Source organism: Paraburkholderia sp. RL18-085-BIA-A, assembly GCF_046027075.1.
Taxonomy (GTDB): domain Bacteria; phylum Pseudomonadota; class Gammaproteobacteria; order Burkholderiales; family Burkholderiaceae; genus Paraburkholderia.
Window position 1 is genome coordinate 1 of the sequence record NZ_JARESU010000003.1, and the last position, 115343, is coordinate 115343.

Annotated in this window: 101 protein-coding genes and 1 pseudogene (1 of these 102 running past the window's edge); 72 read left to right on the forward strand and 30 right to left on the reverse strand. The window is 63.4% G+C overall.

What is annotated here, in order from left to right:
* The coding region (locus P0D89_RS02520) for an ABC transporter substrate-binding protein (RefSeq protein ID WP_408376070.1) at nucleotides 1–736 on the reverse strand (736 nt) is incomplete at its 3' end.
* 272 nt (nucleotides 737–1008) lie between these two features.
* On the opposite strand from P0D89_RS02520, the gene P0D89_RS02530 reads away from it, so the two are divergent.
* Nucleotides 1009–1872 (forward strand): H-NS family nucleoid-associated regulatory protein, encoded by an 864-nt coding sequence (locus P0D89_RS02530; protein ID WP_507028570.1) that lies wholly within the window; start codon nucleotides 1009–1011, stop codon nucleotides 1870–1872.
* A gap of 245 nt (nucleotides 1873–2117) precedes the next feature.
* On the opposite strand, the gene P0D89_RS02535 is transcribed toward P0D89_RS02530, so the two are convergent.
* Entirely contained in the window at nucleotides 2118–3056 is a 939-nt protein-coding gene (locus P0D89_RS02535) for a LysR family transcriptional regulator (protein WP_408360424.1), read from the reverse strand.
* 121 nt (nucleotides 3057–3177) lie between these two features.
* Between P0D89_RS02535 and P0D89_RS02540 the strand changes: the two genes are divergently transcribed.
* The 4 genes from P0D89_RS02540 (at nucleotide 3178) to P0D89_RS02555 (ending at nucleotide 7408) form a co-directional block, all read left to right on the forward strand.
* Nucleotides 3178–4416 carry a CaiB/BaiF CoA transferase family protein gene (locus tag P0D89_RS02540; RefSeq protein ID WP_408360426.1) on the forward strand — a complete coding sequence of 413 codons (1239 nt, stop codon included), beginning with the start codon at nucleotides 3178–3180 and terminating at the stop codon, nucleotides 4414–4416.
* Nucleotides 4417–4491: 75 nt separating this feature from the next.
* On the forward strand, nucleotides 4492–5832 hold the full coding sequence (locus P0D89_RS02545) for an MFS transporter (RefSeq protein WP_408360428.1): 1341 nt from the start codon (nucleotides 4492–4494) through the stop codon (nucleotides 5830–5832).
* Nucleotides 5833–5950: 118 nt separating this feature from the next.
* On the forward strand, nucleotides 5951–6568 hold the full coding sequence (locus P0D89_RS02550; protein ID WP_408360430.1) for an H-NS family nucleoid-associated regulatory protein: 618 nt from the start codon (nucleotides 5951–5953) through the stop codon (nucleotides 6566–6568).
* Nucleotides 6569–6949: 381 nt separating this feature from the next.
* The gene (locus P0D89_RS02555; RefSeq protein WP_408360542.1) at nucleotides 6950–7408 is read left to right on the forward strand and encodes an H-NS family nucleoid-associated regulatory protein; all 459 of its coding nucleotides are present in this window, start codon (nucleotides 6950–6952) and stop codon (nucleotides 7406–7408) included.
* Between the two features lie 51 nt (nucleotides 7409–7459).
* Here the strand turns inward: P0D89_RS02555 and P0D89_RS02560 are convergent.
* Together P0D89_RS02560 and P0D89_RS02565 are read right to left on the reverse strand one after the other, a co-directional pair.
* Nucleotides 7460–7966 (reverse strand): annotated as a pseudogene (locus P0D89_RS02560) (nucleotidyltransferase family protein); the annotation flags it as partial.
* A gap of 62 nt (nucleotides 7967–8028) precedes the next feature.
* A complete protein-coding gene (locus tag P0D89_RS02565; RefSeq protein WP_408360432.1) occupies nucleotides 8029–8256 on the reverse strand; it encodes a hypothetical protein in 228 nt (75 codons plus the stop codon).
* Between the two features lie 109 nt (nucleotides 8257–8365).
* Here P0D89_RS02565 and P0D89_RS02570 point away from each other — a divergent pair, with 109 nt between their 5' ends.
* Nucleotides 8366–8614, forward strand: coding sequence for a MerR family transcriptional regulator (locus P0D89_RS02570; RefSeq protein WP_408360434.1), 249 nt, complete (start codon nucleotides 8366–8368; stop codon nucleotides 8612–8614).
* Nucleotides 8615–9727: 1113 nt separating this feature from the next.
* On the opposite strand, the gene P0D89_RS02575 is transcribed toward P0D89_RS02570, so the two are convergent.
* Complete coding sequence (locus tag P0D89_RS02575; protein ID WP_408360436.1) at nucleotides 9728–10201, reverse strand: helix-turn-helix domain-containing protein; 474 nt, start codon at nucleotides 10199–10201, stop codon at nucleotides 9728–9730.
* A 225-nt stretch (nucleotides 10202–10426) separates the two neighbouring features.
* On the reverse strand, nucleotides 10427–11827 hold the full coding sequence (locus P0D89_RS02580) for a GntP family permease (RefSeq protein ID WP_408360438.1): 1401 nt from the start codon (nucleotides 11825–11827) through the stop codon (nucleotides 10427–10429).
* A gap of 312 nt (nucleotides 11828–12139) precedes the next feature.
* On the opposite strand from P0D89_RS02580, the gene P0D89_RS02585 reads away from it, so the two are divergent.
* The 9 genes from P0D89_RS02585 (at nucleotide 12140) to P0D89_RS02625 (ending at nucleotide 22973) form a co-directional block, all read left to right on the forward strand.
* On the forward strand, nucleotides 12140–13624 hold the full coding sequence (locus P0D89_RS02585) for a sigma-54 interaction domain-containing protein (RefSeq protein ID WP_408360440.1): 1485 nt from the start codon (nucleotides 12140–12142) through the stop codon (nucleotides 13622–13624).
* Between the two features lie 88 nt (nucleotides 13625–13712).
* Nucleotides 13713–13973 (forward strand): hypothetical protein, encoded by a 261-nt coding sequence (locus tag P0D89_RS02590; protein ID WP_408360442.1) that lies wholly within the window; start codon nucleotides 13713–13715, stop codon nucleotides 13971–13973.
* A gap of 551 nt (nucleotides 13974–14524) precedes the next feature.
* Complete coding sequence (locus P0D89_RS02595) at nucleotides 14525–14728, forward strand: hypothetical protein (protein WP_408360444.1); 204 nt, start codon at nucleotides 14525–14527, stop codon at nucleotides 14726–14728.
* A 122-nt stretch (nucleotides 14729–14850) separates the two neighbouring features.
* Nucleotides 14851–16050, forward strand: coding sequence for a serine hydrolase domain-containing protein (locus P0D89_RS02600; protein ID WP_408360446.1), 1200 nt, complete (start codon nucleotides 14851–14853; stop codon nucleotides 16048–16050).
* A gap of 129 nt (nucleotides 16051–16179) precedes the next feature.
* Nucleotides 16180–16476, forward strand: a complete 297-nt coding sequence (locus P0D89_RS02605; protein WP_408360448.1) for an H-NS histone family protein — start codon at nucleotides 16180–16182, stop codon at nucleotides 16474–16476.
* 340 nt (nucleotides 16477–16816) lie between these two features.
* A complete protein-coding gene (locus P0D89_RS02610; RefSeq protein WP_408360451.1) occupies nucleotides 16817–17257 on the forward strand; it encodes a hypothetical protein in 441 nt (146 codons plus the stop codon).
* Between the two features lie 12 nt (nucleotides 17258–17269).
* The gene (locus P0D89_RS02615; RefSeq protein ID WP_408360453.1) at nucleotides 17270–18871 is read left to right on the forward strand and encodes a peptide chain release factor 3; all 1602 of its coding nucleotides are present in this window, start codon (nucleotides 17270–17272) and stop codon (nucleotides 18869–18871) included.
* A 245-nt stretch (nucleotides 18872–19116) separates the two neighbouring features.
* Nucleotides 19117–21498: a bifunctional acetate--CoA ligase family protein/GNAT family N-acetyltransferase gene (locus P0D89_RS02620; protein ID WP_408360455.1), complete on the forward strand. Its 2382-nt coding sequence runs from the start codon at nucleotides 19117–19119 to the stop codon at nucleotides 21496–21498.
* 848 nt (nucleotides 21499–22346) lie between these two features.
* Nucleotides 22347–22973, forward strand: coding sequence for a hypothetical protein (locus P0D89_RS02625; protein ID WP_408360457.1), 627 nt, complete (start codon nucleotides 22347–22349; stop codon nucleotides 22971–22973).
* 279 nt (nucleotides 22974–23252) lie between these two features.
* Here P0D89_RS02625 and P0D89_RS02630 read toward each other — a convergent pair whose 3' ends face one another.
* Complete coding sequence (locus P0D89_RS02630) at nucleotides 23253–23798, reverse strand: hypothetical protein (protein ID WP_408360459.1); 546 nt, start codon at nucleotides 23796–23798, stop codon at nucleotides 23253–23255.
* A 130-nt stretch (nucleotides 23799–23928) separates the two neighbouring features.
* On the reverse strand, nucleotides 23929–24717 hold the full coding sequence (locus tag P0D89_RS02635; protein WP_408360544.1) for an IclR family transcriptional regulator: 789 nt from the start codon (nucleotides 24715–24717) through the stop codon (nucleotides 23929–23931).
* Between the two features lie 265 nt (nucleotides 24718–24982).
* Here P0D89_RS02635 and P0D89_RS02640 point away from each other — a divergent pair, with 265 nt between their 5' ends.
* The 9 genes from P0D89_RS02640 (at nucleotide 24983) to P0D89_RS02680 (ending at nucleotide 34177) form a co-directional block, all read left to right on the forward strand.
* Complete coding sequence (locus P0D89_RS02640; RefSeq protein WP_408360461.1) at nucleotides 24983–26032, forward strand: sugar ABC transporter substrate-binding protein; 1050 nt, start codon at nucleotides 24983–24985, stop codon at nucleotides 26030–26032.
* Nucleotides 26029–27576: a sugar ABC transporter ATP-binding protein gene (locus tag P0D89_RS02645; RefSeq protein ID WP_408360463.1), complete on the forward strand. Its 1548-nt coding sequence runs from the start codon at nucleotides 26029–26031 to the stop codon at nucleotides 27574–27576. The genes P0D89_RS02640 and P0D89_RS02645 overlap by 4 nt, the downstream gene beginning before the upstream one ends.
* Nucleotides 27566–28621, forward strand: coding sequence for an ABC transporter permease (locus tag P0D89_RS02650; protein WP_408360465.1), 1056 nt, complete (start codon nucleotides 27566–27568; stop codon nucleotides 28619–28621). Before P0D89_RS02645 ends, P0D89_RS02650 begins: the two co-directional genes overlap by 11 nt.
* Before the next feature lie 25 nt (nucleotides 28622–28646).
* A complete protein-coding gene (locus P0D89_RS02655) occupies nucleotides 28647–28973 on the forward strand; it encodes a UxaA family hydrolase (RefSeq protein ID WP_408360467.1) in 327 nt (108 codons plus the stop codon).
* A 42-nt stretch (nucleotides 28974–29015) separates the two neighbouring features.
* Entirely contained in the window at nucleotides 29016–30326 is a 1311-nt protein-coding gene (locus P0D89_RS02660) for a UxaA family hydrolase (protein ID WP_408360469.1), read from the forward strand.
* A 266-nt stretch (nucleotides 30327–30592) separates the two neighbouring features.
* The gene (locus P0D89_RS02665) at nucleotides 30593–31633 is read left to right on the forward strand and encodes an aldo/keto reductase (RefSeq protein WP_408360471.1); all 1041 of its coding nucleotides are present in this window, start codon (nucleotides 30593–30595) and stop codon (nucleotides 31631–31633) included.
* Nucleotides 31634–31640: 7 nt separating this feature from the next.
* Entirely contained in the window at nucleotides 31641–32471 is an 831-nt protein-coding gene (locus P0D89_RS02670; RefSeq protein WP_408360473.1) for an amidohydrolase family protein, read from the forward strand.
* Between the two features lie 62 nt (nucleotides 32472–32533).
* A complete protein-coding gene (locus P0D89_RS02675; protein WP_149670607.1) occupies nucleotides 32534–33277 on the forward strand; it encodes an SDR family oxidoreductase in 744 nt (247 codons plus the stop codon).
* Nucleotides 33278–33328: 51 nt separating this feature from the next.
* The gene (locus tag P0D89_RS02680; RefSeq protein ID WP_408360476.1) at nucleotides 33329–34177 is read left to right on the forward strand and encodes an ureidoglycolate lyase; all 849 of its coding nucleotides are present in this window, start codon (nucleotides 33329–33331) and stop codon (nucleotides 34175–34177) included.
* A gap of 104 nt (nucleotides 34178–34281) precedes the next feature.
* Here the strand turns inward: P0D89_RS02680 and P0D89_RS02685 are convergent, their stop codons facing one another.
* Genes P0D89_RS02685 through P0D89_RS02695 form a run of 3 tightly spaced genes read right to left on the reverse strand, consistent with a single transcriptional unit; the run spans nucleotide 34282 to nucleotide 36351 of the window.
* Entirely contained in the window at nucleotides 34282–35634 is a 1353-nt protein-coding gene (locus tag P0D89_RS02685) for a pyridoxal phosphate-dependent decarboxylase family protein (RefSeq protein WP_408360477.1), read from the reverse strand.
* 55 nt (nucleotides 35635–35689) lie between these two features.
* Nucleotides 35690–35857: a hypothetical protein gene (locus tag P0D89_RS02690; RefSeq protein ID WP_408360479.1), complete on the reverse strand. Its 168-nt coding sequence runs from the start codon at nucleotides 35855–35857 to the stop codon at nucleotides 35690–35692.
* A gap of 59 nt (nucleotides 35858–35916) precedes the next feature.
* A complete protein-coding gene (locus P0D89_RS02695; RefSeq protein WP_408360481.1) occupies nucleotides 35917–36351 on the reverse strand; it encodes a PaaI family thioesterase in 435 nt (144 codons plus the stop codon).
* A gap of 264 nt (nucleotides 36352–36615) precedes the next feature.
* Between P0D89_RS02695 and P0D89_RS02700 the strand changes: the two genes are divergently transcribed.
* Complete coding sequence (locus P0D89_RS02700) at nucleotides 36616–38223, forward strand: methyl-accepting chemotaxis protein (RefSeq protein ID WP_408360483.1); 1608 nt, start codon at nucleotides 36616–36618, stop codon at nucleotides 38221–38223.
* Between the two features lie 127 nt (nucleotides 38224–38350).
* On the opposite strand, the gene P0D89_RS02705 is transcribed toward P0D89_RS02700, so the two are convergent.
* Nucleotides 38351–38554 (reverse strand): cold-shock protein, encoded by a 204-nt coding sequence (locus tag P0D89_RS02705; protein ID WP_102632542.1) that lies wholly within the window; start codon nucleotides 38552–38554, stop codon nucleotides 38351–38353.
* Between the two features lie 229 nt (nucleotides 38555–38783).
* On the opposite strand from P0D89_RS02705, the gene P0D89_RS02710 reads away from it, so the two are divergent.
* Complete coding sequence (locus tag P0D89_RS02710) at nucleotides 38784–39059, forward strand: hypothetical protein (RefSeq protein ID WP_408360486.1); 276 nt, start codon at nucleotides 38784–38786, stop codon at nucleotides 39057–39059.
* 111 nt (nucleotides 39060–39170) lie between these two features.
* Here the strand turns inward: P0D89_RS02710 and P0D89_RS02715 are convergent, their stop codons facing one another.
* Entirely contained in the window at nucleotides 39171–39494 is a 324-nt protein-coding gene (locus tag P0D89_RS02715) for an HNH endonuclease (protein ID WP_408360488.1), read from the reverse strand.
* 54 nt (nucleotides 39495–39548) lie between these two features.
* Nucleotides 39549–40658: an AGE family epimerase/isomerase gene (locus tag P0D89_RS02720; RefSeq protein WP_408360547.1), complete on the reverse strand. Its 1110-nt coding sequence runs from the start codon at nucleotides 40656–40658 to the stop codon at nucleotides 39549–39551.
* Between the two features lie 299 nt (nucleotides 40659–40957).
* Here P0D89_RS02720 and P0D89_RS02725 point away from each other — a divergent pair, with 299 nt between their 5' ends.
* The 8 genes from P0D89_RS02725 to P0D89_RS02760 all read left to right on the forward strand — a co-directional run bounded on the left by P0D89_RS02725 (nucleotide 40958) and on the right by P0D89_RS02760 (nucleotide 47286).
* Nucleotides 40958–41644, forward strand: a complete 687-nt coding sequence (locus P0D89_RS02725; protein WP_408360490.1) for an MgtC/SapB family protein — start codon at nucleotides 40958–40960, stop codon at nucleotides 41642–41644.
* 132 nt (nucleotides 41645–41776) lie between these two features.
* Nucleotides 41777–43165 (forward strand): hypothetical protein, encoded by a 1389-nt coding sequence (locus tag P0D89_RS02730; protein ID WP_408360492.1) that lies wholly within the window; start codon nucleotides 41777–41779, stop codon nucleotides 43163–43165.
* Nucleotides 43166–43385: 220 nt separating this feature from the next.
* Complete coding sequence (locus P0D89_RS02735; protein ID WP_408360494.1) at nucleotides 43386–43694, forward strand: hypothetical protein; 309 nt, start codon at nucleotides 43386–43388, stop codon at nucleotides 43692–43694.
* A 192-nt stretch (nucleotides 43695–43886) separates the two neighbouring features.
* Entirely contained in the window at nucleotides 43887–44045 is a 159-nt protein-coding gene (locus tag P0D89_RS02740) for a hypothetical protein (RefSeq protein ID WP_408360496.1), read from the forward strand.
* Nucleotides 44046–44515: 470 nt separating this feature from the next.
* Complete coding sequence (locus tag P0D89_RS02745; protein WP_408360498.1) at nucleotides 44516–44818, forward strand: hypothetical protein; 303 nt, start codon at nucleotides 44516–44518, stop codon at nucleotides 44816–44818.
* Nucleotides 44819–44930: 112 nt separating this feature from the next.
* Nucleotides 44931–45890 carry a 3-hydroxyacyl-CoA dehydrogenase family protein gene (locus tag P0D89_RS02750; protein ID WP_408360500.1) on the forward strand — a complete coding sequence of 320 codons (960 nt, stop codon included), beginning with the start codon at nucleotides 44931–44933 and terminating at the stop codon, nucleotides 45888–45890.
* Between the two features lie 181 nt (nucleotides 45891–46071).
* The gene (locus P0D89_RS02755) at nucleotides 46072–46683 is read left to right on the forward strand and encodes a flavin reductase family protein (RefSeq protein WP_408360502.1); all 612 of its coding nucleotides are present in this window, start codon (nucleotides 46072–46074) and stop codon (nucleotides 46681–46683) included.
* Between the two features lie 168 nt (nucleotides 46684–46851).
* Nucleotides 46852–47286, forward strand: a complete 435-nt coding sequence (locus tag P0D89_RS02760; RefSeq protein ID WP_408360504.1) for a cupin domain-containing protein — start codon at nucleotides 46852–46854, stop codon at nucleotides 47284–47286.
* Between the two features lie 80 nt (nucleotides 47287–47366).
* Here P0D89_RS02760 and P0D89_RS02765 read toward each other — a convergent pair whose 3' ends face one another.
* Nucleotides 47367–48848: a polyhydroxyalkanoate depolymerase gene (locus P0D89_RS02765; protein ID WP_408360506.1), complete on the reverse strand. Its 1482-nt coding sequence runs from the start codon at nucleotides 48846–48848 to the stop codon at nucleotides 47367–47369.
* Nucleotides 48849–49066: 218 nt separating this feature from the next.
* On the opposite strand from P0D89_RS02765, the gene P0D89_RS02770 reads away from it, so the two are divergent.
* On the forward strand, nucleotides 49067–49720 hold the full coding sequence (locus tag P0D89_RS02770; RefSeq protein WP_408360508.1) for a glutathione S-transferase family protein: 654 nt from the start codon (nucleotides 49067–49069) through the stop codon (nucleotides 49718–49720).
* A 130-nt stretch (nucleotides 49721–49850) separates the two neighbouring features.
* Here the strand turns inward: P0D89_RS02770 and P0D89_RS02775 are convergent, their stop codons facing one another.
* The 3 genes from P0D89_RS02775 to P0D89_RS02785 all read right to left on the reverse strand — a co-directional run bounded on the left by P0D89_RS02775 (nucleotide 49851) and on the right by P0D89_RS02785 (nucleotide 55803).
* Nucleotides 49851–51824 carry a methyl-accepting chemotaxis protein gene (locus P0D89_RS02775; RefSeq protein ID WP_408360510.1) on the reverse strand — a complete coding sequence of 658 codons (1974 nt, stop codon included), beginning with the start codon at nucleotides 51822–51824 and terminating at the stop codon, nucleotides 49851–49853.
* A gap of 205 nt (nucleotides 51825–52029) precedes the next feature.
* The gene (locus tag P0D89_RS02780; RefSeq protein WP_408360512.1) at nucleotides 52030–54942 is read right to left on the reverse strand and encodes a heavy metal translocating P-type ATPase; all 2913 of its coding nucleotides are present in this window, start codon (nucleotides 54940–54942) and stop codon (nucleotides 52030–52032) included.
* A 144-nt stretch (nucleotides 54943–55086) separates the two neighbouring features.
* Nucleotides 55087–55803 (reverse strand): FMN-binding negative transcriptional regulator, encoded by a 717-nt coding sequence (locus P0D89_RS02785; RefSeq protein WP_408360514.1) that lies wholly within the window; start codon nucleotides 55801–55803, stop codon nucleotides 55087–55089.
* A 336-nt stretch (nucleotides 55804–56139) separates the two neighbouring features.
* Between P0D89_RS02785 and P0D89_RS02790 the strand changes: the two genes are divergently transcribed.
* Both P0D89_RS02790 and P0D89_RS02795 read left to right on the forward strand, forming a co-directional pair.
* Nucleotides 56140–57567, forward strand: a complete 1428-nt coding sequence (locus P0D89_RS02790) for a DUF1254 domain-containing protein (protein WP_408360516.1) — start codon at nucleotides 56140–56142, stop codon at nucleotides 57565–57567.
* Between the two features lie 268 nt (nucleotides 57568–57835).
* Nucleotides 57836–61618, forward strand: coding sequence for a DUF748 domain-containing protein (locus P0D89_RS02795; protein ID WP_408360518.1), 3783 nt, complete (start codon nucleotides 57836–57838; stop codon nucleotides 61616–61618).
* 3 nt (nucleotides 61619–61621) lie between these two features.
* Here the strand turns inward: P0D89_RS02795 and pdxR are convergent, their stop codons facing one another.
* Nucleotides 61622–63169, reverse strand: a complete 1548-nt coding sequence (pdxR, locus tag P0D89_RS02800; RefSeq protein ID WP_408360520.1) for a MocR-like pyridoxine biosynthesis transcription factor PdxR — start codon at nucleotides 63167–63169, stop codon at nucleotides 61622–61624.
* 128 nt (nucleotides 63170–63297) lie between these two features.
* Here pdxR and P0D89_RS02805 point away from each other — a divergent pair, with 128 nt between their 5' ends.
* The 8 genes from P0D89_RS02805 (at nucleotide 63298) to P0D89_RS02840 (ending at nucleotide 72007) form a co-directional block, all read left to right on the forward strand.
* Entirely contained in the window at nucleotides 63298–64395 is a 1098-nt protein-coding gene (locus tag P0D89_RS02805; protein WP_408360522.1) for an ABC transporter ATP-binding protein, read from the forward strand.
* Nucleotides 64396–64509: 114 nt separating this feature from the next.
* On the forward strand, nucleotides 64510–65559 hold the full coding sequence (locus P0D89_RS02810; RefSeq protein WP_408360524.1) for an ABC transporter substrate-binding protein: 1050 nt from the start codon (nucleotides 64510–64512) through the stop codon (nucleotides 65557–65559).
* A gap of 417 nt (nucleotides 65560–65976) precedes the next feature.
* Nucleotides 65977–67245, forward strand: a complete 1269-nt coding sequence (locus tag P0D89_RS02815; RefSeq protein WP_408360549.1) for an ABC transporter permease — start codon at nucleotides 65977–65979, stop codon at nucleotides 67243–67245.
* Nucleotides 67246–67260: 15 nt separating this feature from the next.
* Nucleotides 67261–68100 carry an ABC transporter permease gene (locus tag P0D89_RS02820; protein WP_408360526.1) on the forward strand — a complete coding sequence of 280 codons (840 nt, stop codon included), beginning with the start codon at nucleotides 67261–67263 and terminating at the stop codon, nucleotides 68098–68100.
* A gap of 188 nt (nucleotides 68101–68288) precedes the next feature.
* Nucleotides 68289–69368, forward strand: coding sequence for an OmpA family protein (locus P0D89_RS02825; protein WP_408360528.1), 1080 nt, complete (start codon nucleotides 68289–68291; stop codon nucleotides 69366–69368).
* A 91-nt stretch (nucleotides 69369–69459) separates the two neighbouring features.
* On the forward strand, nucleotides 69460–70095 hold the full coding sequence (locus tag P0D89_RS02830) for a response regulator (protein WP_408360530.1): 636 nt from the start codon (nucleotides 69460–69462) through the stop codon (nucleotides 70093–70095).
* A 452-nt stretch (nucleotides 70096–70547) separates the two neighbouring features.
* Nucleotides 70548–71054 (forward strand): hypothetical protein, encoded by a 507-nt coding sequence (locus tag P0D89_RS02835; protein ID WP_408376071.1) that lies wholly within the window; start codon nucleotides 70548–70550, stop codon nucleotides 71052–71054.
* On the forward strand, nucleotides 71051–72007 hold the full coding sequence (locus P0D89_RS02840; protein WP_408360534.1) for a hypothetical protein: 957 nt from the start codon (nucleotides 71051–71053) through the stop codon (nucleotides 72005–72007). Before P0D89_RS02835 ends, P0D89_RS02840 begins: the two co-directional genes overlap by 4 nt.
* 105 nt (nucleotides 72008–72112) lie before the next feature.
* Here the strand turns inward: P0D89_RS02840 and acnA are convergent, their stop codons facing one another.
* The 6 genes from acnA to P0D89_RS02870 all read right to left on the reverse strand — a co-directional run bounded on the left by acnA (nucleotide 72113) and on the right by P0D89_RS02870 (nucleotide 80374).
* Nucleotides 72113–74830, reverse strand: a complete 2718-nt coding sequence (gene acnA / locus P0D89_RS02845) for an aconitate hydratase AcnA (RefSeq protein WP_408360536.1) — start codon at nucleotides 74828–74830, stop codon at nucleotides 72113–72115.
* Between the two features lie 40 nt (nucleotides 74831–74870).
* The gene (locus P0D89_RS02850) at nucleotides 74871–76322 is read right to left on the reverse strand and encodes a bifunctional 2-methylcitrate dehydratase/aconitate hydratase (RefSeq protein ID WP_408360538.1); all 1452 of its coding nucleotides are present in this window, start codon (nucleotides 76320–76322) and stop codon (nucleotides 74871–74873) included.
* Nucleotides 76323–76347: 25 nt separating this feature from the next.
* Nucleotides 76348–76854 (reverse strand): hypothetical protein, encoded by a 507-nt coding sequence (locus P0D89_RS02855; protein WP_408360540.1) that lies wholly within the window; start codon nucleotides 76852–76854, stop codon nucleotides 76348–76350.
* 104 nt (nucleotides 76855–76958) lie between these two features.
* Entirely contained in the window at nucleotides 76959–78128 is a 1170-nt protein-coding gene (gene prpC / locus P0D89_RS02860) for a bifunctional 2-methylcitrate synthase/citrate synthase (RefSeq protein ID WP_408376072.1), read from the reverse strand.
* A 64-nt stretch (nucleotides 78129–78192) separates the two neighbouring features.
* A complete protein-coding gene (locus P0D89_RS02865) occupies nucleotides 78193–79209 on the reverse strand; it encodes an HpcH/HpaI aldolase/citrate lyase family protein (protein WP_408358314.1) in 1017 nt (338 codons plus the stop codon).
* 181 nt (nucleotides 79210–79390) lie between these two features.
* The gene (locus P0D89_RS02870; protein WP_169497807.1) at nucleotides 79391–80374 is read right to left on the reverse strand and encodes a malate dehydrogenase; all 984 of its coding nucleotides are present in this window, start codon (nucleotides 80372–80374) and stop codon (nucleotides 79391–79393) included.
* Nucleotides 80375–80999: 625 nt separating this feature from the next.
* Here P0D89_RS02870 and P0D89_RS02875 point away from each other — a divergent pair.
* From P0D89_RS02875 to gltA, 7 genes are all read left to right on the forward strand, one after another.
* Entirely contained in the window at nucleotides 81000–81800 is an 801-nt protein-coding gene (locus P0D89_RS02875) for a GntR family transcriptional regulator (RefSeq protein ID WP_408358313.1), read from the forward strand.
* A gap of 156 nt (nucleotides 81801–81956) precedes the next feature.
* Entirely contained in the window at nucleotides 81957–82373 is a 417-nt protein-coding gene (gene sdhC / locus P0D89_RS02880) for a succinate dehydrogenase, cytochrome b556 subunit (RefSeq protein WP_132383609.1), read from the forward strand.
* Between the two features lie 3 nt (nucleotides 82374–82376).
* Nucleotides 82377–82745 (forward strand): succinate dehydrogenase, hydrophobic membrane anchor protein, encoded by a 369-nt coding sequence (sdhD, locus tag P0D89_RS02885; RefSeq protein WP_149670570.1) that lies wholly within the window; start codon nucleotides 82377–82379, stop codon nucleotides 82743–82745.
* Between the two features lie 4 nt (nucleotides 82746–82749).
* Nucleotides 82750–84525, forward strand: coding sequence for a succinate dehydrogenase flavoprotein subunit (sdhA, locus tag P0D89_RS02890; protein WP_408358312.1), 1776 nt, complete (start codon nucleotides 82750–82752; stop codon nucleotides 84523–84525).
* Between the two features lie 24 nt (nucleotides 84526–84549).
* Nucleotides 84550–85254: a succinate dehydrogenase iron-sulfur subunit gene (locus tag P0D89_RS02895; protein ID WP_408358311.1), complete on the forward strand. Its 705-nt coding sequence runs from the start codon at nucleotides 84550–84552 to the stop codon at nucleotides 85252–85254.
* A gap of 1 nt (nucleotide 85255) precedes the next feature.
* A complete protein-coding gene (locus P0D89_RS02900; protein ID WP_408358310.1) occupies nucleotides 85256–85528 on the forward strand; it encodes an FAD assembly factor SdhE in 273 nt (90 codons plus the stop codon).
* A 72-nt stretch (nucleotides 85529–85600) separates the two neighbouring features.
* A complete protein-coding gene (gene gltA / locus P0D89_RS02905; RefSeq protein WP_408358309.1) occupies nucleotides 85601–86902 on the forward strand; it encodes a citrate synthase in 1302 nt (433 codons plus the stop codon).
* Between the two features lie 155 nt (nucleotides 86903–87057).
* Here gltA and P0D89_RS02910 read toward each other — a convergent pair whose 3' ends face one another.
* Nucleotides 87058–88146 (reverse strand): helix-turn-helix domain-containing protein, encoded by a 1089-nt coding sequence (locus P0D89_RS02910; RefSeq protein ID WP_408358308.1) that lies wholly within the window; start codon nucleotides 88144–88146, stop codon nucleotides 87058–87060.
* 144 nt (nucleotides 88147–88290) lie between these two features.
* Between P0D89_RS02910 and P0D89_RS02915 the strand changes: the two genes are divergently transcribed.
* From P0D89_RS02915 to leuB, 5 genes are all read left to right on the forward strand, one after another.
* The gene (locus P0D89_RS02915) at nucleotides 88291–89541 is read left to right on the forward strand and encodes a DUF1479 domain-containing protein (RefSeq protein WP_408358307.1); all 1251 of its coding nucleotides are present in this window, start codon (nucleotides 88291–88293) and stop codon (nucleotides 89539–89541) included.
* A gap of 199 nt (nucleotides 89542–89740) precedes the next feature.
* A complete protein-coding gene (gene leuC, locus P0D89_RS02920) occupies nucleotides 89741–91150 on the forward strand; it encodes a 3-isopropylmalate dehydratase large subunit (protein ID WP_408358306.1) in 1410 nt (469 codons plus the stop codon).
* A 5-nt stretch (nucleotides 91151–91155) separates the two neighbouring features.
* Nucleotides 91156–91314, forward strand: coding sequence for an entericidin A/B family lipoprotein (locus P0D89_RS02925; protein ID WP_006047595.1), 159 nt, complete (start codon nucleotides 91156–91158; stop codon nucleotides 91312–91314).
* A gap of 86 nt (nucleotides 91315–91400) precedes the next feature.
* A complete protein-coding gene (gene leuD, locus P0D89_RS02930) occupies nucleotides 91401–92054 on the forward strand; it encodes a 3-isopropylmalate dehydratase small subunit (RefSeq protein WP_408358305.1) in 654 nt (217 codons plus the stop codon).
* Between the two features lie 72 nt (nucleotides 92055–92126).
* Nucleotides 92127–93194, forward strand: coding sequence for a 3-isopropylmalate dehydrogenase (gene leuB, locus P0D89_RS02935; protein ID WP_408358304.1), 1068 nt, complete (start codon nucleotides 92127–92129; stop codon nucleotides 93192–93194).
* Between the two features lie 11 nt (nucleotides 93195–93205).
* On the opposite strand, the gene P0D89_RS02940 is transcribed toward leuB, so the two are convergent.
* A complete protein-coding gene (locus tag P0D89_RS02940; protein WP_408358303.1) occupies nucleotides 93206–93487 on the reverse strand; it encodes a hypothetical protein in 282 nt (93 codons plus the stop codon).
* A gap of 63 nt (nucleotides 93488–93550) precedes the next feature.
* On the opposite strand from P0D89_RS02940, the gene asd reads away from it, so the two are divergent.
* The 13 genes from asd to P0D89_RS03005 all read left to right on the forward strand — a co-directional run bounded on the left by asd (nucleotide 93551) and on the right by P0D89_RS03005 (nucleotide 108937).
* Nucleotides 93551–94672 carry an aspartate-semialdehyde dehydrogenase gene (asd, locus tag P0D89_RS02945; RefSeq protein WP_323047661.1) on the forward strand — a complete coding sequence of 374 codons (1122 nt, stop codon included), beginning with the start codon at nucleotides 93551–93553 and terminating at the stop codon, nucleotides 94670–94672.
* 139 nt (nucleotides 94673–94811) lie between these two features.
* Nucleotides 94812–97193, forward strand: coding sequence for a FimV/HubP family polar landmark protein (locus tag P0D89_RS02950; RefSeq protein WP_408376073.1), 2382 nt, complete (start codon nucleotides 94812–94814; stop codon nucleotides 97191–97193).
* A complete protein-coding gene (gene truA, locus P0D89_RS02955; RefSeq protein ID WP_408358301.1) occupies nucleotides 97190–98002 on the forward strand; it encodes a tRNA pseudouridine(38-40) synthase TruA in 813 nt (270 codons plus the stop codon). The genes P0D89_RS02950 and truA overlap by 4 nt, the downstream gene beginning before the upstream one ends.
* On the forward strand, nucleotides 97999–98712 hold the full coding sequence (locus P0D89_RS02960) for a phosphoribosylanthranilate isomerase (protein WP_408358300.1): 714 nt from the start codon (nucleotides 97999–98001) through the stop codon (nucleotides 98710–98712). Before truA ends, P0D89_RS02960 begins: the two co-directional genes overlap by 4 nt.
* Before the next feature lie 59 nt (nucleotides 98713–98771).
* Entirely contained in the window at nucleotides 98772–99965 is a 1194-nt protein-coding gene (gene trpB / locus P0D89_RS02965) for a tryptophan synthase subunit beta (RefSeq protein ID WP_408376074.1), read from the forward strand.
* Nucleotides 99966–99976: 11 nt separating this feature from the next.
* Entirely contained in the window at nucleotides 99977–100885 is a 909-nt protein-coding gene (locus P0D89_RS02970; RefSeq protein ID WP_408358298.1) for a DNA-methyltransferase, read from the forward strand.
* A 46-nt stretch (nucleotides 100886–100931) separates the two neighbouring features.
* Nucleotides 100932–101744 carry a tryptophan synthase subunit alpha gene (gene trpA / locus P0D89_RS02975; protein WP_408358297.1) on the forward strand — a complete coding sequence of 271 codons (813 nt, stop codon included), beginning with the start codon at nucleotides 100932–100934 and terminating at the stop codon, nucleotides 101742–101744.
* 78 nt (nucleotides 101745–101822) lie between these two features.
* Nucleotides 101823–102695 carry an acetyl-CoA carboxylase, carboxyltransferase subunit beta gene (gene accD, locus P0D89_RS02980; protein WP_408358296.1) on the forward strand — a complete coding sequence of 291 codons (873 nt, stop codon included), beginning with the start codon at nucleotides 101823–101825 and terminating at the stop codon, nucleotides 102693–102695.
* Nucleotides 102696–102977: 282 nt separating this feature from the next.
* Nucleotides 102978–104288, forward strand: coding sequence for a bifunctional tetrahydrofolate synthase/dihydrofolate synthase (folC, locus tag P0D89_RS02985; RefSeq protein WP_408358295.1), 1311 nt, complete (start codon nucleotides 102978–102980; stop codon nucleotides 104286–104288).
* Between the two features lie 29 nt (nucleotides 104289–104317).
* Nucleotides 104318–105241, forward strand: coding sequence for an SPOR domain-containing protein (locus tag P0D89_RS02990; RefSeq protein ID WP_408358294.1), 924 nt, complete (start codon nucleotides 104318–104320; stop codon nucleotides 105239–105241).
* A 7-nt stretch (nucleotides 105242–105248) separates the two neighbouring features.
* Nucleotides 105249–105743, forward strand: coding sequence for a CvpA family protein (locus tag P0D89_RS02995; RefSeq protein ID WP_408376075.1), 495 nt, complete (start codon nucleotides 105249–105251; stop codon nucleotides 105741–105743).
* A 156-nt stretch (nucleotides 105744–105899) separates the two neighbouring features.
* Nucleotides 105900–107450, forward strand: a complete 1551-nt coding sequence (purF, locus tag P0D89_RS03000) for an amidophosphoribosyltransferase (RefSeq protein WP_408358292.1) — start codon at nucleotides 105900–105902, stop codon at nucleotides 107448–107450.
* A 296-nt stretch (nucleotides 107451–107746) separates the two neighbouring features.
* On the forward strand, nucleotides 107747–108937 hold the full coding sequence (locus P0D89_RS03005) for an O-succinylhomoserine sulfhydrylase (protein ID WP_408358291.1): 1191 nt from the start codon (nucleotides 107747–107749) through the stop codon (nucleotides 108935–108937).
* Between the two features lie 88 nt (nucleotides 108938–109025).
* Here the strand turns inward: P0D89_RS03005 and P0D89_RS03010 are convergent, their stop codons facing one another.
* Complete coding sequence (locus P0D89_RS03010; RefSeq protein ID WP_408358290.1) at nucleotides 109026–109805, reverse strand: AraC family transcriptional regulator; 780 nt, start codon at nucleotides 109803–109805, stop codon at nucleotides 109026–109028.
* 46 nt (nucleotides 109806–109851) lie between these two features.
* On the reverse strand, nucleotides 109852–110193 hold the full coding sequence (locus P0D89_RS03015) for an FKBP-type peptidyl-prolyl cis-trans isomerase (protein ID WP_006047612.1): 342 nt from the start codon (nucleotides 110191–110193) through the stop codon (nucleotides 109852–109854).
* 186 nt (nucleotides 110194–110379) lie between these two features.
* Between P0D89_RS03015 and P0D89_RS03020 the strand changes: the two genes are divergently transcribed.
* On the forward strand, nucleotides 110380–111183 hold the full coding sequence (locus tag P0D89_RS03020; protein WP_408358289.1) for a sensor histidine kinase: 804 nt from the start codon (nucleotides 110380–110382) through the stop codon (nucleotides 111181–111183).
* A 96-nt stretch (nucleotides 111184–111279) separates the two neighbouring features.
* Nucleotides 111280–112623 (forward strand): hemolysin family protein, encoded by a 1344-nt coding sequence (locus tag P0D89_RS03025; RefSeq protein ID WP_408358288.1) that lies wholly within the window; start codon nucleotides 111280–111282, stop codon nucleotides 112621–112623.
* A gap of 45 nt (nucleotides 112624–112668) precedes the next feature.
* On the opposite strand, the gene treY is transcribed toward P0D89_RS03025, so the two are convergent.
* On the reverse strand, nucleotides 112669–115343 hold the 3' portion of the coding sequence (treY, locus tag P0D89_RS03030; RefSeq protein ID WP_408376076.1) for a malto-oligosyltrehalose synthase. Its footprint extends 187 nt past the window's final position; only the last 2675 of its 2862 coding nucleotides appear in the window; its start codon lies off the right edge, out of view; it ends in the stop codon at nucleotides 112669–112671.

A 115343-nucleotide genomic window follows, 5' to 3' on the forward strand; every position in this document is an offset into this window, starting at 1 on the left:
TCTTTTTGCTCAAACCAAGTTCGTACGCTTCGCGATTGATGGTCGCCGCCTCTTGTCCGTAGGCACTATAAACGTAGGCCTGAGGAGACGAGCGAGACATCTGCTGCAGCTCGCGTCGGTATGTCGACTGTCCTTCGCTGTACAGCACGACGGAAGATACTTTGCCACCAAGCGACTCGAATCGCTTTTTGAATTCGGAGGCTACACCTTGACCGTAGGAGTTGTTCGGTGCGATGAACGCTACGTCTTTCAGGCTCTGGGCGAAGACGTCTCCCGCCGCGAAGCGAGCCGACAGGTCGTCGAGTCCGATAACGCTGAACGACCCTTCGCCGATTTTGCGGATTGCTGGGCTCGATGAACCGATGTTGATATGTACGTCGCCCTGCTGAACGACGTATTCGCCGACTGGGATAGTGATTCCTGAGGAAAACTCGCCGAGCACAACGGGGACTTTGTTCACAGAAACGAGTTTTCTTGCTGAACTCAACGCCGTCGCCGCATTGCCGCCGGAATCCTCCACGACGACCTGTAGCTTCTGACCCAGCACGCCGTTATGCGCGTTGACTTGTTCGACTGCCAGTTCAATACCCCGTCGTTGGTCGTCTCCGACGGATGCACTCGCTCCCGTAAGCGGCAACACCGCGCCAAGCGACACCGTCTGTGCGGCCGAAGCGGTCGCAATAGAAAGCAACGCGCTCGCAACAGCGCTGATACACAGCTCCTTCGCAAACTTCATGATGACGCCCTCTCAACGATGGAAAATAAACTACACAAGTGTCGACAATTTATCCGAAAAAAAATTTTGTCAATAAAAACGTCGATGTCTGGAATCGCTGCCAGCGGCATGCTACGTCCTCAAATGCCTGCTGGACTTGCGTTTGCGCGATTTCGCGACTACCAGAGTTCTGCTTTCGCTGCGACGCGTACGCCTACGGAAGGTCCGCGAGCCTCGCCAGAACGCCTCCAGACTAGCCGATTGTCTACACTTTTGTATTCTGATTTTCCCCGATTCGAGGGGAGCGATGCGCGAAGGACGCCGCTAAGCCGGCTACGTCTGCTGCCAAATATCGCGACCCGAAAAGCGGCGCCACTTGGACCGGACATGGCCGGGCGCCTGGTTGGATTGCCACCGCAAAGAATCGCGACCGATTCCTGGTTGACGGAGCGACGGCGGTGGCGACGCCGGCACCTGCGAGCAAAGGGAAGGCTGCTGGCAATTACGTCCGCGGTCCGCAGCCTGCGCTTTATCGTGACCCAAAGAGTGGCGCGACTTGGAGCGGGCGTGGGCGGCCGCCGACGTGGATTGCTAAAGCCAAAGACCGAAGCAAATTTTTGATTGCAGGTGGTGCTGAATCGACTGTTGCTGCGACGGCCAGTGCTGTGAGCAAGGCAAAGGCTGTCGGCAAAAAGACGGCGTCGAAGTCGGGCGGTGCGACTGCGGGCAAGGGGCAGCCAAAAGGTCCGCAGCCGGTCAAATATCGCGACCCGAAGTCTGGCGCTACCTGGAGCGGACGCGGTTCGGCGCCGGGGTGGCTTGCTGGTGCCAAGGACCGCAGCAGATTTCTGATTGACGGGGCTGCAGCGGTCGCGTCGGAAGCTGGTGCTGTCAGCAAGGCGAGCAAACCGAAGGCTGCCGGCAAGAGCGGTGCGGCTGCAAAGAAGGCTGCAGCCAAGAAGGTTGGGGCGAAGGAGGCTGCTGCGACAAAGTCGCCGACGGTCAAGAAGGTCGTAGCGAAGAAGGCAGCGGCGCCGTCAGTGCAGCGCCCGGTGGCGAAGAAGATGGCAGGCAAGAAGGCTGTTGCGGTCAAAACGGTTACTGCAAAGGCTGACACTACCGCGACGCCGGAAGCCTCAGTCGAAGTGGGCGCTTAAGAGGCGCAGGCGACGGTCAAACAGACGAGCGGGCCAGGCGTGTCCCGTTCGTTCAAGTTCTCACTGCCACTGCCGATATTCAGCGTGCCGTCTTCCATTCAAAAGGGGAAAGAAACCGCGCTCTGGTCTCATCGGTCGCCACGTTCTCGCTAGTCGTTCGCCTTGTTTCTCGTTCCTTTCTCGCTGACCGGGCCGCAATGGCATCGTTCCGACGCAATTGCGGAAACAGGCAAGGACGACAGTAGTCAAGCGCCACGCACGCCGGACAGACTCCCCTCAGCCGTGAGCTCCTTCGCTAACTGGCGGATTACGCCCGCGACCTCGCCTGTAGCTCTGCTCATAGGGCGTTGTGTAGATACCGCCATCAGGATGGTGCGGTTAATTTCTGGCTGCTTTATCGGAGCGGCGATTAACGCGCCATTTCTGACTTCACGTTGCACGGCATAGAGTGGCAGGATTGTGTGCCGGTTTCCGAGGGCCACGAGTTCCTTTATCGTGGCTACCGAATCTATCTCGAGAACGACCTCGAGCGACACTTCTTGTGTCTTGGAGATATCGTCAAGAAGCACACGTAGGCCGTTCGGCACGCCGGGCAAAATCATTGGCAGTTTGGCAAGCAACGTAAACGGTACAGTTCCGGTTTTCTGAGGTTGCTCCCCCGGTGCAGAAATCAGGTAAAGCCGGGTGGAAAAAAGCGGCTCGTCGCCGGCCGCCGGATTGCGCCGTTTCCCGTACAGCACACCGATGTCGACTCGACCGGTGACTAGCCACTCGTCAATGTGGTCGGTGAGCCCCTCGAGGACCCGCATCTGAATACCGGGCAATCTCTCGCTGATTCGTGATAGTAGGGGTGTGAGCAACGAGGTGCCCAAGGATGCGAGTACCGCAAGATTGACCTGCCCGGTAGGCGTGCCGCGAGCGGCCTCGATGTCTGCCGACAATTGCTCTGCTTCAAGCAGCAACGCCCGGACGCGCGGGAGAATGCGTTGGGCAAATTCTGTCGGTACCGCACCCCGGCCCGTACGGTGCAAGAGTCGAGCACCAAATTCGGTCTCAAGTTCCACCATCTGTCGACTCAGTGCGGATTGGGCAATCGACAACACCGCTGCGGCCTTAGAGAAGCTGCCCAATTCCGCCACATACACGAAGTGCGAAAGTCGCTGCAGGTCGAGCGTTTTTGCCATCAGATATCTCCAACCGTCATAACTGATTTGCGGGATATCTTAATTCAAGATTTTACACCGCGCTCTTATACTGGCTGCAGGGCGCGGCGCGTTGACTGTTAACAGTACATAAGGAGACAAGGTGCGAAACGATGAACGCTCTCTCGAGCAGGACGCAGCGCGGCCGTGTGGGCCGCTCGAAGGTCTGAAGATTCTCGATATCGCGACGGTCATCGCTGGGCCCCTCTCGGCCACTTTGCTGGCAGATATGGGGGCCGACGTACTGAAGGTGGAAATGCCGGAGAAGGGCGACCACATCCGGTATCTGCCGCCACACAAGGAGGGTATCCCCTTGTGGAGTAAGGTTGTCAACCGGAACAAGAAGGGTGTGACTCTCGACCTCCGACAGTCCGAAGGTGTAGCACTGTTCGAGCGGCTAGTCGCGTCCCAGGACGTGCTCATCGAGAACTTTCGCCCCGGTACGCTCGAGCGCTGGGGACTGTCCAGTGAACGACTCTTCGCCTTGAACCCGCATTTGATTGTGTTGCGCGTGACGGGCTTCGGGCAGACCGGTCCCTACAGCGGCAGGCCAGGTTTCGCGCGCATCTTTGAAGGCCTGTCCGGCTTTGTGAATCTCTGCGGTTCACCCGACGGCCCACCAATGTATCCGGGCTACCCGGTCTCCGATTCGCTGACTGGCGTTTTCGGGGCAATGGCCGTTGCAGCGGCGCTGCGTCATCGCGACAGTCTGCCTGGCCGGCCAGGCCAGGAAATCGACCTTTCCGCAACAGAAGCGATGTTCCGCGTTCTGGACTTTATGGCTATCGAATACGACCAGTTGGGGGTTGCTCGCCAACGCTCCGGCAACTTGAATTCGTATTCGGCGCCGAGCGACGTTTACCCGACACGCGACGGAAAATGGATTTCGCTGGCCGTTAGCGCGCCGACGGTGTTCGTAAGGTTCGCTCATGCGCTGGGGCACGCCGACTGGATGGAGGATGAGCGCTTTAATACCAATGTCGCACGCATCGCGAACCGGTCGGAGATTGAGGAGCAGGTCCGCGAGTGGTTTTCGTCTCGCACCGCTGCGGAAGCCGCCTCGACGCTGACCGCGCACGACGTATCGTTCAGCCCTATCTATGACATCAAGGACATTTTTGAGGACCCTCATTTCGCGGCGCGTGAAGCTATTGTTAGCGTCAGCGACCGGGATTTCGGGGCAGTAAGAATGCAAAACGTCGTGCCGCGGTTTTCACGCACTCCGGGTCATGTATGGCGTACCGGCCCAGCTCTTGGTGAACACAACAATGAGATTTACGAGGGATTGCTTGGACTCGCAAGTGAGGAAATCGAGCGCTTGAAGAATCGGGGCGTCATCTGAAAGAGAACCGGCGCCTCGTAACACCCACTAGCACGGCAAACAGAACCGTCGGCACGAGTATTAACAGGAGACAGCATGGAATCGGGCGCACTGGAAGTGGGTGAGCACAAACTCGAAGTCGAGTCTGACACAACGGCGGCAGTTTATCGCAAGATTGGGTGGCGACTGCTGCCGTTCATCTTCCTCATCTACATCATGAACCAGCTGGACCGCATCAACATCAGCTTTGCCAAGCTGCAGTTCATGCAGGACATCCATTTAAGTGAGGCGGCGTATGGACTGGGCGCCGGGCTCTTTTTTATCGGCTACCTTCTTTTTGAGGTGCCCAGCAATCTGTACTTGCATAGCGCAGGCGCAAAATTGACGTTCCTGCGAATCATGGTCCTGTGGGGCGCGGTGTCAGCGGGGATGTGTCTGGTGCGAACGCCCATGGAACTCTATGTAGCCCGATTCCTTCTGGGCGCCGCAGAAGCCGGTTTTTTTCCGGGCGTCATCCTCTACCTGACCTACTGGTTCCCGGCGCGTCGACGCGCGCGAATCACGTCAGTCTTCGTAATGGCAATTTCGGCAGCCGGCATTGTCGGTGGTCCGCTTTCCGGGTTGATTATGCACACCTTTGCCGGGATTCTCGGGCTTAAAGGCTGGCAGTGGCTATTCATCGCGGAGGGTCTGCCAGTTATCGTTTTGGGTGTTGTCACATACTTCTTTCTCGACGATGGACCGGCGCAGGCGAAGTGGCTGTCTACCGACGAGAAAGCGATTGTCGTTCGTGAGTTGGAGGCAGAACAGCAATTGAAAGGAGGTCATACTCCGAAAGGATTGACACGCGCCCTGAGTGACCCGAAAGTCTATGTCGCGGGTTTTGTCTATTTTTCGGTGCTTTGTGGGACGAACGCGATTGCGCTGTGGATGCCGTCGTTGATTAAGGCGCAGGGGCTTAGCAACGTTGTACAGATAGGATGGCTTTCCTGTATCCCGTACATTGCCGCATTGGCAGGAACGTACCTTTTTGGCCGCTCTTCCGACAGAATGATGGAGCGCCGCTGGCACACCGCGGCTGCGATTTCGCTGACTGCAATATGCTTTACATTGCTATCACTGGGGCATGGCCTACCGTATATCACAGTGGCATTGCTCGGTCTCGCGGCTGCGGGCATCTATGGTGCGGTGGTCACATTCTGGACCATTCCGCCTGCTTACTTGCAAGGCAATGCAGCAGCAGGTGGCATTGCGCTCATCAGTAGTCTCGGAGCGTTGGGAGGGTTTTCAAGTCCCACAATCCTTGGTGCAGTGATGTCTCGAACCGGTAGCCTATATATTGGTTTTGTTGTACTCGGCGTGATACTGCTGGCAGGCGCAATGCTTGTAGTACTGGCAATACCTAAAACGATGTTGCGAGAGCCCGAGGCCTCCTGAACGCTACGGCGCTTTGAAGTCAGTATCGCGATTTCACTGCGTATTCCGAGCGATGCCCCTTTCTCCCGCGGCGTCCCAACTGTCTGGTCATCCGTTCGGCCGTCAGTCGAACCCGAGAGTGTGGGCGCTCCTGCCGGACGTGGAAGTCCGAGGAACCTTCAAAGCGACGAAAGCCGCTGTTCGCGTCAAAGCCGAAGTCGCGCCGAAGTACCTGCATCAGAAGACCGGAGTGACCGGCCGCGGTCGCGCTCCGGCATGGATTGCTGAAGCCAAGGACCGGAGTAGGTTCCTGATTTCAAGTGCCGCTGACGCGACCGTTGCGACGACCGCGGGTGCTGCGAGCAAGGCGAAGAACGCGGTCAAAACAGCTTCGAAGACGGTCGGTGCAACCCCTGGCAAGGGCCAGCGGAAAGGACCGCAGCCGGCGCTTTACCGTGACGCAAAATCCGGAGCGACATGGAGCGGACGTGGTCCGGCGCCGGCGTGGCTTTCTGGTGCCAAGGACCGCGCGAAATTCCTGATTGTAGGGGCGGTCGAGGGCGCGGCGGAGCCGAAGACTGCTGCAGCCAAGGGCGCAGTACCGGCTAAGAAAGCGACCGCGAAGAAGGTCGTCGCAAAGAAGTCAGTAAGAACAAAAGCTGCGACGAAGAAGGCAGCTGTGAAGAAGCCGAGACCGGCTCCAGCCAAAACGGCTTCGAAAAAAGTTGGTGCCAAGAGAGGTCGGCAAATACGGTGACAGCGGCGCAGGCTCCAGTGCCGGCAGGCGATGTGGCTGGCGCGCCGACCTTCGCTTGATTGGCTGCTAACTCAGTAAGGTAAAGAGATGTCTCGAAGTTATGAAAGGCAGGGAGTTGGTCGTAGCGAGGCGCTCCCCGAGATTACCTCGGAATTCTTGCTCTGCAGGCAGCCGCGGATTTGTTAGTGCGGAGGCGGCACGCTTTAACTTCGTCACTGCGGCAGACGAGTTGCGACTTACGCGTACGACGCGGTTGGACATGGTCGCGCACCGGCGTGGATTGCCAACGCCAAGGACCGGGCTACGTTCCTCATTGATGCGACCGGCGCGACTGCGAGCAAACCAAAGGTTTTAGCCAAAGCGCTTGGCAAGGCTGCCGCGATGGGCAAACTGCCACCTAAATACATCAATCCCAAGACCGGCGAAACGTGGAGCGGTCATGCCCGCCCGCCGGCCTGGATTGCTGAAGCCAAAGACCGAAGCAAATTCCTGATTGCAAGCGGCGCTGAAGCGGCGGTCGCGGCGAGTGCAGGTGTTGTGAGCAAGGCAAAGGCTGCGGCCAAAAAGGGGGCGAAGTCGGTCGGTGCGACTGGTGGCAAGGGGCAGCGGAAAGGTCCGCAACCGGCGCTTTACCGTGACGCAAAATCCGGAGCGACATGGAGCGGACGTGGTCCGGCGCCGGCGTGGCTTGCTGGTGCGAAAGACCGCAGCAAGTTTCTGATTGTTGGCGCCAGTGCGGCGGCCGATGCGAAACCGGCGGTCACGAAGGCTGTTGCGAAGAAAGCCCCGACAGCGAAGAAGACTGCTGCCAAGAAGGCCGTGAGCGCGAAGGTTTCGTGAGTCCAGTTCAGGGACCTCGAGGAAGGGAATACCGCTGTCACGCAGGATGTCGAGAAAGCTGCGGTCTTCCGGGATGGCCACCGAAATGGTCCCCGTGCTTCCGATGTCGATATCCTCGGGCCTGTAGTTCGCAGGCAGGCGAACGCCGAGGCTGTTCAGTAGCGCACCAAATGCGTGGGAGTCGACGAGCACTCCGCCGTGGCTGAATATGCCGGCGTTAAAGAGTGTTGCGAGAGTTAGCGCCGAAGAATTGTCGGCGGCAGCAAACTTCGCCTTACGCAGGACCTGGACGTCGGTGGCAAGCACGCGCATCTCCGCGCTCTCAAGTAGTCTCGCGTCGAGCGCAGCGGCGGTAGCGGGTTCTCCCGTTCGGCCTAATGAGGTTTCCTTGTGCTTTCCTGACGCCATATACACCCGCCAGTAGGTGTACGTTTTCCCATCGACGGTCTTCTGCGCAGCGGAGCCTGGGGAATGCAGCGGGATGTGAGATTGCGCACTCGCGCGCTCGGTGACAGAGGAATACAGAGTTTGCAGCGCGTCGTTGTGGAAGCTGGCCATCGCTAACAAGTCCTTATACCCTATTATTAGATAATAAGGTATAAAAGGGCCACATATCAAACTTATACCTTAACTTTTAATTGCAAGGGATAATTTTGGCTGAGCAAGCGGGGAAGCTCGCGGAAAGCGCGAACGGCTTGCGTGTGCTCATGAGCATCGTCGCGATGCGCCGACCGCTGGCTGTCTCCTTCCGACGATGAGTCAGGCCCGAAGCCCCCCGCCTTGCCAAAGGTCACGTTCGCGTCGATGAAGCCATCCGTTTCGCCCGGCAGTCGTTGCTCCGTTTTCAACACCTTTGCGGAACGGGTAGGAATTGCGCTGGAGTTGTTCCCAGACGGCAGCGCTACACTGCTCGCCAGAGGGCTTTCTCACCATCCTCGCCGGACGGAGCCGACCAACATGTCTGAAGTACTCATCACGCTTGATGAGGGGGCGCAGCTACTTTTCGTCGCGCGTGCTCACATCGCGAAACTCATCGATGAAGGCAAGCTAACTGCGAAGGACGGAATGCTTCGAAAGTCTGACGTGCTCGAATACAAATCGAAACAGCGAGCCGCAGCAGAGGCTTTCTTCTTGGCTCAGACCGAAGACTTCTGGTCGACCGACGGCTCGTCAGCGAACGGGCACGAGTCGCCGAAAACCTCCTAGCAGCGCGATATCACTTAGCTCAATCGTATAAACCCCGCGGCTACACGGTAGATGGACCACCTACCTGTCTACACTGACGCGGGTCGCGCCACCGCCCCTATCCCAAAACCACACCTCGGACAGCTCTTGGAGCTTCTGCTATCAGACACTGCGACCGACGTCGAGGTCGTCACGCGAGAACTCGGCCTGCGAAACGAGATGCTCGAACGACTGCGACGCGCACTTGACCGGATTGATTGCGCGCAACGGCTCTTGGAAACAGTGACGAGGGAAATTGCCGCCACGGGATGTTCGCAGGAACGGTTGCGGGCAGATGTAGGCAATGTCGATGGGTAGCATGTGGCGAGAGGGCCAGCGGAAGCGTTCGAGGTGATGCGGGCGGTGGTCGAATCGCTCGCAAGGGGTGGCGCAGCAGTACGGTGCCACATCGTTCCTCGTATAAACCGCGTGACTACAGGGTAAATGAATGAGCTAGGGCTTCATACCCACGACCATTCAGAGTAGCAGTGCTGTAAACAGGCTGTTTTTCGCGCTTCAGGGCGAAGCGCGATGACGATGCGTGGGCGTTGAATGCAGCAAAGGTGAGTGTTTTCGGGAGGCGCGACGGCGGTGGCGCCGGAATCTAAATGTTGCACGCTAGACGTTCGATGAATACAAAGTCTCCTGTTCAAGCCGCTGCCGACGAACTGCAGCGGATTCTGATATCAGACGTCGAGAGGGACCTCGAGGTCGTCGCACGTGAGCTCAATCTCACCCCAGCGATGGCTGAGCGTTGCCGGCGGGCGTTGGACCGGCTGCAAGCTGTGCAACAGATTCTGGGAGTGGTTGCGGCGGACGATGGCGGGATACAGGGAAGGGCAGTGGTGGTTTTGCGCGAGGCGATGCAGTTTCTCGCGAGGGAATGGCCCGCGGAGTATCCGGCTCATGCGGTCGAATGGATGTTGGTAGGGGACTCTTGCGTGCGGCGGGAGCGGGAGAAATCACGAGCCTACTTCGAACATGCGTTCGAAGCGAGCCCTCGCGGCGGGTTTGCCAGCAACGCAACAAAATCCACCCCTAACACGTGCCCGATGTCCGCAATCGTGAAGCTTGTTCAGTGCTGGTCGGTTGTGCTCAAGGCTCGTCGCCGAAATTTGCATCGAGCAACTCTGAGACTTTTTCATCTAAAGCGTTGGCGACTCGTTCGACCATCTCGATTTTGAGGTCCGGACTGGTGCGTTCAATGAGCGAAGCATAACCGACGGGTAGCTCGGCGGCCTGTTCCAGTTGGCGCATAGTCATGACGCGCCGCGAGCGTGAATACGCGATGTTGCGCGCAACAGTTGCTTGCAAAGGAGGCCCGGGGGTGTATTTGTCGTCAAGGGAAGGCCGCACCTCGAATAATTGTCTTGGTGCCACGTCCAGGCTCGTTGCGAGCCTGTCTACTGTGCTCAACTTTGCGTTCCCTTGCTTCCGCTCGATGAGAAAAAGGGTATTTCGGCTGATGCCGGCAGCGTTGGCAAGGTCTTGGGCAGAGATGTTCCCATGCGTCCGTAAGTAGTTAACCGCATGGGACAGCCGAACTAGCGCCGGGCTTCGCCTCGTCATTTCGCCTTTGTTTTCTGGATGAGCGCAGTGTACGGCGGCTTTTTGTATGGGAACAGTCGGGGCCAGCCGCTCCGAGAGAAATTTTGCGCGCAGGGGTCTCTCAGAGCAAGATTTCAATCAAGTTGAGTCGCTTTTACCGTACACGGGTAGATTTTAGAGCAGTGAAGTTTGACATCAAACTTAAACTTCACTGCTGCCTGCACCGTGCGGCTCGCCTCGCCTCGATCAAACCAGCCCGGTCGCGTAATACACCGCGATCACGAAGAACACCGCCAACGTCTTGATCACCGTCACCGCGAAGATGTCGCGATACGACTGGCGGTGCGTCAGGCCGGTGACCGCCAGCAGCGTGATCACCGCGCCGTTGTGCGGCAGCGTGTCCATGCCGCCGCTCGCCATCGCGACCACGCGGTGCAGCACTTCGAGCGGAATATGCGCGGCTTCGGCACCCTTGATGAACACGTCGGACATGGCCGCCAGCGCGATGCTCATGCCGCCTGACGCCGAGCCCGTAATGCCCGCGAGCGTGCTGACCGAAACGGCCGCATTGACGAGCGGATTGGGGATGCTCTTCAACGCGTCGCTCACCACCAGGAAACCGGGCAATGCCGCGATCACGCCGCCAAAGCCGTATTCCGACGCGGTGTTCAACGACGCCAGCAGTGCGCCCGCCACCGCAGCCTTGGAGCCGACCGCAAAGCGCGAGCTGACGCGTCCGAACGCGGTCGCCATGACCATCATGATGCCCAGCAGCAGCGCGCCTTGCACGGCCCAGATCGCGACTACGCCCTTGACCGTGGTTTCGACCGGCGCGTGGAGGCCCGGCAGGATGTCCGGCGTGATCGTGAAGGTCGGGCCATACCAGGTGGGGATCCAGCGGGTCAGCAGGAAGTTCGCCACGCCCACCACGACCAGCGGCGCGACGGCCAGCAGCGGATGCGGCAGTTGCTTCGATTCGACCCGCTCCGGTTCGTTGACGAGTTCCGTGCCGTAGCCTTCGCCGGTCGCCATCGCGGCGCGGCGGCGCCATTCCAGATACGACAGACCGACCACGATGATGAACAGCGAGCCGATCACGCCGAGCGTAGGCGCGGCCCACGAAGTGGTCTTGAAGAAGGTGGTCGGGATGATGTTCTGGATCTGCGGGGTGCCGGGCAGCGAATCCATCGTGAACGAGAACGCGCCGAGCGCGATGGCGCCGGGCATCAGGCGCTTCGGAATATTGCTCTGGCGGTACAGCTCGGCGGCGAACGGATAGACCGCGAACACCACCACGAACAGCGACACGCCGCCGTACGTGAGCAGTGCGCACACCGCGACGATCACCGCATTCGCACGCGAGCGGCCGATATAGCGGATTGCGGCCGCGACGATCGACTCGGAGAAACCGGATAGTTCGATCACCTTGCCGAACACGGCGCCCAGCAGGAACACCGGGAAGTACAGCTTCACGAAGCCGACCATCTTGTCCATGAAGATGCCGGTGAAGACCGGCGCGACAGCGGCCGGTTCGGTCAGCAGGACGGCGGCGAGCGCGGCGATTGGCGCGAACAGAATGACGCTGTAGCCGCGATACGCGACAAACATCAGAAACGCCAGCGCGGCGAGGACGATGACAAAGGACATTGAGTCTCCAAAGCTTGGTTGTTCTACATGTACGCCGTCCTGACGGTGCGACGGCACGGCGCCGCGAGAACGCAGGTTCCGTGCCACGCCCGCTGCCGCGGCCAATGCGTTGATCAGGTAGCCGAAGCGGGTAGCGTAGTCCGGCCGATTGTACCCAAACGTCTCCGAAACGGGACGTAAATCAGCCGAAGATAAGCCTAACCAAGGTTAAACCCTTATCAGCAGGGCTTGCTGGCGTTCTCTCCGATGAGATAAGCTTGTCTACAAAATGAGACAAGCACAACTAGAACGATAGCCGGAGACAGCGACAACATGATGAACGACTGGGCGGGCCTGCCCGCCACCTACGACGACGTGCTGCGCCGAGCGATGGATTCTCTCTTTCGCACCTTTGAAAATTTCAGCGAAGGCACGTTCATCGTCGATGCCGATGCGCGCGTCGTCTGGATCAACAAGCGTTACGCGGCGCGCTTCGGCTTTTCGGACCCGCAGCAGGCGATCGGCCGCGATTGCGAAGCGGTGATTCCCAACAGCCTGATGCGCGAGGTCGTCACCACCGGCAAGCCGATCCTGCTCGACATCATGGAGACCGACCGCGAACCGCTCGTCGTCACGCGTTTACCGCTAAAAGACGACGCCGGGGTGACGGTCGGCGCGGTCGGCTTCGCGCTGTTCGACGAGCTGAAGGCGCTCACGCCGCTCTTTTCCCAGTACTCGCGCGTGCAGGAAGAACTGATCGCGACGCGCAAGTCGCTCGCACAGGCGCGCCGCGCCCGCTACACGTTCGGCAGCTTCGTCGGCACGAGCGCGGCCTGTCTCGAAGTGAAGCGTCAGGCGCGCCGCGCGGCGCAGCTCGAATCGCCGGTGCTGCTGCTGGGCGAAACCGGCACCGGCAAGGAACTGCTCGCGCATGCGATTCACGGCGGCTCGGCGCGCGCGAATCAGCCGCTCGTGACCGTCAACGTCGCGGCGATCCCCGATACCTTGCTCGAAGTCGAATTCTTCGGCGCCGCACCCGGCGCGTACACCGGCGCGGATCGCAAAGGCCGCATCGGCAAATTCGAACTGGCGAACGGCGGCACGCTCTTTCTCGACGAAATCGGCGACATGCCGTTGGCGTTGCAGGGCAAGCTGCTGCGGGTGTTGCAGGACAAGGAGTTCGAACCGCTCGGCTCGAACCGGATTGTGCGCGCCGACGTGCGGATTATCGCCGCGACTTCGGCCGATCTGCCCGCGCTGGTGTCGACGGGGCGCTTTCGCGCGGACCTGTTCTACCGGCTGAACGTGCTGACGATCCACGCGCCGCCGTTGCGCGAGCGCACGTCCGATATCGAAGCGCTGGCCTACGCGATCCTCGAGGATCTGTCGACGCAGGCGCGCGCCGGCAGCCACTTCGAATTGCAGGACGACGCACTGCGGTTGCTGTGCGCGTATGCGTGGCCGGGCAACGTACGCGAGTTGCGCAACACGCTGGAACGGGCCGTGATGCTCTCCGACAGCGAACGGATCGACGCGCGGACCTTGGCGCCTTTCATCGGTTCGGCGCAGCCTGGCGGGCGGGGTCTTCAAGTGACCGAGGTGGCCGCGCAACCGCACACGCAGTCGCAAGCACCGGGCGCGACCGCCGGAATGCCCGACCCGGCATCGTGGAGCGACGCGATGGCCGCGTTCGAAAAGCGCTTTTTGAGCGACGCGTTGCGCGCCAACGGCGGCCGCGTGATCGACACCGCCAGCCAGATCGGCATGGGCCGCGCGACGCTCTACAAGAAGATCGCGGCCTACGGCATCGAGGTTTGAGGAGGACCGGCGACCTCGAGTGACGTAGTGCAATGACCCCGTGGCACAATCTCGAGATCGAAAAACAAGACGTGATCGGGGCTTTCCAATGAAACGCAGTCTTTCCTTCTTTGCGCGCCGGGCCAGCGCCATGCTGGCGGTCGGCGCCGTGTCCCTGCTGGGCGCTTGCAGCAGCAGCGCGCCGTTGTTTCTGCCGGATGGCCGCGCTACCACACTGGTTCAATGCCCGGTGGGCTCCGACTCCTGCTCGCAGCAGGCCAGCGCAAGTTGCGGCGGCGCGTTCGACGTGGTGCGCCAGACCAGCGAGAGCGGCACGCTCAGCCTGATCTACGCGTGCCGCGCGAAATAAAAACCAATCAACCAGGCGCCGACGCAATGCTGGCGCGATTGTTTACCGCAAACCTCCATTCATTTTGCCAAGTCCCCGGTAATTAATGCGCTTGGCTGCGCCATATGGCGCGCATTATTTACTATGCCCAACAAATTACTCATCGGGCATAGTCGGCTCGTTGCAATTTCGCATGATCGTCATAAAAATCTGTGTCTAATGTGCATCCGGCAACCGGCAACTATGCGTATTGAGTTTTACTCCGCGATTTTTTAGCGGAAGACCGATACTATGTTTTTTACACCCGCATATTAAATAGTCGCTTAACGACTGCCCGGTGTGGGCCGTCGGCGAGAGTCAGTGCGGAACCTAACGGAACGCGGAGGTCGTCCGCAGTATTCTGTCCTCACGGTTCGGGGTTTAACCAACCAAGCACGTTTTTCCGATTTGTTCGACGGGGAAAAGAGTCGAGAAAGATTTTCCGCTTTCAATTTGTACTGTCGCGCCCACCGCGGCACGTTCCATGCTTGCGATTTACGGTTCGAATTAATTCAAAGATTCCGGGGAAAGCAATGAACCATCAGCAACTCGAAAAAGATATTGAACATCTGGAACGTGTTATTTCCCATATTTCCGCAGAAGATGGCATTCCGTTGGCCTATTGGCGTAACCGTATCGACGTCGTTTCCGGCGCGGTCCGGGTGCCGGCGCAAGCCAGCCGGATCAAACGGCTGAATGCCGCGCTGTCGGCGCTGGAAATGCGGCAGAAAGCCTGAACGCCGCGGCAGCGGACTCGCGGAACGTAATGGCGCAGCAACTCACGGCTGGCTTCGGCCAGCTCGCCGCGAGCGGCCGCACGTTTTTCCATCGAATGAGCTTCGACTGACCCAGGACACTCATGCAACTAGCAGGACTTTCCGCGACGCGGTTGTCGGCGTTGACCAACGCCATGCAAGGCTATGTGGAACGCGGCGAAGTCGCGGGCGTCGTGTCGATGGTGTGGCGGCGCGGCGAAATCGGCTATTTCGAGGCGCTCGGTCTGCGCGACGAAGCCATGCAAATGCCGATGGAACGCGACACGCTGTTTCGCGTCGCGTCGATGACCAAGCCGGTGACCAGCGCCGCAATCCTGATGCTGATCGAAGAGGACCGGCTCGCGTTCGACACGCCGATCTCCCTCTGGCTGCCCGAACTGGCCGCGCCACGCGTGCTGCGCGACCCCGCTGGCCCGCTCGACGACACCGAGCCGGCCAAAGCGCCGCTCACCGTGCTCGATCTGCTCACGCACCGCGCCGGTTTCGCTTACCACTTCACCTCAACCGGGCCGCTGGCCGAGGCCTACGCGGCGGCTTTCAACGGCTTCGAAGCGCACGGAGATAACGGTGCGTGGCTCGCGCGCATCGCGGGCTTGCCGCTGATGTTCCAGCCCGGCTCGCGCTGGCACTACGGTATCGCGACCGATGTGCTTGGCGTGCTGATCGAGCGCGTGAGCGGCATGCCGCTCGGCGAGTTTTTCCGCACGCGCATTTTCGAGCCGCTCGGCATGCGCGATACCGCCTTCTGGGTGCCCGACGCACAACTTCCGCGGCTTGCCACCGCGTATGGCGTCGAGCCCGGCACGCAGCGGCGCGTGGTCGAGGATCATCCGTCGGCGAGCCGCTGGGCAGATCCTGCGCGCTTCCAGAGCGGCGGTGGCGGCCTCGTTTCCACCGCGCTGGATTACCTGCAGTTCGCGCAATTGCTGCTCGGACGCGGCCGTGTCGGCGAGACGCGTTTGCTGTCGCATCGCTCGGTCGATCTGATGCGCTCCAACTTCTTGACGCGCGACCAGCGTCGCCTGCCGGCTTTCGGGCATGTGCTGTGGGCGGGCCAGGGCTTCGGGCTGGGCTTGTCCGTGGTCGACGATCCCGCCCAGCAACTGGCGCTCGGCTATCGCTCGCTGGGCTCGTTCGGCTGGCCGGGCGCGTACGGCACCAGCTGGTTCGCCGATCCGGTGGAAGAACTGATCGGCCTCATGCTGATCCAGCGGCGCGGCGTCGAACCGTTTCCGATGTCGGTCGACTTCGAACGCCGCGTGTACGATTCCATTGACGACTGAGTGCACTGACCGCCGCCACCGGGCCGACGCGCGCGCAACCAGCGCCGTGCGATTGCAGGTCTCTCTATCCGGTACTTTATTCATCTGATAGTGTCCGCACTGCAATTCGTCAATAGATGGGAGCACCGCATGGCCTCGTACAAACAGTTGACCGCCCAGCTCGAAAAGCTTCACCAGGAAGTCGCAGCGGCCCGCGAGAAAGAGATTGCGCAAGCGATCGCCGACATCAAGCAGAAGGTCGCCGAATACGACCTGACCGCCGAGGAGCTCGGTTTCACGACCGGGCGCAAGCCGGCGCGCAAGGCGGCTTCGACGTCGATCGCCAGGTATCGCAACCCGAAAACCGGCGAGACCTGGAGTGGTCGCGGACGCTCGCCCAGTTGGCTCGCCGGCAAGGATCGCGAGCGCTTCCTGATCGAAATGTGAAAGGCGCGGTTGCATGCGATACGTCGCGCGCTTCACGTGCCGAGTTTCCTGAAGTGATGCCGCGTCTGGTTAATCTCGCACCGTTGCGCGGGTCCCGAAAACGCTCACCTTTGATATGCGCCTGCCTGCGGACAGTGGGTTTTTCGGCGCAACGTGCAGAAGGTTCGACTGTTTCGGTGAGCCAGGTTTTATCGCGCTACGCACCGCTCGGTGTGATTGGCGCTACCGCTTTCCCCGGTGCTGCGCGGTTTTCCTGAGAGCTCCGTTAGCCTTGGCTGGCGGGCGTTTCAGGCTTCGCGAAGAACCACCTCAGCCATCTCCCGGATCTCTGCCACGGCGTTTGGGCGAACTCGTTGCGCCGCCGAACTTCGCATCGCAGGTGCGTGAATGGTGCTTTCGTATCTTCACCTTTTGCGGCCCCGGGACGCTCACCATCGCAAGTCCCGAAAACTCTCACCTTTGCGCCCGCCCGCTGACGCCGCCCGCCCCGTGCGTGGACAATTTGCCGTTGAACTCTCCGCCGAGCCGCCGCACGCGAGTCTTCACGGCCGGCCCCTTTCTCCCCGCGGTTGTCGCGGGCGTGTATCATTCGTTCCCTGCGCTGTTCTGCGCTGGCGATTCCCGTATTGTCGAACGTTTGTTCGTGACCTGTTTCCGACGCCGCGAAGTTTGCCAGTCGATGTGGGTTCCGGCCCAACTCCCGCAGCTCACGCCGCCGCGCAAGGCGCGGCATACCGGCCGCCATACGCCGCCGGGAACCGCCCGAACCCCCTATCTGTGACCGCCAGACCCGATGTCAGTCTCCGAACTCAAACGCCGCCGCACGTTCGCGGTCATTTCCCACCCGGACGCGGGTAAGACCACGCTCACCGAAAAGCTGCTGCTGTTTTCGGGCGCGATTCAGATCGCGGGCACCGTGAAGGGCCGCAAGAGCAATCGCTATGCGACGTCCGACTGGATGGAGATCGAAAAGCAGCGCGGCATTTCCGTCGCCAGCTCGGTGATGCAGTTCGAGTACGGCGACGCCGTCATCAACCTGCTCGACACGCCGGGCCACGAAGACTTCTCCGAAGACACCTATCGCGTGCTGACCGCGGTCGACGCCGCCGTGATGGTGATCGACGGCGCCAACGGCGTCGAAGCGCAAACGCTGAAGCTGCTCGAAGTCTGCCGCAGCCGCAAGACGCCGATCGTCACCTTCATCAACAAGCTCGACCGCGAAGTCCGCGAGCCGCTCGAACTGCTCGACGAAATCGAGCAGCATCTGGGCGTCGCCGCGGTGCCGTTCACCTGGCCGATCGGCATGGGCAAGGAATTCCAGGGCGTCTACGACCTCCAGCGCGATCAGGTGCGCGTGTTCCGCGCCGGCCAGGATACGGCGGGCGGCGCGGTGGAAACGCTGCAGGCGCTGAGCGACGAGGAAGGCGAGCGCCGTTTCGGCCATAGCTGGGTGCGCGCGAAAGAAGAGATCGACCTGATCACCGGCGCGACGCCCGACTTCGACCGCGAGCAATTCCTTGCCGGCCAGCAGTCGCCCGTGCTGTTCGGCTCGGCGATCAACAACTTCGGCGTGAAGGAAATTCTCGACGCGCTGGTCGACCTGGCGCCGCCGCCGTCGATGCGCATGACCGTGCAGCGTCCGGTGATGCCGGACGAGCCGAAGTTCACCGGCGTCGTGTTCAAGGTGCAGGCGAACATGGACCTCGCGCACCGCGACCGCGTGGCGTTCATCCGCGTGTGCTCGGGGCGTTTCGAGCGCGGTATGGCCGTGAAGGTCACGCGCTCCAGCAAGACCTTCCGCGCCAACAACGTGGTGACGTTCCTGTCGCAGCGTCGTGAGACCGTGAGCGAGGCGTATCCGGGCGACATCATCGGTATTCCGAATCACGGCACGCTGAGTCTGGGCGATACGTTGACCGAAGGCGAGCCGCTGCAATTCGTCGGCTTGCCGTTCTTCGCGCCGGAAATTTTCCAGACCGTCGAAGTGGTCGATCCGATGCGCGCGAAGCAACTCGGCGAAGCGCTGAAGCAGCTCGGCGAAGAGGGCGCGATCCAGGTGTTCCGTCCAGAAGGCGGCGGGCTGACGATTCTCGGCGCGGTCGGGCAATTGCAGTTCGAAGTGGTGTCGCACCGTTTGTCGAGCGAGTACAAGGTCGATGTGCGGATGGCGCCGGCGCGCTACCGGATGTCGCGCTGGGTCACTTGCGACGACGCCGCCGAATTGCGCCGCTTCACCGATTCGTACGCGGCGCGGATCGCGCTCGACGCGTCGGATGCGCCGACTTATCTGGCTTCGCACGTGTCCGAGATTGAAGTCGCGCAGAAGGCGTGGCCGAAGATCGTGTTCAACGAATTGCGCGAGCATTCGGGCGCGCCGTTCAAGAAGGCGATGTGATTTCCTGCTCCTGTCGTTGCAGTTGGAGTTGTAGTTGCAGCGAATGAAGTAGAAGCGAGCCGCGTCGATGACGCGGCTTTTTTTTGCCCGCAAGCTCCCGAGCGTGCGCTCGTTCGTCGGGCCCATTCTTCTGACGCCGACCCTGTTCGCGGTTCGGACGCGCCGCGCAAACGCCCGACTTCGCCTATGCTGACTGTGACGAGCGCCGCCTGCCCGGCGCGTCTTCCTCACTCCGCGGAGCGCCCGTGACCGTACGCAATCTCGACGCCTTGTTTCGACCCCGATCCGTCGCCGTGATCGGCGCCTCCGAACGACCGGGCAGCACCGGCGCGATGGTCTGGGCGCGCGTGCTGGAAGGCGGTTTCGACGGCCCGTTGTGGCCGGTCAACCCGAAGTACGAGAAGCTCGGCGCGCACGCCGTGATCGGCGACGCCGGCGATCTGCCGCAAGCGCCCAGCGTCGCGCTGATTTGCACGCCGCCTGCCACGTGGCCGGGGATCATCCATAAGCTCGGCGGCTTGGGCACGCGGGCGGCGATCATTGTCGGCGAGGCGCGCAGCGATGACGACCGTCTCGCGTTGCGGCACGCGTTGTCGGCGGCGCGGCCACATCTGCTGCGCATTGTCGGGCCGGGCAGCCTGGGCGTGGTGTCGCCCGGGTTGCGCGCGCATCTGGGCGCGCCGTCGTGCACCGTCAAGGCCGGCGGTGTCGCGTGGGTGTCGCAGTCGAATGCGCTGACCAATGCGGTGCTCGGCTGGGCGCAGGCGCGCGGGCTCGGCTTTTCGCATGCCGTGGCGCTCGGCGACGAAGCCGACGTGGACGCCGGCGACGTGCTCGATTATCTGGCCAGCGATCCCGGCACGCGCGCCATTCTGCTCGAACTCGATACGGTGCGGGCGGCGCGCAAGTTCATGTCGGCGGCGCGGGCGGCGGCACGCAACAAGCCGGTGCTGGCGCTGCGCTCCGGGCGCGCGGACCCCGTCGATGGGCTCTACTCCGCCGCGTTCCGGCGCGCGGGCATGGTGCGCGTCGATGCGCTCGACGATCTGCTCGACGAAGTGGAAACGCTCGGCGTCGGCCGTGTGGCGGCAGGCGCGTCGGCGACGCTGATCACCAGCGACCGCGGCCTCGCCACGCTCGCCTGCGACGCATTCGCCGCCGCCGGCGGCACGCTCGCGCCGTGGCCCGCCGAAGCGTCGGACGCATTGCAGCAGGCGCTGCCGCACGCGGTCGGCGGCAATCCGCTGCAACTCGGCGACGACGCGCGTCCCGAGCATTTCGGCACCGCGCTCAAACTGCTCGCCGAGCATCGCAGCACCGGCGCCGCGTTCGTGGTCCATGCGTCGACGCACGGCGCGCCGGTTGGCGAGGTCGCGCAGGCCCTGATTGCGAATCAGCGTTTCGCGTATCGCGGCTTGCTCGCGTGTTTCTTCGGCGGCCTCGATGCCACCACGCGCGATGCGTTGCACGCGCAAGGCATTCCGGTTCATACGACGCCGCAGCGGCTTGCGCGCGCGTTCGCACGGCTGGTCGACTACCGGATGGGCCGCGAACTGCTGATGCAAACGCCGGAAGGATTGCCCGCGCAGATTCCCGAAGCGATCGACGTCGCTCAGACGCAGATTTGCGCCGCGGTGGATGGTGGCGAGCGCGAACTGACTGGGGAAGCGGCGGCGCGGTTTCTGGGGAGCTTTGGGCTGCGGGTTGAAACGCAGGAAGGCAACGCCGGATCGTCCGGAAAGCCGATAGTCGATATCGCCATCGAGCTTCACGACGACGACAATTTCGGGCCCGTCTTCCACTTCACTGTGCCGTCGGCCGACGGCATATCCGAGGCGCTGTGTGTCTACGGCCTGCCGCCGCTGAACCCCATACTCGCGCGCGACCTGGTCATGCGCTCGCCCTACGCGCGGATGGCCGCGCCGGAGCCGGCTCTGGCCGCGCTGACGGCGCTTTCTCAAGTGGTCTGCGAGGTGAGGCAGATCGGCGGCCTGTCGTTGTCGTTGAGGGTCTATAGCGATCACGTGACGGTGGTCGATCCGGTCCTGAACCTCACCGCGCACCGCAGTCGCCTCGCGATCGTGCCGTATCCGCGCCGCTTCGAAGAGACGCTCGACTGGCAAGGCGTGCGGGTGACGGTGCGGCCGATCCGTCCGGAGGACGAGGCCGCGCATCATGACTTCGTCGAAGCGATGACGCCCGAGGATTTGCGTTTGCGCTTTTTCGGCTCGGTGGGGAGCTTCGATCACTCGCAGCTCGCGCGCATGACGCAGATCGACTACGACCGCGAAATGGCGCTGATCGCGACGGTCACGAGCGAAGAGGGGTTCACGCGGACCTTGGGCGTGGTGCGCGCCGTCGCCGATCCCGACAACGAAACCGCTGAATTCGCTGTGGCGGTGCGCTCGGATCAGAAAGGGCGGCGACTTGGTCAATTGCTGATGGGCCGGATCATCCACTATGCGCGGGCGCGCGGCACTCATTGGCTGGTCGGCGAGGCGTTGCGTGAAAACACGCCGATGATCTCGCTTGCCAAGGCCTGCGGCTTTACGATCACGCGGACCGAGGACCCCGGCGTGGTTGGTTTTCGTATGGCGCTGGATGAAACTGCAGGGGAACCGAATTAGTGAGATGCGGGCACGTCCTGTGAGACTGCAGTTGTGGAATTCGCGAGACCGACCGTCCGGACTTGCAAGCGCTGAGGGCAACTGTCGACTCTCTCTGCTCATGTGCAAGCAGCTTGGATCGGCCAGCCGTTCCCCTGAATCTGTCGGTGTGAATGCGGCCTGGGGAGGAAAATGCCCCTGAAAGACCTACACTGATATCCAATACGGTCAAATCGCGATGCTGGCCATCACCCCGGACAAAGATTCGATTGACTCCGAGAATGCATCCGCTGCCGCAGCCCTCTCGGGGGAATGTTCATGAAGACTCTGATAATACTGGCGGCGTGCATGATGCTGTCGGCGAACGCATTTGCGGAATGTGCGAAGAACGCCCGTGGCGAAACGGTCTGCGGCAACGGACAGACGGCCGGCGGTTACAACCGGAACACGGGTAAGGCCTGGACGTCCGAGACGAACCAGAATGGAGCGCGGACGACCCAGACCAGCCGAGGGGGCGAGGCAACGACGAAGAACGGTAAAGGCGTCGTTCACGGCCCAGGTGGGACCAACTGTTACCGGACCGCGAACAGTCACGGGTGCAATTGACCACGTATCGACACCCTTTGTCGCGTTCGCCTCGATGACCTGCGCGTTGCTGTTCGCGAATTTCGCCACCGCGCAGTAACGCCCGGTACTCGACGCCGTCACGCACAAAGCCGTGCAGAAGCACCCGCAACGCAGAACGAAATGCAGCGGCGGTTGAAGGCGCGCCGCGGGCAAGATGCTCTTGCCGGACAAAGCAGTGGTGAACGGGCCGCGCGCAACGCGTGCATCGCGAACAAGCACCTGATCGCATCAAGGGGACTGCCATGCCATTCCGATCGAAGACACGCATTTCCGTTACCCACCGCTGTATCTGCATTGTCGCGGCTTTCGGCTTGTCCGCCGCATGGGTTCCCGACTGCGGCGCGGACGACGCCGTCCCGCCGGCGACTGCGCAAGCCGTCCCGAGCGGCGCATCGGTCGACAGCGAGAGCGGTACCGTCAGTTTGATCGATCAGAGAAACGCGATCATCGTCGTGACCGTCCCGGGCCACGAGGACCTGAGCTTCAATGCGAAAGACCACCGGGATGCGCTCAGCTCCATCAAGATCGGCGACAAGCTCACGGCGAGCTATATGGAGCCCTATGTCACCGAACTGTCGGTCGTGAAGGGCGCACCGCTCACGCGCCTGAACCGCGCGGTCAAGCTGACCCAACATTCGCCGGGGTCTGGACAGGAGGAGTTTCAGGCGCTCAGAGTCTTCCAGGGTGTGGCCGAAGTCACCGCCGTCGACCACAAGCTGAACCTGCTGACAGTCGAGGACAAGGCAGGTACCGCGCATTCGGTCCGGGTCAGCCGCCCCGAACTCGTGAAGGTGATGCAGTCGCTCGCGCGCCATAGCCACGTGCGGATCGCGTATGAATCCGAGAGCACGGTGGTTGTCACGCGCTAGTGCGGCATCACCGTGACACATATGGCGGTACCGCAAATCCCCATGGTTTTGTGTCTCGTAGAGGTCAGCGGGCGCGGCGCTGGTCCGGCATCAACGGGTTTCTCTGCACGCGCTATGCGGCCTGTCGACGCTACGAGTCGCATTTTGACCGTGCTGATCGCGCCGCTTAAACCGCTGAGAGGCCTGACAGACCTCTCAGGCCGCAAGAAGCCCGAACGGCTTCTCGTTCCGCAAGAAGCCTGAACGGCGCCTCACGCCACAAAAAACCAAGCACCGACCTCAAGCCGCCAGCTTCGCCGCAGCCTCATCCACCTGCGCACGCGTCACCGCCAACTCCTCGAGCCATGCCTGCGCATACACCGCACCGGTCTCTCGCTCCAGGCGCGCAATCGTCATCGCGCAACGGCTCGCATCCTTCAGCGTCGCGATGAACGGCTTCACCGACTGGCCCGCCATGAACGCATCGAACAGCGGCACGCGAATATCGTCCGGCAGCGCACGCGTGGTCCACTGATACGGCTTGCCGTTGAACGTAAACGACGGCGGCAGCACGCGCTCTTTCTTCGCAGCCGGAATCAGGCCGTAAGTGCGCGCGGCCTCGCCGATCTGCTCCGGCGAAAACAGCTCGTCCGGGCTGATGTCGAATTGTTGGATGAAGGTTTCGATGCTTTGCATCGCCGCAGCGCGGTCGTCGCGGCGCTTTTGCGCGTGAGCGACGATGTCGCGCAGTTCGTCGGCTTCTTCAGGTGTGATCGTGAAGCCCGACTGCTTCTGCTGAAGTTCGGAAAAACGCTGGAATTCGGAATCGGTCAGAAGTTTCGCCATTGCTTATCGATGGGCGCGCATGAGCGAACTCATGCGGCGTAAATTTGAGAGGGCCGCCATTCTAAACCATGTGCGCAGGCGCTCGTTTTTGAACGGGCCGCCGCGCTAGCTAACTCTTCAGCCAGGCAGGTCAGGCTGCTTGCTCGCGGAACATCGACAGCGCCTGCACCGTCTCGCGCAGCAACGCGGTGGCCGCTTCGAGCGTCGGCGCGACGTATTCGTCGATACGCCGCAGGTACGGGCACGTAAGCACCGCAATCGCCTGGCCGGACGGCCCCTGGATCGGAAACGTGACGTCGGTCACGCCGAACGTCTGCTGGCTGTCCTTCTGCGAAAAACCCGCCGCACGAATCCGCTCGCACGCCTGCTCCAGCGCGTCACGGTCGATCGTGACCTCGCCCTTCACCTTCGTATGCTCGGCCAGCATCTGCTGACGCTGCTCGATGCTTTGAAACGCCAGCATCACGCGGCCCGAGCCCGTGTCGATCAAGCCGACCCGCGAGCCGAGCCGCACCGACATGCCCCACGTGCCCGGCCCGTCCACCTGGGCGATCACCAGCAGGTTGCCGCGGTCGTACACCACGAGGTGACACGACTGCTCGGCGGCATCGGCAAAGCGCTGCATCAGCGGCAGCGCTTCGGCGATCAGACGGTTCATCGGCGGATGACGATGCGCGAGCGCATACAGCTTCAGGCTCAGCGAATAGCGGTCACCTGCCGCCGAGCGCACCACGTACTGCCGCGCGACCAGACGCTGGAGCATCCGGTACATCTCGCTCGCATTGCGGCCCAGCAGCTTGGTGATTTCGGCGCGCGTCAGTCCTTCTTTCTGCTCGGCGAGCAGTTCGAGGATGTCGAGGCCTTTGTCGAGCGCGGGAGCCCGGTAACGGTCGTCGTCGTCTTTGTCTTCGGCTTCCATCGTCAGCTTGGGTCCATGTGGTTTTCTCATTATCTGGCGCGTGAATGTAAGTGCGTGGCGAATCTTCGGCAAGGAGAGAGTGGTCCAGGGAAAACACGGGGGCTTGATGCAGTGCGGATGACTTGACTTCAAAAAGTTCGTATATGAATAATACGTTCATTGGTGAATGAGCGCACGCCAATACTCGATAAGAAAGCGCAGGACGAAGTGCCGGCATCCATGACCGGTTCACGCAGTTCAACAACGCATAGCAGGAGACAACCCCATGTCGTTCGTTAAACGGCCGCACCCCGCCCACCGTCTGTTCCGTCGTTCCCTCTTCACTGTCGCGGCCGCTGCGTGCGTCGCAGGCGTCGCCGCGAGCGGCGCCGCGCAAGCCGCCGACGCCGGCAAGATCGGCCTCGATCTGCCGCTGCTCACGTCGCCCTTCTGGCAGTCGTACAACAACTACCTGCCGAAGTACGCGAAGGACATGAGCCTCGACATCCTCGCGCCGGTCAATTCGAACGGCGATCCGGTCCAGCAGATCACCGACATGAACAACCTGCTGAACCTCGGTTCGACGGGCATCGTGGTCGGGCCGCTGGATTCGGCGGCGATCAGCCGCGCGCTCGACGCCGCCGCGGCCAGGAACGTGCCCGTGGTCGCCGTGGACGTCGCGCCGACGCAGGGCAAGGTCGCGATGGTCGTGCGCGCCGACAACCACGCTTACGGCGACAAGGCGTGCAAATACATCGGCGAACACGTGAAGTCGGGCAAGGTCGTGCAGATCATGGGCGATCTGGCATCGGTGAACGGGCGCGACCGGTCAGAGGCGTTCCGCGCGTGTCTGAAGGGCTATCCGGGGTTGTCGCTGCTGGAAATTCCGGCGAGCTGGAAGGGCGAAGTGGCGGCCACTGCGCTCGACAGCCTGCTGACCGCGAATCCTGACGTGAAGGCGATCTACATGCAGGCAGGCGGCGTCTACCTGTCGCCGACGCTGCAAACCTTGCGCCGCAAGCAGATGCTGTTTCCCGCCGGCGATGCGAAGCATGTCGTGATCGTGAGCAATGACGGCATTCCTCAGGAGTTCGACGCGATCCGCCGTGGCGAGATCGACGCAACCGTGTCGCAGCCCGCCGATTCGTACGCGAAATACGGCCTGTTCTATATCAAGGCCGCGCTGGCCGGGCAAACCTTCAAGCCGGGCCCGACCGATCACGGCAGCAACATCATCCAGCTCGCGCCCGGCCTGCTCGAAGACCAGCTGCCCGCGCCGCTCGTGACGAAGTCGAACGTGGACGACAAAGCGTTGTGGGGCAACACGGTCAAATGAGCGAGCCGACGCCATCCGTGCCGCCGGTTGCAGACGAGGGACTCCCTCCGGTCGTGGAAGCGTTTGAAGTCACCAAACGCTTCGGCTCGACGCCCGCGCTGAAAGACGTGAGCATCCGCGTGATGCCCGGCGAGTCGCATGCGCTCGTCGGGCGCAACGGCGCGGGCAAGTCGACGCTGGTGTCGATACTCACCGGCCTGCGCAAGCCCGATACCGGCGAGGTGCGTTTCGGCGGCGTATCCGCGCCGTCGATCGCGGACCGCGACGCGTGGCGCGAGCGCGTCGCTTGCGTGTATCAGCACTCGACGATCATCCGCGACTTGAGCGTCGCGGAGAATCTGTTCATCAACCGGCAGCCGGTGCGCGGCGGCATGATCGATTGGCAAGCGATGCGCCGCGACGCGCGCGCGTTGCTCGACCACTGGAAGATCGACGTGCGCGAGGACACGCGCGCCGGCGATCTCACGGTGGAGGCGCGGCAACTGGTGGAGATCGCGCGGGCGCTGTCGTATGGCGCGCGCTTCATCATCCTCGACGAGCCGACCGCGCAACTCGACGGCGACGAGATCAAGCGCCTGTTCCGGCGCATCAGCGAGCTGCAGCGCGAAGGCGTGACCTTCCTGTTCATCTCGCATCATCTTCGGGAGGTCTATGAGATTTGCCAGGCGGTGACGGTGCTGCGCGACGCGCGGCATATCGTCAGCGCGCCGGTGTCCGCGCTGCCGCGCGAGCAGCTGATCGAAGCGATGACCGGCGAACGCGGCGGCCTCGCCGTCGCCGACGCGGCCGCGCGCGACGCGTTGCCCGCCGATACAGCAATCGCGCTGCAAGTCGACAACCTGGCCGGCTCCGATTACGAAGGCGTGTCGTTCAGCATCAAGCGCGGCGAAGTTGTCGGCTTGACGGGTGCGACGAGCAGTGGCCGCACCAGCGTCGCCGAAGCGATCGCCGGGTTGCGCGCTGCCAAACGCGGCGCGGTGCGCGTCGACGGCGTTGCGTTGCCGCCCGGCGACGTGCCTGCGGCGCTGGCGCACGGCATAGGCTGCGTGCCGAAGGACCGGCATCACGAAGGCCTGGTACTCACGCAATCGGTCGCGGAAAACGCGTCGATGACGATCGCACGGCTGCTCGGCAAGTTCGGCATCGCGCCGCCCGCGAAGAAGCACGCATTCGGCCAGAAGATGATCGACGCACTCGGCATCGTCGCGCAAGGTCCGGAACATGTCGTCTCGGGACTCTCGGGCGGCAATCAGCAGAAGGTGGTGATGGCGCGCGCGCTCGCCACCGACCCCAACGTGCTCGTGCTGATCGACCCTACCGCGGGCGTCGACGTGAAATCGAAAGAAGCGTTGCTCTCCGTCGTGGATCGCGTGCGCGAAGAAGGCAAGGCCGTGCTGGTCGTGTCCGGCGAGCTCGACGATCTGCGCACCTGTGACCGCGTGCTGGTCATGTTCCGTGGCCGTGTCGCGGCCGAATTCCCCGCGGGTTGGCAGGACCACGACCTGATCGCATCCGTTGAAGGAGTCAGTCTCCATGAAGAATAGTGTGCCCAGTCCCGCATTCAGCGCGGCGCAAGGCCAGGCGCAGCCGCAGCCCGCCGCATCGGCGCCGCGCGGCAAGCGCGCCCGCTTCGAACTCGCCCGCCTGCGCGATCTGGCGTTGCTGCCCGCGCTCGCATTGCTGATCGTCATCGGCGCGTTCGTCAGCCCGAGCTTTCTGACGCGGGCCAATCTGATCAGCGTGCTCGGCGCATCGGCGGCGCTCGCGCTGGTCGTGCTCGCGGAATCGCTGATCGTGCTGACCGGCAAGTTCGATTTGTCGCTCGAATCCACGGTCGGCATCGCGCCCGCCGTGGGCGCGATGCTGGTGATGCCGGCGGCGTCCGCAGGCTTCGGCATGCAATGGCCGGCGGCGGTCGGGCTGGTCGCCATCGTGGCGGTGGGCGCGATGATCGGGTTTATCAACGGCTTTCTGGTGGTGCGTTTGCGGCTGAACGCGTTCATCGTCACGCTCGCCATGCTGATCGTGTTGCGCGGCATGTTAGTTGGCGCAACCAAGGGCGGCACGCTGTTCGACATGCCGCCGTCGTTCTTCACGCTCGCCACCACCATCGTGTTCGGCTTGCCCTTGTCGGTATGGCTCGCGGCGGCGGCGTTCGCGATCGCCGCGTTCGTGTTGCGCTATCACCGCCTGGGCCGCGCGCTGTATGCGATCGGCGGCAATCCGGAAGCGGCGCGCGCGGCCGGGATTCGCGTCGAGCGCATCACGTGGGGCGTGTTCGTGCTCGGCAGCATGCTGGCGTCGCTGGGCGGGCTGATCGTGACTGGCTATGTTGGCGCGATCAACGCGAATCAGGGCAACGGCATGATCTTCACTGTGTTCGCGGCCGCGGTGATCGGCGGCATCTCGCTCGACGGCGGCAAGGGCACGATGCTCGGCGCGCTCTCTGGCGTGCTGCTGCTCGGCGTCGTGCAGAATCTGCTGACGCTCGCCCAGGTGCCGTCGTTCTGGATTCAGGCGATCTACGGCGCGATCATTCTCGGCTCGCTGATGGTGGCGCGCCTCGCGAGCGGCGAAGGCCAGAACTAAAGTTCACACATCACGGAGACCTCACTTGACCAACCGTCCATTGCAAACCGACCTGCGCCTGATCCTGCTCAGTCCTGCCGACAACTGCCTGATCGCGGCGGCGCGGCTCGATGCGGGCACGCAGATCGAGATCGAAGGCGAGCGCGTGACGCTGACCAAAACCATCGACCTCGGTCACAAGGTGGCGCGCCACGAACTCGCAAAAGACGACAAGGTGCTGCGCTACGGCGCGGTGATCGGCCACGTGACCGAAGCGGTCGCGCGCGGCGCGCATCTGCATACGCACAACCTCGAAAGCGACTACCTGCCGACCTATACGCACGACGCGGGCCACGAATTCGTCCACCACTGACAGGCGCACAATCACGCGGCCTCGTGCCGCGCTGGAACGATCATGACTGACACATCCGTACCAATCGCTGCGCGGCCGCCGATGCTGCAAGGCTATTTGCGCAGCGACGGCCGCAAAGGCATCCGCAATGTGGTTGCGGTGGCTTATCTGGTCGAATGCGCGCATCACGTGGCGCGCGAGATCGTCACGCAGTTTCGCGAGCCGCTCGACGCGTTCGACGACCCGGCCGCCGAACGCGAGCCGCCGGTGCATCTGATCGGCTTTCCCGGCTGCTATCCGAACGGCTATGCGGAAAAGATGCTGGAGCGGCTCACCACTCATCCGAACGTGGGCGCGGTGCTGTTCGTGTCGCTCGGCTGCGAGAGCATGAACAAGCACTATCTGGTGGACGTGGTGCGGGCGAGCGGCCGTCCCGTCGAAGTGCTGACGATTCAGGAAAAGGGCGGCACGCGCAGCACGATTCAATACGGCGTCGACTGGATTCGCGGCGCGCGCGCACAACTCGCCGCGCAGCGAAGAGTGCCGATGGCGCTGAGCGAACTGGTGATCGGCACGATTTGCGGCGGCTCGGACGGCACCAGCGGCATCACCGCGAACCCGGCCGTGGGCCGCGCGTTCGATCATCTGATCGACGCGGGTGCGAGCTGCATCTTCGAGGAAACCGGCGAACTGGTGGGCTGCGAATTCCATATGAAGACACGCGCGGCGCGGCCGGAACTCGGCGATGAGATCGTCGCGTGCGTCGCGAAGGCGGCGCGCTATTACTCGATTCTCGGGCACGGCAGCTTTGCGGTCGGCAACGCGGACGGCGGCCTCACCACGCAGGAAGAGAAATCGCTGGGCGCGTATGCGAAGAGCGGCGCGTCGCCGATCGTCGGCATCATCAAACCCGGTGACATTCCGCCGACCGGCGGTCTCTATCTGCTCGACGTGGTGCCGGACGGCGAACCGCGCTTCGGCTTTCCGAACATTAGCGACAACGCGGAGATCGGCGAGCTGATCGCGTGCGGCGCGCACGTGATCCTGTTCACGACCGGACGCGGCTCGGTGGTCGGCTCGGCGATCTCGCCGGTCATCAAGGTGTGCGCGAATCCGGCGACGTACCGCAACCTTGCCGGCGACATGGATGTCGACGCAGGCCGTATTCTCGAAGGCCGCGGCACGCTCGACGAAGTGGGGCGCGAAGTGTTCGAGCAAACGGTGGCGGTGTCGCGCGGCGCGGCGTCCAAATCGGAAACGCTTGGCCATCAGGAATTCATTCTGACCTACAAGACGTTCGAGCCAGTCGGGCCCGCATGCCTGCCGTCGAGCGGCGCGCGGGCGCGGCGGGTCGTCGCGATCGAATCGCAGTGAGTCGCGTCGGGTGGGGGCGTGCGCGCTCGTGTCTGGCAGGCTGCGGACGCGGTGGGCAAACCCCGTCGGCGCATGGTAAAAACGCAGATGGGATCGGAGTAAGAGCTTTGCATGGGCCCGGAGTAAGCGCTAAAGCGCTAACTCCGATCGACCGCTTTGCATGGGATCGGAGTAAGAGCTTTGCATGGGACCGGAGTAAGCGCTGAAGCGCTAACTCCGGCCGACAGCTAAAGCGCTAACTCCGATCGACAAAGGAGACGCGTTCAATGACGCCAACGATCGTTTCGAAGATCGCGCAGCGGCGCAGTATCGGCCGCAGCGCATTGCAGGTGAGCGGATTGGGTCTCGGCACGGCGCCCTTGGGCGGCCTGTACCGCGATCTGTCCGATGAAGAGGCTTTTGCAACCGTCGCCGCCGCATGGGACGCCGGCGTGCGCTACTTCGACACCGCGCCGCACTACGGCAACACGAAGGCCGAACATCGTCTGGGCGACGCATTGCGCCGCTATCCGCGTGGCGACTATGTGCTGTCCACCAAGGTGGGACGCCGCTTCGTGCCGCGCACCACACCGTTCGACGACCGCGAAGGCTGGCAAAACCCGCTGCCCTTCGAAGCGATCTACGACTACACGCACGACGGCATCATGCGTTCGTTCGAAGACAGTCAGCAGCGCATGGGCATCGTCGACATCGACATTCTGCTGGTGCACGACATTGGCCGGGTCACGCACGGCGACCAGCATCCCCACTATTGGCGGCAACTGACCGAAGGCGGCGGCTTCCGCGCGCTCGACCGCTTGCGCTCGGCGGGCGCGATCAAGGCAGTCGGCCTAGGCGTCAACGAAGGCGCGGTCATTCTCGACGCGATGGCCGAGTTCGATATTGATTGCGCGTTGCTCGCGGGCCGTTATACGCTCCTCGAGCAGAGCACGCTCGACGACCTGTTGCCGGCCTGCGAAGCGCGCGGCGTCAGCATTCTGTTAGGCGGCGCGTTCAACTCAGGCATTCTCGCGCGCGGCGTCGAGGGCGATCTGAAATTCAACTACGGCGCCGCGCCGCCCGAAGTGATCGAGCGTGTTGCGCGTCTTGAAGCAGTGTGCCGCGCGCATGGCGTGCCGCTGGCCGCCGCAGCATTGCAGTTTCCGTATGCGCATCCGGCGGTCGCCACCGTGCTGACCGGCGCGCGCAGTGCCGACGAAATGCGCGAGAACGTCGCGTCGTTCGGGCAGCCGATCCCCGCGGACCTGTGGTCCGCGTTGCGCGACGAAGGCCTGCTCGACGCACGCGCGCCCGCGCCAGAGGATTGATTCGACGATGTTGATCGATGCCCACCAGCACTACTGGGACCCCGCGCGGGGCGACTATGACTGGCTCACACCGGAACTGAAGATCCTCTATCGGCCGTTCGGCCCGGCGGATCTCAAGCCGTTGCGCGAAAGAGCGGGCATCGAGCGGACGGTGGTCGTGCAGGCGGCGCCGACCCTCGACGAAACACGCTACCTGCTGGACCTCGCGCGCAATGAGCCGTCGATTGCGGGCGTGGTCGGCTGGGTGCCCTTGCTGTTGCCCACGGCGCCGGAAGTGATCGAGGCGCTCGCGCGCGAGCCGAAGTTCAAGGGCGTGCGGCCGATGCTCCAGGATCTGCCGGACGATACATGGATCGCGAACCCCGATCTCGCACCGGCTATCGAAGCGCTGATCGCGCACGACCTGGCGTTCGACGCGTTGATTTACGCGCGGCACGTCGAGCATTTCGAAACCTTCGCCACGCGTTTTCCCGCACTGCGCATCGTCGTCGACCACGGCGCGAAGCCGCCGATCCGTAACGGCCGCGCGGGCTTCCAGACCTGGCTCGATGCGATCACGCGCCTCGCCGCTCTGCCGCAAGTGCATTGCAAGCTGTCGGGCCTCGTCACCGAAGCATCGCCTGGCTGGACTGAGGACACATTGCGGCCCTATGTCGAACATTTGCTGACGTCGTTCGGTCCGGCGCGCCTGATGTGGGGCAGCGACTGGCCCGTGCTCGACCTGAACGGCGACTATCTGCTCTGGCATTCGGTGGCGACCACCTTGCTCGCGTCGTTGAGCGACGCCGAGCGCGAAGCGGTTTTCGGCGACAACGCCGCCGCGTTTTACCGCCTTTGATTTCTGGAAGAGTCAGCAGGACACAAGCAGCCTATAAGCAGCCCATTCAAATGGAGTCGTAGATGACACAAAGACTGGCCGGCAAAACGGCCCTGATCACCGCGGCAGGACAAGGCATCGGTCTCGCCACCGCGGAACTCTTTGCACGCGAAGGCGCGCGCGTGATCGCCACGGACATTCGCATCGACGGACTGGCCGGCAAGCCGGTCGACGCGCGCAAGCTCGACGTGTGCGACAACGCGGCGATCCAGGCGCTGGCCGCGGAGATCGGCGCGATCGATGTGCTGTTCAACTGCGCGGGCTTCGTGCATGCCGGCTCGATTCTCGAATGTAGCGAGGAGGATTGGGATTTCGCGTTCGACCTGAATGCGAAGGCGATGTACCGTATGATCCGCGCGTTCCTGCCGGCGATGCTGGAGAAGGGGGGCGGCTCGATCATCAACATGTCGTCGGCGGCGTCGAGCGTGAAGGGCGTGCCGAACCGCTTTGCGTATGGCGCTTCGAAGGCCGCGGTGATCGGGCTGACCAAGGCCGTTGCCGCCGACTTCGTCACGCGTGGTGTACGCTGTAACGCGATCTGCCCGGGTACGGTCTCGTCGCCGTCGCTCGAACAGCGGATCGCCGCGCAGGCCCAGGCGCAAGGCGCGACGCTGGATGCCGTGCAAGCAGCCTTCGTCGCGCGTCAGCCGATGGGCCGCGTCGGCAAGCCCGAGGAGATCGCGGCGTTGGCGCTGTATCTCGCGTCCGACGAATCGTCGTTCACCACGGGCCAGGCGCATGTGATCGACGGCGGCTGGTCGAACTGACGCGCACCGATTTACGAACCGAACACCACTGAACGTAAGGGAAGTACAACGATGAAACTGCTTCGTTATGGGCCGAAAGGCCAGGAAAAGCCGGGCATGCTCGACGCGCAAGGCAAGATTCGCGATCTGTCGAAGGTGGTCGGCGATATCGACGGCGCCGCGCTGAGCGACGAAGGTCTCGCCAAACTGCGCGCGCTCGACCCGGCGTCGCTGCCGCTGGTCGAAGGCAATCCGCGCATGGGCCCGTGCGTCGGCAAGATCGGCAAGTTCATCTGCATCGGGCTGAATTACGCGGACCACGCGGCGGAATCGAATCTGCCGGTGCCGGCCGAGCCGGTCATCTTCAACAAGTGGACGAGCGCCATTTGCGGTCCGAACGACGACGTCGAAATTCCGCGCGGCTCGAAGAAGACCGATTGGGAAGTCGAACTGGGCGTGGTGATCGGCAAGCCGGCGAAATATATCGACGAAGCCAACGCGCTCGACTACGTCGCCGGTTACTGCGTGATCAACGACGTGTCGGAACGCGAATGGCAGATCGAACGCGGTGGCACGTGGGACAAGGGCAAGGGCTTCGACACGTTCGGCCCGATCGGCCCGTGGGTCGTCACGCGCGATGAAGTCGCCGATCCGCAGAATCTGAGCCTGTGGCTCGAAGTGGACGGCCATCGCTACCAGAACGGCAACACGAAGACGATGGTGTTCGGCGTCGCGAAACTGGTTTCGTATGTGTCGCAGTGCATGAGCCTGCAACCGGGCGACGTGATCTCGACCGGCACGCCGCCGGGTGTCGGCATGGGCGTGAAGCCGAATCCGGTGTTCCTGAAGCCGGGTCAGACGATCCGCCTCGGTATCGAAGGTCTCGGCGAGCAGACGCAGAAGACGTACGCGGCGGAGTAACGCAGCGGAGTCGATCTCGCGCTTCGTTAAACTGCATTGCCGATGTGAAAGGCCGTTCCCGCGCGATGCGGGAACGGCCTTGTTGTTTCCGGCGCCGCGATCTTTCAGGCGCGCTGTTGCGCGAGCAGCCGTGTGAGCAGATCGACGAGTCGATCGATGTGCTCGTCTTGCGTGCGCCACGAGGACACGCTGATGCGAAACGCGGGACGTCCTTGCCAGACCGTGCCGCCGAACCACGTTTCGCCGGATGCCTGGGCCGCTTCACGAATCGCGACGGTCTGCGCATCGGTCTTCGCGCGCACCAGCACCTGATTCAGCACGACGCGATTCAGCACTTCGAAACCCGCAACACGCAAGCCATCGGCGATTCGCGACGCCTGGGCGCAATGCCGGTCGACCATCTGTTGCACACCGCTGCGCCCAAGCGAGCGCAACGCGGCCCAGATCGGAACGCCGCGCGGACGACGCGAAAACTCCAGGGTCAGATTCTTCTGCGCGTCGTGGGCGCCGCTCATGTAGACCGCGTCGCTGTTCATCGTCGCCGACATCGCCTGCGCGTCGCGGCAGATCGCCATGGCGCCGTCGTAGGGCGTGTTGAGCCATTTATGGCCGTCGGTGGTCCAGCTGTCGGCGCCGTCGATGCCCTCCGTCAGCGCCCGCTTCGACGACGCCCGCGCCCACAGGCCGAACGCACCATCCACGTGGACCCATGCGCCTGCCGCTTTGGCGCGCGGTATCAAGGCGGCAAAGGGGTCGAACTCGCCGGTGTTCACTTCGCCCGCTTGCACGCAGAAGATTGTCATGTCGTCGAGCGGCGGCAACTGGGCGGGATCGATGCGGCCATGCTCGTCGACGGGCGCGGCGATCACGCGCTTCATGCCGAAGCCGAGCACACGCAACGCCTTCTTCACCGTGATGTGGGCCATCTCGGAGATCACGACGCGCAGCGGCGGCGCACCATCGAGACCGTCGTTGTCGAAATCCCAACCTTTGCGTTCCAGCAGCGCGCGCCGGGCCGCGGCAATGCAGACGAGCGTGCAAGCCGTCGCGCTGGTGCCGAAGCCTACCGCCGCTTCACGCGGCAGATCGAGCGCGTCGAGCACCCAGCGCGCTGCGATCTTCTCGATGGTCGCGGCGACCGGCGAGTGGTCGAAGGTGGATGCGCACTGGTCCCACGCGCCCATCAGGCGCTCGGCCGCCGCAGCCGCCGGCAGCACCGCGCCGATCACGAAGCCGTAATAGCGCGGATCGTTCGACGCCACGGTTGCTGGCGAACCGCTTTCGTCGAGCAGGCGCAGCACGTCGGCGGGGGCGTGGCCGTGCAGCGGCAACGCTTCGTCGAAGGCCGCGAGTTGCGCGAGCGCGGCCGCGTCCGGAAACACCCGGCGCGTGCCGATGCCGGCGAGGTAAGCGTGCGCACGCCGGTCCGCGTCGGCGGCGAGAGCGAGTTCGTCCATGGGGTTCCTTGGAGTGTCGAGCGATGGATGGCGCGGTGGACTGGAGATCGTGCGCTCAGAGATTGGCCAGGTCGTGGCCAAGCCTGTTCGATTCTGCGTCGATGCCTTTTTCCTCATGAAGCAAGGAAAGCAGCCGGTGCGCGGCACGAGTCCCGCGTCGGCCAGCATGCGCAGGCGGCGTGTGGTGGGCGGCGGCGCACACAATTCCCAGCTTTTCGATCACGAAAGCGCAGTCCACGCCGACCGTTTCGATATAGGCGTGATCTACCTGAAGCGATGTCGTCAACTCGCCGGTTCGTGCTCGCCGTTTTCGCTGATCCGGTTGACCGTGCCTTGCGCGACCGCGACCAGTCTTTCGCGGTTGCCTTCCATCACATACACGTTGCATTGGCAGGTCGCCTGGTGCCGCCCCGCGTAGACCACCTTCGCGCGGGCGATCAGCGTGCCGTTCATCACCGGGCGCAGATAGTTGATCTTGTATTCGCCGGTCACGACTTTCGGCCCGAGCGACATCGCCCCCGCGAACGTCAGCGCATTGTCGGCCAGGTAGCTGAGCACGCCGCCATGCACGAAGCCATGCTGCTGCCGCAGTTCGTCGCGGATCGGCAGGCTCAAGGTGAGCTCGCTGGTGCCCGTATGCATCAACTCTGCGCCTAACAGCATGCTGAACGGCTGGGCATGCAGTGCGCCGCGCGCCCGGTCGAGAAGGTCGGTCATCGTGATTCCTTCGGGCAAGGCCCGCGGTGGCATCCGCACGGTGTGCGTTGAAGTCCCTACCCACTCTAGGAAGCATGCATGCGCCGCGTCAAGGTGATTCGGAAAAATGTGTGCCGCGTTGTTACGCGAATCGATCTCAGTCATGACGTTGACCGATGAAACGCGCGGGTAAGCCGATTTTTGATGAAATTGATCTCAAGCTACGCGCGTCCCTGCCGTTAACCCTTATGCAATTCCCGTCATTCTTTGCTTTAGGTGTTCACGATGTTCAGCAAGATCAAGGTCGCGTCCGGCCTGTTGTGTGTTCTGGCCGCTTTCTGCGTATTCCAGCTTGTCACGGTGGGTCTCGGCTTCTGGTCGTTGACCCGCACCCATGACGACGTGGGCGATCTGTCGAACATTGCGTTGCAGCAGGTGGACGCGGTCAACGAGACCACCCTGCGGTTGATGGACGCGCGCATCAACCTGTCGCGCGCCGGCACGCGCATGGTGCGGGGCGGCGCGGAGCCGACGGACATCGTGCAGCACGCGCGCGAGCAACTGACGGCCGCCGACCAGTCGTTCGGCGCGTTCATGAGCGCGCAGAAGACCAGTGACGAAAACAGCGCGCGCGCCACGGCGCTTGCCGAGCGCTATAAAAAGCTGCACGACGCGCTCGCCGAACTCGTGCAGTTTCTCGACTCGAACAACATCCAGGCCTTCCTCGATCAGCCGACCCAGTCGCTCCAGGACGCCTACCTCGCCGAGTCGCACAACTTCGTGCGATTCGGCGAGGCCGCGAGCCGCGCGTCGCTCGATTCGATCGACGCCTGCATGGCGACGTTTCGTGTCGTCAGCGTCGTGATCCTGCTGATGCTTGTGGCCGGCACGCTCGCGGTCCACGCGGCGTTGCGCCGGGGCGTGGTGGCGCCGCTGGAGGAAGCGGGCCGCCACTTCGACCGGATCGCGCAAGGACGCCTCGACCAGCCGATCGCCGCGCGCGGCACCAACGAGATCGGCCGGTTGTTCTCGGGCCTCGCGAAAATGCAGGGGAGCGTCGCGCGCACTGTGCAGAGCGTGCGCGAATCCGCCGACTCGATCCACCTCGGCGCAGATGAAATCGCCACCGGCAACGCCGATCTGTCGGCGCGTACCGAAAACCAGGCGGCGTCGCTCGAAGAAACCGCGTCGAGCATGGAGGAGCTGACGGCGACCGTGCGCCAGAACGCCGATCACGCCCGCCAGGCCAACGCGCTTGCCGAGACCGCGCTCGAAGCGACGTCGCGCGGTAGCGACGTGGTCAACGAGGTGGTCGACAAGATGCGCGGTATTGCGCAAAGCTCGGACAAGATTGCCGAGATCATTTCGGTGATCGACGGCATTGCGTTCCAGACCAACATCCTCGCGCTGAACGCGGCCGTCGAGGCGGCGCGCGCGGGCGAGCAGGGTCGTGGTTTCGCGGTGGTGGCGGGCGAAGTGCGCGGGCTCGCGCAGCGCAGCGCGCAGTCGGCGAAGGAGATCAAGACCCTGATCAGCGAATCGGTCGCGGAGATTCAGGGCGGCTCGACGCTGGTCGAGCATGCCGGCGAAGCGATGAACAACGTGTCCACCTCCATTTCGCGCGTCACGCAGATGATGGCGGAAATCAGCGCGTCGTCGCTCGAGCAGAGCACGGGCATCGAGCAGGTCAACCAGGCGGTGGTGCAGATGGACGAGATGACGCAGCAGAATGCGGCGCTCGTCGAACAGGCTGCGGCGGCGGCGGCCTCGCTGCATCAGCAGACGCAGCAATTGAAACAGGCAGTTTCCGTGTTCGAAATTTCTGAAACTGTGTTGCGCACGCAACAACTCGATGAAATGCGCACGCCGGTTATGGAATTCTGCTCATCTTAAATGCGCGCGATTTAAGCCGGGCAGGCGCTTAAAAACAAGGCATTTGTCCAAAGAAAATGGCCCGCGAAAGCGGGCCATTTTGCATCAGACGCAAGCGCCTAAGGGTGCCTCAAAGTACCTTGGGTACTTAGGCCGGCTGGATGTTTGCAGCCTGCTTGCCCTTCGGGCCTTGCTTAACTTCGAACGACACTTTCTGGTTTTCCTGCAGGGACTTGAAGCCGCTGCCTTGAACTTCCGAAAAGTGTGCGAACAGGTCTTCGCCGCCGTCGTCCGGCGTGATGAAGCCAAAGCCCTTTGCATCGTTAAACCACTTCACAGTACCTGTTGCCATGTTTGATCCAGTAAATGTTGTGTGTTGCATTCGCGACCGCTATTTCTCAACACGAGATCGAGCGCGAAGGGAGAGTTGTATCACGTCTTTATGGCGGACGCCAACCAAGCCGTATGGGGGTATTCCCCCGTTCCGGCCTTTTTGGGTCCTCCGCGAGCGTTTGGAAGCATTTGAAAGAGCGGTCCGCCTGGTAGGGTAAACTGCTTGTATTACTTTTCCAGGAAAAACATTGACACATTATCTGCAAGAAGAACTCACGTCGTTCTGGAGTCGTTTGACCCCCTATTTCGCGATATTGGAGTCTAAATCCCCTCAAGAAGGCGCCCCGGACCCGGTCGGCCGAATTACCGTCGATACCGAAGACCGCCAGGCTTTTGCCCTTCACACCACCGATCGGAAGCCGCACGGCGATACATCGGACATTCCCACCGGACAAAGCGCAACTTATATGCGTTTTAAATCTTCCGACGCCGGTTGGGGACTCTGGCAGCGCGAAGCGTATTGATCGACCGGGTGGTCGGCTTTTGATGCCGGCTCTTGATTGCGAGACCGTCGGCAGCGTTCGGCGGGACTTGCGACTGGTCGCGTTGTCTACCATTTCCTCGACATTCGGCCCTCAGCCTTTCCTCGCGCTGCGGCGGCTTCGCTCGTAAAAATCAATCGGCTTGGTGCGAACCCAGCGCACGAAGGTGCGGACCGCCTCGTCGGTCAGCAGCGCTTCGACCGTCGAATAGCGCTGTGCCAATTCGTTTTCCGAAAACAGCGCGTGGAGCTGGCGGTGGCAGATGCGGTGCAACGCGGCGACGTCCGTACCACCTTTGGTTTTCGGCATCCAGTGGTGCAAGTCGCGCTGGCTCGCCGGAATCGGCCGGCCGCATAGCGGGCAGATTTCTTCCGCGGGCGGTGGTCGATACCACGGTTCGGCGAGTTTCTTGGCCATGGCCGGGACAGGCGATCGTACAGTCAGACGCGCTGCGTGGCGGCGCGAAGCCGCTCAGGCCGGCAACGCGGCGTAAGCGGTGGCGAGGTGATAGGGCGTGGTGGACGGCATGTCGGCGCGCGCCACGTCGCCGGCTGGCGCCTTGCACTCGAACCAGCCTTGCGGATGCAGAAAGCGTTGCTGGAACAGTACGATTTGACGGGGCAGCGCCGCGCGCACGGCCGGGTCGTCCTGACAGGCCAACGCGCGCAGATATTCCGTTTGCGCCCAGATTCGCTGCGTCGCGTCCTTGATCGCGCCGGTTTCGTCGAGCGATGCGCAAACGCCACCGCTTGCCCGGTCCACGCCGTGCTGCTGCGCAAACGCGAACGCGCGCGCCATTGCTTCTTTCAGGCCCGTGCCGTCGAACAGATCGCCCGCCTGCCTGACCAGCCAGAACCACTCGAACTGATGCCCCGGCTCCAGACGGTTGTCGCTCGCGCCAATCGGCAATTCGGCGATGCAGCCGGTCGGCGCATGCACGAAGTGATGTGCGACACCGCCGGCCAGCCGGCGCAATGCCGCCCCGAACACGTTGTCGCGGGTCGCTTCGCAGGCGGCCAGCCAGGCCTCGGTCAGATGCATCAGCGGATTCTGGACCGGTGTGCCGGTGACACGGCCGAAGTCCGCCGTAAGCGCGGCGTTGAACAGATCGCCGTCGGCCGCGAAGTTCGACTGGATCAGCGCCGACGTGTTGTGCACGAGCTTCAGCGCATCGCGGTCGCCGGAACGCTGCCCGTATTCCGCGCACGCGAACATGACGAACGCATGCGTGTACAGGTCTTTGGTGGTGTCGAGCGGCGCGCCTTGCGCGTCCACGCTGTAGAACCAACCGCCGTGGAGTGTGTCCTGAAAGGTATGCCTGAGCGAATCGAACAATACTTTTGCATGCTCCGTGTCGCCGGCTTGCGCGAACACGAACAGCTGCCGCGCGCAGGCCATCGTCCGGTAGCGCTCGGCGGGCAGCGGGGCGTGGTCCTCTGCGCTGACCGCTTCGTAGGGCAGCTTCAGCGCGGTGTTGAAGCCCGGCCCGCGCCAGATGGGCAGCACTACGCCCGTGAAGTGATCGCGCAGTGCGGTGGCGAGAGCGATCGTCGAAGCGGCGGCAGGGTTCATGCTCGGCATAGTCAGGTTGGTCAAAAGCGGGAGTCGCAAAGCGTCCAGCGACCCGGTTCGCAGCCTGCGCCGTAACGCGGCTCCACGGCACGGAGCGGCGCAGCCGCGGTCAAACGCGCTGGACAGCAGCGGATGCTAACCGGTTTGCACGCGGACGGCGTCGCCGTTCGCACGGGCATGCGCGCCGCAACTGTCGACGCAATCGGCGCGGCGGCGTGCGGCTTAGCATAAAGCAAACGACCCCTGCTGACACGCCTGCGCACATGTGGAACGCGCTTCAAATAATTACCGACAAGGAGGAAAAAACAATGCTGGGGAATGTCGAACTCATCTCCCGTCTGGTGCTGGCCGCGGCGCTCGGCAGTGTCATCGGCTTTGAGCGCGAACGGCTCTCGTGGGCGGCGGGGCTGCGCACGCACATGCTGGTCTGCGTCGGCTCGGCGCTCATCATGATCGTGTCGGCTTATGGTTTCGCCGAAGTGCTGACCGGCGATCACGTCGTGCTCGATCCGTCGCGGATGGCCGCTCAGGTGGTGTCCGGCATCGGCTTTCTCGGCGCGGGCTCGATCCTGCTGCGCGGCGAGATCGTGCGTGGGCTGACCACGGCGGCAAGCCTGTGGTCGGTCGCCGCGATCGGCCTCGCGGTCGGCGGCGGACTGTACGCGGCGTCGATCGCGGCGACCATCATCATTCTGATCATCCTCGCCGGCATCAAGCCGCTAGAACGGCGCTTCATCACGGTCAAGCAACGGCGCCAACTGACGATGACCGTCGAGCGCGGCAGCGTGACGTTTCACTCGCTGCACGACGAACTCGGCGCCGCGAGTCCGCGCGTCAAGCAATTCGTGATGCAGCAAAGCGACGACTCGCCCGAGTGCGACGAAGTCCTGCTGACCTTGCATCGCGTGTCGAACACGGAATACGAGGCGATCTGCGCGCGCTTGCGTCAACTGCACGGCGTCAAGCAGTTCCGGCAGGACGAGGTGACGTCTTAAAAAGGGAAAATCCGCGGCGAATGCCTTCGGCGTGTGCGGGCGACCATGCGACAATGCGGTCTCGAAAAATTCCAACGGCATTGACGAGCGGAGCTCGGCGCCCGCTTTGCGGCGACGACCGCTTTTTTCTCTATGGCAGATTCCGTAGCATCCACACCGTCCCGGCCTCGCCGAGCCGCTTCGAAGAAGCGGCGCCAGGCCGCCGTTTCCACTGACACCGAAAACAAGCTGGCGCGCGCGGCGCGCTCGGCGCAACGCCTCGCGCAACTGAGCGGTGCCTCCCGCGACGACACCACGCTCGACCTGTTCCCCGACGATCCCACCCGCGCCACGTTGGAAGCGATGAACATCGACATCCGGCAAGGCACGCTGGACGGCTTCGAATTGCCCGATGTGGTGCTGGCGGCGGTTGGCGCGATCGATGCCGGCGACGGCATGCCGCTCGACGCGAAGGGCGCGCGCCGCGCGCCGCGTGCCGTTAGGGCTGACGAACGGGCTCCGGTGAATCCGGAATTGAGCGGGCTTGAGATCGAGGTGTCGGCGCCTGTGGCTTCCGCTGCTGGCGGAGTGGGTTCGGTGGAGGTGACGCCGGGAATCGAGGTGGCTGCCGAGGTGGACTCCCAACTAGCCGCCGAAACGAAGGAAAAACGGGCTGCCGCGGCCCGCGAGTCGGCCGCGCCCCTCACGCCTGCGATGGCGGCCGCAACCGTTGCGCGGAGTGTGACCGCGCTGCGTCAGGCGGCTGAACCGGGCGCGGTCGCGGATTCGGCGGGTCCAGCTGCAGCGGGGGAAAGCAAGCCGCCGCAACGCTTTGCCGCGACGTTCGCGAAGGGGGCGACGGCTTCACGGGAAGCAGCTGCTACTGAAGGCGAAGCGACGAACAAGCTTGCTGGTGGTGCTTCGGCACAAGCGGGGGCTGGGTTTGCCGGGTCGGTCGAGCGGGCCGAGCTGAAGGCGGGTGCGCAGGCGTCGGCCAATTCGTCGGCACCCACAGCCGCCACCAATGCCAACGCCAACGCCGCGTTCGCCGCGCCGTGGCGAGAAGCCCAGCGCGCGGAAGCGGCTGCGGCCGCGTTGCGCGCCGCGCCGGAACTCGATCGTGCACGGGCAACCGCCTTCGCCGATACCGTCGACGCGCTATATGGCGTGATCGCCGATCAGCGCCGCGCGGCGACGGATCATTCGCGCCGCATGAAATGGATGCTGTCGATCGTCGTGGGCGCGCTGCTGGTCACGGTGGCAATCGGCATTACGCAGACGCTGCTGCTGATGCGTCTGACGCGGGAAACCACGGCCCAGCAACACCGCATCGAGCAGATGATGCAGAACCAGCAGGCCGCCATGGCCAGCCTGGTCGATACCCGTCTCGCGATGGCCAACGCGGTAGCGGCCAATGCCGCTTCCGCGACAGCGACGGTGGCGCCCGCCGCGCCGCAACCGGCGGCCGCGGCGCCGGCGCATGGCAAGCGCAACTCACGCGCGCAGCATGGGCGTAGGGCGAAAGCCGTTACCTCGAACTGATCACCGATCACCAGTGACCACCGCGCCGGCGTAGCCGGCTGCGGCGGCCTGCTTTTCCGGGCCGTTCAACCCACCCAATCCTCCCACCCCTTCCACCAGATAGACGCCGTAAGGCATTCGCCTACTGCCACCCCCTCGCAACTCCACTCCCCTGTTTACACTCTGCCTGCTGTTGCGAAGCCGAACCGAACGGTCAGCGCACCATCTGCCTGGAGCCACAATGCCAACTAGCGAGCACAAATATTCAATCGAGGAACTGTTGAGCGCGCTCCTGCGCGATCAAGGCATCCACGATGGACACTGGGCGTTGAATGTGGAGTTTTCGGCCACGGGAGCGTCCGTCAAACCGCAGGACAATGCCGCGCGGACGCTACCGGGCCTGATCGTCTCGGTGAATAGCGCGACGCTGGTGCGCGCGGACAGTGCAACAGCCGGCGCCGTCGATGCCGCCGTCGTCAATCCGCGCAAACCTGCGACTAGCGCCCGGCCGACGCGCAGCCGCAAGCCTGTGTCGACCACGCTGCAGTAGCCGAACGCATTCGACCTTGAGTTCGGAAAAGAGGGACGTTGTCATGGTGCAACGCATCATGACGAGAATTAGCTGCGACATCACACCGCACCCGAAAAATTGCTGCATTGCACTAGCTTTTGCCTAGGGAAAACCCTATACTTCTTCTTAAGGGAAAACCCTAGCAAATGCAGTAACCAACCGGGAGTCGCCATGAGCTTCATTTTTGCACTGTTCCAAAAGGTCAGCGACCTCTTCGCGTCGCCTCATCTGCCGCTGGATTCGGACTACTCGTACGCAGCGCGTAGCCGCGAAGCGGAGCGCGTGCGCCGAGCACAATCCACGTTGTTCGGCATCAAGCTGACCGACTAAACGCCAAGCAGGACCGTCCTGAGCGCGGAACACCGCGCACGGGTGCGCAGTTCGGGTGCGCACATCACGATTGAAAGCCGCACTACGCGAAACGCGTACTGCGGCTTTTTGTTTCTGGGAAGCAGCCGGTTTGCTTATCCGCTTGACGCGAAGTCAGCCCTTGCCAAATATTTCTCCGCCGAAATGAATGTAACGGCGCCTGACGTCGCGCCGACGTTTCCTGCGACCGATCTGCAGCGCATGGCTTGATAAACGGGCGTCGAGCGCGAAAACGCGGCCTCGTCATCCGGCCCTATCTCTGAAATGCCCGCTTACAAGTGCTCACGTCTTCATGCGGTTTGCGCCGCTAAAGTTGGTCCCAAGCGTACGGCGTCTGGGTCGAGCCTGAAATCGCAGCCTGAAGGTGAAGGCGAGGTAAAGGCCGAGCGAACACGGACGCTGGCTTTGAACAACTTTGATGGGAGGTCACTATGAAAACTTTTAACAAGACATCGCGTTCTATTATCGCAACCTTGATCGCAGGCGGCGCGTTGCTCGCCGGCGGCAGCGCCTTCGCCCAGGAACGTGTGATCGTCGAGAATGGTCATCGACCGGTCGAGTACGGTCAGCCGCACGTGATGCCGGTGGGCTTGTCCGTCAATATCGGCTGGCACGGCGATCGTTACTACGACGGCCACCGCTACTGGGATCACGACGAGTGGATGCACAATCACCCGCACGACCGCGATCCGCACCGTCACGACGACCACCGCGAGCCGCCGCACCACTATTGATGCGCGCATGACGGCGCCGCACGCCGCGGCGTGAAGTTATCCACAAAGCCTGTCCTTCCTTGCGGAAGACCGGCTTTGTCACGTTCGGCCTTGCGAAACGGCGCGCTACGCTATGCTTCGAGGCTTTCATCGACGGCAGCAGGAGAGCGGCGTGGACAACGCAACCGTAACGATAGGCGTAGTAGGCACGGGACTGATGGGCGTCGGCATCGCGACGCAAAGCGCGCTGCACGGATACAGGACGATCGTCCACGACGTCGATCCGGCCCGGCTCGCGAGCGTCGCGCCGAAAGCGCAAGCCGTGCTCGACGAATTGATCGACGCCGGACGTATCGACGAGACAGCCAAACGGGCGGCGCTCGCGCGCATTGAAACCCATGCGCAACTGGATGTGGTCGCGTCGGCGCAGTTCGTGATCGAGGCGATTCCCGAGGTGCTCGAACTGAAGCATCGCCTGTATGCGGCGCTGGCCGGGCTGCTGGCCGACGACGCGATTCTCGCGAGCAACACCAGCGGTTTCCCGCCCGATCAGTTGGCCGTGCCGCTGCGCGCGAAAGAGCGTTTTCTGATCGCGCATTTCTGGAACCCGCCGCACATGATTCCGCTCGTCGAAGTCGTGCCGGGCACGGCTACCGCGCCGGAAGTGACGCAGCGAACCGCCGCGTTGATGAGCGCGATAGGCATGGAGCCGGTGGTGCTGGCGAAGGCGATTCCGGGCTTCGTCGGCAACCGGTTGCAGTTCGCGGTGTTGCGCGAGGCGTTGAACATCGTCCGTTCCGGCGCGGCGACGCCGGACGTAGTCGATCGGGTGATGAAGGCGTCGCTGGGGCGCCGGTGGGGGATCGTCGGTCCGCTCGAAGGCGCGGACATGGGCGGCCTCGACACCTTCCTCGACATCTCCACGCATTTGATGCCTGAACTCGCAAAAGATGAAGACGTGCTGGACTTATTGCGTCAGCAGGTCGACGCAGGGCGCGTCGGCGTGCGCTGCGGCGCCGGTTTCTACGACTGGGACGAAACGCATCTGGCGCAGGTCAGGGAAGGGCGCAGACGAGTGATCAGCCGCGGTTGATTCAGGCAGTGAACATGTATGAGCGTGAGTCGGCGCGGCGAATGCGCTTGATTCACGCGGTGTTTCGCAGAAGCAGAAGGCAACGCTTGCTGCGCGTCGGCGCGAGACGCGCTCGGCAACGCCGGCCACGCTGCGGTATAACTAGCTCTTCGCATCACGTCGTCAACCCCAACATCATCCCATGGCCCACTACTTCTACGACCCCCTTGCCGGTCACGGCCTGCCGCATGACCCTTTCAAAGCCATCGTCGCGCCGCGTCTGATCGGCTGGATTTCCTCGCGCGATACGCAAGGCACGTTGAACCTCGCGCCGTACAGTTTCTTCGGCGCGTTCGCCACCTTTCCGCCGATCATCGGTTTCTGCAGCGAGGGCCATAAAGACAGCGTCACCAATATCGAAGCCACCGGCGAATTCGTCTGGAATCTCGCGACCCGTCCGCTCGCCGAGCAGATGAACCGTTCGTCGGCGCCGGTCGCGTCGCACGTCGACGAATTCGAACTCGCGGGTCTCACGCCTGCGCCGGGCCGCAATGTCGCCGTGCCGCACGTCGCGGAATCGCCCGCCGCGCTCGAATGCAAGCTGTTGCAGGTCGTGCGCCTGCATACGCTCGACGGCGAGCCGATGGACAACTATCTCTCGCTCGGCCAGGTAGTCGGCGTTCACATCAACGAGGCCTATCTGAAGGACGGCCTGTTCGACACGTACGCCGCGCAGCCGATCATGCGCGCGGGCTATCGCGCCGACTACGCGCAAATCGGCGAGATGTTCCAGATGTTCCGCCCGACCGCCTGAACACCATCGGTGCTCGAGCGACGCCGTGCCGCGCAATGCGGCGCGGCACATGCCGCAACGCGCCCACGAGGAGTGGGGCCAGCGCTTCAATACTGGCCTGCTTGATGCTTGCAACCGACGCTCTAGCGCGTCGTTTCAACTGCCGGCTCACCCTCCTGGAGCGCGATCATGTCCACCGAATTCGCCACGCAATTCAGCCATGTCCGTCCGCAAGACACGTCCTACGTGGATCAGGGCTTACGCGACTTTTTTCTCTACCGCGATCTGGGGATCGCGCAGGCGACTGGCGGCAAGGTGCTTGCGCAACTCGTGAAGGCGAATCACGCACCAGAGCAAGGCACCGGTTGGCACCGTCATGAGGCCGACTTCCACATCGTAATCATGCTGAAGGGCTGGGCGCGCTTCATGTACGGCGACAAGGAGACGCTCGTCGCCGCCGGCGATTGCGTGCATCAGGCGCCGGGTATCGTCCACTATCTGTTCGATTACTCGGAGGACATGGAGTACGTCGAGATCGTTTCTCCGGCCGATTTCAAATCGATCGAAGTCGAAGGCCCGTGCGAAGTGCCGGCCGTGAAGCCGTGGAAGAGCATTGCGGTTTGATGGGAGTGCGAAACGCAGGGGCGGGCGGCGTGCACAGTCCGCCCGTCGCGCGCCAAACAAGCTCGGTGAAGTGAACCAGCCTACTGAGCTGCCGGTGGCCGTCTACGAGGCGCTCGCGCCGCAGACGGTTTCGCAGCAGCGGTGGAACTGTCGTTGGCGCCAGTGCTAGCGCCATTCGCCCCAGCCTCCGCCGCGGCCTGCGCATCGACGCCGACTTCCACTTCGACCACCGCCGCGGCAACCGGCGCCGCCGCCGTGACCTCCGCAGCGGTCGCGGCAGACACCGGCACCGGCTGGATCGTGCGCGCCCGCGAACTCACCAGTACCACGCGCGGCTCGTTGTCATAGATCACGGCGCGCACGCGCGGATAAATCTGCCGCTCCCAGCGGTGTCCGTTGAACACACCATAGTGGCCCACACCGGTCTGCACATGATGCGTCTTCAGATACGGCCGCAGTTTCGCGCACATGTCCTGCGCGGCGAGCGTCTGCCCGACGGCGCAGATGTCGTCTTTCTCTCCTTCCACGGTGAGCAACGCGGTCCGGCGAATCTTCGATGGATCCACCAGACGCCCTTCCACTTCGAGCGTATTCAACGGCAGCGCATGCCGCTGGAAAATCGTGTCGACGGTCTCCAGGTAGAAGTCGGCCGTCAAGTCCATCGTCGCGAAGTATTCTTCGTAGAACGAGTGAATCGTGTCGGCTTTCGTCGGGTCGCCCTTGGCGCGCTCGTAATACATTGTCTCGAACGAGTCGATGTGGCGGGCGAGATTCATCGACATGAACGCGGTCAACTGCACGAAGCCCGGATACACGCGCCGGTGCGCGCCCGCGAACCCGAACGGCACCGCGCTGATCAGGTTCTGCTCGAACCACTCGAGCGGCTTGCTCTTCGCCAGTTCGTTCACGCGCGTCGGATTGATGCGCGTATCGAGCGGCCCGGCCATCAGCGTCATGCTGGCCGGCTGGCAGGGGTGGTCGTCGGCGGCCATCAGCGCGACCGCGGCCAAGGCGGCCACGGTCGGCTGACATACCGCGAGTAGATGCGAGCCGGGCCCGATGCGCTCCGTGAAGTCGATCACGTGTTGCACGAATTCGTTGAAGCCGAAACGGCCCTGGCTCAGCGGCACGTCGCGCGGGTTGTGCCAGTCGGTGATGTACACGTCGTGTTCGGCGAGCATCGTGCGCACGGTGCCGCGTAACAGGGTCGCGAAGTGGCCGGACATCGGCGCGAGGATCAGCACGCGTGGCTGCGACGCTGAAAGCGTGGTGTCCTTACGGAAATGCAGCAGCGAACAGAACGGCGTGTGCGCCGCGATTTCTTCGACCACGGCCACCTGCTTGCCTTCCGTCACCACGCTGTCGATGCCGAATGGCGGCCGCACGGGCGTGAGTCCGGCGAGCGTGAAGAGTTCGCAGGCCGCGCGTAGCGAGCGGCCGTGCGGCGAGTCGCCGAACGCGGGCCACGCGTCGAGCGAGTGATTCATCAGGGCCGCGCCGTGCCGCATCGGCAGCATGATGTCGGCGCACGCCTGGTACGCTGAATATGCGAACAGGTTCATAACCTTCGCACGAGTGCAGAGATGGAAGGAGCTTGAATAGAGGCAAGTCATGTGCCAAGCGGGCTTGCGGGTAGCCCGGCCGTGGCCGCGCATTGGCATGGCATTTGCGCGCATCGACGCAACGGGCAGAAGTTGCCGCGCTTTGGTGCGTGCGCGCACGGCGGCGTGCACACCATTCGGCAGGTGGCGGTCGAACGCCCCATGTGGAGGAGAAACGTATGGCGAATACAACGCTCACTATCAGCAGCAAGAATTATTCGTCGTGGTCGCTGCGCGGCTGGCTGCTGACCAAATTCAGCGGCTTGCCGTTCGACGAGATCGTGATGCCGATCGACGACCCCGCGGCGCGCGCCGAACTTCTGCTGCTGTCGCCGTCAATTCTGGTGCCATGCCTCGTCCATGACGGCATCAAGATCTGGGACACGCTGGCGATCGCCGAGTATCTGAACGAAGTGAGGCCGCAAGCCGCGCTTTTGCCGAAAGACATTCGCGCGCGCGCGCACTGCCGCTCGATTTGCGGCGAGATGCACTCGGGTTTCAGCTCACTGCGCTCGGCGTTGCCGATGAACCTCAAGGCGCATTTTCCGGGCTTCAAGGTGTGGGCGCGGGCGCAATCGGATATCGACCGGATCGTGACGATCTGGGGCGAATGCCTGAAGCAGTATGGCGGGCCGTTTCTGTTCGGCGAGCGCACTGCGGCGGATGCGATGTATGCGCCAGTGGTGACGCGTTTCGTGACCTATGACGTGAAGCTCGATCCGGAAATCGTCGAGTACGGACAGCGGATCATGGCGCTCCCGGAAATGCAGCAGTGGATCGCGGACGCACAGCAGGAGGTGGAAGAGATCGACGAGCTGGACGTCGAGTTTTGACGGGTTTTTCCCGGGCGCGCTGAGGCTGTGTGAACCCGTGATGACTGCAATGATGCGATGACGGTGTCGTGGCCGGCGCGGGAACGCCCCCCGCGCCACGCTTCACGCTAGTGAAGCTTGAACCCGCAACTCACTCGCGGCCGCTCTCAAGCTTGAACACGCTGACCACCTGCGCCAACCGCGCAGCCTGCTCGCGCAACTCGGCCGCCGCGAGTTCCGCTTCGCCGACGATCGTCGCATTCTGCTGGGTGGCCTCGCCGATCTGCGTGACGGCCTGATTGACCTGCTCGATGCCGCCCGATTGTTCGCGCGACGCCACGTTGATCTCGCTCATGATTGCGCGGACCTGGCCGACCTGGGTCACGATGCCCTGCATCGTCGAACTGGCTTGCTCGGCGATCCGGAAACCGCTTTCGACGGTGGCCGTGGAAGTCGCGATCAGACTCTCGATCTCCTTCACCGCGGCCGCGCTGCGTTGCGCGAGCGCGCGCACTTCCGACGCCACCACCGCGAAGCCCTTGCCGTGCTCGCCCGCGCGCGCGGCTTCGACGGCGGCGTTCAGCGCGAGGATGTTGGTCTGAAACGCGATGCCTTCGATCACCGTGGTGATCTCGGCGATCTTCTGCGACGAGCGGCTGATCTCGCCCATCGTCGACACCACGCGTTCGACCGCGCGGCCGCCTTCGAGCGCGGCATCGGCGGCGTGCGTGACGAGCGTGTTGGCTTGGGTCGCGTGATCGGCGTTCTGCTGCACGGTCGATGTGATCTGTTCCATGCTGGCCGCCGTTTCTTCGAGGCTGCTTGCCTGGGTGGCGATCCGCGCGGCGATATTGCCGCTGCCGGCGGCGATCTTCTCGGTGCCCTCCGACATATCCGCCGATGCGTTACGCACCTGCGAAACGATGCGCGCGAGGCCTTCGCCGATACCATCGATCGATTGCATCAGGCGGCCGATTTCGTCGGCGCGCGCGTTGCCGTGCTTCGCCACGCGCACGCTCAAGTCGCCCGACGCGAAACGCTCGGAGGCGCGTGCCGCTTCGTCGAGCGGGCGGCTCACGAGACGCCGCACCGCGATCAGGAACACGATCGCGAATACGCCGACCAGCGCGAAGCCGATCAGCAGGAATCGATTGCGGCTCGCGACGACCTCGGCCATCACTTCGTCGCGCGGCGCGACGCCGCCCACCAGCCATTGCCATTCCGGCACCGTGATGAAGGACACGAATTTGTCGCGCGCATCGTGTTCGCCGAGCGTCGCGTCGGCAGAGCGGTAGTCGAGCTGACCTTGCTTCATGTCGAGCATTTGCTGGTAAGGCGCATTGGCGTCGTCCGCCTTCTGGCCGGCGGCGGCCGGATGCACGATCAGCTTGCCGCGATCCGCGCCCATCGACGCATCGAGCACGAAGTAATAACCGCTCGCGCCGATCTTCAGATTGCGGATGCCGTCCTCGACCGATTGGACCTCCTGGTCCACGTTCACGCCGACGAACAGCGCGCCGATCACGCGGCCGCTCGCGTCGGTGATCGGCCGGTACTGCGTGATCAAGCGTTTGCCGAACAGCGCGGCCAGTCCCGTATAGGACCGGTTCGCGAGCAGCGGTGCATAAGCCGGCCCCTTGCGGTCGAGCAGCGTGCCGATCGCGCGGGAGCCGTCCTGTTTCTTCAGCGAGGTTGTCACGCGCACGAAGTCGTCGCCGCTGCGCGCGAACACGGTGGCGACCGCGCCGCTGCGTGCGAGAAACTGGTCGGGGATCGTGAAGTCCAGGTTCAGGACTTTGTCGCCGGCCTTGATGGTCGGCGTCGCAATGCCGCCGATGTCGACTTTCTGCGTGTCGTCGAGCGAGTAATCGGCGGGCAGGAAGCTCGCGAACAGCGACATCGAGCGGTCGACTTCAGCCGACAGCGCCTTGTCGAACAGCGTGATCATCGCGGCGATCGAGCGGTCTTTCTCTTCCATGCGTTCGCGCACCTGATCGCGGACCTGCACGCCGGCCGCGCGCGTGAGCGCCCACGTGAAGGCGGCGAACAGTAACGCCACCAGCACGCACGAGAGAACGGCCAGCCGGGCGCCGACGCTGGCGCGGCGTGAAAAGAGAAAATCCATGGGCAGTCGCAGAGTAGAGGGGACAGGCGAATGCGCGGACCATTCGTAGGGATGGCCGGCTTCGATGTCTGGTTTACGGCTGCGGCGGCTCTCAGCTTTAGGGGCGCTGAAAGCGGTTCGTAATTGGATGCGGCGCTTTCGACGGTTGCCGTCGGCGCGATGCGGACTTGTTTAACGCTCGGGCCTCTTGATGCCCGAGGCGCTCTTAACGCTCCGAGCGCCCCGACGCGCCACTCCACGTGCGCAGCAGCAGTGCATTGGTCACTACGCTGACGCTCGAAAACGCCATCGCCGCACCCGCGATCATCGGATTCAGCAAACCGAAGGCGGCCAGCGGGATGCCGATCAGGTTGTAGACGAACGCCCAGAACAGGTTTTGCTGGATCTTGCGCCAGGTCTTGCGCGAGATGTCGATGGCGTCGGCCACGAGCGCCGGATCGCCGCGCATCAGCGTGATGCCGGCTGCATGCATCGCGACGTCGGTGCCGGTCGCCATCGCGATGCCGATGTCGGCGGCGGCGAGCGCGGGGGCGTCATTGATGCCGTCGCCCGCCATCGCGACGATGCCGGCGCGGCGGATTTTCAGATCGCGGATCACGCGGGCCTTGTCGTCGGGCAGCACTTCGGCGTGGAATTCGTCGATGCCGAGCGCCTTCGCGACGCTCGCCGCGCTGCCGCGGTTGTCGCCGGTAATGAGCACGCTCTGGATGCCCATCCGCGCCAACCGCTCGACGGCCGCGCGTGCGGTAGGTTTGACGGTGTCGCCGAAAGCTATTAGTGCGAGCGCCCGCGATGCTTGCGGATCGCGCTGCATCAGCCACGAGACGGTGTTGCCCGCGGCTTCGAGTTCGTGAGCGCGCGCGGCGAACGCGGACGGCAGATCGATGCCGAGTTCGTTGAGCCAACGCGTGCTGCCGAGCGCAAGCGTGCGGCCTGCGACGTCCGCTTCGACACCACGCCCGGCGACCGCGCGCGCGGCCGTGGCTTGCGGAGCGTCTACGTGAATGGATGCGGTCGCGACGCTATCATATGTTGGCGACACGTCGGTGGCAGCCGCGGCGGTCTCCGCTGTCAGCGATGCGTGCGATGTTGCCGCCGCCGCCGTCACCTCGCTTGCCGCAACCGGCTGCGCCGCTTCATACGCGTTCACCACCGCGCGCGCCAGCGGATGATCGCTGTGCCGCTGCACCGCGGCGGCCAGCGACAGCGCGTCGTCGCGGTCCATCCCGCCGACCGGCTCGAACGCAGTCACCGACGGCTGGCCGAGCGTGAGCGTACCGGTCTTGTCGAACGCGACGATCGCCACCCGATGCGCGGTCTCCAGCGCCTCAGCGTCCTTGATCAGCACGCCGTGCCGTGCGGCGACGCCGGTGCCGGCCATGATCGCCGCCGGGGTCGCCAGCCCGAGCGCGCACGGGCAGGCGATCACCAGCACGGCAACCGCGTTCAGGATCGCGGTCTCGCCGCCCGCTCCCGCGATCAGCCAGCCGATCAGCGTCAGCGCGGCGATCGCCAGAATTGCCGGTACGAAGATTTCGCTGACCCGGTCGACCAGCCGCTGGATCGGCGCCTTCTCCGCCTGCGCGCTTTCGACGAGCCGGATGATCCGCGCAAGCGTCGTTTCGGCGCCGATCGCGGTGGTCGTCACGGCAATCGCCCCTTCACCGTTGATCGAGCCGGCAGTGACCGCATCGGCGGGTTGTTTTGGCACCGGCAGGCTTTCACCGGTGATCAGCGATTCGTCGATATGCGTGCGGCCTTCGAGCACCGCGCCGTCGACCGGCACGCGTTCGCCCGGACGCACGATCACAACGGTGCCGACCCGCACTTGCGCGAGCGGTACCTCGCGCTCGCCGCCGCCGTCGACGCGAATGCGCGCGCGCTCGGGGCGCAGTGCGTTGAGCGCGCGGATCGCGTCCGTAGTCTGGCGCTTGGCGCGCGCTTCGAGCCACTTGCCGAAGCGCACCAGCGTAATCACGACCGCCGACGCTTCGAAGTACAGATGCATCGTGTCGCCCGGATGCATCGCGAGTTCGTAGATGCTGATCCCATAAGCCGCCGACGTGCCAAGCGCCACCAGCAGGTCCATGTTGCCCGCGCCGGCCCGCACGGCGCGGTAAGCCGCGCGATAGAAGCGCGCGCCGAACACGAACTGCACGATCGACGCGAGCGCGAATTGCAGCGACGGCGGCAGCATCGCGTGCATGCCGAACCATTCGCCGACCATCGGCGCGACGAGCGGCAGAGTCAGCGCCGCGCAGACGAGTACGGCCGCCAGTTCGCGGCGCGACTCGTTGCGTTTGCGGTCCGCGGTGCTCGGGGTGGTCGCGGTGGTGGCGTGGGCGGCTGCGTCGGCGGGTGCCGCAGTCTCTGGCGGCGCGATCAAGGTCGCGTCGTAGCCGGCTTTCTTGACGGCGGCGATCAGTGCATCCGGACTGGAAGTCGCGTCGTTCAGATCGACGCTGGCGGTTTCGGTCGCCAGATTCACCGATGCGCGCGTGACGCCCGGCACTTTGGCGAGCGCCTTTTCGACGCGCAGCGCGCACGATGCGCAGGTCATCCCGCCGATCGCCAGTTCCGTCGCGCGCGCTGCTTCAACCGGCGCGGCATCGGCGGGGGCGGATGGCGCGGCTTCATAGCCGGCTTTGCGCACGGCGGCCGCGAGCGCTTGGGGCTCGACGAAGGCCTCGCTTTCGACGCGCGCACGCTCGGTGGCGAGATTCACCGACGCACGCGTAACGCCCGGCACCTTCGCGAGTGCCTTCTCGACGCGCATCGCGCATGACGCGCAAGTCATCCCACTGATGTCCAGTTCCGTCGCGCGCGCCGCTTCAACCGGGGCGAGAGCGGCGGGGGCGGATGGTGTGGCTTCATAGCCCGCCTTACGCACGGCGGCGGCGAGCGTTTCGGGCTCGACGGAAGCGTCGCTTTCGACGCGAGCCTGCTCGGTGGCGAGATTCACCGACGCGCGCGTGACGCCCGGCACTTTGGCCAGCGCCTTTTCAACGCGCAGCGCGCATGACGCGCAAGTCATCCCGCCAATCTCGAGTTCGGCGAGTCGGGCGGGGGCGGGAGAGGCGGCGGCGTCGGCGCGCTGCGGATCGGCAAGGTCGGGCATGGTGGATAAGGGCTCTTGGCGGCATTGGGCCGCATCGTGAATCCAGTATCGACCTTCCCATCGCGGGAAGGTCAAGGCCGGACGATGCGGCGACGATCCATCACGCGAGGCGGGCCGCCGACCCGGCGTCGCGAACGCGTTTGTTCAGAAAGCCGGCGGCGCGTCCAGCATGGCCTGGCCGACGGCCGGCTGCTGATCGCCGGGGCGCGCCAGCAGCGTGTCGGCCGCGCCGCGACGGTCTGCGGCGTCCTTGTTCTGGCCGAGCTTCCATTTGCCGACCAGCCGCGTCACTTCGATCTCGATTCCGACGATCGCGCCGAGCATCTGCGTGATGAAATCGGCGGGCGCGTCGCCCATCTTCCACGGTACCGGCTCGCCGGCTTCCATCCTGCGGGTGAGCCGCGCGACGAGGCCGCGCACGAACGACTCGTCGTCGCGCACGACGATCCGGCCGTGCGCGTGCACCACCATGTAGTTGTAGGTCGGCACCTGCCGATGTGTTTCGTGCTTGCTCGGGTACCACGTCGGCGAGATGTAGGCGGCCGGTCCCTGGAAGATCACGAGGGCGTCGGGATGCATGGCGGCTTCCTTCCAGACCGGGTTCGCGCGGGCAACATGGGCGCGCAGGATGCAGCGGGTACGGGGCGTTGCGTCGTCCGCTACGGGGACAGCCTGCGCGTTGCCGCCTTCGCGGTCTGACTGCGCGTCGTTCCCTGCGGGGACTAGCTCCGCGTCGAATGGCAAATGATTCGCGTCGAGCCCATTCGGGCCAATCGTAATCAACGCGCCGAACGGCTGCTCGACGATCAGGCGATGGAGAACCTCTGGACGGTTCTCTTCGAAATGGGCGGGCATATACATTGACGCGCTCCGAATACCAAAAGCGAAAGGGCGAGAGGCCCAAAGAGCAACAGGACGCGACGGCGTCGGTGAGTCCGCAAACCTGGCCCGCGTCACGCGAGCCCCAGCACGAATGTGTTTAAAAACGTTAACCGTACCGTAAATAGATTCCGTGTGTGCGCGATAAGCGTCATCGCAGCCTTTGCGCTTGCCTGGTGAGCAAGGATACGATACAACCCGAAGTTGTCGGCATCGCGAACCGCGGACTGGCTGCGCTGGGCTTTGGGAGACCACGCATGCATGCATCGCTGCGCGCCGGCGTCTCCCATAGGACCGCACGTTCCGCCACCTGAACGAATGATAAAAAATCGCCGAGAACCGTTTTCGATTCACTCGACCTGCGCGTCGCTCGCAGGCCTCGCATTTCTGGCCGGTTGCGCGTCGACTCCGTCCGCAACGACAAAAACCACCGGCTGGATCAAGGATGAAGTCGCCGATTCTTACGTATTCGGCTATCCGCTGGTGCTGATGGGCGTCGCGCGCGACGCGGCGGTCGGCACCGAGCCAGGCCAGGCGCCCCTCAACACGTTGCGTCACGCGCAGGCATTGCCGCCGATCGGCGCTGCGAATCCGCCGCAGCCGAGCATCGACACGCTCGACTCGACCGGCTGGCTCGACCTCGGCAGCGAGCCGGTGATCGTCGCGTTGCCGGATTCGCACAGCCGCTATGTCGATGCCCGCGTGCTCGATATGTGGACCAACGTGGTGTGGTCGACCAGCTCGCAGTTCACGACCGGCGCGAAGGGCATCAAGGCGCAAGCCATCGCGTTCGTCGGCCCTGGCTGGCAGGGCGAACTGCCCGCAGGCGTGAAGCGCGTGGATGTGCCGACCCACAATGCATGGGTGAGCGTGCGCATCCAGTCGAACGGCACGCGCGACCTCGCGGCAATTCGCAAGCTGCAGCGCGCGATTCGCGTCGAGCCGCTGAGCGTCTACACGGGCGACGCAGGCGACGCGGGTGCGGTGCAGGGTGCGCTGCCGCGCGGCAACACCGCCGATACCGCGACGGGCGCCAACCGCACGCCGGCCGCGCAAGTTGCCGCGCTCGACGCGAAGGGCTTCTTCAGCCGTCTCGCGGACGCGTTGCCTGACAATCCGCCGACGCCAGCCGACCCGCATGCGCTGACCATTCTCTCTGACCTCGGTGTAACGCCCGGCGAGCCGGTGAAGCTGCCGAGCGCGTCCGCTGCCATCGCGGCGGGTCTCGCAGACGGTCATGAGCGCGTCGCCACCGCGCCTTCGAATTTGTTGACCGGCAATGGTTGGAGCTGGTTCGGCGACGACGTGGGCAACTACGGTCCCGACTACGCGCTACGCTCGTATGCCGCGAGTGCGCAACTGGGCATCGGCACACGGGACGACGAAGTGCGCGCGGTCGTCACGCAGGACAGCGACGGCCATCCGCTGAACGGCGCCAATCGCTACGTGATCCACTTCGCGCCGAACCAGTTGCCGCCGGTGCGCGGCTTCTGGTCGATCACCGCCTACACCAGGGACGGCGCATTGGGCGAGAGCGCGCCGTCGCGTCTCGCGGTCGGCGACCGCAATGGCGCGCACCGCAATCACGACGGCTCGCTCGACGTGATCGTGTCGTCCACGCGCGCGCGCAACGGTAACTGGTTGCCGGCGCCGCGCACCGATCTGCAACTGGTGTTGCGTCTCTACGCACCGAAGCCACAAGCCACCGATGGCAGCTGGCAGCCGCCGGCCGTCGTGCGTCAATGAAATGTGCCGACCAATGTGTGGCGCGGCGCATTGCGTGTCAGTGAGATGACTGCCACGCGCGCATGACATACCGAATGTCGCATTTCCGCTCGCATCGCTGCGATGGAAATGCCATTGAAATGCGACGGAAATGCGGCGCTAGCTCACGGCCCGAATTCTCAAGCGCAGCTGACATTCCTATCCCACACCACGTTCACGACTTATACTGCCGCTTTGCGGGATTTTCGTTTTCGCGGCGGGCTTGCCGCCGCACTACCCAAAACCGAGCATGGCAAGCCTCAATAAAGCATCATTAGCATCTTCCATGCAGACCGTACGCGAGGTTGCGCAGTCACGTCGTACCCGGCGTGTCCTGATAGGTCTGCTGATCTTTCTCCTTCTGTTCGGTCTGCTGGGCTTTTTCGCGGCACCGCCGTTGATTCGTCACGTCGCCGAGCAGCAGCTCAGCAAGCAACTCGACCGCCCCGCCACGATCGGCCGCATTGCGCTCAATCCCTATACGCTCAGGTTCGAAGCCGATAACGTGCATATCGGCGAGCGCGGCGGAGCGGGCGATTTCGTCGACATCTCGCGGCTCATCGTCAAGCCGTCATGGAGCTCGCTGTTTCGCGGCGCGCCGATCGTCGACGAAGTGCAACTCGACTCGCCGCGCTTTCATATCGTTCGCTACGATGCGCAGCGCTTCAATTTCACCGACCTGATCGAGAAGTTCGCGAGCCAGCCGGCCAAGCCCGAGAGCAAGCCAACACTCTTCTCCGTGTCGAACATTCGCCTCGAAAACGGCCAGATCACGTTCGACGACAAACTGCTCGGCGCGACCCACGTGATCGATCAATGGAAGCTCGGCATTCCGTTCATCGCCACGCTGCCTTCGAAAACCGATATCTTCGTCGAGCCGTTGCTGCGTGCGCGCGTCGACGGCAGTCCGCTTGCGATCGACGGCAGGACCAAACCGTTTGCGGCGTCGCGCGAGTCGGAAGTGTCGTTGCGTTTCGACGGGCTCGACGTGCCGCGTCTGATGTCGTATGCGCCGGCCAAGCTGCCGGTGATCGTGCAGTCCGGCAAGCTGTCCACCGATCTCAAGCTCAACTTCGTGATGTCCAACGACACGCCTACGCTGCGCGTGGCGGGTACCGTCGACCTGAACGATGTGGATGTGCGTGATCATGGCAAGGCGCCGTTCTTCGCGGCGCGCGCGGTGCACGTCGCCGCCGCGACGCTGGAACCGCTGAAGAGCCTTTATCACTTCGACGAGATTCGCATCGACGCACCGAGCGCCAGCCTCGCGCGTGATAAGGACGGTGTGCTGAGCGTCGAGCGGATGTTTGCGCCGGCGCCTGCCGCAGCGGGCGCGGCGGCTGCCGCGGAAAAACAGGCGGCGAGTACACCGGCCGCTGCACCCGGCGCGAAGGAGAACGCCAACGCCAACGAAAAAACACCGGCGCCTCTTGACCTATCGATCAAACGCTTCGTGCTCGACGACGGCACCGTCGACGTGCACGACGCCGCGGCTTCGCGCCCAGTCGATGTCGGCCTGCAAAAACTCGCAGTGACGCTGAACGATTTTTCGACGCTTTCTTCCGCGCCCGCGCACTACACGTTGAACACCGACTTCAAGGACGGCGGCGGTTCGCTCGGCGCCGAGGGCCAGGTGGGTCTCGCCGCGAAGACGGCCAGCGCGAAGCTCGATCTGAAGTCGTTGAAGCTGCCGCTGTTGCAGCCTTATCTCGACACCGCGACCGCCGCGCAAGTGACGGACGGCGCGCTGTCCGTGACGACGAACATCGACGCGAACTGGGCGAAGTCGCAGGTGGCCGTGATGGTCGCCGATACGCAACTGGATCTGCAGTCGCTGAAGCTGGCCGCGCGCGGCGACAAGCAGCCGGTGGTTTCGCTCGAGCAAGGCAGCGTGGTGGTCAAGCAGGTGGATGTGACCGCCCGCACGGCGGATGTCACCAGCGTCGCCACGACCGGCTTGGCGGTCGACGTGCAGCGCCTGAAAGACGGCAGCATCAACCTCGCGTCGCTCGCTGGTCCGCACGAAGCCGCGCAGCAGCGCACCGCGATTCACGCGGCCAAAAAGGCGCACGCCGAAGGGCCCGCGTGGCACTACAAGATCGGCGAGTTGACGCTGAAGGACGCGACCGCCAATTTCACCGACAACACCACGCCGCAGCCGGTGAAGCTGAGCATCACGCCGCTGCAATTGAAGGTGCAGCAGATCAGCGACGACTTGAGCCGTCCGCTGCCGGTCGATCTGCAAGCCACGCTGAACAAGAAGGGCACGCTCGGCGTGAAGGGCGACGTCACCGCGACGCCGCTCAAGCTGGCCGTCAAGGTGAACGCGAACCGCCTCGACGCGGCGGCCTTCGAACCGTACTTCGGCAGCAAGCTGAATGCGGTGATCGCGAGCGCGCTGCTCAATGCGAACGGCGATCTGGCGGTGACTCAGGCGAACGCGTTGAAGGCGAGTTATCACGGTGACATGGCGCTCGTCGACGTGCGGATGCTCGACAAGGCGACCTCGGACCCGTTCGCGGGCTGGGGCTCGCTCGCGTTGTCCAACCTGAAGGCCGACTACGACGAGCACGGCACGGCGGTAGACGCGGGCCGCGTGACCTTCTCGAAGTTCTATGGCCGCGTGCTGCTCGACGCGCAAGGCAAGCTCAACCTGAAGGACGTGGTCGCGCATGAAAGCGGCGCCGCGCAATCGCTCACGCGCGACAAGAGCGGCACCGAGCCGGTGCCGTTGACGCCGCCGGCGGCATCGGAGGTGGCCGCTGCGTCCGCGCCTGCGCAGGCTTCGTCGGCGACACCCGCCGCGCCCGCCACCGTCACGGCCGCCACGCCGCCGCAAAGCCCGGTCAAACTGCACTTCGGCCAACTGGTGCTGCAACAGGGCCGCGTCACGTACACGGACAACTTCATCAAGCCCAACTACACCGCGAACCTGGTCGGCATTCAGGGCACGGTCGGCGCGTTCGGCACGCAATCGACCGCCTCTGCGCCGGTCGACATCGCCGCGAAGCTGGCGGCCAACGGTCCGCTGTCGATTCGCGGCACTGTCAATCCGCTGATCGCGAAACCGGCACTCGATCTGACCGCGAGCGCACACGATATCGAGCTGACCAACCTCACGCCGTATTCGTCGAAATACGCTGGCTATCCGATCACCAAGGGCAAGCTGAACGTCGACCTGCACTACAAGCTCGACAACGATCAGTTGAACGCGGACAACCACCTGTTCATCGACCAGCTCACGTTCGGCGACCACATCGACAACGATACGGCGACCAAGCTGCCGGTGCGTCTCGCGATCTCGCTGCTGAAGAACTCGCGCGGCGAGATCGACGTGAATCTGCCGGTGTCGGGTTCGCTGTCGAATCCCGAGTTCAGCGTCGGCGGCCTGATCTGGCATGCGGTGCTCAATCTGCTGCAGAAAGCGGTGACCGCGCCGTTCTCGCTGATCGGTCACGCGTTCGGCGGCAGCGGCGAGGAGTTGGGCTATGTCGAGTTCGAGCCGGGCTCGGCCAAGCTCACGGACGCCGACACCAAAAAGCTCGACACGATCGTCAAGGCACTCGCCGACAAGCCGTCGATCCGGATGGACCTGATCGGCCGCGTCGACCCTGCAGTCGACGAACCGGCGTTGCGCACCGGCTATGTCGACCGGCTCGTGAAGCAGCAGAAGATCAAGGCCGTGGTGGGCAACGGCGAGAGCGTCGATCTGTCGACCGTGACCGTCGATGCCAAGGATTACGACAAGTATCTGACCCAGGCCTACAAGTCCGCGGACTTCAAGAAGCCACGCAACTTCGTCGGCCTGACCAAGAGCTTGCCGGCCGACGAGATGAAGAGTGCGCTCGCCGCCAACGCGCCGATCGACGACGCCAGCTTGCGCGCGCTTGCGCAACAGCGCGCGCAGAGCGTGCAGCAGTATCTGGACGGCAAGATCGACAGCAGCCGCGTGTTCATCGTCGCGCCGAAGCTGAACGCCGACGGCATCCAGGACAAGGGCGCGACCACGCGCGTGGACTTCGGCTTGAAGTAAGGTTCAGGCCGCGCGCGTCGGCGCCTTCAGCGCGGTTTGCTCGATCACGCGAGCGAGCGTGTCGAACGCGGGGCCGATCCTGTCGTTCGCCACGCACGCATAGCCGAGCAGCAGGCCGCGCCGCGGTGGCGGATCGACGCTGTAGTAGCTCGCGAGCGGCCGCACGATCACGCCGGCATCGAAAGCGGCGGCCGTCACCGCGCGATCGTTCGCGTGATCCGGCAGGCCGAGCACCAGATGCAGGCCGGCTTCGTCGCCCATCACCGGCAGTTCGCTGCCGAAGCGCGCGGTGATCGCGTCGATCAGAATCTGCCTGCGTTCTCCATATAGCGCCCGCATGCGCCGAACGTGCGATGTCAGATGCCCGTCCATGATGAAGTCGGTCATCACCGCCTGCTGCATCAGTTGCCCCTCGCGGTACAGCTCCGCGACACCGGTGCGAAACGTATCCACCAGATGTTCCGGCGCGATCATGTAGCCGATCCGCAGTCCGGGAAACAGCATCTTGCCGAGGCTGCCCACGTAGATCACCTGGCCGGCGTCGTCGAGTCCTTGCAGCGACGCGAGCGGACGGCTGCCGTAGCGGAACTCGCTGTCGTAGTCGTCCTCGATGATCCACACGTTGTGCCGACGCGCGTATTCGAGCAGCGTGCGGCGGCGCGCGAGGCTCATCACCATGCCGAGCGGATATTGATGCGACGGCGTGACGAGCGCGAGACGCGGCGGCTGTTGCAGATCCTGCTCGCGCGGATTCAAACCTTCGTCGTCGACCGGCACCGGCACCAGTGTCACCCCCGACGATTGCAGCACGCTGCGTGCGCCCCAATAGCATGGCTCCTCGACCCATGCGCGATCGCCGACATCGGTCAACAGACGCACCGCGAGGTCGATCGACTGATGGATGCCCGTGGTGATGATGATCTGGTCCGGCGTGCAATTCACCGAGCGCGCGACCCGCAAATAGTCCGACAACGCTCGCCGCAGGGGTCGGTAGCCGCCGCCGGGCGCGTAGGTGAGCAGATCGGGATTGGCTTCTTTCCACAGCCGCGCTTGCAGGCGGCTCCACGTGCGCGCCGGAAATTCCGCGACGTCGGGCACGCCCGGCATGAACGCGCCCCACTGTTTGGCGGACACGCCGGCCTTATCGATCAGGCGTCGTCCGCGAAAGGACAGGTCGTCCAGGCCGCGTTTGGACGGCTTCGGGATTTCCCCAATTAACTGCCCTTGGGCGTCGACACCCGCCACCGCCGGCTTCCTGCGCGCGTTCACCGCGGCGGTGTCTGGCCGCGTGTCGGCGACATACGTGCCGCTGCCGGTGTTCGAGATCACATAACCCTCGGCAGTCAACTGGTCGTAGACGTGCAGCACCGTATTGCGCGCAATGCCGAGGTCCTCGGCAAGCATGCGTGAACTGGGCAGCTTGGTGCCCGGCGGCAGTTGGCCGGTCAGGATGGCCTGCTGCACTACCCGCAACGTCTGCCTGTACAGCGGTTCGGCGGCGCTGCGGTCGAGTCGCGCGGCGAGCCAGTCCGACAAGATCACAGTGTCCAAGTGGTTCCATCCGGAATAATGAAATGGTTCCATATTGTAGAACCGTAACGGTCTATAGTGAGCCACGCAATGGATGCAATCCCGCTGCCGTGCAGGGGGGCTTGCCGGACCGCACAGGAGACGAGGGCATGAAAACCGATGACGTGATCGTCAGCTTTCGAGGTGTACGCAAGACCTACGACGGCGAAACGCTGGTCGTCAAACAGCTCGATCTGGATATCTATCAGGGCGAATTCCTGACGCTGCTCGGGCCGTCCGGCTCAGGCAAGACCACCTGTCTGATGATGTTGGCGGGCTTCGAATTTCCCACTGGCGGCGAGATCTGGCTCGACGGCACGCTGCTCAATACCGTGCCGCCGCACAAGCGCAACATCGGCATGGTGTTTCAGAACTACGCGCTATTCCCGCATCTGACGGTCGAGCAGAACGTCGCGTATCCGTTGACGGTGCGCAAGCATTCGGCCGAAGAGCGCGCGCATCGCACCCACAACGCGCTGAAAATGGTGCGCATGGAGAGCTTCGCGAAGCGCTATCCGGCGCAGCTGTCCGGCGGCCAGCAGCAGCGCATCGCGCTCGCGCGGGCACTGGTGTTCGAACCGAAGCTCGTGCTGATGGACGAGCCGCTCGGCGCGCTGGACAAGCAGTTGCGCGAACACATGCAGTACGAACTTAAATCATTGCACGAGAAGCTCGGCGTCACGTTCGTGTACGTCACGCACGATCAGGGCGAGGCGCTCACCATGTCCGACCGCGTCGCCGTGTTCGACAAAGGCATCGTGCAGCAGCTCGATACCGTCGACCGGCTCTACGAATCACCGTGCAACGAGTTCGTCGCGAACTTCATCGGCGACAGCAACAAGCTGCGCGGCACGATCGCGAATGTCGAAGGCGAGTATTGCGAGATTCACCTGAGCGACGGCACGCGTTTGACGGGGCGCAATATCGGCGGCGCGCGGGCGGGCTCGCCGGCGATCGCCTGCATCCGGCCCGAGCGCATGAAGCTCGCGAACGGGTCGACGCGGCCCGGCGCCAACGCACTCAGCGGCGAAGCGCGCGGGCTGATCTATTTCGGCGACCACGTGCGCATGCGCTGCGGTGTGCGGGAGCAGGACGAGTGTTTCGTCAAGGTGCCGCTCGGCACCGACATGCTCGACACCTTCGCGCCCGGCGCGCCGGTCGCGCTGGAGTTCGCGCCAGAGCATCTGCGGGTGTTCGCGGGAGCATGAAGGCGTCGAATGCGTAGCGGTTCGAGGTTCGACGCAGGCAGGGCAAGTCAGCAGCACATAACAAGTCGCACTGTACTCAGCTTGATGCACACCACCAAAGGAGAGCAACACACCATGAACAAGATCGGGAAATCGCGCTGCGCCATCGCTGTCGGTGCTGTCGCGCTCGCGCTGGGCGCCGCGCAGGTCAACGCAGCCGAACTGACGGTCGTCAACTTCGGCGGCGCGAATGGCGATGCGCAGAAGGCCGCGTTCAACCAGCCGTTCGAGTCGCAAACCGGCAATAAGGTGACGGCTGTCGAATACAACGGCGAGCAGGCCAAAGTGAAGTCGATGGTCGAAGCCAAGCATGTGAACTGGGACGTGGTGGAAGTCGAGTCGGGCGATCTCGGCCGGGGCTGCGATGAAGGGCTGTACGAAAAGCTCGACTGGTCGAAGATCGGCAAGAAGTCGGATCTGATTCCCGAGGCTCCGCAAACTTGCGGCGTCGGTTTCTTCGTGTGGTCGACGGCGCTCGCGTATAACGCCGACAAGCTGAAAACCGCCCCGACCGGCTGGGTCGATTTCTGGGACGTGAAGAAATTCCCCGGCAAGCGCGCGATGCGCAAGGGTGCGCGCTACAACCTCGAATTCGCGCTGATGGCTGATGGCGTGCCGCCTAAGGATGTCTACAAGGTGCTCGCCACCAAGGAAGGCCAGGACCGCGCGTTCAAGAAGCTCGACGAGTTGAAGCCGAACATCCAGTGGTGGGAAGCGGGCGCGCAGCCGCCGCAGTTTCTCGTCGCGGGCGACGTGGTGATGTCCACCGCGTACAACGGCCGGATCGATGCGGCGCAGCGGGAAGGGAAGAACCTCAAGGTGGTGTGGAACGGCAGCATCTACGACCTCGACTATTGGGCGATTCCGAAGGGCTCGCCGAACAAGGCGCTCGCCGAGAAGTACATCGCTTATTCGTTGTCGCCGAAGCCGCAGCAGGATTACGCGCATCACATCGCCTATGGTCCGGTGAATGTGGTGGCGATCAAGTCGCTCGATGCGAAGACGCTCGCGGATCTGCCGAATTCGCCGGCCAATGGTAAGAACGCGGTGCTGCAGAATCTGACGTTCTGGACCGATCATGGCGATGAGCTGGAGCAGCGGTTTTCGTCGTGGGCTTCGAAGTGAGGGGAGAGCAGGGTAGGCGCTAAAGCGCTGGCTCTGGATCGACCGCTTTGGATGAGACCGTAGTAAGTGCTGAAGCATGGGACCGGAGTAGGCGCTAAAGCGCCAACTCCGGATCGACACGCTGAAGCGCTAACTCTGGTCGACAGCTTTGCATGGGACCAGAGTAAGTGCTGAAGCATGGGACCGGAGTAGGCGCTAAAGCGCCAACACCGGATCGACACGCTAAAGCGCTAACTACGATCGACAGCTTTGCATGGGACCAGAGTAAGTGCTGAAGCATGGGACCGGAGTAGGCGCTAAAGCGCCAACTCCGGATCGACACGCTAAAGCGCTAACTCTGGTCGACAGCTTTGCATGGGACCAGAGTAAGCGCTAAAGCGCTAACTCTGGTCGACAAAGGAGACAGGTGTGACCACGATGACGATCGCCGCCGATTCGACGCCTGATTCAACCGGCCGGCTCAAGCGCGAACTGAAGGCCGCGGAATCCAGAAAGCGCGCGATGGCGCTGCTGCTGATCGCACCGCTCGCGATTTTCCTGCTGCTGATCTTCGTCGTGCCGATCGGCACGCTGCTGACCCGCGCCGCCCAGAATCCCGAAGTCGCCAAAGCATTGCCGCATACGCTGAGCGCATTGAGCGGCTGGGACCGTAAAACGCCGCCGCCGGACGCCGCGTTCGCCGCGCTCGCCACCGACCTCACCGCGGTCGCCGATAGCGACGGCATGGGCGCGCTCGCGCGGCGCCTGAACGTGGAAATCCCGGGCTATCGCTCGCTGGTCGCGAAGTCCGCGCACGCGATGCCGTTCGTCGACGACAACAGCAAGCCCCTGCAACTGACGCCCCCCCAGGTGCGCGCGAAGTTCGTCGAACTGGACGAACGCTGGAACGACATCGTGTACTGGCAGGCCATTGCGAAAAATGCCGGCACGTTTTCGCCGTTCTATCTGCTGGCTTCGCTGGATCACAAGCAGGACGCGTTCGGCCGCATCATTCCGACCGATCCCGACCAGCAGATCTACCTGAAGGTGTTCAGCCGAACGTTCGTGATCGGCGCGGTCGTGACCTTGTTCACGCTGCTGCTCGGCTATCCGCTCGCGTACTGGATCTCGACGCTGTCCGAGCGTCGCGCGAATCTGGTGATGATTCTCGTGCTGATTCCGTTCTGGACATCGATCCTCGTGCGCGTGGCCGCGTGGATCGTGATCCTGCAAAGCGAAGGCCTGGTGAATAAGGCGCTGATCGCGAGCGGCCTCCTGCACGATCCGCTTGCGCTGCTGTTCAACCGCACCGGCGTGTACATTTCGATGACGCACATTCTGCTGCCGTTCATGATCCTGCCGCTGTATAGCGTGATGAAGTCGATTCCGCCCACCTATCAGCGCGCCGCGGTGTCGCTCGGCAGCCATCCGTTCGCCGCGTTCTGGCGCGTGTACGTGCCGCAAACCTATCCGGGCATCGGCGCGGGCGCGCTGCTGGTGTTCATTCTGGCGATCGGCTACTACATCACGCCCGCGTTGCTTGGCGGACCGAACGATCAGATGGTCAGCTACTACGTCGCGTACTTCACCAACGTGACCATCAACTGGGGCATGGCGTGCGCGCTGGGCGGCCTGCTGCTGGCCGCAACCCTCGTGCTGTACGTGATCTATGGACGCTTCACGCGTTCGTCATTGAGCCTCGGCTGAACGGAGCGCATTGCGATGAAACTTGCCAAGCCCCTGTTCGCACCGCATACGTCGCTGGTCGAACGCGTATGGTATTTCGCGTTGCGCGTGCTCGTCGTGCTGACGCTGCTGTACCTGATCCTGCCCGTGCTGGCGATCGTGCCGCTGTCGTTTTCGTCGAGCACGTTTCTGGTGTATCCGATTCCGGGCTGGTCGCTGCGCTGGTATCAGAACCTGGTCGCGTCCGACGAGTGGCGCATGGCCGCGAAGAACAGCTTCATCGTCGCGCCGTCGGCGACGGCGGTCGCGACCGTGCTCGGCACGCTGGCGGCAATCGGCCTGACCAAGGCCAACTTCCGCGGCAAAGGCCTGCTGATGGCGATCCTGATCTCGCCGATGATCGTGCCGGTGGTGGTGGTCGGCGTCGGCATGTATCTGTTCTTCGCACCGCTGGGGCTCGCCAATACCTACATCGGCCTGATCCTCGCGCATGCGTCGCTCGGCGTGCCGTTCGTCGTGACGACGGTGGCCGCCACGTTGCAGGGTTTCAACTACAACCTGGTACGCGCGAGCCTGTCGCTGGGAGCGAATCCGGTCAAGACGTTTTTCCGCATCACGTTGCCGGTCATCGCGCCGGGCGTGATTTCGGGCGCGCTGTTCGCGTTCGCGACTTCATTCGACGAAGTGGTGGTGACGCTGTTCCTCGCGGGCGCGGATCAAACCACGCTGCCGCGGCAGATGTTTACCGGCATCCGCGAGAACATCAGCCCGACCATCGCCGCGCTGGCCACGATCCTGATCATTTTTTCGACCTCTCTGTTGCTCGCGCTCGAATGGCTGCGCGGACGCAATGCGGCGCGGGCGGTCAGGGCTTGAGCGGGGCCCAGGCTCGGCTCAAGCGGCGCCCCGAGCGAAGCCCGAGCGGGGATTTCGTCCGATTCCCCGCTCGCATCGCGAGGGGCAAACTCTCCGCGCGATTCTAAGATTTTTCCCATTCCCGATGGGGTTGCTGGTCTGCATACTCTGAGCCTTCCATAGAAAGATGCGCTCGACGCACCCAGGCCATGAAATTCCAGCTAACGGCGCTTGCGTGTGCGTTGGCATTAACCGGTTGCGCGGACCATGACGCGCGGGAGCGGCTCGGCATTGAAGATGCGAGCGTGCTGAAAACCGGCATCGGCGCCCTTCAGAACGAAGCGGCGGGCGCGGTCAATCCGCAATGGGTCAACGCCTACGCGTCGATTAAAGGCAGCAGCGCCACGCTGGACTCGTTACAGGTGCAGCTCGATCAAACGTCGGGCGAGCAAGCCGACTACTTCCACGCGAAGGCCCAATGCTGGATCAATGCCGCTCGTCAGGCGCGCGACGCGCACGACAACTGGGGCTTCGTCGAAGAAGCGATCGGCCAGGCGGCCTACATCACGATGAACGTCGCGCGCGGCACACCCATCTCCGCAGTCAATCCGGCGCTACGCACCGTGTCGATGGTGCGCCCCGATCTGTGGAAGATCGTCAACACAATCAAGGCCGACTCCGAGGTGGTCCACTGTCTGCCGGCGCAAGCGCCGCTCGCGTGTGCCGAAGTCGGGCTGATGCAAGCTGGGCACGACGCGTGGATACGCAGCTTTGCCAACGCCGAGAGGCGCTTGCCGGAAGTGCAGGAGAACCTGCGCAAGTCGGCGCAGGCCGCGCTGCAATGTAGAGAGGCGCAGCAGACCGCATCGCCCCAGGCTACGCCGGCACCGCAAGCAATTACGCTGCGAGCCGACTCCCTGTTCCGCTTCGACGGCGCAGCCGTTGCAGCGATATTGCCCGGCGGCAAACGCCGGCTCGATGCATTGGCAGTCGATCTGAAGAAGCAGCCCGTCACACGCACGCTGAAGATCACCGGCTACACCGACCGCCTCGGCGACGACGCCTACAACCTGCGTCTGTCGTGGTCGCGGGCGCGGACCGTCGAGCAGTATCTGCGAACACGTGGTGTGACATTACCGGTCATTGCGCAGGGTCAAGGCAGCGCGAATCAGCGGGTCGACTGTCGCCAAACGAAGCGCGACGAGTTGGTACGGTGCCTTGCGCCGAACCGGCGGGTTGTCATCGAGCTTGCAGACCAAGCCTCGTTGGACCGCTCTGCCGACAATTAAAAGGAGCAGGCGCGAGGCTCGACACAACTTCAAACCGCGCAATGACAAGAACCGATGCAGCGGGGAATGGTTTCAAAGGGGGATGCACAACATGTCAACTATTCTGGTTATCGACGACCACCCGGCATTCCGGATGGTCATCAAGATGCAGCTCATGCAATTGCTGGGTATCGAGGAAGTCATCGAGGCCGACAACGGACAGACCGCCGTCGAAATGGCCCGGCAACGCACGCCGAGTCTGGCGATACTGGATCTCGACATTCCGCGCATCAGCGGGCTCGACGTGATTCCACGGCTCAAGCTCGTCCATCCGTCGATCCGCGTACTGGTGCTGTCGGGGCACGACCCCGCCACGTTCGCGCCGCGCGCGATGCGCTCCGGCGTTCACGGTTTTGTCGGCAAGTCGCAGGAAATGAAGGAGATCATGCGGGGCGTGGAGGCCGTGCTCGCCGGCTATACCGTGTTCCCGGTGACGTCCGCCGGCGGCATGGTGCCCACGATCAACGCGGCGGCGGATGAAGAGGCGCGGGTGAGGATGCTGTCGGACAAGGAACTGGTGATCCTGCAGATGCTCTCGAAAGGCATGTCGAACAAGGCGATCGGCGACGCGCTGTTCGTCAGCGACAAAACCGTGAGCACCTACAAAAGCCGTATTCAGGAAAAGCTCGGGCTTTCGTCGTTGGCGGCGCTGATCGAGTTTGCTTCGCTGCATAAGTTGATCGATTAATTTTGCGGGCTATGAACGATATGGGCCTGCTAGGTTCCGCTGTGGGGGCAAGCCGTCGTGCGGCGGGCTTCGTCGACAGTCTTTCTCCTCCTCATACCCGCCGCGAGTGGCAGGCTGCAATCCGTCTGGCGACGTTGTCGGGTTGTCTCTTTGCATTCGCATTGCTGTGGATGTTTTCGACACGCGCCAACGCGGCGCCGTCAACTGGCCGCACGCCGCAAGTCGTGCTCACTGATGATTCGCGTCGTGCAGCGGCGTCGGCCGCGCACGTTGTGGCAAGCAGCCTTGAGCACACGGTCCGTGACGCCGGGTCGCATGCAAGCGGCGGTTTTGATGCGGCCTCTGCGTCTGCTTCGAATGGCAATAGACCCACCCTCTTTGACGAGTCGGGACAGCGCTCGCGGAGCGCGGCAATCGCACGGCAGCCTTGGTTATGGGCGCTGTCGAGCGCGGTGGTCGTCGCGTTGATCGGCACGTGCCTGTTGCGAGCAGCGTTGCGGCGAGCGACTGGACAATGCCAAGCAATCACGAACGAGCGGGCTTGCCGCTGCGAATTAACGGAAGCCGCCGAATCCGCCCACCCCACCGAACCCGAACACGAACACGAACACGAACACGAACCCTTCGAACAAAGTTACCTGGACGCACTATCCGGAGAAGGCATCGACCTACCCGCGTTCCTGACCGGCTGGCGCCGTGCGATGGACGACGACCTGTACGCCTTGGCTAGCGCATTGCATTGCCAGCGTGATCCCATTCATGTATGTGGCCTGCTGCACCGATTGAGCGGCGCGGTCGGGCTCGTCGGCGCGCGTGGTTTGATGGAGGCGTTGCGCCGCGCGAGTGTTTCTCCACTGGACCATGACACCGGCTTGATAGAGGCGTTGATTCACCGCGCCAGGAACCTGGTCAAACAACTCGAGACGTCGCATCTAGCACGTCGGAACAGCCAGCCATGAATCGACCGCTGGCCTTGATTCAAGGCAATCTGGCGCTCCCGAATGCGCGGTTGCTGCGTGGTTTGCCACCGCCTTACGGCGTGTACCGCTGGCCGCCGCGAAACGCGGCGCAACGTCGGCCGCAACCGGCGGCAGTCATCGCGGCGCATCAGGTGATTCGGGACGTTGCGCGGCGCAACTCGCCACAGGAACGTCGCATTCCGTTTGCGCCGGGACAAAGGTCCCGCTTCTTCTACAAGCTGCCGAAGCCACGCGACAATTCCTCCTGTTTCGATGCGCAAATGGACGAATCCAGGCACTACCTCGAGATGAGGATGACGCGCTGGTATTCCTCCCGTGCGGATCGAATTTTGGGGGGAGTGATCTTTGTGGCTTGCAGCATTGCGCTCGCATGGTTGTTGACGACCACGGCGGCGCATGACGCCGACAAGAGGGCAACGATGGCGATAGCGCGGTCGTCTGTGGCGATGCCGGGCGCGGCGCAGCCGTCCGTTGAAGTCGCGCTGAAGCCCGCGCGGAGCGCGCGAGCGGCGGCCCCGACGCCAAAGGCCGTGCTCCGAAGCGAGCCCAGACCGCCGCTACAAGCACTGCGTCCAGCCAAGCCCAACGCCAACAACAAATCAACGTCCACGCGTCCAGGCGAATCGCAGTTCGACGAACATCGCGCAGCAACCGTGACGATTCGCCCGGCCATACGTTCTGCCGCATCGATGCAACCCGAATGGCCCCCACGCCCATCGCCTGACGCTGCCGCCGCCGACCGTGAAGCCATCGACCAGGCCGCATGGCTCGACTGGACCATCGCGCAGCAACACCACCGCCGCACGAGCGTCACCACGCGGGCAAACACAAGCGCGCCTGCATCAAACGACACCGACTGGAACGCCCACATGACGCAGCGCCGAATCACCGACAACCCGTCCGTCTTTGCGACGCCCAGCGCTCAAAACTGAGCGGCAAAAAAAAGCCCGACCAAAGGTCGGGCTTCAAAATCGGCTGCGCCCTCCACAGGACGCAGCCCCTGCAAAACAGCCAAGCCGTTTGCTTTACCGCCGAGCTTAAGCAGCCAGCAGCGAACGCAGCACGAACGGCAGAATCCCGCCGTGCTTGTAGTAGTCGACTTCAATCGGCGTGTCGATGCGCAGCAGCACTTGCACGCGCTTCTCGCTGCCGTCCTTGCCGCGAATCACCAGCGTCACTTCCTGTTGCGGCTTGAAGTCCGCGCCCAGGCCTTCGATGTCGTAAGTTTCTTCGCCGGTGATGCCGAGCGACTGCACGCTATCCGAGCCCTTGAACTGCAGCGGCAGAACGCCCATGCCGACCAGGTTCGAACGGTGGATCCGCTCGAAGCTGCGTGCAACCACGGCCTTCACGCCCAGCAGTTGCGTACCCTTCGCAGCCCAGTCACGCGACGAGCCCGTGCCGTACTCTTCGCCCGCGAACACAACGGTCGGCGTGCCGGCGTCGATGTACTTCATCGCTGCGTCATAGATCGACTGTTGTTCGCCGCTCGGCTGGTGAATCGTCAGGCCGCCTTCGACGCGCGAGCCGTCTGCCTTTGCCGGGATCATCAGGTTCTTGATCCGGACGTTCGCGAACGTGCCGCGCATCATCACGTCGTGGTTGCCGCGGCGCGAGCCGTAGCTGTTGAAGTCGGCCTTCTGCACGCCGTTTTCCTTCAGCCACTTGCCTGCCGGCGAGTCTTCCTTGATCGAGCCTGCCGGGCTGATGTGGTCGGTCGTGACCGAGTCACCGAAGATGCCCAGTGCGCGCGCGTTCTTGACCGGTGCGATGCTGTCGGCCGGCGTCATCGAGAAGTCCTTGCCGAAGAACGGCGGCTCCGCGATGTAGGTCGACTTCGGCCAGTCGTAGACCTGACCTTCTTCGCCTTCGATCTTGCTCCACAGGTCGCCCTTCTTGGTGAGCTGCGCGTAGTTCTTGCGGAACGCTTCCGCGTCCAGCGCGAACTTGAGCAGTTCGTTGACTTCTTCGCTGGTCGGCCAGATGTCGCCCAGGTAGATGTCCTTACCGCCCTTGCCCTTGCCGACCGGTTCGGTCATCAGGTCGCGCGTGATGTTGCCGGCGATCGCGTAAGCGACGACCAGCGGCGGCGAGGCCAGGAAGTTCGCGCGGATGTTCGGGTGAATACGCGCTTCGAAGTTACGGTTGCCCGACAGCACCGCTGCGGCGACGATGTCGTTCTTCGTGATCGCTTCGTTCAGTTCGGGCGTCAGGTCGCCGGCGTTGCCGATACAGGTCGTGCAACCGTAAGCGGCCAGCGTGAAGCCGAGCTTGTCGAGGTACTTCAGCAGGTCGGTCTTGGTCAGGTATTCGGTGACGATACGCGATCCCGGAGCCAGCGACGTCTTGATGTGCGGAGCGACCGTCAGGCCGGCTTCGACGGCCTTCTTCGCCAGCAGGCCGGCGGCCAGCAGCACGCTCGGGTTCGACGTGTTCGTGCACGACGTGATCGCGGCGATCAGCACGTCGCCGTTCTTCACGTCCACGCCGTTGCTCGTCGTGTATTGCGCGTCCAGATCGGCTTCCTTCTTCGCAAAGCCGTTTTCCGCGACCGGCTTCGAGAACAGGTCGCTGAAGGTCGACTTCACATTGCCGATTTCGATACGGTCTTGCGGACGCTTCGGACCGGCCAGCGACGGAGCTACCGTGCCCAGATCCAGCGTGACGACCTTCGTGAAGTCGATGTCGCCTTCCTTCGGAACGCCGAACAGGTTCTGCGCCTTGAAGTAGTTCTGGAACGCCGAGATTTCCGCGTCGGTGCGGCCCGTGCCCTTGAAGTAGTCGATGGTCTTTTCGTCGACCGGGAAGAAGCCCATCGTTGCGCCGTATTCCGGCGCCATGTTGCCGATCGTTGCGCGGTCCGGCAGCGACAGCGAGCGCGTGCCTTCGCCGAAGAACTCGACGAATTTGCCGACGACCTTTTCCTTGCGCAGCAGTTCGGTGATGGTCAGCACCAGGTCGGTGGCCGTCACGCCTTCGCGCAGCTTGCCCTTCAGGTTCACGCCGACCACGTCCGGCGTCAGGAAGTACACCGGCTGGCCGAGCATGCCGGCTTCAGCCTCGATGCCGCCCACGCCCCAGCCCACCACGCCGATGCCGTTGATCATCGTGGTGTGGCTGTCGGTGCCGACCAGCGTATCCGGGTAGTACACCGTGTCCGTGCCGTCAGCCTTCTTGTGCACGCCGCGTGCTAGGTATTCCAGGTTCACCTGGTGAACGATGCCGACGCCCGGCGGCACGACCTTGAACGTGTCGAATGCCTGCATGCCCCACTTCATGAACTGGTAGCGCTCGTTGTTGCGCTGGAATTCCAGTTTCATGTTCAGGTCGAGCGCGTTCTTTTCACGGAAGTGATCGATCTGCACCGAGTGGTCGACGACCAGATCGACCGGGACCAGCGGCTCGATCGACTTCGGGTTCTTGCCCGCGCGCTGCGCGACACCGCGCATTGCAGCGATGTCGGCGAGCAGCGGCACGCCGGTGAAGTCCTGCAGCACGACGCGCGACACGACGAACGGGATTTCGTCGACGCGGCTGGCGGTCGGCTTCCAGTTCGCCAGTTGCGTGATGTGTTCTTCGGCGATCTTCTTGCCGTCATAGTTGCGCAGCACCGATTCCAGCACGATACGGATCGAAACCGGCAGGCGGTCGATCTTGATGTTCAGTGCCTTGCCGAGTTGCGGCAGGGAGTAGAACTTGCCTTTGCCGGAACCGCTGTCGAATTCCTTGAGCGTTTTGTGGAGGTTGTGGGCCATGGTGTTTTCCTTGGTTTGATCGCGGAACTACAGTACTTGACTAAATGACGTACAGATCGACGTATTCATTGACCGGCATGGCTTCGAGCCTTGCCTGATCGAGCGACACGCCGAGAATCGCCAGTTGTTGCTTGACCGGAAAGCGCCGCGCGAGGTTAGTCCTGAACTTCTCGACCAGCAACGGAATCCCGTCCTCGCGACGGCGCTTGTGACCGATCGGGTATTCGACTACGACTTCATCGAACTTCGATCCGTCGTTGAATTCGATCGTCAGTGCATTGGCGATCGAACGCTTCTCCGGATCGTGGTAATCCTTCGTGAACTGCGCGTCTTCGACACATTCCATCTTTGCGCGCAGCACATCGATACGCGCGTCCTGCGCGATCGAATCTTCGTAATCCGCGGCCGTCAGGCGGCCGTGGATCAACGGCACGGCGATCATGTACTGGATGCAATGATCGCGGTCGGCCGGGTTGTTCAGCGGGCCTTTCTTGTCGATGATGCGGATCGCGGCTTCGTGGGTGCGTATCGTGATCCTGCTGATGTCTTCCACACGCTTGGCCGCCGAGATCAATTGCGCGTGCAGCGCGAGCGCGGCTTCCACGGCGGTTTGGGCGTGGAATTCGGCCGGAAACGAGATCTTGAACAGCACGTTCTCCATCACGTACGAGCCGTACGGACGCTGAAATCTGAACGCGTTGCCCTTGAACAGCACGTCGTAGAAGCCCCACGTCTTCGCGCTCAGCACCGACGGATAGCCCATTTCGCCGGTCTTCGAAATCAGCGCGAGGCGCACGGCGCGCGAAGTCGCATCGCCCGCGGCCCACGACTTGCGCGAACCGGTGTTCGGCGCGTGGCGATAGGTGCGCAGCGCGTGCCCGTCGACGAACGCCTGCGACACCGCATTGATCAATTCGTCGCGCGTGAGGCCGATCAGCTGACCGGCCACGGCCGTCGACGCCAGTTTCACCAGCAATACATGATCGAGCCCGACCTTGTTGAAGGAGTTTTCGAGCGCGATACAGCCTTGAATTTCGTGCGCCTTGATCATTGCGATCAACACGTCTTTCATCGTCAGCGGCGCTTTGCCCGCTGCGATGGCACTGCGCGTGAGCCAGTCGGCTGTCGCCAGAATTGCGCCGAGGTTATCCGAAGGATGACCCCATTCGGCGGCGAGCCACGTGTCGTTGAAGTCGAGCCAGCGGATCATCGCGCCGATGTTGAAGGCGGCCTGAACCGGGTCCAGCTGGAACGACGTACCCGGCACCTTCGCGCCGTTGGGGACGATCGTGCCCGGCACGATCGGTCCCATCAGCTTGGTGCAGGCCGGGTAGGTGAGCGCCTCGAGTCCGCAGCCGAGCGTATCGATCAGGCAGTGACGCGCGGTTTCCAGCGCGAGCGTGCTGTCGATCTGAAAATCCAGAACGTAGTCGACGATATCGACGAGGACGGAGTCCGGGTCGGGTCGCACGTTGGAAATCGGAGCAGACATCGGGGAGCGTTCCTGATGGCGGTGGTCAGTTGCTGGTCTTGTTGACTGCATTCGATTGCGTCGGAGCCGGCGCGCCTTGCTCCATGGCCACCGTCTTGCATTCGTCGGCCAGACGCGAGCTGTCCTTGTCCTGGAACAGCATGGCCTTGGTCGGGATCACGACGAGATCCATGCCGGTTGCGGCGTCGTGGAAACGGTCCGCACCCGTGGTGGTCGCTTCGCGCGGCAGATTGTAGTTTTTGTTCGCCCAGTGAACCGTGACGATCTGGTCACGCTTCATGTCGCCCTTCATTTCGAAAGCGAGACCGTCCTTGCACGACCACTTTTCCGCGCCTTCCGGCATCGGATCGACCTTCGCTTCCTTGGCGGGATTTTCCTTGCGCTTGATCAGGCGGCGCGGCTGCGGCCGTTTCGCGACAGCCTTGGCGGCGGGCGTCGTGGTGGTCGCCGGTTGTGCGACGGCGTCGGTCGAGACGGACAGCATTGTCGTGGACAGGGCGCCAATCACGGCAGCGATCATCAGCTTTTTCATGGAGAAAACCTTTCTATCTAATTTCAGTTAAACATTGCGCGGGCTACCGGTCCTGGCGACCGCGCGGGTTGAACTGCACGCGCTCAGAAAGCGCACAGCGACCGCTATTTTCTCCTATTTAGCGGCAGGTACTTCAAATTCTCGGGTCCGGTGTAATTCGCGCTCGGCCGGATGATCTTGTTGTCGATGCGCTGCTCGATGATGTGCGCGCTCCAGCCGGCCGTGCGCGAGATCACGAACAGCGGCGTGAACATCGCCGTCGGCACGCCCATCATGTGATACGAAACCGCGCTGAACCAGTCCAGATTCGGGAACATCTTCTTCGCTTCCCACATCACCGATTCGAGCCGCTCGGCAATCGCGAACAGCTTGGTGTTGCCCGCTTCCTTCGAGAGCTTCTTCGCGACTTCCTTGATGACCTTGTTGCGCGGGTCGGAGATCGTGTACACCGGATGGCCGAAGCCGATCACCACTTCCTTGTTCTCGACCCGGCGGCGGATGTCCGCCTCGGCTTCGTCAGGCGTCTGGTAGCGCGACTGGATCTCGAACGCGGCCTCGTTGGCGCCGCCGTGCTTCGGGCCGCGCAGCGCGCCGATCGCGCCGGTGATCGCCGAATGGATGTCCGAGCCCGTGCCCGCGATCACTCGGCCGGTGAAGGTCGACGCGTTGAACTCATGCTCCGCGTACAGGTTCAGCGACACGTGCATCGCGTCGACCCACGACTTCGACGGCGCCACGCCGTGCAGCAGATGCAGGAAGTGGCCGCCGATCGAATCGTCGTCGGTTTCCACCTCGATGCGCTTGCCGTTGTGCGAATAGTGGTACCAGTACAGCAGCATCGAACCGAGCGAGGCCATCAGCTTGTCGGCGATGTCGCGCGCGCCCGACAGGTTGTGATCGTCCTTCTCCGGCAGCACGGTGCCGAGCACCGACACGCCGGTGCGCATCACGTCCATCGGATGCGCGGCGGCGGGGATCCATTCGAGCGCGGCCTTGACGTTCGCGGGCAGGCCGCGCAAGCCTTTGAGCTTCGTCTTGTAGGCGGTCAGTTCGGCCTGGGTCGGCAGCTTTTCGTGGACCAGCAGATACGCGATCTCTTCGAATTCGCACGCGCTCGCGATGTCGAGAATGTCGTAGCCGCGGTAGTGCAAGTCATTGCCGGTCTTGCCGACCGTGCACAGCGCGGTGTTGCCCGCCGTTACGCCCGACAGGGCGACGGATTTCTTCGGTTTGAAGCCGCTTTGTGCGCCAGCGGCTTGCGTCGTCTCACTCATCTCCCGCCTTCTCCTGTATGCCTGCTGCTAGCTGCTGCGTGAATTGCTGTCTGAGCCATCGCGCTCACGATGCCGACTGTCCGTTAGCGCCCACTTCCGCGAACAGCGGCGCGGCCTCTTGCGGAACGGCGCGGCCCGTGGTTTGCGCGCGGCGCAGCACCGACCAGTAATAGCGGTAGCTCGCGCGGTCGTGCAACGTGTCGTGATGGCGCGTCGGTCCCCAGTGCGCGGACTGCGCAGCCAGCAGGATTTCGGCCGCCGTGGCGATTTCTTCGTCGCGCGGGGCGAACGCGGCGACGATCGCCTCGATCTGCGCCGGGTGAATGCTCCACATCCGCGTGTAGCCGAACTCGTTGCGAGCGCGCGCGGCGTCGTTCGCGACCACGCGCATGTCGCGCACTTCCGTGCTGACGTTGTGCGACGGCACTTTGCCGTGCGCATGGCAGGCCGCCGAGATTTCCAGCTTCGCGCGCCGCACCAGCGGATGATCGAACTGGCCCGGCGAGCGCATCGCGGTATCGGGAATCGCGCCGTCGTGCGCGGAAACGAAATCCATCAGGCCGAAGCTCAGTGCTTCGACGCCCGGCAGTGCGGCCAGGTCGAACACGCGCGTGAGCGCGCCGTGGGTTTCGACCAGCAGTTGCACCGGCACCGGTTGCGCGATGCCCAGTTCGCGCCGCGTCGCCTCGATGAACGCGACCATTTCGGCGGCATCGGGGACGTGGCGGATTTTCGGCAGAGTGATGTAAGCAGGTGCTCGCTTCGCGGCGCGCAGGATCAGACGCACGTCGTCACGCCAATGCGGGTGGTCGAAGTCGTGAATGCGCACGCCGACGCGGCCGAAGCGGTCATGCTCGCTGCCGAGCAGCGACGCGACCAGCTCCGCATGTTCCGCCTCGCGGCCGACTTGCGCGCCGTCTTCGCAATCGAGCGTGATGTCGAATACCGGCCCCAGTTGCTGCTGCAACGTGAGCGATTTCAGCATCAGCTTTTCGCTGCCGGCGTAGTGATCGCAGGCAGGCAGCACAGCGGGCGGCACTTCGCCGTCAAACAGCACTTCGGCGGGTGTGAGGGCGCGCATCTTCGGCGTCAGGGGCGTGGGTGGTGATTAGAGAAAATCTGATTCGGTCGCGTTCTGTCCGGCCACCGTGGGGTGGTAACAAAACGCGTTCGGATCAGCGGTGAAACACTGCATTCGCGCGAAAAAAACCGGAACCCGCCGCGGTGACGCTACGGAGTTCCGGTTCATCGGCATCTAGTGCTTAGCCGAGCAGGTGCTGAACGCCTTCGCGCTCTTCCAGCAGTTCCTGCAGCGTGCCGTCCATCTTTTCGCGCGAGAACGCGTCGATTGCCAGACCTTCGACGCGCTTGTACTCGCCGTTTTCGCACGTGACCGGCACACCGTAGATGATGTCTTCCGGAATGCCATACGAGCCGTCCGACGGAATGCCCATCGTGACCCACTTGCCGTTCGTGCCGAGGACCCAGTCACGCACGTGGTCGATTGCAGCGTTAGCCGCCGACGCCGCCGACGACAGGCCGCGCGCTTCGATGATCGCCGCACCGCGCTTGCCGACGGTCGGGATGAACGTGTTGCGGTTCCATTCTTCGTCGTTGATCAGCTTGGTCAGGTCCTGACCTTCCGCCGTTGCAACGCGGAAGTCCGGGTACATGGTCGGCGAGTGGTTGCCCCACACAGCCAGCTTTTCGATCGACGCGACCGGCTTGCCCGACTTGGCAGCCAGTTGCGACAGTGCGCGGTTGTGGTCCAGACGCAGCATCGCGGTGAAGTTCTTCTTCGGCAGATCCGGCGCCGACTTCATTGCGATGTAGGCGTTCGTGTTGGCCGGGTTGCCGACCACCAGCACCTTCACGTCACGGCTTGCAACGTCGTTCAGCGCCTTGCCCTGAACCGTGAAAATTTCAGCGTTGGCCGACAGCAGGTCCTTACGCTCCATGCCTTTCGAACGCGGACGCGCGCCGACCAGCAGGGCCACGTCTGCATCCTTGAATGCGACCTTCGGGTCGTCGGTGATCACGACGCCCGACAGCAGCGGGAATGCGCAATCATCCAGTTCCATCACGACGCCTTTGACGGCGCCTTGCGCTTGCGGCAGGTCGAGCAGTTGCAGGATGACCGGTTGATCCTTGCCGAGCAGATCGCCATTGGCGATGCGGAACAGCAGGGAGTAAGCGATTTGACCTGCGGCGCCGGTGACGGCAACGCGCTTTGCGGGCTTAGCCATTGAGAAATCTCCAGGACGATGCGTTAGACGCTAAGGAAAACGCCATTCTATATGCGCGTTCAGCGAAGCGTTATGAAACACGGCGGAATTCACTGTTCGCGCCCGGACTCGCAATTTGCCGAGGCCGGGCGGCGCGAATGCGGCAAGACCGCCATGCCGGAAACCTGTACTGCCGAGCGTCCTCAGTCGGCGCTTCACGTCAGCCTCCGAGGGGCGATTCCACGATCCCCCAAGGGGACTTCCTTCGGGGCGGGGGACTTCCCGCGGAGCGGAAAACGCCGGGCGGCCCAGTGTTTTCTCGAGAGGACGGGAACGGGACTTCGAGACGCCGGGTAGCCGCTGCACGGTGCGGGCTCCTGCAAACAGCGCGTTTCGGCAAGCGTCTGACCCACGGATGGCGGCGAATCGAAACTTGAACTGCGAGGGAACAGCATGTGCAGAGTGGCTGCCGGCGCGTCGCGGGGCTGCATTAAACAGCCGCCGAAAAAACCCGCAAACCCTTGCTCGACAAGGAGTGTAGGAGTCGTCAGACACAAAGTCAACATTATCTTATGTCTTATATAAGACACATCTATTGCGGGGAAAACCCTAGACGCACCCCAGCCCTTTATGATGAAATGCGCGGATGAATTCGAACCCGGCGAACACCACCAACCCGAGCGGCCAAGGGGCCGCGGGAGAAGGTGTATCCAATGCCGCTCCCGCTGCGTCGCCTACTTTCAGCCCGTTGTATCAGCAGATCAAGGGGCTGATTACGCAGAGTCTCGAAGGCGGCGAATGGAAGCCGGGCGAGATCATTCCTAGTGAAGTCGAATTGGCGGCAAGATACAAGGTCAGTCAGGGCACGGTGCGCAAAGCAATCGACGAGCTTGCCGCCGACAACCTGCTGGTGCGCCGCCAGGGAAAGGGCACCTTTGTCGCAACGCACAACGAGGATCGCGCCCAGTTTCGTTTCCTGAGGTTGCTGGCCGAAGACGGCGCGGAACACCCGCACGTGAGCCGCCTGCTCGAATGCCGGCGTTTGCGCGCTTCAGCGGACATCGCGAGGCAACTCGATCTGAAGCCGGCCGAACCGGTCGTGCTGATCAAGCGCTTGCTGCAGTTCGACGGCGAAATCACCGTACTCGACGAAATCTGGCTGCCCGGCGCCGTGTTCCGCGGACTCACGCTCGAACGGCTGTCGGAGTACAAGGGTCCCCTCTACGCGATGTTCGAGACGGAATTCGGCACCCGCATGATCCGCGCGACGGAGAAGATCCGCGCGGTGGCGGCCGAGCCGTCGGTGGCCGACCTGCTGCGCGTGCCGGCGGGTTTTCCGTTGCTGTCGGTCGAGCGCGTGTCCTATACATACGGGGACCGGCCGGTTGAAGTCCGGCGAGGTTGGTATGTCACAACCGGGTATTACTATCAGAACGATCTGAGCTGAATCGGGCTGGATCGAGGTGCGCATCCCACGCGCGCGCCTGTTTGACGGCGCCTTTATCGCGCGCACTGTAACGGACCTGTAGTGGTTTTCGCTGCAGCGCGATATGAAAAGGCGCTAAAATTGCGGATTAGTGTGACTACATAGTAGGGGTCTAGCATGGCTGAAGCCGTAAAAAAACCGAGGCCGGAATTCCGGAACATCGGTATTGGGCAAATATTGACGGCATACCGTCTCCCGCTAGCGGGGCGAGTGTCGATCCTGCACCGCTTGAGCGGTGGTCTGCTGTTTGTTTTTCTTCCGTTCCTGCTGTACCTCTTTGATCAGAGCCTGACTTCCGAATTGAGTTTCGAAGTCTTCAAAGGTTTCCTCTCCAACATCATCGTCAAGCTCATCACGCTGGTTCTCGCGTGGGCTTTCCTGTTTCACTTCTGCGCCGGCATCCGTCACCTCGTGATGGATACCAACCACAACGCGGTGACGAAGGAAAAAGGCAAGTCGACCTCGATCGTGGTCCTCGTCGTGTCGTCGCTGCTCACCATTGCATTCGCGGCAAAACTGTTCGGAGCATTCTAAAAAATGTCAGCTAATAACCGAATCGGTTCGAAGCGTCTCGTCGTCGGCGCGCATTACGGTCTGCGCGACTGGCTCGCGCAACGCATCACCGCCGCCGTGATGGCGGTCTACACGGTGATCCTGCTCGCGTGGTTCTTCGGCGCGCACGATTTCTCGTACGACGGCTGGGCGTCGATCTTCGCGACGCAATGGATGAAGCTCGCCACGTTTGTCACGCTGCTGTCGCTGTTCTATCACGCGTGGGTTGGTATCCGCGACATCTGGATGGACTATGTGAAGCCCGTTGGCGTGCGCCTGTTGCTTCAGGCGCTGACGATCGTCTGGCTGCTCGCATGTGCGGGCTACGCTGCGCAGATTCTCTGGAGAGTGTAAAAGAATGGCTGCAATCAAGAATTCTCTGCCGCGTCGCAAGTTTGACGTGGTTATCGTCGGCGCAGGCGGCTCGGGGATGCGCGCTTCGCTGCAACTCGCGCGCGCCGGTCTGTCGGTGTGCGTGCTGTCCAAGGTGTTCCCGACGCGTTCGCACACGGTCGCGGCACAAGGCGGCATCGGCGCCTCGCTTGGCAACATGAGCGAAGACAACTGGCACTATCACTTCTACGACACGATCAAGGGTTCCGACTGGCTCGGCGACCAGGACGCGATCGAGTTCATGTGCCGTGAAGCACCGAATGCAGTCTACGAACTCGAACACTTTGGCATGCCGTTCGACCGTAACGCGGACGGCACGATTTATCAGCGCCCGTTCGGCGGCCACACCGCGAACTACGGCGAAAAGCCGGTGCAACGCGCTTGCGCGGCCGCTGACCGGACCGGTCACGCATTGCTGCACACGCTGTACCAGCAGAACGTCGCGGCCAAGACGCAGTTCTTCGTCGAATGGATGGCGCTGGACCTGATCCGCGACGCCGACGGCGACGTGCTCGGCGTGACCGCGCTGGAAATGGAAACCGGCGACGTCTACATCCTCGAAGGCAAGACCACGCTGTTCGCTACGGGCGGCGCGGGCCGGATCTTCGCGGCATCGACCAACGCGTTCATCAACACCGGTGACGGCCTGGGCATGGCCGCGCGTTCGGGCATCGCGCTGCAAGACATGGAATTCTGGCAATTCCACCCCACCGGCGTGGCCGGCGCGGGCGTGCTGATTACCGAAGGCGTGCGTGGTGAAGGCGGCATTCTGCGCAACTCGAACGGCGAGCGTTTCATGGAACGCTACGCGCCTACTTTGAAGGATCTGGCACCGCGCGATTTCGTTTCGCGTTCGATGGACCAGGAAATCAAGGAAGGCCGCGGCGTGGGTCCGAACAAGGATCACGTGCTGCTCGACCTGTCGCACATCGGGGCAGAGACGATCATGAAGCGTCTGCCGTCGATCCGCGAAATCGCGATGAAGTTTGCGAACGTCGATTGCATCAAGGAACCGATTCCGGTTGTGCCGACCATCCACTACCAGATGGGCGGGATCCCGACGAACATCAACGGTCAGGTCGTCGGTACGCCGAGGGGTCACGAAGAGGTCGTCAACGGTTTCTACGCTGTGGGCGAATGCTCGTGTGTGTCGGTGCACGGCGCGAACCGCCTCGGCACGAACTCGCTGCTCGACCTTGTGGTGTTCGGCCGCGCGGCCGGCAACCACATCGTCAAGCACGTGAAGGACACGAAGGAGCACAAGCCGCTGCCGGCCGACGCCGCCGACTTCGCGCTGTCGCGTCTGGACAAGCTCGACAAGTCCTCGTCGGGCGAGTACGCGCAGTCGGTCGCGAACGACATCCGCAGCACGATGCAGGGGCATGCTGGCGTGTTCCGCACGTCGGAGCTGCTGTCCAAGGGCGTCGAGCGCATCCGTGAAGTGGCTGAACGTGTCGACAATATCCATCTGAAGGACAAGTCGAAGGTCTTCAACACGGCCCGTATCGAAGCGCTGGAAGTGGCGAACCTGATCGAAGTGGCACGCGCCACGATGGTCTCCGCCGAAGCGCGCAAGGAAAGCCGTGGCGCGCACGCGCAGAACGACTTCGAACATCGCGACGACGAAAACTGGCTGCGCCATACGCTGTGGTTCAGCGAAGGCGACCGCCTCGACTACAAGCCGGTTCACATGAAACCGCTGACCGTCGAATCGGTGCCGCCGAAAGCGCGTACCTTCTAAGGCACAAGTCAAAGGAATTCAGAAATGGCAAAGCGTACATTTGAAATTTACCGCTACGACCCGGATAAGGATGCGGCTCCCCGCATGCAAACGTATGAGATCGAAATCGACTCGCACGAACGCATGCTGCTCGACGCGTTGATCAAGCTGAAGGCAATGGACGAGACCTTGTCGTTCCGCCGTTCGTGCCGCGAAGGCGTTTGCGGTTCGGATGCGATGAACATCAACGGCAAGAACGGTCTGGCCTGCTTGCAGAACATGAACGACCTGCCGCAAAAGATCGTGCTGCGTCCGCTGCCGGGCCTGCCGGTCGTGCGCGACCTGATCTGCGACTTCACGCAGTTCTTCAACCAGTATCACTCGATCAAGCCGTACCTGATCAACGATACGCCGCCGCCGGAAAAGGAACGCCTGCAGTCGCCGGAAGAACGCGACGAGTTGGATGGCCTCTACGAATGTATTCTGTGCGCTAGCTGCTCGACCTCGTGCCCAAGCTTCTGGTGGAATCCGGATAAGTTCGTCGGCCCGGCAGGTCTATTGCAAGCCTACCGTTTCATCGCGGACAGCCGCGACGAAGCGACGGGTGAACGCCTCGACAACCTGGAAGATCCGTATCGTCTGTTCCGTTGCCACACCATCATGAATTGCGTCGACGTTTGCCCGAAGGGCCTGAACCCGACCAAGGCGATTGGCAAGATCAAGGAATTGATGGTTCGCCGCGCTGTCTGAGATGGACGAAATATCGCATCAGTCCGACCCTCTCCGCCGCGCGCGCCTTCGCTGGCGTGCGCGGCGGGGCCTGCTGGAAAACGATCTGATCTTTGAACGTTTTTTCGGCCGATATGAGCATGACCTCAGCGATGCCGATGTGGGCGCACTCACGCGCCTGCTCGAGCTGAGCGATAACGACCTGATGGACTTGCTGCTGGTGCGCAAGGAACCGGAAGGCGAGCTTGCCGACCCGGATGTGATCCGGGTGCTGGAGCTGCTGCGCAACGCTTAAGCGCAGCCAGTCCGTTGTCCCGGGCGTGCAATTATCGAAAACCTGTATCCATACTTCGATTGAGGATGTGCTATGACCCCGTCAGATGTTAAAGCCACGCTATCGTTCAGCGACAATTCGCCGAGCGTTGAAATGCCGATTTACAAGGGCACACTCGGCCCGGATGTGATCGACATTCGTAAACTTTACGGCCAGACCGGCAAGTTCACGTACGACCCGGGCTTCATGTCGACGGCGGCGTGCAATTCGGCGATCACCTACATTGACGGCGACAAGGGCGAGCTGCTGTACCGCGGCTACCCGATCGACAACCTGGCCGAAAACGCCGACTTCCTCGAAAGCTGCTATCTGCTGCTGAAGGGCGAACTGCCCAACGCAAAGCAGAAAGAAGAGTTCGTCAACACCGTCACCAAGCACACGATGGTGCACGAGCAGATGCAGTTCTTCTTCCGCGGCTTCCGTCGCGATGCGCACCCGATGGCGATTCTGGTCGCCGCAGTCGGCGCGCTGTCGGCGTTCTATCACGACTCGCTCGACATCAACAATCCGCGTCACCGTGACGTGTCGGCGATCCGCATGATCGCGAAGCTGCCGACGCTTGTCGCGATGGCGTACAAGTACAGCATCGGCCAGCCGTTCGTTTATCCGAAGAACGACCTGTCGTACAGCGCGAACTTCATGCGCATGATGTTCTCGAACCCGTGCGAAGAGTATCAAGTCAACGACGTGCTGGTGCGCGCGCTCGACCGTATCCTGATCCTGCACGCTGACCACGAGCAGAACGCGTCGACCTCGACCGTGCGTCTCGCGGGTTCGTCGGGTGCGAATCCGTTTGCGTGTATCGCAGCGGGTATCGCCTGTCTGTGGGGTCCGGCGCACGGCGGCGCGAACGAAGCCGCGCTGAACATGCTGGAAGAAATCGGCTCGGTCGACAACATTCCTGAGTTCATCAGGCAGGTGAAGGACAAGAACTCGGGCGTGAAGCTGATGGGTTTCGGCCACCGCGTGTACAAGAACTACGATCCGCGCGCGAAGCTGATGCGCGAAACCTGCCACGAAGTGCTGGAAGAGCTGGGCCTGCACGACGACCCGCTGTTCAAGCTGGCAATGGCGCTGGAAAAGATCGCACTGGAAGACGAATACTTCGTGTCGCGCAAGCTGTACCCGAACGTCGACTTTTACTCGGGCATCGTGCAGCGCGCACTGGGCATCCCGACGTCGATGTTCACGTGTATCTTCGCGATGGCGCGTACGGTCGGCTGGATTGCGCAGTGGAACGAAATGATTGCCGATCCTGAACAGAAGATCGGGCGCCCGCGTCAGTTGTTCATTGGCGAGACGCAACGTGAAGCGAAGCCGATCGCGCAACGTTGATCGAGATTGAGTCTGCGTAGTTCGTAGCGGTTGGTTTGTTGCGAACGCGCGTGGAGTCTGCACTGATAGGAAACGCCTCAACGGGCTTTACCGTTGGGGCGTTTTGTTTTTGCGACGCGGCGCGGCATGTGCTGTGGCGTTGCGGCGCCCACGCATCAGCCAGGCGTGCGCGCCTGGCGAGTTCGCCGTCGCGGCCGTTCGAGCGAAGGCGGGCGCGTCTCCAGATTGAGCGGCGCGGCGGCCGCATCCTTTGGTGCATGGCCGTGTGTTTCGAAATGGCGGCGATAGGCACTCGGCGTCATGCCGCGCGCCGACAGGAACTGTCGATTGAAATTGGCGAGGTTTGGAAAGCCGGCCTTCGTGGCGATCAGCGCGATGGGCCAGCCTGTGCCCGTCAATTGCCGCGCTGCATAGCCGATGCGCAGCCGGCTCAGATAGCGTCCGACACTTTCGCCCACGTGCCGCAAGAAGTAGCGGTGCAAGGAGCGCTCCGAGAGGTTAGCCACGTCACATAGTTCGGCGACGCGCAGCGGTTCGTGGAAACGCCGGTCGAGCAGATCGAGCACGCGATTCAGACGCTCGGCTTCCGATGCGCTTCTGCCCGGCGTGACAGTTGGCGCGCCGGTGACTCGTTGCGATGCGAGCGGTGATGGAGCTGAAGGGGTAGACGACGTACCGGGCACCGTCTGCACTGCCCCACCTCGCCGAGCATCATGAACGCCCGTGCGCCGATGCGCAGCCGGCGACGCCAGCGGCTCCGATTCCGCCTCAGCAAGAAACGCGAGCACCTCCAGCACAGCACCCAGCCGCACACGCGGCGACTCATCCAGCAACGCGTCCCTCTGCCCGCGCATCATCGTCGCGGCTTCGTTCGCGAACCGGAGCCCCGGCGCGCCGCGCCTGAGCAGCGTGCGCAGCGCGGCGAATTCCGGGCAGCAATCAGCCATCCGTCGCGCCCAATCGCCGCTGAACCAGACCACGATCGCCACCTGCGGCTCTCGCGCGTCGATTGGCTCCGTGGACGCCCACGTGTGCGGCATGTCTGGCGGCACGAGCACGAGATCGTCGCCGCAATAATCGGCGATATGGTCGCCAATGAAGCGGCGGCCACGGCTGTTCATCGTCAGCGTGAGTTCGTATTCGGGATGGTGGTGCCATTCGAACGGGATCTGCGCGAGTTGCCGATGGTAGACGCGAATCGAGCAGCCATCGGGAATGGTGACGCGTTCGTATTGAGGTTTCACAGGACGCACCCTGGCCGCATGGAAGATATGGCGACGAATGTCCAAATTGTATCGGTAATTGGCCGGAAAAGATGCGTTTAGCGCGTCGAAGCCCCGTACTCTGAGCGCAGGTCAGGCCCATACAGAATCCAAGGAGACAGCATCATGCCCCTCGTCATCGACGACATTCCCGAGGCAGTTCGCGCTACCAAACGCGCATTGCGCGCCGCATTGCCCAACTACACCGAAGTCTTCAACGAAGTCGAAGACGCGATCCGCCAGCAGGTCGACGCGATTCGCCGCGACCGCGAGCAAGGACGCGATGCGATTCCCGTGCTCGACTACGCGTCGATTGTTTCCGGCGAGGTCGATCCGCGCACGATCGCCGGCATCAAAACGCGCGGCGCGTGCGTGGTGCGCGGCGTCTTCGACCGGCAGCAGGCGAGCGACTGGAACAACGAAATCGCCGATTACGTGCGGCGTAACAACCTCGACGACAAGCTCGCGCATCGTGCCGAGGACAAATACTTCGGCAACCTGTCGTCGAGCAAGCCGCAGATTTACGGCGTCTACTGGTCGAAGCCGCAGACCGCCGCGCGCCAGTCCGAGCAACTGGCGAACACGCGCGTGTTTCTGAACCGCCTGTGGACCTCGGAGAGCGACGGCAAGCGGCACTTCGATCCCGACCGCGTGCCCGTCTACGCGGACCGAATTCGTCGCCGGCCGCCGGGCTCGGAGTCGTTGGGTCTGTCGCCGCATGTCGATGGCGGCTCCGTCGAGCGCTGGCTCGATCCGAATTTTCAGAAGGTGTACCGGCATGTGTTGTCGGGCAACTGGCGCGCGTACGATCCGTTCGATGCTGCTCACCGCCCCGACGTGCAGGAGATTCCATCGCCGGCGGTGTGTTCGATGTTCCGCACCTTCCAGGGCTGGACCGCGCTGACGCCACAAGGCCCGGGCGACGGCACCTTGCAGTTGATCCCGATCGCCAACGCAATGGCCTACGTGATTCTGCGGGCGCTGCAGGACGACGTTCCCGACGACGACCTCTGCGGCGCGCAACCGGCCCGCGCGCTGTCGATCCAGCCGGCCTGGCACGGCCTGTTGCTCGAAGCGGTCACGCCCATCCCGCAGATGCAGCCAGGCGACGCTGTGTTCTGGCACTGCGATGTCGTGCATTCGGTCGAGGATGCGCATCGTGGCAGCGGCTACAGCAATGTGATGTACATCTCGTCCGCGCCGTGGTGCGCGAAAAACGACGCGTATTTGAAGCGCCAGTTGCCGAGCTTCCTGCGCGGCGAAAGCCCGCCTGATTTCCCCGCCGATCACTTCGAGACGGACTTCATCGGCCGCGCTCAGGAGAGCGATTTGACGCCGCTGGGGCGTGCGCAACTCGGCTTCGATCTCTCACGTTGAACATGCGTGCGCGTGACGGCGCACGACGCCGCCGCCACGCGCACCGTTTCCGGGTAACGTCGATACAGGTATCGGCACTACCACCCAACTCTATGTTTTTTATCGGTTTTTTAGCCGATTGAAGGGCCCACGGCGGAGCGCTGCGTGGCATAATCGACCGACACAGTCAGCCCGCAGTCATTACTACCCCGCATACACCATGGCACAGACTCTCTACGACAAATTGTGGAACACGCACGTGGTCCACACGGAAGAAGACGGCACGACGATTCTCTATATCGACCGTCAACTGCTGCACGAAGTGACCAGCCCGCAGGCGTTCGAAGGCCTGAAGCTGGGCAAGCGGCCGGTCTGGCGCATCAGCGCGAACCTGGCTGTCTCGGACCACAACGTCCCGACCACGGACCGCACGCACGGCATCGCCGACCCGGTGTCGAGGCTGCAAGTCGACACCCTCGATTCGAACTGCGACGCCTACGGCATTACGCAGTTCAAGATGAACGACATGCGTCAGGGCATCGTGCACATCATCGGGCCGGAGCAGGGCGCCACGCTGCCGGGCATGACGATCGTCTGCGGTGACTCGCACACGTCCACGCACGGTGCGTTCGGCGCGCTGGCGCATGGCATCGGCACGTCGGAAGTGGAGCACGTGCTGGCCACGCAAACGCTCTTGCAGAAGAAAAGCAAGAACATGCTGATCAAGGTCGAAGGCCAGTTGCCGCGCGGCTGCACCGCGAAAGACATCGTGCTTGCGATCATCGGCAAGATCGGCACGGCGGGTGGCACCGGCTACGCAATCGAGTTCGGCGGATCGACGCTCCGCGCGTTGTCGATGGAAGGCCGCATGACGGTCTGCAACATGGCGATCGAAGCAGGCGCGCGCGCCGGCATGGTCGCGGTCGACGACACCACCGTCGAATACCTGAAGGGCCGCCCGTTCTCGCCGCAGGGTGTGGAGTGGGATCACGCGGTCGAGTACTGGAAGCAGTTCAAGTCGGACGACGGTGCGCAATTCGATCGCGTGGTCGAACTGAACGCCGCGGAAATCGTGCCGCAAGTCACGTGGGGCACGTCGCCGGAAATGGTCACGGCCGTGGACGGCCGCGTGCCGGACCCGGAACGCGAAAAGGACCCGGTCAAGCGCGATGCGATGGAGCGCGCGCTGAAGTACATGGCGCTCGAACCGAATGCGCCGATCGAATCGATCAAGCCGGATAAAATCTTCATTGGGTCGTGCACCAACGCGCGCATTGAAGACATTCGCGCCGCGGCTTACGTGGTGAGGAAACTGGGCCGCCGCGTCGCGCCGAACATCCGTCTGGCGATGGTGGTGCCGGGTTCGGGCCTCGTGAAGGCGCAGGCCGAGCGCGAAGGCCTCGACAAGGTCTTTACCGACGCCGGTTTCGAATGGCGCGAGCCGGGCTGCTCGATGTGTCTCGCGATGAACGCCGACCGGTTGGATCCGGGCGAGCGTTGCGCGTCCACGTCGAACCGTAATTTCGAAGGTCGTCAGGGCGCCGGTGGCCGCACCCACCTCGTGAGCCCCGCGATGGCCGCGGCTGCGGCGATCGAAGGGCATTTCGTCGACATTCGCAAGCTTGGATAAATCGCATGATGAAGAACATGAATCGCACCACTCTATTGCGCCGCTTTGCACTCGGTACGCTGGCCGGGCTATTGCTCGGTCTGGCCGGCTGCAACACGGTGCACGGATTCGGCCAGGACATGTCTCACCTCGGCAATTCGATCAGCAATCACGCTGAGAAATAAGCGGTTTTTGATTGTTGCCGGCGATGCGGCGAGCGGCTTTCCGGCCGCCGCCCGCGTTGCCCGGTCTTGAAACAGGCGCAAGCGTCATGGATAAATTCATCGTACACACCGGCGTCGTGGCGCCGCTCGATCGCGACAACGTCGACACGGACGCGATCATTCCGAAACAATTCCTGAAGTCGATCAAGCGCACGGGCTTCGGTCCGAACGCGTTCGACGAGTGGCGTTACCTCGACCACGGCGAACCGGGCCAGGACAACTCGAAGCGTCCGCTGAATCCGGATTTCGTGCTGAATCAGCCGCGTTACCAGGGCGCATCGGTGCTGCTGGCGCGCAAGAACTTCGGCTGCGGCAGCTCGCGTGAGCACGCGCCGTGGGCGTTGCAGCAATACGGCTTTCGCGCGCTGATCGCGCCGAGCTTCGCCGACATCTTCTACAACAACTGCTTCAAGAACGGCCTGCTGCCGATCGTGCTGACCGAACAGCAAGTCGATCACCTGTTCAATGAAACGTATGCGTTCAACGGCTTCGAGCTGACCGTCGACCTGGAAGCGCAAGTCGTGCGCACGTCGGACGGCAGCGTCGAATATCCGTTTGAGGTCGCCGGGTTCCGCAAGTACTGCCTGCTGAACGGTTTCGACGATATCGGCCTGACGCTGCGTCACGCGGACAAGATTCGCCAGTTCGAAGCGGAGCGCATCGCGAAGCAGCCGTGGCTGAATCACCGCATCGTCGGATAAGCGCGTGAGGGCCTACGGCCCGCGCGCTGATTCGCGCTCAACAGTCTCGAAGAAAATCATCAAGGAATTGGCATGAAGATCGCAGTGTTGCCGGGCGACGGCATCGGTCCCGAAATCGTCAAGGAAGCCGTGAAGGTCCTGAACGTGCTCGGCGAAAAGTTCGAACTCGAAGAAGCGCCGGTTGGCGGCGCGGGCTACGAAGCGAAGGGCCACCCGCTGCCCGATTCAACGCTGGCGCTGGCGAAAGAAGCCGACGCTATTCTGTTCGGCGCCGTCGGTGACTGGAAGTACGACAAGCTCGAACGCGCGCTGCGTCCGGAGCAGGCGATTCTTGGCCTGCGCAAGCACCTGGAGCTGTTTGCGAACTTCCGTCCGGCAATCTGCTATCCGCAGCTCACCGGCGCGTCGTCGTTGAAGGAGGAGATCGTCTCGGGTCTCGACATCCTGATCGTGCGCGAACTGAACGGCGACATCTACTTCGGCGCGCCGCGCGGCGTGCGCGAAGCGCCGGACGGGCTGTTCGCCGGCGCGAAGGAAGGCTTCGACACAATGCGTTATTCGGAACCGGAAGTGCGCCGTATCGCGCACGTCGCCTTCCAGGCAGCGCAAAAGCGCGGCAAGAAGCTGACCTCGGTGGATAAAGCCAACGTGCTCGAAACGTCGCAGTTCTGGAAAGACGTGATGATCGACGTGTCGAAGGAATACGCGGACGTCGAGCTGTCGCACATGTACGTCGACAACGCCGCGATGCAGCTGGTAAAGGCGCCGAAGTCGTTCGACGTGATCGTCACCGGCAATATGTTCGGCGACATTCTGTCGGACGAGGCGGCCATGCTGACGGGCTCGATCGGCATGCTGCCGTCGGCGTCGCTCGACAAGAATAACAAGGGCTTGTATGAGCCGTCACACGGCTCCGCGCCGGATATCGCCGGCAAGGGCGTGGCCAATCCGCTGGCTACCATCCTGTCGGCGGCGATGATGCTGCGCTATTCGCTGAACAAGGCGGAGCAGGCCGATCGCATCGAAAGCGCGGTGAAGAAGGTGCTCGAGCAAGGCTATCGCACGGGCGACATTCTCACGCCGGGTTGCAAGCAGGTGGGCACCGCCGCGATGGGCGACGCGGTCGTCGCAGCGCTGTAAGCGCGTTGCACTCAACGCGGTAATGGGGTCGTCAAACGGCCTTTAAAACGCAAATCGGCCTCGAAACAGGCCGATTTGCGCGCAATACGGACGGCAGCGGTGAATGACGTCGCCAGATTCCGGTTTTCGTGTATATTGGAGCGATGGCGCAGATCTCCCAAATCTCCTCGATTTCCAAACTGCACGGCAAAACGGCCCGTTCGGTTGAGTTCGCCATTACCATCGAAACGCTCATTAAAACGATTACCCCGAAAACGATCACGAAACGCTGATCGTCCGTCGTGCCCGCTCATCTTCCCCGCGCGGTCACTGCGGGCAAAGATGCGGGGAAGTTTCCACTCGAAGGGTATGAAGTCATGAACGTAGGTCTCGTAGGTTGGCGCGGCATGGTCGGCAGCGTCCTGATGCAACGCATGCAACAGGAAGGCGATTTCGACTTGATCGAACCGGTGTTTTTCAGCACCAGCAACGCGGGCGGCAACGCGCCGTCGTTCGCCAAAAACGAGACCAAGCTCAAAGATGCGACAAGCATCGAAGACCTGAAGAAGTGCGAAGCGATCATCTCCTGCCAGGGCGGCGACTACACGAACGAAGTATTCCCGAAGCTGCGCGCGGCGGGGTGGAACGGTTACTGGATCGACGCGGCTTCGTCGCTGCGCATGAAGGATGACGCGGTCATCATTCTCGATCCGGTCAACCTCGACGTGATCAAGAACGCGCTGGTCAAGGGCCAGAAGAATTTCATCGGCGGCAACTGCACGGTCAGCCTGATGCTGATGGCGCTCGGCGGCCTGTTCCGCGAAAACCTCGTCGACTGGATGACGGCCATGACGTATCAGGCCGCCTCTGGCGCGGGCGCGCAAAACATGCGTGAACTGCTGCAACAAATGGGCACGCTGTATGGTGCCGCCAAGGAAGACCTGGCTGATCCGTCGTCGGCGATTCTCGACATCGACCGCCGCGTGTTGAGCGCGATGAACAGCGACCGCATGCCGACCGACCACTTCGGCGTGCCGCTCGCCGGCTCGCTGATTCCGTGGATCGACAAGGACCTCGGCAACGGCATGTCGAAGGAAGAGTGGAAGGGCGGCGCTGAAACCAACAAGATTCTCGGCAAGCCGGCCATGGGCACGCCCGGTTCGATCCCGGTCGACGGTCTGTGCGTGCGCATCGGCGCGATGCGCTGCCACTCGCAGGCGCTGACCATCAAGCTGAACAAGGACGTGCCGCTCGACGAGGTGAACAGCATCCTCGCGTCGGGCAATGACTGGGTGAAGGTCGTGCCGAACGAGCGCGAAGCGTCGATGCGCGATTTGTCTCCGGCAGTGGTGACGGGCACGCTGACGGTGCCGGTCGGCCGGGTGCGCAAGCTCGCGATGGGCGGCGAATATCTGTCGGCCTTCACGGTCGGCGATCAGTTGCTGTGGGGCGCGGCTGAACCGCTGCGTCGCATGCTTCGCATTGTGCTCGACAAGTAAAGTAAACTACGCGCTCATGACGCGTAGAAAACTCAAGAAGCGTCGCGCTTGCGCGGCGCTTTTTTCATTGTGTGCTCCGATTATCTTGACTCTTTCAAACCGCAAAAAAGGGCTGCGCGCTGACGCGCCTGGAGTCCCGATGAACCTTCGACTCTCATCCCTTCGGGCTATGTCCAATCATCAAGATAAGGGCCGTTTGACGGGCCGCCCGGTGGCCGCTTTGGCTTTGGCGCTGGCCGGCGCCGGCATGGGCAACGCGCTTGCCGCGCCCGGCGATGCCGCGAGCGCGCCGGACGCCGCGTCCGTTTCATATGCGGCCGGCAGTCAATACACAGTGCGGCCAGGGCAATCATTGAACGACGTGGCGATTGCGGTCACGCAGTCGCACGATCTGGCGACGCTCGCACGCGCGACGCGCGCATTGTTCGATGCGAATCCGAACGCGTTCATGAGCCATGATCCGAGCCGGCTGCGCGTTGGAGCGGTGTTGACGGTGCCGGCGCTGGATGCCTCCGGGGCTTTGGCCGCTTCTTCGGCGGCTGTGCAAGCGGCTGCGGGCGCGTCTGCGCCGAGTACGGCGGCGGCGGCTGATGCGGCGAGCGCCGCCGCTCAGGTCAATGCGGCTGCGGCAAGTGCGGCGGCTCATGCTGCTGCGCCGGCTGCCCCTGCGGTATCGGGGACGGCCAGCACGCCGGCCGAAGCAAGCTCGGCACCGGCCGGCGCGGCTGTAGGCGGCGCGGTTTCGTCAGCGCCGGCAGCGGGCTCGCAGGCGGCGGCATCGTCCTCGGCCAGCGGCGTACACGAGTGGTCGGGTGCGATTCAACCGACGGCGAGCGAGCCTGCCGCTGGCGCTCAGCCGCAAGCCCCCGGAACGGCTCCGGCGGCAGCTGGTGCACAGCCTGCATCGCAGCCGCGTGCGAAGGTCTCCAGCTTGCAGCAATTGCTCGCGCTGAAGAACCGCGTGCTGATGGAATTGCAGAAGCATGGCATCGGTGGTGCGCCGGTGGCGACCAGCGGCACTGCGCCTACAGGCGAGGCGAAGCCGGTGGCGGGTGCGTCATCGGCGGGGCCGGCTGGGACGGGGCATGGCGCGGCTGCGGTGGTACCCGCGCCGACTAGTGGCGGCATGTCGCAAATGGAATTGAGCATCGCGGCGGCGATTGGCGCGGCGTTGGTTGTGCTGCTCGCGGCTTTGCGCATGCGTCGGCGCAAGCGTGAGGCTGGTGCGGCGGCTGAGGCTACGTCCGCGGAATCCGATATGGCGGCGTCGGCGCGGGCAAGCGACCCGCAGGGCAGCGTTGCGACACGCGGACAGACGCTTGCGAGCGAAGTAGCGGGCACGAATGACGGTGAGTCAGTGCGCCATGCGGCGGCGTTGGCAGCGGCGGAGCGTGCGGCAGCCGAGCAGTCAGTAGCTGAACGCGCGGCCGCCGAAAAAGCCGCAGCGGACCGCGCGGCAGCAGAGACAGCAGCGCAACAGGCCATGGCCGAGCCAGCCGCAGAACACCTAGCTCGCACAGACTCTTTCACCGAAGAACACACGCCACTCGAACAAAGCGGGCAAGAACCTCCCGCGTCTCACGCGTACGTCGAACCAGCGCAACCAGCCGCGAAAGTCCCTGAACCCGCCGAAAGCGCTTTCCCGTCAGAGCCGCTCCCCGCACCTCATCAAGAGCGCATCAACGGCGCGACCACGGCGGCAAGCCTCGCAGCCGCCGCGGAACTCGGCGCCGAAGCGTTGCCGCTGGCGCCGCTCGAACCGGTCGACGAAACCCCGCAACAGGACGATCACGCTCGCCACCCGCAATCGAATGACGAGGCGACGCGGAGCGCGCCGGCCGCGCAACAAGAACCGGCAGCCGAGCCGCAGAATCACCTGAATACCCCAGTACCGGTGATCGATTTCACGCAGCAAAACACCGAGCCGCGCACGGCTCCCCCGTTCGTCCAGCCGTCCGACGACGCGTTGTCGAGCACGTTCCCCGAAAGGTCGACGCCAGCTCAGCCTGCGTCGGCACTTCCTGGTGAATTCCCGCGCGATGCCGTCGACGCGTTCAGCAGCCTCGACATGCCGCTGCCGCCGAGAATCGAGTCGCCTGCCGGCACTGAACATGCCCCAACATCTCTGACGACGCAGCCGGTCGCGTCGCCGGAAACCACCGCTCAGCAAGCGTTCGCGCCGCACGAATCGGACGACGACGCCCCGCATATCGCCGATGAAATCGCCGCCGGCACGGCCGGCCACGCAGCCGTCGCGGGCCTGGGCGCGGCCGGCTTCGGCTCGCTGAACCTCGACTTCGACCTCGAACTGCCGCCGAGCCCGGCCCAACCGCTGCCGGCGTTCACGCAGACCGATCTGATCCGTATCGCCCGCAACAAGCTCGATCTGGCCTCCGAGTACATCGAACTGGGCGATCTGTCCGGCGCACGCGCGCTCATCAACGAAGTGATCGAAGCGGACGATCCGGCCACGCGCACCGAGGCCCGCGCGTTGCTCTCGACGCTGGCGCCGTTGTCGTGAAGCGGATTGCATTAGGCGTCCAGTACGACGGCGCGGCGTTCGGCGGTTGGCAGGCGCAACCGCACGGCAGGACGGTGCAGAACGAACTCGAACGGGCACTGCGCGAATTCGCGCAGACGCCCGTGCACACCGTGGTGGCGGGCCGCACGGATGCAGGTGTGCATGGGCTCGGGCAAGTCGTGCATTTCGACACCGAACTCGACCGTCTGGATGTTTCCTGGGTGCGCGGCCCCAACTCGTTTCTGCCGAAGACGATTGGCGTGCAGTGGGCCAAGCCGATGCCCGACGACTTTCATGCGCGCTTTTCGGCGTTCGAGCGGACCTATTACTACGTGCTGTACGTCAGTCCGGTGCGCTCGCCGATGCTGGCGACGCGGGCCGGCTGGGTGCATATGCCGCTCGATGTCGACGCGATGCGGGCCTGCGTCGTCCATCTGCTTGGCGAGCGCGACTTTTCAGCGTTCCGCTCGTCGCAATGCCAGTCGAAAACGCCGGTGAAGCACTTGTACCAGATCGACGTTCGGCCGCAGGGCGACTTCATTCATTTCCGCTTCCGGGCGAATGCGTTCCTGCACCACATGGTGCGCAACCTGATGGGCTGTCTGATCGAAGTGGGACGCGGCCGCCAGCCGCCCGAATGGCTGGCCGAGGTGCTCGCGAGCCGCAGCCGGGAATGCGCCGCGCCGACCTTCATGCCGGACGGCTTGTATCTGGCGCAAGTGGGCTATCCTGAGAAATTCGCCGTGCCCGCGCCGCAAACGGGCAGCGTGCCGTGGAGTACCGTATGGACCGAGCAACCGGAAACATGAAACGAAGCGAAGACCAGGCCCAAGCGGCCGACGCTGCCGCGCAGGAGAACAAGGTGCCACATCGAACGCGCATCAAACTTTGCGGACTGTCGAAACCGGCGGACGTCGCCCACGCGATCGACCTCGGCGCCGACGCGATCGGTCTCGTGTTCTATCCGCCGAGCGCACGCTCGGTCAGCGTCGCGCAAGCGGTCGAACTGGTGCACGATGTGCCGCCGTTCGTGTCGGTGGTCGGCCTGTTCGTCAACGCGACGCCGGAATGGGTTCGCGAAGTGGCGAGCAATGTCGGGCTCACGCTGCTTCAATTTCACGGCGACGAGACCGCCGAGCAATGCGAATCGCTCGCGGGCGTTGCGGGTTTGCCTTGGTTGCGTGCGTTGCGCATTGCGTCGGACACTCGACCGGCCGATTTGGTAAAATCGGCACTTAACTATTCAGCGGCCAGTGGTCTTCTGTTCGACACCCATGTCGAAGGCTATGGCGGCGGCGGGAAGGTTTTCGATTGGTCACTTATTCCAGCAGAGCTCGCGCGTCGGGCCGTTTTGAGTGGTGGGTTGAACGCGCAAAACGTCAGTGATGCGATCCATCGCGTGCGCCCGTACGCGGTCGATGTCTCGAGCGGCATCGAAGTCGCGGGCGCCAAGGGCGTGAAGGATCACGCCCGGATGGCGGCATTCGTGCGCGCGGTGCGCGCAGCCGATGCCGAATGATTCAGGCCAGCGGCTTTCTCGCACGAAAACCGCGCGCCACACTGAGAAGAGTGATCACTATGTATAACTTGCCTGATGAAAGAGGCCATTTCGGCCAATTTGGCGGCGTGTTCGTCGCCGAAACGCTGGTTCACGCGCTCGACGAACTGCGCGAAGCGTACGAGAAATATCAGAAAGATCCCGACTTCGTCGCCGAATATGAGCGCGAGTTGAAGTATTTCGTCGGCCGCCCATCGCCGATTTATCACGCTCAGCGCTGGAGCGAACTGCTCGGCGGCGCGCAGGTTTTCTTCAAACGCGAAGACCTCAATCACACTGGCGCGCACAAGATCAACAACGTGATCGGCCAGGCACTGCTCGCCAAGCGCATGGGCAAACCGCGCGTGATCGCGGAAACCGGCGCTGGCCAGCACGGCGTGGCCACGGCGACCATCGCGGCGCGTTTCGGGATGGAATGCGTGGTTTACATGGGCGCAGAAGACGTGCGACGCCAGGCCGCTAACGTCTACCGCATGAAACTGCTCGGCGCGACCGTGGTGCCAGTGGAATCCGGCTCGCGCACGCTGAAAGACGCACTGAACGAAGCCATGCGCGATTGGGTGACCAACGTCGAAAACACGTTCTACATCATCGGCACGGTGGCGGGCCCGCATCCTTACCCGATGATGGTGCGAGACTTCCAGCGCGTGATCGGCGATGAATGCAAGGTGCAAATGCCGGAACTGGTCGGGCGCCAGCCTGATGTCGTGATCGCGTGTGTTGGCGGCGGTTCGAACGCAATGGGGATCTTTTATCCGTATATCGACGACAGTTCCGTGCAATTGGTCGGCGTCGAAGCGGCCGGCGACGGCATCGAAACCGGCCGTCATGCGGCTTCGCTGATCGGCGGCAGCCCGGGCGTTCTTCATGGCAACCGCACGTATCTGCTTCAGGACGAAAACGGTCAGATCATCGAGACTCATTCGATATCGGCCGGCCTCGACTATCCGGGCGTCGGTCCCGAGCACGCGTGGCTAAAAGAGAACAATCGCGCGCAATATGTCGGTATCACCGACGAAGAGGCACTCAAGGCCTTTCACGATTGCTGCCGCGTCGAGGGCATCATTCCAGCGCTTGAGTCCAGCCACGCGCTGGCCTACGCCGCGAAGCTCGCGCCCACGCTGCCGAAGGATAAGGTCCTGCTGGTCAATCTGTCGGGCCGAGGCGACAAGGACATGCACACGGTCGCCGAGCGATCGGGCATTCAGTTCTGAGCGCCCCGACGATGCGTGACGAGTTCGACGAGCCGCAGCCCGCGAGTGAAACCCAGAATCCGGCCGCCGAGGTAGCGGCGGCCGCGGCACCTGCACTGTTGCTGCCGCACGTGCCGGCTGGCATTCGGCTGTTGAATCGCGATTTTCTGACCGATGTAGCGAACATTCCCGATGCGTCGATCGACCTGATCGTATGCGATCCGCCTTACGGGCTCGGCAAGGATTACGGCAACGACTCTGACATGCGAACAGGCGAGGATTTTCTCGTCTGGACGCGGGGCTGGCTGGAGTTGGCTATTCCGAAGCTCAAGCCGTCGGGTTCGCTCTACATTTTCTGCACATGGCAGTATTCGCCGGAAATCTTCAGCTTTCTGAAGACAAAACTCACGATGATCAACGAAATCATCTGGGACCGGCGCGTACCGAGCATGGGCGGCACCGTGCGCCGATTTACCTCGGTGCATGACAACATCGGCTTTTTCGCGGTGTCGAAGGATTACTTCTTCGATCTCGATCCCGTCCGCATCCCGTACGATGCCGTCACGAAGAAGGCGCGTTCGCGTAAGTTGTTCGAAGGCAGCAAGTGGTTGGAGCTTGGCTATAATCCCAAGGATGTCTGGTCGGTATCGCGGCTGCATCGGCAACACGCCGAACGCGTCGCTCACCCCACGCAGAAACCGCTGGAGATCGTCGAGCGGATGGTGCTGGCCAGTTGTCCAAAGGGCGGCCGCGTGCTCGACCCGTTCATGGGCAGCGGTACAACCGCAGTCGCTTGCGCCCGTCAGCAGCGCGAATTCGTCGGCTATGAAATCAATGAAAGTTACTGCGCGATAGCGCGCGAACGCGTCAGCGCCGCCGCTTCGCCTCCCGCGCCTCGCCGCGCCAAAGCCAAACCGCAACGGCAGCCCGAAGTGCAGTGAGCGGCGTGCGAGAAGCGCGCAGTAGCCAAAATTTCGAGAATATTCCATGTCCCGTATCAAAAACACGTTTGCCGCGCTGTCCGCCGAGGGTAAAAAAGGCCTGATTCCGTTCATGACGGCCGGCGATCCGGACCCCGCCCGCACGGTCGAATTCATGCACGCGCTCGCTGCCGGCGGCGCGGACGTGATCGAACTCGGTGTGCCGTTTTCGGACCCGATGGCCGATGGTCCGGTGATCCAGCAGTCGTCCGAGCGCGCGCTGGCGCAGGGTGTCTCGTTGCGCCACGTGCTCGCCGACGTCAAGCGCTTTCGCGAAACCAACGACAAAACGCCTGTGGTGCTGATGGGCTACGCCAATCCGATCGAGCGGATGGGGACCGACGCCTTCGCGAAAGCCGCCAAAGAGGCCGGCGTGGATGGCGTGCTGGTCGTCGACTACCCGCCGGAAGAGTGTGCTAATTTCGCCGAACAGATGCGATCTGCCGGCATCGATCCGATCTTTCTGCTTGCGCCCACGTCAACGGACGAGCGCATCGCGGAAGTCGGCAAGATTGCCAGCGGTTACGTCTACTATGTGTCGTTGAAAGGCGTGACCGGAGCGGCAAATCTGGACGTTTCCAGCATCGCGAGTAAAATCCCGGCCATCAAGTCGCGAGTTCCCCTGCCGGTGGGCGTCGGTTTCGGCATCCGTGACGCGCAAACCGCGCGTTCGGTGGCCGAGGTGTCCGATGCCGTCGTGATCGGCAGCCGTATTGTCCAATTGCTCGAACAGGCAGCACCCGACACAGCCGCCGAGACGCTTACGCGTTTCGTCGCTGAAGTGCGCCAAGCGCTCGATAGCGTCGCGACTGCCCGATAACAGTTATTTTTGTCGCTGTAGTGTGAACGGCGGGCTTGTCCCGCCGTTTGCGCGACCGTGACCCCAGAAGGATTCAATATGAGCTGGCTCGACAAGCTGCTGCCGCCGAAAATCAAACAAACCGACCCGAAGAGCCGAAAGGGGATTCCGGAAGGCCTGTGGATCAAGTGCCCGTCGTGCGAAGCTGTGCTGTACCGCAACGACGTCGAGGCCAATCTGCATGTTTGCCCGAAGTGCGACCATCACATGCGCATCGGCGCGCGTGAGCGGCTCGACGGCCTGCTCGACGCGGAAGGCCGTTACGAGATCGGCCAGGAAATCGTTCCGGTCGACGCGCTGAAGTTCAAGGACAGCCGCAAGTATCCGGATCGCCTGAAAGAGGCCATGGACGACACCGACGAAACCGACGCCATGGTCGTGATGGGCGGTGCAATCCATACGTTGCCGGTCGTGGTCGCGTGCTTCGAGTTCTCGTTCATGGGCGGCTCGATGGGTTCGGTGGTCGGTGAGCGCTTCGCGCGCGGCGCGCAGAACGCGCTCGAACAGAAGGTGCCGTTTATCTGCTTCACCGCTTCGGGCGGCGCGCGGATGCAGGAAAGCCTGCTGTCGCTGATGCAAATGGCGAAGACCACCGCCATGCTGACCAAGCTCGCCGAAGCCAAGCTGCCGTTCATTTCCGTGCTGACCGATCCGACCATGGGCGGCGTGTCCGCGAGTTTCGCGTTTCTCGGCGACGTGGTGATCGCCGAGCCGAAGGCACTGATCGGCTTCGCCGGCCCGCGCGTGATCGAACAAACGGTGCGCGAAAAGCTGCCGGAAGGTTTTCAGCGCGCCGAGTTCCTGCTGACGAAGGGCGCGATCGACATGATCGTCGACCGTCGCAAGCTGCGCGAAGAGCTGGCTCAATTGATGGCGCTGTTGAGCCATCAGCCGGCGGACGCGGTCGCGTAAGCAGAGGCCGCACAGAGCGATAGACCTCTGCGTCGCCGTGTGCAGAACAGGCGCTGCGGCTGGAAGGGTAGTCAGAAAATTACGCGCCGCGTGAGTCATCAAGCGGCGCGCTGTCATTTCCGGGATAATCACGGTCTCGCAACGCAGCGGCGTTAGCCAGGCTGCCCTGCGCGCGGCTTTCTGCGCATAAAGTGCCCGCCGCGCTGCGCTCTGCCAGCCGCAGCCGCCCAGCCCGCGCCTTGCGCCTCACTGCCCAAAACCGATTCACTCGCGATTCACCCCATGACCACATTCCCCACCCTCGACGCGTGGCTCACGCATCTTGAATCCGCGCATCCGGTCGGCATCGACATGGGTTTGGGCCGTATCTCGAAGGTGCGCGACGCGATGCAACTGTCGTTCGCCTGCCCGATCATCACGGTCGGCGGCACGAACGGCAAGGGCTCGACGTGCGCGATCCTCGAATCCATCTTGCTGCGTGCCGGATTTAGGGTCGGCTGCCACACGTCGCCGCATCTGCTCTCGTTCAACGAGCGCGCGCGCGTGAACGGCGAAATGGCGAGCGACGCGGATCTGCTGCCGCATTTCGAAGCCGTCGAAGCCGCACGTCTTAGCCTCGCGGAGCCGGTCACGCTGACCTACTTCGAATTCACGACACTGGCGATCATGAGCCTGTTCGCTGCGCGCGGACTCGACGCGGTGATTTTCGAAGTCGGCTTGGGCGGGCGCCTCGACGCGGTCAACATCCTCGATACGGACTGCGCGATCATCACAAGCATCGACCTCGACCACATGGACTATCTCGGCGACACGCGCGAAAAGATCGCCGTCGAAAAAGCCGGCATTTTCCGCCCGGGCAAGCCGGCGATCTGTGCGGACCCGGTGCCGCCGCAATCGCTGATCGACCATGCCGAGAAGATCGGCGCCGAACTGTGGCTATTCGGCCGCGATTTCCGCTACGAAGGCCAGGCGGGCAGCGAGCGTCAGCAATGGAGCTACGTCGGTCCGACAATGCGGCGTTCGGCGCTCGCTTATCCAGCGCTGCGCGGCGCGAATCAGTTGATCAACACTTCGGCGGCGCTGGCCGGTCTCGAAGCGCTGCGCGACCGCTTGCCGGTATCGGCGCAGGACATCCGGCTCGGTCTCGCCAACGTGGAACTGCCGGGTCGTTTCCAGGTGTTGCCCGGCAAGCCGGCCATCGTGCTGGATGTCGGTCACAATCCGCATGCGGCCGCGGTGCTGACGCAAAACCTTGGCAACATGGGCTTTTTCCCGTACACCTATGCGGTGTTCGGCGCGATGCGCGACAAGGACATTGCCGGCGTATTGGCGCATCTCAAAGGCGAGATCGACTATTGGTGCGTGACCGATTTGCCGACCCCGCGCGCGGCGTCGGCGAAAGAGCTCGAAACGGCGTTGCGCGAGCAGGGCGTGGGCGAGAGCGCCGACAGCAGCGTGACGCGCTACGCAACACCCGCAGAGGCTTTCCAAGACGCGCTAAAACGCGCGTCAGAGAATGATAGAATCGTGGTTTTCGGCAGTTTCTATACGGTAGCAGGCGTCATGGCTTACCGGAAATCGCAGCAACACTGAACGGGCGCCAGGCTCGAACCAAGCGATTCATGGGAATTTTCTCGTTCGGCAAGAAAGACGACGCGCCCACCCGGCGCGGCGCAAACACCAGTTCCAATCGGGCCGCCCGCGGTGAACGCGTGGAGCGGCGCACTCGCCGCACGGAGCGCACCGTCGACGCCGATGCGATGCTGCTCGACCCTACGTTGCCGGAAAAGCAGCGCGCGCGGCGCCGGCTGGTCGGCGCGATTGCGCTGGTCGTGGCTGCGGTGATCATCCTGCCAATGGTGTTGGACTCGCATCCCAAGCCCGTCACCGACGACATTTCGATCGACATTCCGAGCCGGCCCGCGCCGAAGGTCGCCCCCAAGACCACCGAAGACACCCAAGCCGGCGTAGCTCCCGACAATCCGACGCCCGACGCGGGTCTTGCGGCATCCAGCCTCGCGGCGACGCCGGCAGTCAAGCCCGCCCAGTCCGGTGCGTCAAAGCAAAGCGCGGACGCGAACACTATGCCCGCGCCCGCAGCCAAGCCGGCGGCGAAGCCGCAGGCGCCCGCTGTCGCGGCCAATACCGCACCTGCTGTGACTGCAGCGCCCGCCGCACCGACCAAACCGATCCGCACGCCGGCCACGCATAGCGCAGAAAGCGCGCCAGCCCCGAGCGACGACGAAATAAATACCGCCGCCGCCCGCGCGGACGCGAACTCCGGCACGCCAGCATCGCCGCCTGGCAGCCGTTTCGCGGTGCAGCTCGGCGCGTTTACGGACGACGCCAACGCGCGTACCTGGGCGACCAAGTTGAAAGCGGCGGGGGTGCCCGCATATACCGAACATCGTAAGCAGGCGGACGGCTCGACGCTCACGCTGTTGCGCGCCGGTCCGTTCGCCGACCGTGCGGCGGCAACCGCCGCGATCGCAAAGGTTCGCGAGGCCGGCTTGACGTCGGGCGCGAACAACGGCGCTGCACAGTAAGCGAGCGATGTTCACGGCCTTCGACTACGCTGTAATGGCGGTGATCGGTTTGTCGGCGTTGCGCGGCACGTGGCGTGGTTTTTTGTCAGAGATATTCGGACTGATCGGCTGGATCGCGGCGTTCTTCATTGCCTGTGGATTCGTCAGTTACGTCGTGCCGTATATACCGTCCAATTGGCCGGGTGGCGCGTTGACCCAGTGGCTGCTGGCGTTCGCGCTGCTGGTGATCGGCGTGGTGCTCGTGGCGAGCGTAGTGAGCGCGCTGCTGAGCCGCGTCGTGCAGGCAACTGGGCTGGGCGGCGTGGACCGCTCGCTCGGTTTGATGTTCGGCCTCGTACGCGGGGTCATTCTGGTGCTGATTCTGGTCGCCCTCGCAGGCTTGACCGAACTGCCCCAACAGGAATTCTGGCGCAACGCTCTGCTGAGGCCCTATGCGGTCGAGGGCGTGCACGTAATGAAACCGCTGCTTCCCGAGACGCTTGCCGCCTACGTCCACGTGTGACGATCAGGCAAGCGGTCAGAGGGACGCAGCAGGACTCCGGCGCAAACCGGCCGCCTTTGCGTAACAGCGCGCTCGCCCCGAAGGAAGGCCCCTTTGGGGAGCGCTATCGCAGGCACCGGCCGCCACGACGAATTTTGTACCTTTGAAGGACATGCCATGTGCGGCATCGTAGGCGTAGTTTCCCACTCTCCGGTCAATCAGCTGATCTATGACAGCCTGCTGCTCCTGCAGCACCGCGGTCAGGACGCCGCCGGCATCGCGACAGCGAACGGCAGCAACTTCCACATGCACAAGGCCAACGGCATGGTGCGCGACGTGTTCCGCACGCGCAACATGCGCAGCCTGCCCGGTACGACAGGTATCGGCCAGGTCCGTTACCCGACCGCTGGTTCCGCGTCGAGCGAGGAAGAAGCCCAGCCGTTCTACGTGAACGCGCCGTTCGGCATCATCCTCGCGCACAACGGCAACCTGACCAACTGGCGGCAGTTGAAAGACGAGATGTTCCGCATCGATCGCCGCCACATCAACACCAATTCCGACACGGAAGTCATGCTCAACGTGCTCGCGCACGAGTTGCAGCTGGCTAGCTCCGGCCTGCAACTCGATCCGGCCGCGCTGTTCAACGCCGTGTCGGGCGTGCATCGCCGGGTGCGCGGTTCGTACGCGATCGTGTCGCTGATCGCCGGTTATGGTTTGCTGGGCTTCCGCGACCCGTTCGGCATCCGTCCGCTGTGCCTCGGCAAGCTGGAGACGGCTGAAGGCGTCGAGTGGATGTTGGCGTCGGAATCGGTGGCGATCGAAGGCATCGGCTTCGAGTTCGTGCGCGACGTGGCGCCGGGCGAGGCGATATTCATCGACATCGACGGTCAGCTGCATTCGCAGCAATGCGCGACGAGCCCGAGCCTGAACCCCTGCATTTTCGAACTCGTGTATCTCGCGCGTCCGGACTCGGTGCTCGACGGCGTGCCGGTGTACAACGTGCGTCTGCGCATGGGCGATTACCTCGCCGAAAAGATCAAGCGCGAACTGCCCGACGTCGCGATCGACGTCGTGATGCCGATTCCCGATTCGTCCCGTCCGGCCGCGATGCAGGTCGCGAAGAAGCTGGGCGTCGAGTATCGCGAAGGCTTCTTCAAGAACCGTTACGTGGGCCGCACCTTCATCATGCCGGGCCAGGCGGTGCGCAAGAAGTCGGTGCGTCAGAAGCTGAACGCGATGGGTATCGAGTTCAAGGGCAAGAACGTATTGATCGTCGATGACTCGATCGTGCGCGGCACCACCTCGCACGAAATCGTGCAGATGGCGCGCGATGCGGGCGCAAACAAGGTGATCTTCGCGTCGGCGGCGCCGCCGGTGAAATTCCCGAACGTCTACGGCATCGATATGCCGACGCGCGGTGAACTCGTTGCCCACGGCCGCACAGACGAAGAAGTCGCGCGCATGATCGGCGCGGATCATCTCGTGTATCAGGACGTCGAGGCGCTGAAGCAGGCCGTGCGCGACATCAACCCGGCGCTGAAGGAGTTCGAAGCGTCGTGCTTCGACGGCAACTATGTGACCGGCGATGTCACGACCGAGTACCTCGATCGCATCGAAACCGCGCGTCTCGCACCGTCGTCGCAATCGGATCGTGACGCCGCGAGCGAAGCGATCGACGGGGGCGGCCCGGCGCGTTCGCAACTGCATCTGCAACTGTCGGTGGGTTGAGCGCGGTCTGCTCGACCGGTTCATGGCGTGGCGCGCTGCACGCCGCGCCATGAGCGTGTTAGCATGGCGGCTTGCGTCGATTTGATCTCAGCTTGCGGACGCGGGGCAACCCGAAACAGCTAAAGCGAAGGGTGGAAAAGCCGCACGCATCCGCCTCCGCTCCAGCTTTCCCCGCACATGAAGCCCGCTTATGCCGACGCAAAGCGGGCTTTTTTGTTGCTGCTGTCCGGCGTTGTGCTTCGTCACAGGCGAGCCGCGCCGAACGCAGCCATCGAACATTGGAAACCAGAACCATCATGGACGACTCCCTGAACTTCGATACGCTCGCAGTCCGCTCGGGCACCATGCGCAGCGACTTCAACGAGCACTCGGAAGCTATCTTCCTAACCTCGAGCTTCGTGTTCGCGAGTGCCGCGGACGCCGCCGAGCGCTTCAAGAACTCCGAAGACAACTACACCTACTCGCGCTTCACGAACCCGACCGTGTCGATGTTCCAGGACCGCCTCGCCGCGCTCGAAGGCGGCGAAGCGTGCATGGCGACGGCGTCGGGGATGGCCGCGATCATGTCCGTGGTGATGTCCACGCTGCAGGCCGGCGATCATCTGGTGAGCTCGCAGGCACTGTTCGGTTCGACGCTCGGCATGTTCTCGCAGATCTTCAGCAAGTTCGGCATCACGACCACCTTCGTCGATCCGACCGACGTGGACGCGTGGAAAAACGCCGTGCGTCCGGAGACGAAAATGTTCTTCCTCGAAACGCCGTCGAATCCGCTGACCGAAATCGCCGATATCGAAGCGATCAGCAAGGTCGCGAAAGCGGCGAACGCGCTGTTCGTGGTCGACAACTGCTTCTGCAGCCCCGCCTTGCAGCAGCCGCTGAAGTTCGGTGCGGACGTCGTGATGCATTCGGCCACCAAGTTTCTCGACGGCCAGGGCCGGGTGCTCGGCGGCGCGCTGGTCGGCTCGAAGAAATTCATCATGGAGAAGGTGTTTCCGTTCGTGCGCAGCGCGGGGCCGACGCTTTCCGCGTTCAACGCATGGGTGCTGCTCAAGGGCATGGAAACGCTGTCGCTGCGGGTGGAAAAGCAGTCGGCGAATGCACTCGAAATCGCGCGCTGGCTCGATACGCATCCGGCCGTGAATCGCGTGTTCTATCCTGGGCTGGAGTCGCATCCGCAGCATGCGCTGGCCATGCGTCAGCAGAAGGCGGGCGGCGCGATTCTGTCGTTCGAACTGAAGGGCGACACGCCGGAGCAAATGCGTGAGAACGCCTGGCGCGTGATCGACAGCACGAAGCTGTGCTCGATCACCGGCAACCTCGGCGATACCCGCACGACCATCACGCACCCGGCGACCACCACGCATGGTCGCGTGACGCCGGAGGCGCGCGCGGCCGCGGGCATTAGCGAAGGTTTGATCCGTCTTGCCGTGGGTCTGGAAAACGCCGGCGATATTCGCGCCGATCTGCAGCGTGGGCTGGCCGGCTGAGTGGTGACTGATGATGCAGGGGGCACCGGCTTTGGCGGCGCCCCCTGCAGCGAAAAGCGGGCCGTCGCGTCAGGCTCGCGCAATGAACTCAGTGCCGCAGCGCGCGCCACTGACCGGGCGCGAGGCCGAAGCGCCGCGTGAACGCGTGCGTGTACGCGCTCTGATCGCCGAAGCCGATTTCCAGCGCGATATCGGTCAATGAAAGACGCGGGTCCGCGAGCAACGTGATCGACGTATCGAGCCGCAGCCGCTGCAAATAGCGATGCGGCGTTTCGCCGAACGCGTCGATAAAGAGCTGGTGAAAGCGCCGCATGCCGAAACCGCAATGTGCGGCGAGGTCGGCAATACGCAACGGCTCCGACAAATGCGCGCGCAGCCAGCGGTCGACGCGCGCGAAGTCGAGACCGGCGCCACCGGCCAGCGCGCCGGCCGTGGTGCCGGTGTCGGCGATGAGCGCGGCGCCCAGCCGCGCGGCGGCGTCCCAATGGAAACGCCGGCTGTCCAGATCGTCGCCTAGCGCGCCACCCGTGGCATGCGCCGCGATCCGATACACGAGCTGCGTGAGCGACTCATCCACCGTCACGGCGCGCGCGCGGTCGAACAGCCGTTCCGGCACGGCCAGCGACGCGGCCGGCAAATCCAGCACCAACTGCCGGTTCTCGCCGACCCCGGCGTAGTCGTGCCGCGCACCGGCCGGGATGAGCCAAGCGGAGCCGGCGTCGATCTGTTGCGCGACACCGTCGACCGCCATCACCATCGCGCCGTCGAGCCCGAGCACGACCTGGTGGAAGTCGTGCACGTCCGACGCTTCGATTGCGCCGTAGCGGCGCAACGAAACGCTAGGTGCGGTGACGGCGGCGTGGCTCATGGCTGTGACGCGTCGACGATGCGCAATGACAAAAACGACGAACCGCTTAAACGTCGAGCAATTCGACTTCGAACACGAGCGTCGCATTCGGCGGAATCACGCCGCCCGCGCCGCGCACGCCGTAGCCGAGTTGCGGCGGAATGGTCAGCTTGCGCGTGCCGCCGACCTTCATGCCCTGCACGCCTTCGTCCCAGCCCTTGATGACCATGCCGCCGCCCAGCACGAACGCGAACGGGTCGTTGCGGTCCTTGCTCGAGTCGAACTTCTGGCCGTCGGTCAGCCAGCCGGTGTAGTGCACGCTGACGGTCTTGCCTGCCACCGCTTCGGCGCCGGTGCCTTCGACGATGTCCTCGTACTTCAGGCCGGATTCGGTAGTCACAGTCGACATAAGTCGCTCCTCAATGAAATCGTAAAAACCGACATTGTAGGCGTGTTGACGCCGCATCGCCGAGGAATGCCGTGTGGCATGCGGATTGCGTCCGAATTGGCCGTCCGGCCAGGCTGGCCGCGCCGGACAGCTTGCCTATAATGGGGCTTCTTTCAATTCTCCAGCACTGCCTGAGAGGGCTCGATCGTGACAACGTCTTCAAGCGGGACCGGTGGTGCACAGCCGGTTCCTTCCGGCTTCGCCGTCTCCGAACGAACCGCGCATCTGCGTGCCGAAACCGCGCTGTTCATGCGCGATCATGTGCTCTCGCTGGTGTCGCACGATCTGCGTGGTCCGCTGAACGCCATTCATAGCTGGGCCTACGTGCTCGAGCGCAAGCTCGATGCGAACGACCCGAACGCGCAGCGCGCCGTCACCGGCATTCGCAGCGGCGTCGATCAGCAGGTGAAGCTGCTCGAAACCATCGTCGATGCGACGCGCGCCGAAACCAGGTCGCTGGCGCTCGCGTGTGCGCCGTTTCCGCTACATCCGCTACTCGACGAAACCACCGAGGAAGTCCGCTCCGGTCTCGCCCGCTCGCGCGGCGTGAACATCACGGTCGACTCGCAGCTCGCCACCGAGCAGCTCAACGGCGACCGCGAGCGTCTCGCCGCCGCGCTGTGGGTGATGCTCGCGTTCGCCGTCGAAGCGAGCGCCGACGGCGCGGCGGTCACGCTGGCGGCGCGCGCCGACACGGGCACGTGGCACGCCGCCGTCACCTATCAGTCGAACGAAACCGCATTGAACGACCCCGCCTTGCCTCATGTGCTGGAAACATTTGCCCGCAAGCAGGCCGGCGAGCCGCGCGAAGCGAAGCGGATCGCGTGGGTGTTCGCGCTGTGCAAGCGCGTCGCGGAAGCGCACGGCGGCAGCTTCGAACAAAGCGACGCCACCGGCGACGCCGCCACGCTCGCGCTGCGTGTGCCGTTAAGCGCGACGGCGCCGAGGTGAGCGCTTCGGCTTCGTCCCAGCGACTTCTGCCCGATTAACTTTTCATCGAGCTTTCAACCTCTATACTGACAACTTTTGTCGCCGGAGCCCCTCGCTTTGATTCAGCTCGTCGCCCTTATCGGTGCGTTGCTTCTCGTTGCCCTTAATGGTTTTTTCGTCGCCGCCGAATTCGGTCTGGTCAAACTGCGGCAGACCCGCGTGCAAAGCCTCGCCACGCGGCACGGGCTGCGCGGACGTTTGCTCGCCAAGGTGCACGGCCGGCTTGACGCGTATCTGTCCGCCTGTCAGCTCGGCATCACGCTCGCGTCGCTGGGGCTTGGCTGGATCGGCGAGCCTGCGTTCGCACAACTGCTTTCGCCGCTCCTCAGCCTGATCGGCGTGGAATCGGAGCAGCTGATCCACGGCATTTCGCTGTTCTTCGCGTTCTCGTGCATTTCGTTCCTGCATATCGTGGTGGGCGAACTCGCGCCGAAATCGCTGGCGATTCGTGAGGCGGAGAAGGTCTCGCTGTGGGCCGCCATGCCGCTGTACGGCTTTTATTGGGCGATGTATCCGGCGATCTGGGTGCTCAATTCGAGCGCCAACGCGGTGCTGAAGCTCACGGGGCTCGACGCCGACCACGGCCACGACTCGCATTACTCGACCGACGAACTCAAGCTGATCCTGCGCAGCCGCCGCACCAACCTCGTGAGCGAGCTGGGCTCGCCTGACGGCGCCTACAGCCAGGACGAATGGAACACGATCGCGCACTCGCTCGACTTCTCACGCATGACCGTGTCGGACCTCATGCGTCCATCTTATGAAATGATCGGCTTGCGGCGCGACCTGCCGCTGCGCGAAAACATGCAAATGGTCGCGCAGCACCGCTTCAGCCGCTATCCGCTGTTCGAAGACGCGTCCGGCGAGCGCGTGGCCGGCATGATCCATTTGAAGGACCTGCTGCTGGCGCGCCAGGCGGGCAGCACGCTCGACGACCTGTCGCGCTACGCGCGCCCCGTGCAGTACGTGAAGCCGGAAATGCCGGCGCTCGAACTGTTTCGCCGCTTCCGCAAAGGTGCGCCGCATTTCGCGCTGGTCGGCCACAAGAACTCGAAGCCGATCGGCTTCCTCACGCTCGACAATCTGCTCGGCGCGCTTGTGGGTCAGATTCATGACGAATTCCGTCAAGGCGACGCCGACTGGACACGCATGGACGACGGCACGCTGATGGGCAAAGGCAGCTTGCCGGTGGTGTCGCTGGAGCGCGCGTTGGGGATCGACATCGACGAGGGCAAGGCGGAATCGGTTGGCGGCCTCGTGATCCAGGCGCTGAACGATCTGCCAACCGAAGGGCAGCGCGTGGAATTCGATCGCTTCGACGTGGTGGTCAAGAAGATGAAGGGGCCGCGCATCGTGCTCGTGCGCGTCTACCCGAAGATATTCGACGACGAAGGCGGTTGAGCCGCACGTCCAATCGCCTGCGGCCCACCAGGCAAACGCGCTCCATCAACTGCGCGGCACGCCATCCTCGACCAGCACCGCAATCGGCATCGCCGCCAACGCATCGCGCAGATACAGCCGGCCGTTTTCATCGACCTTCGGCGCCGCTGGACTCAGCCAGTCGAACAATGCTCGCGCGGACAGATCGGACGGCATTTCCACCGCCGTGTCCGCCCACTTCTGCGGATCGACCAGCGGCATGTCGCCCTGGTCGTCGAGCAGCCCGGCCGCGAGCCGGCTCGCCACCACCACGGCCCACGCATTGCCATGCCGCCGCGCAAACGCAATCACATTCGACGCGTGCGCACCACGCACCGTGAGCGGCAGATACGTGCTCTGACTCAGCAACTCCGGCAAATGCGCGCGCAGCGCAAGCACACGCTGCACCACTGCGAGTTTCACGCGTCCGTCGCGCCAGTCCGGCAGGAATTCCGACGGCGGTGTTTCCGCAAGGCACGCTTCGCGTCTGGCGAAATCGACGGGGCGGCGATTGTCCGGATCGACCAGGCTGAAGTCCCACAATTCGGTGCCTTGATAAAGATCGGGAATCCCAGGCGATGCCAGCCGCAGCACGGTCTGTTGCAAGCTGTTCAGCGCGCCGGCGCGGCCGATCCGCGCGACGAACGCGGACAGCTCCTTGAGAAAGCCGTCGCGCCGCCGTGGCGAGAGGATGTCGAACAGGAAGTCGCGGCAACCGGCTTCGTAGGCTTCATCCGGGGCCAGCCAGTTGGTTTGCAGCTTCGCTTCGCGCAGCGCCTTCAATTGCCATTGCGCGACGCGCTCGGCCAGTTCCTTGACGCCCGCTTCGTCGTCGGGCTGCAAATAGGGCGGCCAGCAACCCACCAGCGTCTGATACAGCATCGCCTCGGCGGCGGGGCCGGGCGCCCATGCGTCGCTCTTGTCCTGGCTCACGCTGCTGATCGGCTTGCCGTCGAGCGCACGGCGATGCGGTGCGTTCAACGTGGACCACGCGCGCAGCGTCGCGCCCCATTCGTCGGCGATCTCACTTAGCACCGCGAGCCGCGCGCGCACGTCCTCGCCGCGTTTGTGATCGTGCGTGGCCGTGGCGAGCAGCGTGTGCGGAAAGCGTTGCGAGCGATCCAGATTGCCTGCATGAAACTGCTCGACCGACAACGCGAATTCGCCGGGGTCCGAGCCGACTTCGTTGCGCGACAGCAGGCGGCCATAGCGATAGCACGCCGTGTCCTCGATCGCCTTCGCGGCGACCGGCGCGGTGAGTTGCGAGAACAGCGTCTGCGCGGTGCGTCGCGCGGAGCCCGTATGAGTGGGCGGTATGCCATTCTGAGCTTGCGCCTGCTGCGGCGCGCCGGGCCGCGCCGCGGGCGCGTCCTCGGCGCTGCCGCCGAGCCACGCATTCACGCGATCGAGCACCACATGGTCCGCACGCGGCAGCGCCGCTCTCGCGCCGGCCAGCGCCTGCCCGAAATAGACGTTGTCGGCGGCGCTGCGCAAAGCGTTCTGCGGATAGATCCGATACACCGGGAAATGAACAACCAGTTCGGTCAGCACGCGGTGCAGCGTGGTGAACGTGAAGTCGCGCGTGGTCAGCGAATCGCGCGCGATCCGATGCAAGGCCCGCGCCGCGCGGTCCAGCTCCGCCGCGAGGTTCTCCGCGAGAATCTTGCGGCGCGCGGCCAGCGCTTCGTCGGCGAATGACGGGCTGCGGCCGGTGAGTTCGGTCCACGTTCGCGCGAGCGGCTCGGCGCCGGCCGGATCGTGCAGCAGCGCGCCCACGTCGTTCATGAAATCGTAGCCGGTGGTGCCGTCCACCGGCCAGTCGTCGCGCAGTGGTTCGCCGCGCCCAAGAATCTTTTCGACCACCACGTATGGCGCGCTATCGCGCAGTTCAGTGAGCCGCTGCCGCAAGCGCTGGCAATATTCGCGCGGCTCGGCGAGACCGTCGATATGGTCGATCCGCAAACCGTCCACCACGCCTTCCTGATACAGACGGAAAACCAGCGCATGCACGCCCTCGAACACTTCGGGCCGCTCCACGCGCACGCCGGCGAGCGTCGAGATGTCGAAGAAGCGCCGCCAGTTCACTTCATCCGACGCGGTGCGCCACCATGCGAGACGAAAGTGCTGCCGCTCGATCAGCCGATGCAGCCGGTCGCGCGTGACCGGATCGTCGGGCGCATACGCCTGCAACACGAATTCGAGCGCCGAATCGCCGTTTTGCGCGACGAATTCGCGCAACGCGTCGCGCGCTTCGGCGGCGCGCGGCTGGTCGGTCGGCTGTGTGGTCAGTCCGTGGAAGCGCTCGGCGAGCGCGCTGAGATCGGCGCGATCGGCGCTTTGCAGGATTGCCGCGTAATCGATCGGGCACACGGGAAAAACGTGCGGACCGTAGCCGATATAAAAACGTCCGCTGTCTGCCGCGAAACGCAGCGCGATGCGGGCCGCCGCGAGTTCTTCGCCGTAGGGCGCGCCGAGCGTCGGCAGCAGCACCTTGCCGCGCAGGGCAGGATCGGGCGAATGCCAGTCGACGTCGAAATGACGCGCATACGCGCTGTGACGGCCCCATTCGAGAATGTCGAGCCACCACGCGTTGCTCGATCCACCGACGCCCATATGGTTCGGCACGATGTCGACGATCAGCCCCATGCCGTGCGCGCGCAGCTTGTCGACGAGACGCTTGAGGCCCGCCTCGCCGCCGCATT

What these genes read in the sequence shown, in the direction of transcription:
- P0D89_RS02630 (WP_408360459.1), bottom strand. Translation starts at nt 23,798, where the DNA reads ATGGCGAAACTTCTGACCGATTCCGAATTCCAGCGTTTTTCCGAACTT.
- P0D89_RS02995 (WP_408376075.1), top strand. Translation starts at nt 105,249, where the DNA reads ATGTTCACGGCCTTCGACTACGCTGTAATGGCGGTGATCGGTTTGTCG.
- P0D89_RS02725 (WP_408360490.1), top strand. Translation starts at nt 40,958, where the DNA reads ATGCTGGGGAATGTCGAACTCATCTCCCGTCTGGTGCTGGCCGCGGCG.
- P0D89_RS02595 (WP_408360444.1), top strand. Translation starts at nt 14,525, where the DNA reads ATGAACCATCAGCAACTCGAAAAAGATATTGAACATCTGGAACGTGTT.
- P0D89_RS02585 (WP_408360440.1), top strand. Translation starts at nt 12,140, where the DNA reads ATGATGAACGACTGGGCGGGCCTGCCCGCCACCTACGACGACGTGCTG.
- P0D89_RS02680 (WP_408360476.1), top strand. Translation starts at nt 33,329, where the DNA reads ATGAAACTGCTTCGTTATGGGCCGAAAGGCCAGGAAAAGCCGGGCATG.
- P0D89_RS02825 (WP_408360528.1), top strand. Translation starts at nt 68,289, where the DNA reads ATGAAATTCCAGCTAACGGCGCTTGCGTGTGCGTTGGCATTAACCGGT.
- P0D89_RS02960 (WP_408358300.1), top strand. Translation starts at nt 97,999, where the DNA reads ATGAAACGAAGCGAAGACCAGGCCCAAGCGGCCGACGCTGCCGCGCAG.
- P0D89_RS02685 (WP_408360477.1), bottom strand. Translation starts at nt 35,634, where the DNA reads ATGGACGAACTCGCTCTCGCCGCCGACGCGGACCGGCGTGCGCACGCT.
- P0D89_RS02625 (WP_408360457.1), top strand. Translation starts at nt 22,347, where the DNA reads ATGCCATTCCGATCGAAGACACGCATTTCCGTTACCCACCGCTGTATC.
- P0D89_RS03015 (WP_006047612.1), bottom strand. Translation starts at nt 110,193, where the DNA reads ATGTCGACTGTGACTACCGAATCCGGCCTGAAGTACGAGGACATCGTC.
- P0D89_RS02805 (WP_408360522.1), top strand. Translation starts at nt 63,298, where the DNA reads ATGAAAACCGATGACGTGATCGTCAGCTTTCGAGGTGTACGCAAGACC.
- P0D89_RS02840 (WP_408360534.1), top strand. Translation starts at nt 71,051, where the DNA reads ATGAATCGACCGCTGGCCTTGATTCAAGGCAATCTGGCGCTCCCGAAT.
- leuC (WP_408358306.1), top strand. Translation starts at nt 89,741, where the DNA reads ATGGCACAGACTCTCTACGACAAATTGTGGAACACGCACGTGGTCCAC.
- P0D89_RS02815 (WP_408360549.1), top strand. Translation starts at nt 65,977, where the DNA reads ATGACGATCGCCGCCGATTCGACGCCTGATTCAACCGGCCGGCTCAAG.
- P0D89_RS02865 (WP_408358314.1), bottom strand. Translation starts at nt 79,209, where the DNA reads ATGCGCGCCCTCACACCCGCCGAAGTGCTGTTTGACGGCGAAGTGCCG.
- P0D89_RS02575 (WP_408360436.1), bottom strand. Translation starts at nt 10,201, where the DNA reads ATGACGAGGCGAAGCCCGGCGCTAGTTCGGCTGTCCCATGCGGTTAAC.
- sdhD (WP_149670570.1), top strand. Translation starts at nt 82,377, where the DNA reads ATGTCAGCTAATAACCGAATCGGTTCGAAGCGTCTCGTCGTCGGCGCG.
- P0D89_RS02745 (WP_408360498.1), top strand. Translation starts at nt 44,516, where the DNA reads ATGAAAACTTTTAACAAGACATCGCGTTCTATTATCGCAACCTTGATC.
- P0D89_RS02790 (WP_408360516.1), top strand. Translation starts at nt 56,140, where the DNA reads ATGATAAAAAATCGCCGAGAACCGTTTTCGATTCACTCGACCTGCGCG.
- P0D89_RS02665 (WP_408360471.1), top strand. Translation starts at nt 30,593, where the DNA reads ATGACGCCAACGATCGTTTCGAAGATCGCGCAGCGGCGCAGTATCGGC.
- P0D89_RS02590 (WP_408360442.1), top strand. Translation starts at nt 13,713, where the DNA reads ATGAAACGCAGTCTTTCCTTCTTTGCGCGCCGGGCCAGCGCCATGCTG.
- P0D89_RS02795 (WP_408360518.1), top strand. Translation starts at nt 57,836, where the DNA reads ATGGCAAGCCTCAATAAAGCATCATTAGCATCTTCCATGCAGACCGTA.
- P0D89_RS02855 (WP_408360540.1), bottom strand. Translation starts at nt 76,854, where the DNA reads ATGAAAAAGCTGATGATCGCTGCCGTGATTGGCGCCCTGTCCACGACA.
- P0D89_RS02645 (WP_408360463.1), top strand. Translation starts at nt 26,029, where the DNA reads ATGAGCGAGCCGACGCCATCCGTGCCGCCGGTTGCAGACGAGGGACTC.
- P0D89_RS02990 (WP_408358294.1), top strand. Translation starts at nt 104,318, where the DNA reads ATGGGAATTTTCTCGTTCGGCAAGAAAGACGACGCGCCCACCCGGCGC.
- P0D89_RS02785 (WP_408360514.1), bottom strand. Translation starts at nt 55,803, where the DNA reads ATGTATATGCCCGCCCATTTCGAAGAGAACCGTCCAGAGGTTCTCCAT.
- P0D89_RS02780 (WP_408360512.1), bottom strand. Translation starts at nt 54,942, where the DNA reads ATGCCCGACCTTGCCGATCCGCAGCGCGCCGACGCCGCCGCCTCTCCC.
- P0D89_RS02770 (WP_408360508.1), top strand. Translation starts at nt 49,067, where the DNA reads ATGGCGAATACAACGCTCACTATCAGCAGCAAGAATTATTCGTCGTGG.
- folC (WP_408358295.1), top strand. Translation starts at nt 102,978, where the DNA reads ATGACCACATTCCCCACCCTCGACGCGTGGCTCACGCATCTTGAATCC.
- P0D89_RS02615 (WP_408360453.1), top strand. Translation starts at nt 17,270, where the DNA reads ATGTCAGTCTCCGAACTCAAACGCCGCCGCACGTTCGCGGTCATTTCC.
- P0D89_RS02870 (WP_169497807.1), bottom strand. Translation starts at nt 80,374, where the DNA reads ATGGCTAAGCCCGCAAAGCGCGTTGCCGTCACCGGCGCCGCAGGTCAA.
- P0D89_RS02970 (WP_408358298.1), top strand. Translation starts at nt 99,977, where the DNA reads ATGCGTGACGAGTTCGACGAGCCGCAGCCCGCGAGTGAAACCCAGAAT.
- P0D89_RS02670 (WP_408360473.1), top strand. Translation starts at nt 31,641, where the DNA reads ATGTTGATCGATGCCCACCAGCACTACTGGGACCCCGCGCGGGGCGAC.
- leuB (WP_408358304.1), top strand. Translation starts at nt 92,127, where the DNA reads ATGAAGATCGCAGTGTTGCCGGGCGACGGCATCGGTCCCGAAATCGTC.
- P0D89_RS02875 (WP_408358313.1), top strand. Translation starts at nt 81,000, where the DNA reads ATGAATTCGAACCCGGCGAACACCACCAACCCGAGCGGCCAAGGGGCC.
- P0D89_RS02735 (WP_408360494.1), top strand. Translation starts at nt 43,386, where the DNA reads ATGCCAACTAGCGAGCACAAATATTCAATCGAGGAACTGTTGAGCGCG.
- P0D89_RS02850 (WP_408360538.1), bottom strand. Translation starts at nt 76,322, where the DNA reads ATGTCTGCTCCGATTTCCAACGTGCGACCCGACCCGGACTCCGTCCTC.
- P0D89_RS02900 (WP_408358310.1), top strand. Translation starts at nt 85,256, where the DNA reads ATGGACGAAATATCGCATCAGTCCGACCCTCTCCGCCGCGCGCGCCTT.
- P0D89_RS02535 (WP_408360424.1), bottom strand. Translation starts at nt 3,056, where the DNA reads ATGGCAAAAACGCTCGACCTGCAGCGACTTTCGCACTTCGTGTATGTG.
- gltA (WP_408358309.1), top strand. Translation starts at nt 85,601, where the DNA reads ATGACCCCGTCAGATGTTAAAGCCACGCTATCGTTCAGCGACAATTCG.
- P0D89_RS02950 (WP_408376073.1), top strand. Translation starts at nt 94,812, where the DNA reads ATGAACCTTCGACTCTCATCCCTTCGGGCTATGTCCAATCATCAAGAT.
- purF (WP_408358292.1), top strand. Translation starts at nt 105,900, where the DNA reads ATGTGCGGCATCGTAGGCGTAGTTTCCCACTCTCCGGTCAATCAGCTG.
- prpC (WP_408376072.1), bottom strand. Translation starts at nt 78,128, where the DNA reads ATGAGTGAGACGACGCAAGCCGCTGGCGCACAAAGCGGCTTCAAACCG.
- P0D89_RS02715 (WP_408360488.1), bottom strand. Translation starts at nt 39,494, where the DNA reads ATGGCCAAGAAACTCGCCGAACCGTGGTATCGACCACCGCCCGCGGAA.
- P0D89_RS02760 (WP_408360504.1), top strand. Translation starts at nt 46,852, where the DNA reads ATGTCCACCGAATTCGCCACGCAATTCAGCCATGTCCGTCCGCAAGAC.
- P0D89_RS02640 (WP_408360461.1), top strand. Translation starts at nt 24,983, where the DNA reads ATGTCGTTCGTTAAACGGCCGCACCCCGCCCACCGTCTGTTCCGTCGT.
- P0D89_RS02765 (WP_408360506.1), bottom strand. Translation starts at nt 48,848, where the DNA reads ATGAACCTGTTCGCATATTCAGCGTACCAGGCGTGCGCCGACATCATG.
- P0D89_RS02705 (WP_102632542.1), bottom strand. Translation starts at nt 38,554, where the DNA reads ATGGCAACAGGTACTGTGAAGTGGTTTAACGATGCAAAGGGCTTTGGC.
- P0D89_RS02940 (WP_408358303.1), bottom strand. Translation starts at nt 93,487, where the DNA reads ATGAGCGGGCACGACGGACGATCAGCGTTTCGTGATCGTTTTCGGGGT.
- trpA (WP_408358297.1), top strand. Translation starts at nt 100,932, where the DNA reads ATGTCCCGTATCAAAAACACGTTTGCCGCGCTGTCCGCCGAGGGTAAA.
- P0D89_RS02675 (WP_149670607.1), top strand. Translation starts at nt 32,534, where the DNA reads ATGACACAAAGACTGGCCGGCAAAACGGCCCTGATCACCGCGGCAGGA.
- P0D89_RS02720 (WP_408360547.1), bottom strand. Translation starts at nt 40,658, where the DNA reads ATGCCGAGCATGAACCCTGCCGCCGCTTCGACGATCGCTCTCGCCACC.
- P0D89_RS02740 (WP_408360496.1), top strand. Translation starts at nt 43,887, where the DNA reads ATGAGCTTCATTTTTGCACTGTTCCAAAAGGTCAGCGACCTCTTCGCG.
- sdhA (WP_408358312.1), top strand. Translation starts at nt 82,750, where the DNA reads ATGGCTGCAATCAAGAATTCTCTGCCGCGTCGCAAGTTTGACGTGGTT.
- sdhC (WP_132383609.1), top strand. Translation starts at nt 81,957, where the DNA reads ATGGCTGAAGCCGTAAAAAAACCGAGGCCGGAATTCCGGAACATCGGT.
- P0D89_RS02830 (WP_408360530.1), top strand. Translation starts at nt 69,460, where the DNA reads ATGTCAACTATTCTGGTTATCGACGACCACCCGGCATTCCGGATGGTC.
- P0D89_RS02700 (WP_408360483.1), top strand. Translation starts at nt 36,616, where the DNA reads ATGTTCAGCAAGATCAAGGTCGCGTCCGGCCTGTTGTGTGTTCTGGCC.
- P0D89_RS02695 (WP_408360481.1), bottom strand. Translation starts at nt 36,351, where the DNA reads ATGACCGACCTTCTCGACCGGGCGCGCGGCGCACTGCATGCCCAGCCG.
- P0D89_RS02895 (WP_408358311.1), top strand. Translation starts at nt 84,550, where the DNA reads ATGGCAAAGCGTACATTTGAAATTTACCGCTACGACCCGGATAAGGAT.
- trpB (WP_408376074.1), top strand. Translation starts at nt 98,772, where the DNA reads ATGTATAACTTGCCTGATGAAAGAGGCCATTTCGGCCAATTTGGCGGC.
- P0D89_RS02925 (WP_006047595.1), top strand. Translation starts at nt 91,156, where the DNA reads ATGATGAAGAACATGAATCGCACCACTCTATTGCGCCGCTTTGCACTC.
- accD (WP_408358296.1), top strand. Translation starts at nt 101,823, where the DNA reads ATGAGCTGGCTCGACAAGCTGCTGCCGCCGAAAATCAAACAAACCGAC.
- P0D89_RS03010 (WP_408358290.1), bottom strand. Translation starts at nt 109,805, where the DNA reads ATGAGCCACGCCGCCGTCACCGCACCTAGCGTTTCGTTGCGCCGCTAC.
- P0D89_RS03005 (WP_408358291.1), top strand. Translation starts at nt 107,747, where the DNA reads ATGGACGACTCCCTGAACTTCGATACGCTCGCAGTCCGCTCGGGCACC.
- P0D89_RS02660 (WP_408360469.1), top strand. Translation starts at nt 29,016, where the DNA reads ATGACTGACACATCCGTACCAATCGCTGCGCGGCCGCCGATGCTGCAA.
- P0D89_RS02755 (WP_408360502.1), top strand. Translation starts at nt 46,072, where the DNA reads ATGGCCCACTACTTCTACGACCCCCTTGCCGGTCACGGCCTGCCGCAT.
- P0D89_RS02750 (WP_408360500.1), top strand. Translation starts at nt 44,931, where the DNA reads ATGCTTCGAGGCTTTCATCGACGGCAGCAGGAGAGCGGCGTGGACAAC.
- P0D89_RS02545 (WP_408360428.1), top strand. Translation starts at nt 4,492, where the DNA reads ATGGAATCGGGCGCACTGGAAGTGGGTGAGCACAAACTCGAAGTCGAG.
- P0D89_RS02775 (WP_408360510.1), bottom strand. Translation starts at nt 51,824, where the DNA reads ATGGATTTTCTCTTTTCACGCCGCGCCAGCGTCGGCGCCCGGCTGGCC.
- P0D89_RS02555 (WP_408360542.1), top strand. Translation starts at nt 6,950, where the DNA reads ATGGGCAAACTGCCACCTAAATACATCAATCCCAAGACCGGCGAAACG.
- P0D89_RS02605 (WP_408360448.1), top strand. Translation starts at nt 16,180, where the DNA reads ATGGCCTCGTACAAACAGTTGACCGCCCAGCTCGAAAAGCTTCACCAG.
- P0D89_RS02650 (WP_408360465.1), top strand. Translation starts at nt 27,566, where the DNA reads ATGAAGAATAGTGTGCCCAGTCCCGCATTCAGCGCGGCGCAAGGCCAG.
- asd (WP_323047661.1), top strand. Translation starts at nt 93,551, where the DNA reads ATGAACGTAGGTCTCGTAGGTTGGCGCGGCATGGTCGGCAGCGTCCTG.
- P0D89_RS02580 (WP_408360438.1), bottom strand. Translation starts at nt 11,827, where the DNA reads ATGTCCTTTGTCATCGTCCTCGCCGCGCTGGCGTTTCTGATGTTTGTC.
- P0D89_RS02915 (WP_408358307.1), top strand. Translation starts at nt 88,291, where the DNA reads ATGCCCCTCGTCATCGACGACATTCCCGAGGCAGTTCGCGCTACCAAA.
- P0D89_RS02635 (WP_408360544.1), bottom strand. Translation starts at nt 24,717, where the DNA reads ATGGAAGCCGAAGACAAAGACGACGACGACCGTTACCGGGCTCCCGCG.
- P0D89_RS02820 (WP_408360526.1), top strand. Translation starts at nt 67,261, where the DNA reads ATGAAACTTGCCAAGCCCCTGTTCGCACCGCATACGTCGCTGGTCGAA.
- P0D89_RS02810 (WP_408360524.1), top strand. Translation starts at nt 64,510, where the DNA reads ATGAACAAGATCGGGAAATCGCGCTGCGCCATCGCTGTCGGTGCTGTC.
- P0D89_RS02730 (WP_408360492.1), top strand. Translation starts at nt 41,777, where the DNA reads ATGGCAGATTCCGTAGCATCCACACCGTCCCGGCCTCGCCGAGCCGCT.
- leuD (WP_408358305.1), top strand. Translation starts at nt 91,401, where the DNA reads ATGGATAAATTCATCGTACACACCGGCGTCGTGGCGCCGCTCGATCGC.
- P0D89_RS02600 (WP_408360446.1), top strand. Translation starts at nt 14,851, where the DNA reads ATGCAACTAGCAGGACTTTCCGCGACGCGGTTGTCGGCGTTGACCAAC.
- P0D89_RS02570 (WP_408360434.1), top strand. Translation starts at nt 8,366, where the DNA reads ATGTCTGAAGTACTCATCACGCTTGATGAGGGGGCGCAGCTACTTTTC.
- acnA (WP_408360536.1), bottom strand. Translation starts at nt 74,830, where the DNA reads ATGGCCCACAACCTCCACAAAACGCTCAAGGAATTCGACAGCGGTTCC.